Annotated in this window: 72 protein-coding genes, 4 tRNA genes and 1 pseudogene (1 of these 77 running past the window's edge); 59 read left to right on the plus strand and 18 right to left on the minus strand. The window is 57.2% G+C overall.

Annotated elements, in window-relative coordinates:
- The 6 genes from F3I15_RS10375 to F3I15_RS10400 all read left to right on the plus strand — a co-directional run.
- Positions 1 to 1742: the 3' portion of a cellulose biosynthesis protein BcsC gene (locus tag F3I15_RS10375; protein ID WP_150017851.1), read on the plus strand. 2059 nt of this gene lie to the left of the window's left edge; only the last 1742 of its 3801 coding nucleotides appear in the window; its start codon lies off the left edge, out of view; its stop codon occupies positions 1740 to 1742.
- Positions 1742 to 2188 (plus strand): cellulose biosynthesis protein BcsD, encoded by a 447-nt coding sequence (gene bcsD / locus F3I15_RS10380; RefSeq protein WP_150017852.1) that lies wholly within the window; start codon positions 1742 to 1744, stop codon positions 2186 to 2188. The genes F3I15_RS10375 and bcsD overlap by 1 nt, the downstream gene beginning before the upstream one ends.
- Positions 2189 to 2197: 9 nt before the next feature.
- Positions 2198 to 3202, plus strand: a complete 1005-nt coding sequence (locus tag F3I15_RS10385) for a glycosyl hydrolase family 8 (RefSeq protein ID WP_150017853.1) — start codon at positions 2198 to 2200, stop codon at positions 3200 to 3202.
- A 206-nt stretch (positions 3203 to 3408) separates the two neighbouring features.
- The gene (gene hmsP, locus F3I15_RS10390) at positions 3409 to 5418 is read left to right on the plus strand and encodes a biofilm formation regulator HmsP (RefSeq protein ID WP_190314996.1); all 2010 of its coding nucleotides are present in this window, start codon (positions 3409 to 3411) and stop codon (positions 5416 to 5418) included.
- Positions 5419 to 5651: 233 nt separating this feature from the next.
- Positions 5652 to 6932, plus strand: a complete 1281-nt coding sequence (locus tag F3I15_RS10395) for a dicarboxylate/amino acid:cation symporter (protein WP_108570105.1) — start codon at positions 5652 to 5654, stop codon at positions 6930 to 6932.
- 245 nt (positions 6933 to 7177) lie between these two features.
- Entirely contained in the window at positions 7178 to 8668 is a 1491-nt protein-coding gene (locus F3I15_RS10400; protein WP_108570099.1) for a pitrilysin family protein, read from the plus strand.
- A gap of 276 nt (positions 8669 to 8944) precedes the next feature.
- Here the strand turns inward: F3I15_RS10400 and F3I15_RS10405 are convergent, their stop codons facing one another.
- The gene (locus tag F3I15_RS10405; RefSeq protein WP_039381681.1) at positions 8945 to 9817 is read right to left on the minus strand and encodes an alpha/beta hydrolase; all 873 of its coding nucleotides are present in this window, start codon (positions 9815 to 9817) and stop codon (positions 8945 to 8947) included.
- A gap of 573 nt (positions 9818 to 10390) precedes the next feature.
- Between F3I15_RS10405 and pdeH the strand changes: the two genes are divergently transcribed.
- Both pdeH and F3I15_RS10415 read left to right on the plus strand, forming a co-directional pair.
- A complete protein-coding gene (pdeH, locus tag F3I15_RS10410) occupies positions 10391 to 11161 on the plus strand; it encodes a cyclic-guanylate-specific phosphodiesterase (protein WP_150017855.1) in 771 nt (256 codons plus the stop codon).
- A gap of 59 nt (positions 11162 to 11220) precedes the next feature.
- Positions 11221 to 13281: an AsmA family protein gene (locus tag F3I15_RS10415; protein WP_150017856.1), complete on the plus strand. Its 2061-nt coding sequence runs from the start codon at positions 11221 to 11223 to the stop codon at positions 13279 to 13281.
- Here the strand turns inward: F3I15_RS10415 and ppiC are convergent, their stop codons facing one another.
- Positions 13282 to 13563 (minus strand): peptidylprolyl isomerase PpiC, encoded by a 282-nt coding sequence (gene ppiC / locus F3I15_RS10420; RefSeq protein ID WP_150017857.1) that lies wholly within the window; start codon positions 13561 to 13563, stop codon positions 13282 to 13284.
- 160 nt (positions 13564 to 13723) lie between these two features.
- On the opposite strand from ppiC, the gene rep reads away from it, so the two are divergent.
- Positions 13724 to 15742, plus strand: coding sequence for a DNA helicase Rep (gene rep, locus F3I15_RS10425; RefSeq protein ID WP_150017858.1), 2019 nt, complete (start codon positions 13724 to 13726; stop codon positions 15740 to 15742).
- Between the two features lie 17 nt (positions 15743 to 15759).
- Here rep and ppx read toward each other — a convergent pair whose 3' ends face one another.
- Positions 15760 to 17244 carry an exopolyphosphatase gene (gene ppx, locus F3I15_RS10430; protein WP_150017859.1) on the minus strand — a complete coding sequence of 495 codons (1485 nt, stop codon included), beginning with the start codon at positions 17242 to 17244 and terminating at the stop codon, positions 15760 to 15762.
- Positions 17245 to 17250: 6 nt separating this feature from the next.
- Entirely contained in the window at positions 17251 to 18546 is a 1296-nt protein-coding gene (gene rhlB / locus F3I15_RS10435) for an ATP-dependent RNA helicase RhlB (protein WP_150017860.1), read from the minus strand.
- A 116-nt stretch (positions 18547 to 18662) separates the two neighbouring features.
- Here rhlB and trxA point away from each other — a divergent pair, with 116 nt between their 5' ends.
- The 18 genes and pseudogenes from trxA to F3I15_RS10525 all read left to right on the plus strand — a co-directional run bounded on the left by trxA (position 18663) and on the right by F3I15_RS10525 (position 34243).
- Entirely contained in the window at positions 18663 to 18995 is a 333-nt protein-coding gene (gene trxA, locus F3I15_RS10440; RefSeq protein ID WP_039381699.1) for a thioredoxin TrxA, read from the plus strand.
- Positions 18996 to 19339: 344 nt separating this feature from the next.
- Positions 19340 to 20599, plus strand: coding sequence for a transcription termination factor Rho (gene rho, locus F3I15_RS10445; RefSeq protein ID WP_039381703.1), 1260 nt, complete (start codon positions 19340 to 19342; stop codon positions 20597 to 20599).
- Positions 20600 to 20858: 259 nt separating this feature from the next.
- A pseudogene (wecA, locus tag F3I15_RS10450) lies at positions 20859 to 21945 on the plus strand (UDP-N-acetylglucosamine--undecaprenyl-phosphate N-acetylglucosaminephosphotransferase).
- Between the two features lie 33 nt (positions 21946 to 21978).
- On the plus strand, positions 21979 to 23025 hold the full coding sequence (wzzE, locus tag F3I15_RS10455; RefSeq protein ID WP_150017862.1) for an ECA polysaccharide chain length modulation protein: 1047 nt from the start codon (positions 21979 to 21981) through the stop codon (positions 23023 to 23025).
- Between the two features lie 10 nt (positions 23026 to 23035).
- Positions 23036 to 24160: a non-hydrolyzing UDP-N-acetylglucosamine 2-epimerase gene (gene wecB / locus F3I15_RS10460; protein WP_150017863.1), complete on the plus strand. Its 1125-nt coding sequence runs from the start codon at positions 23036 to 23038 to the stop codon at positions 24158 to 24160.
- A 2-nt stretch (positions 24161 to 24162) separates the two neighbouring features.
- Complete coding sequence (gene wecC / locus F3I15_RS10465; RefSeq protein ID WP_150017864.1) at positions 24163 to 25422, plus strand: UDP-N-acetyl-D-mannosamine dehydrogenase; 1260 nt, start codon at positions 24163 to 24165, stop codon at positions 25420 to 25422.
- Positions 25419 to 26495 carry a dTDP-glucose 4,6-dehydratase gene (rfbB, locus tag F3I15_RS10470; protein ID WP_150017865.1) on the plus strand — a complete coding sequence of 359 codons (1077 nt, stop codon included), beginning with the start codon at positions 25419 to 25421 and terminating at the stop codon, positions 26493 to 26495. Before wecC ends, rfbB begins: the two co-directional genes overlap by 4 nt.
- 22 nt (positions 26496 to 26517) lie before the next feature.
- Positions 26518 to 27399: a glucose-1-phosphate thymidylyltransferase RfbA gene (gene rfbA / locus F3I15_RS10475; RefSeq protein WP_150017902.1), complete on the plus strand. Its 882-nt coding sequence runs from the start codon at positions 26518 to 26520 to the stop codon at positions 27397 to 27399.
- The gene (gene rffC / locus F3I15_RS10480) at positions 27377 to 28075 is read left to right on the plus strand and encodes a dTDP-4-amino-4,6-dideoxy-D-galactose acyltransferase (RefSeq protein WP_150017866.1); all 699 of its coding nucleotides are present in this window, start codon (positions 27377 to 27379) and stop codon (positions 28073 to 28075) included. The genes rfbA and rffC overlap by 23 nt, the downstream gene beginning before the upstream one ends.
- Positions 28072 to 29202, plus strand: a complete 1131-nt coding sequence (gene rffA, locus F3I15_RS10485) for a dTDP-4-amino-4,6-dideoxygalactose transaminase (RefSeq protein WP_108570101.1) — start codon at positions 28072 to 28074, stop codon at positions 29200 to 29202. Before rffC ends, rffA begins: the two co-directional genes overlap by 4 nt.
- Complete coding sequence (gene wzxE / locus F3I15_RS10490; protein ID WP_150017867.1) at positions 29202 to 30455, plus strand: lipid III flippase WzxE; 1254 nt, start codon at positions 29202 to 29204, stop codon at positions 30453 to 30455. Before rffA ends, wzxE begins: the two co-directional genes overlap by 1 nt.
- Positions 30452 to 31522, plus strand: coding sequence for a TDP-N-acetylfucosamine:lipid II N-acetylfucosaminyltransferase (locus tag F3I15_RS10495; RefSeq protein ID WP_150017868.1), 1071 nt, complete (start codon positions 30452 to 30454; stop codon positions 31520 to 31522). Before wzxE ends, F3I15_RS10495 begins: the two co-directional genes overlap by 4 nt.
- Positions 31519 to 32862 (plus strand): ECA oligosaccharide polymerase, encoded by a 1344-nt coding sequence (gene wzyE / locus F3I15_RS10500; RefSeq protein ID WP_150017869.1) that lies wholly within the window; start codon positions 31519 to 31521, stop codon positions 32860 to 32862. Before F3I15_RS10495 ends, wzyE begins: the two co-directional genes overlap by 4 nt.
- Before the next feature lie 27 nt (positions 32863 to 32889).
- Positions 32890 to 33624, plus strand: coding sequence for a lipopolysaccharide N-acetylmannosaminouronosyltransferase (gene wecG, locus F3I15_RS10505; protein WP_150017870.1), 735 nt, complete (start codon positions 32890 to 32892; stop codon positions 33622 to 33624).
- 158 nt (positions 33625 to 33782) lie between these two features.
- Positions 33783 to 33859 (plus strand) — tRNA-Arg (locus F3I15_RS10510).
- Between the two features lie 90 nt (positions 33860 to 33949).
- Positions 33950 to 34025, plus strand: a tRNA-His gene (locus F3I15_RS10515).
- Between the two features lie 16 nt (positions 34026 to 34041).
- A tRNA-Leu gene (locus F3I15_RS10520) sits at positions 34042 to 34128 on the plus strand.
- 38 nt (positions 34129 to 34166) lie between these two features.
- Positions 34167 to 34243 (plus strand) — tRNA-Pro (locus F3I15_RS10525).
- 1528 nt (positions 34244 to 35771) lie between these two features.
- Here F3I15_RS10525 and hemY read toward each other — a convergent pair.
- From hemY to hemC, 4 genes are read right to left on the minus strand one after another with little or no spacing between them, the layout of a single operon-like run.
- Positions 35772 to 36968 carry a protoheme IX biogenesis protein HemY gene (gene hemY / locus F3I15_RS10530; protein ID WP_150017871.1) on the minus strand — a complete coding sequence of 399 codons (1197 nt, stop codon included), beginning with the start codon at positions 36966 to 36968 and terminating at the stop codon, positions 35772 to 35774.
- A 2-nt stretch (positions 36969 to 36970) separates the two neighbouring features.
- The gene (hemX, locus tag F3I15_RS10535) at positions 36971 to 38101 is read right to left on the minus strand and encodes a uroporphyrinogen-III C-methyltransferase (RefSeq protein ID WP_039381739.1); all 1131 of its coding nucleotides are present in this window, start codon (positions 38099 to 38101) and stop codon (positions 36971 to 36973) included.
- 23 nt (positions 38102 to 38124) lie between these two features.
- Positions 38125 to 38865 (minus strand): uroporphyrinogen-III synthase, encoded by a 741-nt coding sequence (hemD, locus tag F3I15_RS10540; protein ID WP_150017872.1) that lies wholly within the window; start codon positions 38863 to 38865, stop codon positions 38125 to 38127.
- A complete protein-coding gene (gene hemC, locus F3I15_RS10545) occupies positions 38862 to 39803 on the minus strand; it encodes a hydroxymethylbilane synthase (protein WP_039385678.1) in 942 nt (313 codons plus the stop codon). The genes hemD and hemC overlap by 4 nt, the downstream gene beginning before the upstream one ends.
- A gap of 308 nt (positions 39804 to 40111) precedes the next feature.
- Between hemC and F3I15_RS10550 the strand changes: the two genes are divergently transcribed.
- The 10 genes from F3I15_RS10550 to F3I15_RS10590 all read left to right on the plus strand — a co-directional run bounded on the left by F3I15_RS10550 (position 40112) and on the right by F3I15_RS10590 (position 51314).
- Complete coding sequence (locus F3I15_RS10550) at positions 40112 to 42670, plus strand: class I adenylate cyclase (RefSeq protein WP_150017873.1); 2559 nt, start codon at positions 40112 to 40114, stop codon at positions 42668 to 42670.
- A 112-nt stretch (positions 42671 to 42782) separates the two neighbouring features.
- Positions 42783 to 42986 carry a lipoprotein gene (locus F3I15_RS10555; protein WP_039381747.1) on the plus strand — a complete coding sequence of 68 codons (204 nt, stop codon included), beginning with the start codon at positions 42783 to 42785 and terminating at the stop codon, positions 42984 to 42986.
- A 29-nt stretch (positions 42987 to 43015) separates the two neighbouring features.
- The gene (gene dapF, locus F3I15_RS10560; RefSeq protein WP_150017874.1) at positions 43016 to 43840 is read left to right on the plus strand and encodes a diaminopimelate epimerase; all 825 of its coding nucleotides are present in this window, start codon (positions 43016 to 43018) and stop codon (positions 43838 to 43840) included.
- A complete protein-coding gene (locus F3I15_RS10565; protein ID WP_150017875.1) occupies positions 43837 to 44541 on the plus strand; it encodes a DUF484 domain-containing protein in 705 nt (234 codons plus the stop codon). Before dapF ends, F3I15_RS10565 begins: the two co-directional genes overlap by 4 nt.
- The gene (gene xerC, locus F3I15_RS10570) at positions 44538 to 45440 is read left to right on the plus strand and encodes a tyrosine recombinase XerC (protein ID WP_150017876.1); all 903 of its coding nucleotides are present in this window, start codon (positions 44538 to 44540) and stop codon (positions 45438 to 45440) included. The genes F3I15_RS10565 and xerC overlap by 4 nt, the downstream gene beginning before the upstream one ends.
- A complete protein-coding gene (gene yigB / locus F3I15_RS10575; protein WP_150017877.1) occupies positions 45437 to 46153 on the plus strand; it encodes a 5-amino-6-(5-phospho-D-ribitylamino)uracil phosphatase YigB in 717 nt (238 codons plus the stop codon). Before xerC ends, yigB begins: the two co-directional genes overlap by 4 nt.
- A gap of 166 nt (positions 46154 to 46319) precedes the next feature.
- The gene (uvrD, locus tag F3I15_RS10580) at positions 46320 to 48482 is read left to right on the plus strand and encodes a DNA helicase II (RefSeq protein WP_150017878.1); all 2163 of its coding nucleotides are present in this window, start codon (positions 46320 to 46322) and stop codon (positions 48480 to 48482) included.
- 75 nt (positions 48483 to 48557) lie between these two features.
- The gene (gene ysgD / locus F3I15_RS18450) at positions 48558 to 48611 is read left to right on the plus strand and encodes a YsgD/CorL family protein (RefSeq protein WP_349919670.1); all 54 of its coding nucleotides are present in this window, start codon (positions 48558 to 48560) and stop codon (positions 48609 to 48611) included.
- 186 nt (positions 48612 to 48797) lie between these two features.
- Positions 48798 to 49751 carry a magnesium/cobalt transporter CorA gene (corA, locus tag F3I15_RS10585; RefSeq protein WP_039381760.1) on the plus strand — a complete coding sequence of 318 codons (954 nt, stop codon included), beginning with the start codon at positions 48798 to 48800 and terminating at the stop codon, positions 49749 to 49751.
- Between the two features lie 510 nt (positions 49752 to 50261).
- The gene (locus F3I15_RS10590; RefSeq protein ID WP_150017879.1) at positions 50262 to 51314 is read left to right on the plus strand and encodes an AbrB family transcriptional regulator; all 1053 of its coding nucleotides are present in this window, start codon (positions 50262 to 50264) and stop codon (positions 51312 to 51314) included.
- On the opposite strand, the gene rarD is transcribed toward F3I15_RS10590, so the two are convergent.
- Positions 51285 to 52184, minus strand: a complete 900-nt coding sequence (rarD, locus tag F3I15_RS10595; protein ID WP_150017903.1) for an EamA family transporter RarD — start codon at positions 52182 to 52184, stop codon at positions 51285 to 51287. The genes F3I15_RS10590 and rarD overlap by 30 nt on opposite strands.
- Positions 52185 to 52225: 41 nt before the next feature.
- Positions 52226 to 52696 carry a thioesterase family protein gene (locus F3I15_RS10600; protein ID WP_150017880.1) on the minus strand — a complete coding sequence of 157 codons (471 nt, stop codon included), beginning with the start codon at positions 52694 to 52696 and terminating at the stop codon, positions 52226 to 52228.
- A 166-nt stretch (positions 52697 to 52862) separates the two neighbouring features.
- Here F3I15_RS10600 and pldA point away from each other — a divergent pair, with 166 nt between their 5' ends.
- From pldA to rhtC, 3 genes are read left to right on the plus strand one after another with little or no spacing between them, the layout of a single operon-like run.
- Positions 52863 to 53741 (plus strand): phospholipase A, encoded by an 879-nt coding sequence (gene pldA / locus F3I15_RS10605; protein WP_039381766.1) that lies wholly within the window; start codon positions 52863 to 52865, stop codon positions 53739 to 53741.
- A gap of 19 nt (positions 53742 to 53760) precedes the next feature.
- Positions 53761 to 55587, plus strand: coding sequence for an ATP-dependent DNA helicase RecQ (recQ, locus tag F3I15_RS10610; RefSeq protein WP_039381770.1), 1827 nt, complete (start codon positions 53761 to 53763; stop codon positions 55585 to 55587).
- Positions 55588 to 55599: 12 nt separating this feature from the next.
- Complete coding sequence (gene rhtC / locus F3I15_RS10615; RefSeq protein WP_150017881.1) at positions 55600 to 56223, plus strand: threonine export protein RhtC; 624 nt, start codon at positions 55600 to 55602, stop codon at positions 56221 to 56223.
- A 62-nt stretch (positions 56224 to 56285) separates the two neighbouring features.
- Here rhtC and rhtB read toward each other — a convergent pair whose 3' ends face one another.
- Positions 56286 to 56909 (minus strand): homoserine/homoserine lactone efflux protein, encoded by a 624-nt coding sequence (gene rhtB, locus F3I15_RS10620; protein WP_094111154.1) that lies wholly within the window; start codon positions 56907 to 56909, stop codon positions 56286 to 56288.
- A gap of 104 nt (positions 56910 to 57013) precedes the next feature.
- Between rhtB and pldB the strand changes: the two genes are divergently transcribed.
- Positions 57014 to 58009 (plus strand): lysophospholipase L2, encoded by a 996-nt coding sequence (pldB, locus tag F3I15_RS10625; protein ID WP_150017882.1) that lies wholly within the window; start codon positions 57014 to 57016, stop codon positions 58007 to 58009.
- 32 nt (positions 58010 to 58041) lie between these two features.
- Positions 58042 to 58842 carry a sugar/pyridoxal phosphate phosphatase YigL gene (yigL, locus tag F3I15_RS10630; RefSeq protein ID WP_150017883.1) on the plus strand — a complete coding sequence of 267 codons (801 nt, stop codon included), beginning with the start codon at positions 58042 to 58044 and terminating at the stop codon, positions 58840 to 58842.
- Positions 58843 to 58875: 33 nt separating this feature from the next.
- On the opposite strand, the gene glpT is transcribed toward yigL, so the two are convergent.
- Positions 58876 to 60216 (minus strand): glycerol-3-phosphate transporter, encoded by a 1341-nt coding sequence (gene glpT / locus F3I15_RS10635; RefSeq protein WP_071668204.1) that lies wholly within the window; start codon positions 60214 to 60216, stop codon positions 58876 to 58878.
- Between the two features lie 402 nt (positions 60217 to 60618).
- Between glpT and F3I15_RS10640 the strand changes: the two genes are divergently transcribed.
- Positions 60619 to 61479 (plus strand): carboxylate/amino acid/amine transporter, encoded by an 861-nt coding sequence (locus tag F3I15_RS10640; RefSeq protein ID WP_150017884.1) that lies wholly within the window; start codon positions 60619 to 60621, stop codon positions 61477 to 61479.
- 38 nt (positions 61480 to 61517) lie between these two features.
- On the opposite strand, the gene F3I15_RS10645 is transcribed toward F3I15_RS10640, so the two are convergent.
- The 3 genes from F3I15_RS10645 to F3I15_RS10655 all read right to left on the minus strand — a co-directional run bounded on the left by F3I15_RS10645 (position 61518) and on the right by F3I15_RS10655 (position 64044).
- Positions 61518 to 62000, minus strand: coding sequence for a DUF1456 family protein (locus F3I15_RS10645; RefSeq protein WP_071668203.1), 483 nt, complete (start codon positions 61998 to 62000; stop codon positions 61518 to 61520).
- Positions 62001 to 62093: 93 nt separating this feature from the next.
- Positions 62094 to 63029 (minus strand): HTH-type transcriptional regulator MetR, encoded by a 936-nt coding sequence (gene metR, locus F3I15_RS10650; RefSeq protein WP_039381784.1) that lies wholly within the window; start codon positions 63027 to 63029, stop codon positions 62094 to 62096.
- Positions 63030 to 63207: 178 nt separating this feature from the next.
- Positions 63208 to 64044: a dienelactone hydrolase family protein gene (locus tag F3I15_RS10655; protein ID WP_150017885.1), complete on the minus strand. Its 837-nt coding sequence runs from the start codon at positions 64042 to 64044 to the stop codon at positions 63208 to 63210.
- 300 nt (positions 64045 to 64344) lie between these two features.
- Here F3I15_RS10655 and udp point away from each other — a divergent pair, with 300 nt between their 5' ends.
- From udp to tatD, 10 genes are all read left to right on the plus strand, one after another.
- Complete coding sequence (gene udp / locus F3I15_RS10660; RefSeq protein ID WP_039381790.1) at positions 64345 to 65106, plus strand: uridine phosphorylase; 762 nt, start codon at positions 64345 to 64347, stop codon at positions 65104 to 65106.
- A gap of 99 nt (positions 65107 to 65205) precedes the next feature.
- Positions 65206 to 66477, plus strand: coding sequence for a lipopolysaccharide assembly protein LapB (locus F3I15_RS10665; protein ID WP_150017886.1), 1272 nt, complete (start codon positions 65206 to 65208; stop codon positions 66475 to 66477).
- Positions 66478 to 66568: 91 nt separating this feature from the next.
- Complete coding sequence (rmuC, locus tag F3I15_RS10670; RefSeq protein WP_150017887.1) at positions 66569 to 68056, plus strand: DNA recombination protein RmuC; 1488 nt, start codon at positions 66569 to 66571, stop codon at positions 68054 to 68056.
- Between the two features lie 74 nt (positions 68057 to 68130).
- Positions 68131 to 68889 carry a bifunctional demethylmenaquinone methyltransferase/2-methoxy-6-polyprenyl-1,4-benzoquinol methylase UbiE gene (gene ubiE, locus F3I15_RS10675; protein ID WP_039381797.1) on the plus strand — a complete coding sequence of 253 codons (759 nt, stop codon included), beginning with the start codon at positions 68131 to 68133 and terminating at the stop codon, positions 68887 to 68889.
- Between the two features lie 6 nt (positions 68890 to 68895).
- Positions 68896 to 69501, plus strand: coding sequence for an SCP2 domain-containing protein (locus F3I15_RS10680; protein WP_150017888.1), 606 nt, complete (start codon positions 68896 to 68898; stop codon positions 69499 to 69501).
- Positions 69498 to 71135 (plus strand): ubiquinone biosynthesis regulatory protein kinase UbiB, encoded by a 1638-nt coding sequence (gene ubiB / locus F3I15_RS10685; protein ID WP_150017889.1) that lies wholly within the window; start codon positions 69498 to 69500, stop codon positions 71133 to 71135. The genes F3I15_RS10680 and ubiB overlap by 4 nt, the downstream gene beginning before the upstream one ends.
- Before the next feature lie 104 nt (positions 71136 to 71239).
- Positions 71240 to 71485 (plus strand): twin-arginine translocase TatA/TatE family subunit, encoded by a 246-nt coding sequence (tatA, locus tag F3I15_RS10690; RefSeq protein WP_039381803.1) that lies wholly within the window; start codon positions 71240 to 71242, stop codon positions 71483 to 71485.
- Positions 71486 to 71494: 9 nt separating this feature from the next.
- A complete protein-coding gene (gene tatB, locus F3I15_RS10695; RefSeq protein ID WP_150017890.1) occupies positions 71495 to 72007 on the plus strand; it encodes a Sec-independent protein translocase protein TatB in 513 nt (170 codons plus the stop codon).
- 2 nt (positions 72008 to 72009) lie between these two features.
- Complete coding sequence (gene tatC / locus F3I15_RS10700) at positions 72010 to 72756, plus strand: Sec-independent protein translocase subunit TatC (protein ID WP_150017891.1); 747 nt, start codon at positions 72010 to 72012, stop codon at positions 72754 to 72756.
- 90 nt (positions 72757 to 72846) lie between these two features.
- Positions 72847 to 73629: a 3'-5' ssDNA/RNA exonuclease TatD gene (tatD, locus tag F3I15_RS10705; protein ID WP_150017892.1), complete on the plus strand. Its 783-nt coding sequence runs from the start codon at positions 72847 to 72849 to the stop codon at positions 73627 to 73629.
- Here the strand turns inward: tatD and rfaH are convergent.
- Positions 73626 to 74114 (minus strand): transcription/translation regulatory transformer protein RfaH, encoded by a 489-nt coding sequence (gene rfaH / locus F3I15_RS10710; protein ID WP_039381813.1) that lies wholly within the window; start codon positions 74112 to 74114, stop codon positions 73626 to 73628. The genes tatD and rfaH overlap by 4 nt on opposite strands.
- Positions 74115 to 74350: 236 nt before the next feature.
- On the opposite strand from rfaH, the gene ubiD reads away from it, so the two are divergent.
- Together ubiD and fre are read left to right on the plus strand one after the other, a co-directional pair.
- On the plus strand, positions 74351 to 75835 hold the full coding sequence (gene ubiD / locus F3I15_RS10715; protein ID WP_150017893.1) for a 4-hydroxy-3-polyprenylbenzoate decarboxylase: 1485 nt from the start codon (positions 74351 to 74353) through the stop codon (positions 75833 to 75835).
- Between the two features lie 31 nt (positions 75836 to 75866).
- Positions 75867 to 76568: an NAD(P)H-flavin reductase gene (gene fre, locus F3I15_RS10720; RefSeq protein WP_150017894.1), complete on the plus strand. Its 702-nt coding sequence runs from the start codon at positions 75867 to 75869 to the stop codon at positions 76566 to 76568.
- Between the two features lie 63 nt (positions 76569 to 76631).
- On the opposite strand, the gene fadA is transcribed toward fre, so the two are convergent.
- Together fadA and fadB are read right to left on the minus strand one after the other, a co-directional pair.
- On the minus strand, positions 76632 to 77795 hold the full coding sequence (fadA, locus tag F3I15_RS10725) for an acetyl-CoA C-acyltransferase FadA (RefSeq protein ID WP_150017895.1): 1164 nt from the start codon (positions 77793 to 77795) through the stop codon (positions 76632 to 76634).
- 9 nt (positions 77796 to 77804) lie between these two features.
- Entirely contained in the window at positions 77805 to 79988 is a 2184-nt protein-coding gene (gene fadB, locus F3I15_RS10730; RefSeq protein WP_150017896.1) for a fatty acid oxidation complex subunit alpha FadB, read from the minus strand.
- Positions 79989 to 80174: 186 nt separating this feature from the next.
- On the opposite strand from fadB, the gene pepQ reads away from it, so the two are divergent.
- From pepQ to hemG, 4 genes are read left to right on the plus strand one after another with little or no spacing between them, the layout of a single operon-like run.
- The gene (gene pepQ / locus F3I15_RS10735) at positions 80175 to 81506 is read left to right on the plus strand and encodes a Xaa-Pro dipeptidase (protein WP_150017897.1); all 1332 of its coding nucleotides are present in this window, start codon (positions 80175 to 80177) and stop codon (positions 81504 to 81506) included.
- On the plus strand, positions 81506 to 82123 hold the full coding sequence (locus F3I15_RS10740; RefSeq protein ID WP_150017898.1) for an IMPACT family protein: 618 nt from the start codon (positions 81506 to 81508) through the stop codon (positions 82121 to 82123). The genes pepQ and F3I15_RS10740 overlap by 1 nt, the downstream gene beginning before the upstream one ends.
- A 17-nt stretch (positions 82124 to 82140) precedes the next feature.
- Positions 82141 to 83592 (plus strand): Trk system potassium transporter TrkH, encoded by a 1452-nt coding sequence (gene trkH, locus F3I15_RS10745; RefSeq protein WP_065647777.1) that lies wholly within the window; start codon positions 82141 to 82143, stop codon positions 83590 to 83592.
- 18 nt (positions 83593 to 83610) lie between these two features.
- Positions 83611 to 84147, plus strand: a complete 537-nt coding sequence (hemG, locus tag F3I15_RS10750) for a menaquinone-dependent protoporphyrinogen IX dehydrogenase (RefSeq protein WP_150017899.1) — start codon at positions 83611 to 83613, stop codon at positions 84145 to 84147.
- The last annotated feature ends 135 nt before the right edge of the window (positions 84148 to 84282 follow it).

The following is an 84282-nucleotide window of genomic DNA, read 5'->3' on the forward strand; positions in this document are numbered from 1 at the left end:
TGCGCGAGCAGAAACAGTATGCGGCGGCCTATGACAAACTGGTGGGTGCGCTGCAGCAGGATCCGCAAAACCGCGATCTGATGTTTGCCATGGCGCGTCTCTATCAGTCCGGCAAAATGAATAAAGAGGCGGGCGTGGTCTATGACTATCTGATCACGCAGGATACGCCGCAGCAGGATGCGCGCACCGGGGCCATTAACGTGGCGCTGGCAGAGAATGATATCAGCAGGGCAAATACGCTGACGCGCGGGCTGCGTAATGAAGAGACGCCGGAGCGACTGCTGCTGCTGGCGCGCGTAGCGGAAGCCAACGGTGAGCACAGCGAAGCGATGCGTTATCTGCGCACCGCACGCGGTAAAATGATTGGTCTGCAGGGCGCGCAAAGCGGCAGCGTACCCACGGTTGGCGGACTGGCGCTGGCAGACAATCCCTTTATTAACCGCAGCACCTCGCCGGTTGGCCGTTCATCTTCCAGCTATGGCGCCGTCATGCCGTGGCAGAACGCACCGACCGTAAGCCGCACAGCAGACACTGCGCTGGCAGCCGATACGCCCGCGCTGCAGCAGAATCAGACGCTGCATCAGATTGACACGATGATGGACGCGCTGCAGGAGAAAACCGGGACCTGGGTACAGGGCCAGATGCAGGTACGCGGACGCGATGGCGAATCGGGATTGAGTAAGCTGACGGAAGCGAAAGCGCCGCTGACCTTTTCCACGGTGCCGTTTGGCGAATCGCGGTTTGATTTTACCGTTACGCCGGTTTCACTGACGGCGGGCAGCGCTGGCGGGGATGCATGGCGTCGCTTTGGCAGTAATGCGCTGGTGCAGGGCAATGTGGTGGCGGCAGGCGATGCAAAACTCACTGACGTACCCGCTTCAGCTACCGATTCGCAGTCCGCTTCCGGCGTTGAGCTGAACATGGCGCTGAAGGGCGACAGCTATAAAATCGATCTCGGCAGCACGCCGCTGGGCCAGGATCTCAGCACGCTGGTGGGCGGGATCCAGTGGTCACCGAAGCTGACTGATTTCCTGACGCTGATCCTGACCGGTGAACGCCGTGCCATGACCGACAGCCTGCTTTCCTATGTGGGCGCAGAAGATAAAACCAGCGGCAAACGCTGGGGACGCGTAACGAAAAATGGCGCGAATGCCCTGCTGAGCTATGACAACGGCGATGCCGGACTCTATGCCGGCGGCGGCGCTTATAGCTACATTGGCGAAAATGTGGCGAGCAACCAGAGCGTTCAGGCAACCGCTGGCGTTTATGTACGGCCTTTCCACTACGACGATCGCGAGCTGAAGGTGGGGATGAACCTCTCCTGGATGGATTTCTCCAAAAATCTTAGCTATTTCAGTTATGGTCAGGGCGGCTATTTCAGCCCGCAGAACTATGCGTCCGTTTCATTCCCGGTGGATTTCAGCCGTCAGTTTGACGATCTGAAAGTCAACGTCGGGGGATCGGTAGGGTATCAGTCTTACAGCCAGGATAAGAGCGCCTATTTCCCGGACGATGCTGCGCTGCAGTCGCAGCTGCAGAGTCTGGCCGATCGCGGCTTTGTCAGAAGTGCTTACTACAGCGGTGAAAGTAAAAACGGCATAGGTTACAACCTGCACGCCGGTGCGGATTATAAGATTAATAAAGATGTCACGATTGGCGGGCAGCTGGGGTATGACACCTTTGGCGACTATAACGAAAGCACTGCCAACCTCTACTTCCGCTATATGTTTGGAGATAACTGATGAGCGAGCAACCCACCGCACGCGTGACCTGGTCGCCTCAGCCTGGCTGGTTTGACCTGGTCTGCGTAATGACAGAGGGCGTGCTGGAGAACGGCGGCGATGAGGCCACGGCTTTTCTGGCCAGCACCGGGGAGACGCTGGCGATGCGCTATCCGCTGCCGGCTTCACGTACCGTGCAGGATCTGGAGCGGGAGATGAATCTGCAGCTGGCCCGCTTCAACTGGGGCTTTGTGCAGCTGCACCCGGCAGAAAATGCGATTCAGATTGAGCATCATGCGCTGCCAGCCGGTCACGACACGCTGCCGGCTGAACGCTGGCGGCTGGCAATGGGCGCCGTGCTGGGCGGCCTGTATGCGCAATGGCTGCGCGATCAGGGCGGCAGCGCCGCAGTACCGCTGACGCTGGAAAACAACAATGGCTCAACGCTGCTGTATCGATATCAATAGGAAGCGGTAATGAATGTAATGCGGCACGGGCGTCGGTGGATGCTCTGTTTAATGATGATATTTTTTAGCGCGCAGGCGATGGCAGACGGCTGGAGCAGTTATAAAAGCCGCTTTCTGAACAGCGACGGCCGGATTATCGATACCGGCAACAAAGGCGTCAGCCATACAGAGGGTCAGGGCTACGGTATGCTGCTGGCGATAGCGAATAACGATCGCGCTACCTTTGATCTGCTGTGGCAGTGGACGCGTACCCACCTGCATAATCCGCAAAATGATCTGTTTTACTGGCGTTATGTGCCTGATGCGGCCGATCCGGTGGCAGACAAAAACGACGCCAGCGACGGTAATGTGCTCATTGCCTGGGCGCTGCAGCGTGCGGCTCAGAAGTGGGGAGGGGATTATCAGCAGGATTCCGATCGCATTCAGCGGGCAATTATTAAGCTGAACGTGATCGATTACGCCGGACACAAAGTTATGCTGCCTGGCGCAAACGGCTTTAATAAGTCGAGCTACGTCGTGCTGAACCCCTCCTATTTCCTGTTTGCTGCCTGGCAGGCGTTTGCACAGCAGAGCCATCTGCGCGTCTGGAACACGCTCATTGACGATGGCATGACGCTGCTGGGTGAGATGCAGTTTGGTAAAACCGCGCTGCCGCTGGACTGGGTTGCACTGAATGCGGATGGCTCTGTCGCGCCGGCGGTGGGGTACTCTAACCGGTTCAGTTATGATGCGATTCGCGTGCCGCTGAATATCTGGTGGTACGATCCGCAGAGCCTGCGGCTGGTGCCTTTTCAGCGCGTCTGGCAGGGCTATCCGCGTCAGACCACGCCGGCCTGGTTCGACGTACTGGCTAACAGCCCGGCACCTTACAATATGGAAGGTGGCCTGACAGCGGTACGCGATTTGACGCTGAACCAGACCGGTCATCTCAGCGACCGCATTCAGCCGGAACAGAACTACTTCTCTGCCAGCCTGCAGCTATTAGTGTGGCTTGCCTGGCAGGAAAAAGGTTAATGCTCTTCTGCGAGCGCGCGGTGCGCGCTCGCGTTCTCCCGCTCCCGGCAACGGGCAAAACACTGAAAACGCGTCTCTCTCCCTTCCGACCGATGATTTTCACCCTTATCGCGGCGTACAACGTCTGAGACCTGGGATATACTTGCTGCGCATTCAGGCTACTATCACTCCGGATTATGGCGGCATTGCGGCCGGGAGAAATTTTTTTGCGCGTCAGTCGCTCGTTAACCATCAAGCAAATGGCAGCCGTGTCTGCGGTTGTGCTGGTAACGATCACGATTTTTATCGTTATCCAGCTCTTTCACTTTGTGCAGCAGCGCAGGGTTGATTACGCCCAGCAGATGGAGAATGTGGCGCACACGGTACGCCAGCCGCTCTCAGAGGCGGTGCTGAAAGCGGACATCCCTCAGGCGGAGCATATCCTTAATACACTAAAACCCGCCGGTATTCTGTCGCGGGCCGATGTGGTGCTGCCCAATGCGTTTCAGGCGCTGCACGCCGATTTTGCACCGGAAAAGCCGGTTCCGCGTCTGGTCGCCCGGCTGTTTGAACTGCCGGTGCAGATTACGCTGCCGCTGTATGCGATAGAGCGGGGCGGCATGCCAAAACCCATCGCCTATCTGGTGCTTCAGGCGGACTCCTCACGCGTTTACCAGTTTCTGCTCAGTACGCTCTCAACCATGATCACCACCTGGCTGCTGATGGCGCTGATCCTCTCGGTCGCCATTAGCTGGTGTATTAACCGTCTGGTTGTGCACCCGCTGCGCGATATTTCACGCGAGCTGCAGGAGCTGCCGCCGCCAGCCATCCTGACACACAAGCTGACGCTGCCCGGCAATCACCGCGATGATGAGATAGGCATGCTGATCCGCAGCTATAACCGCAATCAGCAGGTGCTGGAGTCTGTTCACGATGAGATGAGCCGGCTGACCACCCATTTTGCCGTGACGGATCTGCCTAACCGCACGCTGTTCCTGGCGCTGCTCGACCAGCATCTGCAGCAGCGTCACCGGCAGCAGCCCTGGAGCGTCATGGTTATTCGTATCGAAACGCTGCAGGAAGCCAACGGCGTGCTGAGCGATGAGCAGCGCGATACGCTAATGCTGACGCTGGTAGAGAAAATCCGCAGCACGATTGATGATCATACGCTGCTGGCGCAGACGGGGCCCAGCGATTTTGCGCTGCTGCTGAAGCGGGCGCACAACCCGTTCCGTGCGATGCGCCTGGCGCGCAACCTGATGCTGCGTATCAATCAGCCAGTCAATCTGTATCAACTGCAGCTGCGACCTAATGCCAGTATCGGGCTGTCGCTCTCTGACGAGAGCCTGTGCTCTGCACGCGAGCAGCTGGATCGGGCGACGTCAGCCATGATGTCAGCGCGGCATCAGGGGAAAAATCAGATCCTGTTTTTTGATCCGGTACTGACCGAACGGGCGCAGAAGCGGCTGACACAGGAGCATGACATTCTGCAGGGACTTCAGGCGGGCGAATTTGCACTTTATCTGCAGCCCCAGCTCAACATGGCAACCGGCGAGCTGACGGGTGCTGAAGCGCTGCTGCGAATGCGGATGGCGGATGGCAGCTACGGGCTGCCGGAAGAGTTCATCGCCAGCGCGGAAGAGATTGGGGTGATTTCCGCCATCGGTCGCTGGGTGTTTGAAGAGGCGTGCCGCATTCTGGCCGGCTGGCAGCGACGGGGAATTACGCTGCCGCTGAGCGTAAATATTTCGGCCCTGCAGCTGCGCGACAGCGGCATGGTGACGCATCTGCAGAGCCTGCTGGAACGGCATCGCATCCGGCCAGGTTCTTTGGTACTGGAAGTTACCGAAACCGCCGGGATAGGCGATGCTGAGCAGGCGATGGCGCTGCTGCTCGCGCTACAGCAGACCGGGGTTGCCGTTGCGCTGGACGATTTCGGTATGGGCTACTGCAATCTCAATTACCTGCATCAGTTTAAAGCGTTACCGGTTAATAAGCTGAAGATGGATCGCAGCTTTGTCGCCGCGCTGCCGGACGATGACACCATGGTGCGTATCGTGGCCGCCGTGGCAAAGATTGTGGATGCCGATGTTGTGGCTGAAGGAGTAGAGACGGCGGAGCAGCGCGACTGGCTGCTGGCGCGCGGCATCACTATCGGTCAGGGCTATCTGTATGCCGAAGCCCTGCCGCTTACCGCCTTTGAGCAGGGCTGGCTGCAGCGCTGTTCACGCACGTGATAGTGACCTTATCAATTGATTGTTCTGCAGAAACCGCGCCACAGCGCCAGCTGAAGCGTTTCAGTTCATAGTTAGAGTTTTGTAACTTTTGTAAGGAATGTCAGGGGATACTCATCCTGTTAACAGGGTGTTATTTTCAGTTTATCGGTAAGGTTTTACGCTCTCAGGCGGCTTGCCGCATGCGTTTCTCCCTGACACAGGCGGTGAATGCCGTCTCTACCTGGACACCTGTTATGAAACTGTTTAAAAGCCTCTACTTTCAGGTGCTGGTTGCCATCGGCATCGGCGTTCTGTTAGGCCATTACTATCCCGAATTAGGCGCGCAGATGAAGCCGCTTGGTGATGGTTTTGTAAAGCTGATCAAGATGATCATCGCCCCCGTAATCTTCTGTACGGTGGTGACCGGTATCGCCGGCATGGAGAGCATGAAAGCCGTTGGACGCACCGGCGCAGTAGCGCTGCTCTATTTTGAAATCGTCAGTACTATCGCGCTGATCATCGGACTGGTAGTAGTGAACGTGGTTCAGCCTGGCGCAGGAATGAACGTGGATCCCGCCACCCTGGATGCGAAAGCGGTAGCCGTTTATGCACAGCAGGCAGAACAGCAGGGTGTGATCGCGTTCCTGCTTGATATCATTCCGGGCAGCGTTATTGGTGCCTTTGCCAGTGGCAACATTCTGCAGGTGCTGCTGTTCGCTATTCTGTTTGGTTTCGCACTGCATCGCCTCGGCAGCGCCGGTACCGTGATGTTCAACGTTATCGAAAGCTTCTCCAAAGTGATCTTTGGCGTAATCAATATGATTATGCGTCTGGCACCTATCGGTGCGTTTGGCGCCATGGCCTTCACCATCGGTAAATATGGTGTCGGCTCGCTGGTGCAGCTTGGCCAGCTGATCATCTGTTTCTATATTACCTGTATCCTGTTTGTCGTGATCGTGCTGGGTGCAATTGCGCGCTGGGCTGGCTTTAACATCTTCAAATTTATTGGGTATATCAAAGAAGAGCTGCTGATTGTGCTGGGTACGTCATCGTCTGAATCAGCGCTGCCGCGCATGCTGGATAAGATGGAGCGCCTTGGCTGCAAAAAATCGGTGGTGGGGCTGGTTATTCCAACGGGCTACTCGTTTAATCTGGATGGCACCTCAATCTATCTGACCATGGCCGCCGTGTTTATCGCGCAGGCGACCAATGCCCATATGGATATTTTCCATCAGATCACCCTGCTGGTGGTGCTGCTGCTCTCCTCGAAAGGAGCGGCGGGCGTTACCGGAAGCGGCTTTATTGTTCTGGCCGCGACGCTCTCTGCGGTAGGGCATCTGCCGGTCGCAGGCCTGGCGCTGATTCTGGGCATCGACCGCTTTATGTCCGAAGCGCGTGCGCTGACTAATCTGGTCGGTAATGGCGTTGCCACAGTGGTGGTGGCTAAGTGGGTGGGTCAGCTGGATGAAAACCAGATGAAAGAGACGCTTTCTTCAGCCAAAAAGGTCAGTCACGTCTCTCATACCGGCGCATAATCCACAATTTGCGTTAATTTCCGATTAAATGCCCGCTGTCACTTGCCCTGACAGCGGGCATTTGCATAATAAACCCCGTTGATTTTTTTCCCGATTTTTTTCCTTGTTGCGCGACTTCCTGGCCATCCTGTGGTCAAAGGAACTGTCATTATATAAACGCGGCGGCAATACGCCGCGCGGGCCGCTTTCCCGGTGGCCAGTCAGTCCGTGCTAACAAGCGTTTTTCTGTTTGATTAGGGGTTCACATGCAGGGCACCAGAATTCGGCTTTTGGTTGGCGGCTTGCTGCTTGCAGCGACCGGTTTCGGCGCGCACGCCGAAACACTTCAGCCCGATCCCGCCTGGCAGGAGGGCAAACTGGACAACGGGTTCAGTTGGCAGCTGCTGACCACACCACAACGTCCCAGCGATCGCATTGAGCTTCGCCTGGTTGTTAATACCGGCTCACTGGCGGAGAGCGCTCAGCAGACCGGTTTCAGTCACCTGTTACCGCGCCTGGCGATGGTGCATAACACCGCGCTGGATACCAATCAGCAGCGGTCACTGTGGCAGCAGGCGATGGATCCGCAGCGCCCGCTGCCGCCAGCGATCTCGTCATACGACTATACCCAGTACAACCTCAGTCTGCCCAACAACCGGCCAGAACTGCTTAAAGAAGCGTTGAACTGGCTGGCCGCGACCGCGGGTAAAATGAGCATTAATGAGCAGGTGGTCGCGACGGCATTAAGCGCGACCGATCCCATCGCCACCTGGCCCTCTGACACGCAGGATGTCTGGTGGCGCTACCGCCTGAAAGGCTCAACCATGCTGGCGCACGACCCTGGTGAGCCACCGCGCGCCCCGGTCGATCCCGCGCAGCTGAACAGTTTTTATCAGCAGTGGTATACGCCAGATAATATGACGCTCTATGTGGTCGGTAATGTCGACAGCCGCACTATCACGGAGCAGATTGGCAAGACCTTCGCAACGCTGAAAGGAAAACGCGATACGCCGGCACCGCTGCCCACGCTGTCACCGCTGCCGCATCAGCCGGTTAATCTGGTTGATGGCTCTCTGGCGCAGGATCGACTGTCGCTGGTATGGGATACATCGTGGCAGCCGATTCGCGAATCGCAGTATCTGCAACGCTACTGGCAGAGCGATCTGGCGCGTGAAGCGCTGTTCTGGCATGTGCAGCGCGCGCTTGCAGATAATAAAGCGCAAAATGTGCAGGTCGGCTTTGACTGCCGCGTGCTTTATCAGCGCGCGCAGTGCTCCATTAATATGGAAAGCCCCAATGCCTCACTGCCGCAAAACATGAATCAGATCGCTAAAGCGCTGGCCGTGGTTCGCGATAAAGGGCTGCCGCAGGATGAATTTGATGCGCTTATGGCGCAGAAGCTGCTGGAGCTGAATAAGCTGTTTACCACCTACGCCCGTACGGATACTGACATTCTGATGGGGCAGCGCCTGCGCTCGCAGCAGAACGCGGTAGTGGATATTGCTCCCGAGCAGTATCAGAAACTGCGGCAGTCTTTCCTGAGTGAGTTAACGCGCGAGCAGCTCAATCAGGAACTGCGTCAGCAGCTGACGCAGGAGCTGACTATGGTACTGATCCAGCCGCAGGGCGAAGCAGAGACCAATGTGAAGATGTTGCAGGAGAGCTGGAATAAGGTGATGGCAGTGCCTGATGCACCCGCAGCACCGGCCCCGGACGAAAGCAGTAAAGCAGAAAACAGCGCCGATCGGGGCGCATAAATGCGCCCCCTGTGATGAATTACCTTACGATAAATTCCCCCGTAGGGGCGCCATTCATGGCGCCCTGGCCGATGCACGCACGGGGCGCAATGATGTTATCGATGACCCCGTGCACATGGCCGGCCCGGAGCGCATAAATGCGCCCCCTGTGATGAATTACCTTACGATAAATTCCCCGTAGGGGCGCCATTCATGGCGCCCTGGCCGATGCACACACGGGACGTGATGACGCCATTAATGGCGCCCTGGCCGATGCACGCACGGGACGTAACAACGTCAGGTTTTCGCCCGCAGCCATTCGGTGACCAGCATTGGCCAGCTTGCCAGCGGCAGATCGGCCACGCCGCGGATACCGAAACCGTGCCCGCCTTTCTGATAAAAATGGATCTCGGCCGGGATTTTATGCTCACGCAGCGCGCTGAAGAACAGCATGCTGTGGTTAACGGAAACTGCTTCATCGTCAGCCGCATGGATCAGCAGGGCTGGCGGCGTTTGCGCGTGCACGCGCGTCTCCAGCGAATAGGCATCGATACTTTTCTGGTCCGGCCATGCGCCCAGCAGGCGCGTGCGGGAACTTTCGTGTGCCAGGCCGTCACGCATACTGATAATCGGGTAGATCAGCACCATAGCGTCGGGGCGCGGTGAGAGCGCATCGATACGATCCTGCACCGGATAGAGCTTCTCGTTAAACCGCGTTCCCAGCGAGGCCGCAACGTGGCCGCCTGCGGAAAAGCCCATCATCACAATATATTTGCCGTTTTTCCCCTGCTGCGCCCGTTCGCGCAGCACGCGGACCGCCCGCTGGGCATCGGCCAGCGGTGCATCCGCACCTTCATGATGCCCGTCATAGGGCAGGCGATATGTCATAACGGCCAGCGTGTAGCCCATCGAGGTAAAAAACGTGGCCAGCGCGCTGCCTTCACGATCGATCAGCACCCGCTGATAACCGCCGCCCGGTGCCACCAGCAGGGTGATCCCGTTGGAGGTTTCCGGATACCAGATGGCCATTTCCGGGCAGCGCACGCCGGTTGCTGCGCGATCGTAAGGTTCATACTCTTTAGCCAGGTCAACAATCTGCGGCTGAGCGCGGGAGTCACTGGCGCCTGGCGCATCACCGGATGGCCAGATATTGATAATTTCTGTGTGCATAAATCTGTCCTGAGCAGGGCGTATAGTCGTTGTTTTTCTGCGGCCGAAGGAACAGCGTCCTGCTGTTATTGATTAAAAGATGGTCTTCTTTTGCGTTGTCGTCCAGCCGAAAAAGCGATAACCAGCGAGAATCAGACTATACCTGGCAGGCGGGAATTGCCTTTTAATGCACTGAATTTAAACGGTTATGTTTAGAGAAGATAATAAATGCACACTTCAGATAAAGTGCGAAAGAGGGAAGAGGCGCACTAAGCGCAATGAACAGGATAAAAGAGAGTATTAACTCAAACCGGTCCCGGTAAATTTCAGCAGAGAAATAGCTCCGGCTGCGCCTTTTCCGAACTCTTCCGGCGGCCGGTTTCTGGCGCGTCAGTTTGCCTTAAGTCCTTAAATCGCTATCCGGTGACGATTTAGCAGACAAAGCATCCTCTGTTTCTGCGATTAAGCCAGAGACGCGCTGTTAGACTCGACGCCCTATATGGCTGCACAAAGCGATAAAGTTATCCAGGAACCAGCCGATACTTGCCGCCGGGTTGCTTTCTGCAGGCACTCACCACCGACCAGGAAAAAACCATGGTGATGAAGAATTCCGGACACCGGCTGCCCGTTTCTCTTAAACATACGCAACCGGATATCGCATTTTTCCGGCAGCAGTGCCAGCGTACTTATACTTTTCAGCCTATTTATCAGATATCTGGCCGCCTGCTGGCGATTGAGCTGCTGACCGCCGTGACGCATGTGGCTATGCCGGGAAAGCGTCTTTCACCGGAAAGCTACTTTGCTGCGCTATCAACAAAACAGCGGCTGGATGTGGTACATGAACAACTTACGCTGCTGTTGACGTGGTCGCACTTTTTTATCCGGCACCAGCTGGTGGCATCGGTCAATATTGATGGACCGACGCTGCTGGCGATACAGCAGCATCCGGCGCTCCGGCGACTGATTGGCCGGCTGCCGTGGGTGCGCTTTGAACTCACTGAGCATCATGCGCTGCCGCAGGAGGAGATGGTGGCGCAGATGCCGGAGCTGGGGCCGCTATGGCTGGATGATTTTGGCTCCGGCATGGCAAACTTTTCCGCACTGACCGAACTGCGCTATGACTACATCAAATTATCGCGTGAACTCTTTATGCTGCTGCGCGCGTCAGAAGAGGGGCGGGTCCTTTTTTCAACGCTGCTGACGCTTATTAATCGCTACTGCAACGGCGTAATCGTTGAAGGCGTAGAAACCGAAGAGGAGTGGCGCCAGGTACAATCCTCTCCCGCTATTGCAGCTCAGGGATACTTTTTTTCCCGTCCGCTTCCTTTTAATCAGCTGGAATCGCTGCCGTTGATGCTTCTCTGATGTTGTTACGCTGCGTCTCGACTATCTTTAATGAGACGTGGAAACAAGGAGGAAAAAGCATGACTCGCACGGGAAAAGCTGCCAGCTGGGTAGCGGGGATTCTGCTGTTACTGATCGTGGTACTGGTAGTGGTGATTGCCACCTTTGACTGGAACCGCCTGAAACCAACTATTAATCAGAAAGTTTCAGCAGAGCTGAACCGCCCTTTCGCGATACGCGGCGACCTTGGCGTACACTGGGCGCGTAACCGCGCAGAGCCGGGCTGGCGCAGCTGGATCCCCTGGCCGCAGGTACACGCTGAAGATATCATGCTGGGCAATCCACCCGACATTCCTGATGTAACGATGGTACACCTGCAGCGCGTTGATGCGACGCTGGCGCCCCTGGCGCTGCTGCACAAAGAGATCTACCTGCCCTGGATTAAGCTGCAGCAGCCTGACGCGCGTCTGATACAGCTCGCCAGCAAGAAGAATAACTGGACATTTACGCTCGCCAGCAGCGAAAACAGCGAGGCTGACGCCGCTCCCTCAGCCTGGTCATTCCGCATGGATAATATCCTGTTTGATCAGGGGCAGCTGCGCTACCGCGATGCGATCAACAAAGCTGATGTAACGGTAAATATCAACTCACTCGGTAAACCTGTGCCTTATGCTCAGGTTACCGGCGGCGATGATAAGCAGAAAGGCGCCGGCGATTTTGTTTTTGGCTGGCAGGCAAAAGGCACCTATAACCAGCAGCCGCTTTCCGGCGAAGGCAGAATTGGCGGCATGCTCTCACTGCGCAGTAAAACCACGCCGTTTCCGCTGCAGGCCGATCTGCGTAACGGCACCACGCGAGTGAGGCTGGAAGGCACGCTGCAGGATCCGCTCAACCTGGGCGGCCTGGATGTGCGTCTGCGTTTTTCCGGCGATACGCTGGCCAACCTTTATGGCTTAACCGGCGTGCTGCTGCCTGATACCCCGCCTTATGAAACTGACGGTCATCTGACTGCCCGCTTTAATGACGCAAAAGGCGCGCTGTTCCGCTATGAAAAATTTAATGGCCACATCGGTGACAGTGATATTCATGGATCGCTCACCTATCGTCAGGGCAAACCCCGGCCGAAACTGAGCGGCGAACTCACTTCCCGTCAGCTGCGCATGGCCGATCTCGGCCCGCTGATTGGCGTTGATTCCGGTAAAGGCAGTGAGAAAACGGCGCGGGCGAAAGCGCAGCGTGGTGAAGCCGCCACGCAGCCTGCCGATCGCGTGCTGCCTTACGATAAGTTTGAAACCAAAAGCTGGGATGCGATGGATGCCGATGTGAAGTTTAGCGGCAAGCGCATTGAGCACAGCAGTAAGCTGCCGCTCAGTGACCTCTATACGCATCTGACGCTGGAAAAAGGCGATCTGCTGCTTGATCCACTGCGCTTCGGTATGGCCGGCGGCAATATCAATACCACTATCCGGCTCGAAGGCAGTCGTTCACCGATGCGCGGCCGCGCCGATCTGCACGCGCGCAAACTGCAGCTGCGCCAGCTGTTTCCTGATGTAACCGCCATGCAGCGCAGCCTGGGCCAGCTCAATGGCGACGCAACGCTAAGCGGTACCGGCAATTCGGTTGCCGCACTGCTGGGCAGCAGCAACGGTCAGCTGCGCCTGCTGATGAACAATGGCCTCATCAGCCGCAGCCTGATGGAAATCGCCGGGCTTAACGTCGGAAACTATGTGGTGGGTAAACTGTTTGGTGATGATGAGGTGCGCATCAACTGTGCCGCCACCGATCTTACGCTGCGCCAGGGCGTCGCAACGCCGCGGCTGTTCGTGTTTGATACCGAAAATGCGGTAATTAACGTCACCGGTAACGTTAACTTTGCCAGCGAGCGACTCGATCTGTCGGTGAATCCGGAGAGTAAAGGCATTCGCATTATTACGCTGCGTTCTCCGCTCTATGTGCGCGGAACTTTTAAAAATCCGGATGCCGGGGTCAAAACCGGACCGCTTATCGCGCGCGGTGCGGCTGCCGTGGCGCTGGGGGCGGTTGTGGCACCGGCTGCCGCGCTGCTGGCGCTGATTTCACCCAGCGACACCGACGATAATCAGTGCAGCAATGTGCTGCAGCAGATGAAAAGTCAGAAGTGATTAACTGCGCCACAGCACCTTAATAATGTGGTAACCAAACGCGGTTTTTACCGGTCCATAAGGCTTCAGCAGCGGGCAGGTAAAAACCGCTTTATCAAAAGCCGGCACCATCTGTCCCTGACGAAACTCACCTAAATCACCGCCGTTGCGTCCGGACGGACAGGTTGAATGTTTTTTTGCCAGCTGCTGAAAGTTGCCTCCTTTCTCCAGCTGCGTCAGCAGGGCTTTCGCCTGCGCTTCCTCTTTCACAAGGATATGTAAAGCTGCTGCGGTTTTCGCCATGGTGCTCTCCTGTTATGTATAATGTGCGACGCATTATAGCGTAGTGCGCGTCAGTTGCAGGGGCGCCATTCATGGCGACCTTTGCGCTCAGGTGCGCATCAATGCGCACCCTGCGACGCGATGTAACTCTTCCTGTCTGATTCAATCGAGTGATGTTTTTATGCGTTTAAACCCCGGCCAGCAACGTGCTGTCGAATTTGTCACCGGCCCCTGCCTGGTGCTGGCGGGCGCGGGTTCCGGTAAAACCCGCGTCATTACCAATAAAATCGCTCACCTGATCCGCGAATGCGGTTATCAGGCGCGCCATATTGCCGCGGTGACGTTTACCAATAAGGCGTCGCGCGAAATGAAAGAGCGCGTGGCGCAAACGCTGGGGCGCAAAGAGGCGCGCGGCCTGATGATTTCAACCTTTCACACGCTGGGGCTGGAGATTATCAAGCGTGAATATGTCGCGCTGGGGATGAAATCGAGCTTTTCGCTGTTTGACGATCAGGATCAGCTGGCGCTGCTGAAAGAGCTGACCAGCCAGTGGCTGGAAGAGGATAAAACACAGCTGCAGCAGCTCATTGCCACGATCTCAAACTGGAAAAACGATCTGATCGATCCGCAGGGTGCGGCAGCAATAGCAAAATCCCAGCGTGACCAGATATTTGCGTACTGCTATCAGCTTTATGATCAGCATCTCAAATCGTGTAACGTGCTCGATTTTGACGATCTCATCCTGCTGCCCACGCTGCTGCTGCAGCGCAATGAAGCGGTACGCGAACGCTGGCAGCAGCGTATTCGCTATCTGCTGGTGGATGAGTATCAGGATACCAATACCAGCCAGTATGAGCTGGTAAAGCTGCTGGTCGGCGCGCGCGCGCGATTTACCGTGGTGGGCGATGACGATCAGTCTATCTACTCCTGGCGCGGGGCGCGTCCGCAAAACCTGGTGCTGCTGAAAGAGGACTTTCCGGCGCTGGAGGTCGTGAAGCTGGAGCAGAACTATCGCTCCACGCAGCGTATTCTCAAAGCAGCCAATATATTGATCGCCAATAACCCGCACGTGTTTGAAAAGCGTCTCTTTTCTGAGCTGGGCTCAGGCGAATCGCTGAAGGTGCTGAGCGCGAATAATGAAGACCATGAAGCGGAGCGCGTGACTGGCGAGCTGATCGCACATCACTTTATCAACCGCACCCAATATAAAGATTACGCCATTCTCTATCGCGGCAATCATCAGTCGCGCGTGTTTGAAAAGCTGCTGATGCAGAACCGCATTCCCTACCGTATTTCCGGCGGAACTTCGTTCTTTTCACGCCCGGAGATCAAGGATCTGCTGGCCTATCTGCGCGTACTGACTAACCAGGACGACGACAGCGCGTTTCTGCGCATCGTAAATACGCCGCGTCGCGAAATCGGTCCGGCCACGCTGCAGAAGCTGGGTGAGTGGGCCACGCTGCGTAATAAGAGCCTGTTTAATGCCAGTTTTGACATGGGGCTGGCTCAGACGCTGAGCGGGCGCGGTCTGGAGCATCTGCAGCGTTTTACCCACTGGCTGAATGAGATTGTGCAGCTGACTGAACGGGAGCCGATCAGCGCGGTGCGCGATCTGATCCGCGGTATCGACTATCAGAGCTGGCTGTTTGAGACCTCCGGCAGTCCGAAAGCCGCAGAGATGCGGATGAAAAACGTCAATACGCTGTTCCAGTGGATGACGGAAATGCTTGAAGGTGATGAGCTGAATGAGCCCATGACGCTGGCACAGGTTGTCACGCGCTTTACCCTGCGCGATATGATGGAGCGGGGAGAGAGTGATGAAGATCTCGACCAGGTTCAGCTGATGACGCTGCACGCGTCAAAAGGGCTGGAATTTCCCTATGTCTACCTGGTGGGCATGGAAGAGGGTCTGTTGCCGCATCAGAGCAGCATTGATGAGAACAATATCGAAGAGGAGCGGCGTCTCGCCTATGTAGGTATTACGCGCGCGCAGAAAGAGCTGACCTTTACGCTCTGCCGTGAGCGCCGCCAGTATGGTGAACTGGTTCGTCCTGAGCCCAGCCGTTTTTTGCTGGAACTGCCGCAGGATGACGTCGAGTGGGAGCGTGAGAAAAAAGTGGTAAGCGCAGAAGAGCGCGTTAAAACCGGGCAAACCCGGGTGGCCGGGTTGCGGGCAATGCTAGCGAATGCAAAAAAGTGATGGCAGCCGTCACGCCATCAGGAGAAGGTCAGGAGCCAGTGAACGTAGGACTGAAAGTGGCTCTCCTGCTCCAGCAGCTCGGCGCGCAGCGGATGCGCCTCCAGCCAGCCCGCCGGCAGCGTAAGGTGCAGCGCATCCTCTTCTGCCAGTAAGCGTACCGCCGGAAGCGTATCGTCACGGCGACGCGTGGAGAAGATGATCGCCAGGCGCAGCAGGCGGCTCAGGCGTTCTGCCGTACGCGGCGGTACGGCATTCTGCTGGGCCAGCAGAGCCAGATCGATACTGCCGCTCTGGTTCTGCAGCAAACAGGCGAGCACTTTTTTCTGCGCGGGCGTAAAGCCAGGCAGATCGAGATGGCGGATCAAATAGGCGGCGTGCTGAGGAGCCTGACGAAAATCGACGCTCAGCCCGATTTCATGTACGGCACAGGCGCTTAACAGCAGATCGCGACAGCGCTGATCAAGCTTCCAGCTCTGGCTGACCTGACGAAAAAAACGTTCAGCCAGCTGCTGCACCCGGTCGGCCTGTTCCACATCGATAGAAAAACGGCGCTGCACATTATGCAGCGTACGGCTGCGGATATCGCGATTGACCGGCAGATGCAGCATGCCATACACCAGGCCTTCGCGCAGCGCGCCGCCTGCCAGCGTCATGCTATCAATATTCAGTTCGTTGAAAATGGCGATGAGAATCGACAAACCGCTGGGAAAGACCAGCGCGCGCTCCAGCGTCAGCCCTTCAATTTCCAGCTCTTCCAGCTTGCCGCACTGAATAGCGCGCTGCTTCAGCTGCTGCAGCTTACTCAGGGTGATACGCTCATCCATCCCCTGCGCCACCATGATCTCCTGCAGAGCCTGAACCGTACCGGATGCACCGACGCAGACCTGCCATCCTTTCTCACGCAGCGCCGCTGCCACAGGTTGCAGCATGTCACGCGCCGCCTGTTCTGCCTGGTCAAAATTCTCCTGCGTCAGATGGCGATTGCTGAAAAACCGCTCCAGCCAGGTCACGCAGCCCATTGAGAGGCTGAACAGCGTGGTCGCGTGCGAACCTTCACCGGTAACCAGTTCGGTGCTGCCGCCGCCAATATCAACCACCAGGCGCTGGTCAGAGCCGCCGGTAGTATGAGCCACGCCCTGATAAATCAGCCGCGCTTCTTCCTCACCGCTGATAACATTGACCGGACAGCCAAGGATCGCTTCAGCAGTGGCGAGAAAGTCTGGCGCATTGCGTGCGATGCGCAGCGTGGCGGTTGCCACCACGCGGATCTGCTCTGGCGGGATATCCTGCAGCTGTTCCGAAAACAGCTTCAGGCACTGCCAGCCGCGCTGCATCGCCTCAGCAGAGAGTTCGCTGTCAGCATTAAGTCCTGCTGCCAGCCGGACTTTGCGCTTGATGCGCGCCACGGTCTGAATAGTGCCGGAAACTTCACGCACCACCAGCATATGAAAGCTGTTAGACCCGAGGTCGATCGCTGCATAGAGTGATGATGCGCTTAGCATGTGGGGTTAACCTGAGCGTTTACGGTTATGGTTACGGGGCGCGCTGCTCCGGCGATTACTGTTGTTGCCGCCGCGGCGCTGACCGTTGCCGGTGCGGTTACGCTGCAGACGTTTTGCCGGTGGCAGATCGCTGAGCAGCGCATCGCTGTTGTATTTGCTGACCGGAATGCCGTGACCGATATACTCCTCAATCGCAGGCAGATTCAGCGCATACTCTTCACACGCGAGGCTGATAGAGTGTCCGCTGGCACCGGCACGGCCGGTACGACCGATACGGTGGACGTAATCTTCACGATCGTCCGGCAGATCATAGTTAAAGACGTGCGTTACGGCCGGAATATGCAGACCGCGTGCCGCGACATCCGTTGCCACCAGAATATCCACGTCGCCTTTGGTAAAATCATCGAGAATGCGCAGGCGCTTTTTCTGCGGGACATCACCGGTCAGCAGACCCACACGATGACCGTCGGCGGCCAGATGGCCCCAGATATCTTCACAGCGGTATTTGGTGTTAGCAAAGATGATGGCGCGATCCGGCCACTCTTCTTCGATCAGCGTCTGCAGCAGGCGCATCTTCTCTTCATTGGATGGATAGAAGAGCTCTTCTTTAATGCGGTGGCCGGTTTTCTGTTCCGGTTCCACTTCGACATATTCCGCGTTGTTCATATGCTCAAACGCCAGTTCCCGGACGCGGTAGGAGAGCGTTGCGGAAAACAGCATGCTCAGACGCTGCGTGGCAGGCGGCATGCGGCGGAATAGCCAGCGAATATCTTTAATAAAGCCGAGATCGAACATGCGATCGGCTTCGTCCAGCACCACAACCTGAATGGCGCCCAGGTTCACATGATTCTGTTTTGCGTAATCGATCAGACGTCCGGTGGTGCCCACCAGGATGTCGACGCCATCAGCGAGCACTTTAAGCTGCTTGTCATAGCCGTCGCCGCCGTAAGCCAGACCCATTTTCAGGCCGGTCACTTTAGCCAGCGGTTCCGCATCGGCGTGAATCTGTACGGCCAGCTCGCGCGTAGGGGCCATGATCAGCGCACGTGGCTGATTAACCTGGCGCCCTTCAGCAGCAGGGTGAGAAAGAAGATAATGAAACGTTGACGTCAGAAACGCCATCGTTTTGCCGGTACCGGTTTGCGCCTGACCCGCAACATCACGCCCTGAAAGCGCAAAAGGCAATGCGAGAGCCTGGATAGGCGTGCAGTGCTGAAAGCCTTTTCTATCAAGGGCTTCCACGACCTGAGGGTGCAGGGCGAAGTCGGAAAACTTCTGTTCGGTTAAGTGTGTTTTGCTCATAGTGTGGTAGAATATCAGCTTACTATCGCTTTACGAAAGCGTATCCGATGAAATAAAGTTAACCAACGTTGGTATATTTTACGCCAATTCGCCAGGCATAATCTTTGGAGTTAAACATGAGCAGCGATAAAATCGTTCACCTCACCGATGACAGTTTCGATACTGACGTGCTGAAAGCCGAGGGTGTTACCCTGGTTGACTTCTGGGCTGAATGGTGTGGTCCTTGCAAAATGATCGCCCCGATCCTTGATGAAGTTGCTGAAGAGTACGACGGTAAGCTTACCATCGCCAAGCTGAACATCGATGAGAACCCAGGTACCGCGCCAAAATATGGCATCCGTGGTATTCCGACCCTGCTGCTGTTTAAAAACGGCGAAGTGGCGGCAACTAAAGTGGGTGCGCTGTCTAAAGGCCAGCTGAAAGAGTTCCTGAACGCCAATCTGGCGTAAGCGCAACGCGCTCTGTTCCGCAGTGGTGAATTTTTTCGCCACTGCTGGACGCCGCTGGTCAGGCGTGCTAATTTGACGATACTGCATTACGCACTTACCTTTGTAGTTTGCATCTAAAGATTTCTCTTGTCAGACCCCGCTCGAGTTGAACGTTTTTGTGGTTTGGCAATCTGACGGCTAGCATACCCGGCATCATCTTTCGACCGTCTCTCGCTTTCTATCGCCCTATCAGACGATACCCGCCGAGCAGCGTTGAAAAAGAGCCATTAACAGGCATGGAATTTTTGCCATACCATTCACGACAATCATTTCGAGAATTACCCCGAGTTTAAGAACCCATCACTATGAATCTTACCGAATTAAAGAATACGCCGGTTTCTGAGCTGATTACTCTCGGCGAAAATATGGGGCTGGAAAACCTGGCGCGCATGCGCAAACAGGACATTATTTTCGCCATCCTCAAACAACATGCGAAGAGCGGCGAAGACATCTTTGGTGATGGCGTGCTGGAGATATTGCAGGACGGATTTGGATTCCTCCGTTCCGGAGACAGCTCCTACCTCGCCGGTCCTGATGATATCTATGTTTCCCCCAGCCAGATTCGTCGTTTTAACCTGCGTACCGGCGACACCATTTCCGGTAAAATCCGTCCGCCAAAAGAGGGCGAGCGCTATTTTGCCCTGCTGAAAGTTAACGAAGTTAACTACGACAAGCCGGAAAACGCCCGCAGTAAGATTCTGTTCGAAAACCTCACGCCGCTGCACGCTAACAGTCGTCTGCGTATGGAGCGGGGTAATGGCTCAACTGAAGACTTAACCGCTCGCGTGCTGGATCTGGCATCGCCAATTGGCCGCGGCCAGCGTGGTCTGATTGTGGCACCGCCAAAAGCGGGTAAAACCATGCTGCTGCAGAACATTGCGCAGAGCATCGCGTATAATCACCCGGATTGCGTCCTGATGGTGCTGCTGATTGACGAGCGTCCGGAAGAAGTGACCGAGATGCAGCGTCTGGTTAAAGGTGAAGTTATCGCCTCTACCTTCGATGAGCCCGCATCCCGCCACGTGCAGGTTGCTGAAATGGTCATCGAAAAGGCCAAGCGCCTGGTCGAGCATAAAAAAGATGTCATCATCCTGCTCGACTCAATTACCCGTCTGGCGCGTGCGTATAACACCGTGGTTCCTGCCTCAGGTAAAGTCCTGACCGGTGGTGTTGATGCCAACGCCCTGCATCGTCCGAAGCGTTTCTTCGGTGCAGCACGTAACGTGGAAGAGGGCGGTAGCCTGACTATCATCGCCACCGCGCTGGTTGATACCGGCTCGAAGATGGATGAGGTCATTTACGAAGAGTTTAAAGGTACAGGTAACATGGAACTGCACCTGTCGCGTAAGATCGCGGAAAAACGCGTCTTCCCGGCCATTGACTACAACCGTTCCGGCACCCGTAAAGAAGAGCTGCTCACCTCTCAGGAAGAGCTGCAGAAGATGTGGATCCTGCGCAAAATTATTCACCCGATGGGCGAGATTGACGCGATGGAGTTCCTCATCAACAAGCTGGCGATGACCAAAACCAACGATGAATTCTTCGATATGATGAAGCGTTCATAAGCGGTTAAAAGCGAAGCAATGATATTGTTACGCAGGTAATAAATCGGCATTATTTCTGTTAAACGCCACGGCTTATCGTGGCGTTTTTTATTTGTGCGCATTAGGATTAGGCGAGTCAGAAACGTTTTAGAATGACGCAAGCAGAAAGGCGGCGATTTTTTCAGCAACCGCGCGCGCTGCGGCCTGGTCAGACAGGGATATACAGCAATAACCGGGATTTTGCTTATTGTTGTCCACGATTTTAGCTGAGAGCGTTAATGTGAATTTACTCACTATGGGTGCAGAGCTGGGTTTAACTTTTCTCTTCTCTCTGGCATTCCTTTTTATGGCCCGTAANAAAAAAAATCGGATTAGTTGATAAGCCCAATGCAAGGAAAAAGCATCAGGGCGTTATTCCTCTCGTTGGCGGTATTTCCGTTTACGCTGGCGTTTGCTTCGCTTTCCTTATTACGCAGTCCTATATGCCGAACGGCCTGCTCTATCTGTTCTGTGCCGGCGTGCTGGTGCTGGTCGGCGCACTCGACGATCGCTTTGATATCAGCGTAAAGTTTCGCGCCTGTATGCAGGCGATTATCGCCGTGGTCATGATGTATGGCGCCAAGCTCTATTTGCTGAGTCTGGGTTTTATTGTGGGTCCGGTGGAGATTGTCGTAGGTCCCTTTGGCTACGTATTAACGCTGTTCGCCGTCTGGGCGGCAATTAATGCGTTTAACATGGTCGACGGTATCGATGGTCTGCTGGGCGGGCTCTCCTGCGTAACGTTCGGTGCAATGGGGATCATTCTCTATTTCGACGGCATGACCAGCCTGGCAATGTGGTGTTTCGCCATGATCGCCGCCACGATTCCCTATATTTTGCTGAACCTCGGTTTTCTGGGCAAACGCTATAAAGTGTTTATGGGTGATGCCGGCAGTACCATGATCGGTTTCACCATTATCTGGATCCTGCTGGAAACGACGCAGGGCCTGAGCCATCCGATTACGCCGGTAACCGCGCTGTGGCTGATCGCCATCCCGCTGATGGATATGGTGGCTATCATGTATCGCCGGCTGCGCAAGGGCATGAGTCCATTCTCAGCCGACAGGCAACATATTCACCATCTCATCATGCGTGCCGGCTTCTCGTCACGTCAGGCTTTTTTACTGATCACGCTGGCGGCGGCGCTGCTGGCCGGCATTGGCGTGCTCGGCGAATATCTGGCGTTCATACCTGAGTGGGTCATGCTGGTGCTCTTCCTGGTGGCATTTCTGCTCTATGGCTACTGCATTAAGCACGCGTGGCGTATGGCACGAATGATTCGCCGTCTCAAGCGCAGATGGAATCACGCGCATATCAATAAAACATGACCTGGATAAGCATCAGATAAGGACACCGCTGTTATGAACTCTGTTGTGGAGAACGAACTGGATATTCGCGGCCTGGGCTGCACGCTGTGGCGCGGTAAACGCTGGATAGCGGGCTGCGCTGTTCTGTTTGCCCTGCTGGCCTGGCTGGCTTCAATGCTGATGAAACAGGCGTGGAGCACCACGGCAGTTACCGACAGGCCTACGGTTAGCATGCTGGGTGACTACTATGTACAGCAGCAGTTTCTGAACAACCTCGATATCCACAGCAATACGCTAAGCCTGAATAATCCGGCCCCTACCGTGATGGATGAGGTCTATCAGGAGTTCACCATGCAGCTCGCTTCCTGGGATACGCGGCGCGACTTCTGGCAGCAGACCGACTATTTTAAAAGTCGTAAAAGCGGTAATGCGCATAATGATGCGGCTTTGCTGGATGATATGATCACCAATATCCAGTTTATGCCGGCAGATAGCGCGCACAACACGCTTGATACGGTGCGGCTGGTGGCAGAAACCGCCGGCGACGCTAACAATCTTCTGCGTCAGTACATTGCTTACGCCAGTGAGCGTGCGGCGCGCCATCTGAATGAAGAGCTGAAAGGCGCATGGCAGGCGCGTAACGTGCAGCTGCAGTCGCAGGTTGATCGGCAGCAGGCGGTGGCGCAGGCGGTGTACGATCGCCAGCGTCAGCGCATTGAGCAGGCGCTGAAGCTCGCCAGTCAGCAGGGTATTACCGATAACCGTGCGCCTGCTGCAGGTGAGAGCCTGCCAGAGAGCGATCGCTTTTTACTGGGCCAGCAGCGGCTACAGGCGCAGCTCGATATGCTGCAGGCCAGCGGCCCCGCCTACGATTTGAGCTATGATCAAAACAGGGCGATGCTGAGCACGCTACAGGCTGGCCCCCGCCTTGATAAACAGTTCCAGACTTACCGCTACCTGCGCACGCCGGAAGAGCCCGTTTCACGCGACAGCCCGCGCCGTCTGTTTATGATGGTGATGTGGGGAGCGATCGGTGCGCTGGTCGGAGCGGGTGTGGCGCTGGTGCGCCGGCCGCGCGCGTTATCAGCTATTCGCCAATAAGAGAATCAGCGTGAAAGTACTGACTGTATTTGGCACCCGTCCTGAAGCCATCAAAATGGCGCCGCTGGTGCAGGCACTGGCGCAGGATGCTGCGTTTGAATCCCGCCTGTGCGTCACCGCACAGCACCGTGAAATGCTCGATCAGGTGCTGCATCTGTTTCAGCTGCAGCCCGATTATGATTTAAATATCATGCGCCCGGAGCAGGGGCTGACCGAGATTACCTGTCGTATTCTGCAGGGCATGAAAACCGTCTTAGCCGATTTTAAACCTGATGTGGTGCTGGTGCATGGTGATACCACCACCACGCTGGCGGCCAGCCTGGCGGCCTTTTATCAGCAGATCCCGGTAGGACACGTCGAGGCCGGTTTACGCACCGGTAATCTGATGTCGCCCTGGCCGGAGGAGGCTAACCGCACGCTCACAGGCCATCTGGCAAGCTATCACTTTACGCCGACCACCACATCGCGGCAGAACCTGCTGCGGGAAAACCTGCCCGATGCGCGTATCTTTGTCACCGGCAATACGGTAATCGATGCGCTGCTGTGGGTGCGCGACCGCGTGCTGACCAACGCCGATCTCAATGCCCGCCTGGCGGCGCACTATCCGTTTCTGGAACCGGACAAAAAGCTGATCCTGGTTACCGGTCACCGGCGCGAAAGTTTTGGTAAGGGCTTTGAGCGTATCTGCAGTGCGCTGGCGCAGATTGCGCGCCTTCATCCGCAGGCGCAGATCGTCTATCCGGTGCATCTCAATCCCAACGTCAGCGAGCCGGTTAACCGGATACTTAGCGGCATCGGTAATATCATTCTGATCGAACCGCAGGAGTATCTGCCCTTTGTCTGGTTAATGAACCGTGCCTGGCTGATCCTCACCGATTCCGGCGGGATTCAGGAAGAGGCGCCGTCGCTGGGGAAACCGGTGCTGGTGATGCGCGACACCACCGAGCGGCCGGAAGCGGTCGCGGCAGGTACGGTAAAACTGGTTGGCACCGATGTCGATACCATTGTCGCTGAAGTCACTTTGCTGCTGCAGGATGAAGAGGCGTGGCAGAGTATGAGCCGGGCACACAACCCTTATGGCGACGGCCACGCCTGCGCGCGTATTCTGCAGGCGCTGAACAACAACAGAGTTTAATTATGTCTTTTAATACCATTTCCGTAATCGGACTGGGTTACATCGGGCTGCCAACGGCAGCCGTTTTCGCTTCAAGGGGAAAGCAGGTCGTAGGCGTGGATGTCAATCTGCGCGCCGTTGAAACCATCAACCGGGGTGAAATCCATATTGTGGAGCCCGATCTCGGCGAGGTGGTCCGTCAGGCGGTGCAGCAGGGGCTGCTGCGCGCCACCACGACGGCAGAACCGGCAGATGCGTTTCTGATCGCTGTCCCCACGCCCTTTATGAACGATCATCAGCCAGACCTGAGCTTTGTCCGCGCGGCCGCGCTGTCGCTGGCACCGGTGCTGAAAACAGGCGATCTGGTAATTCTGGAATCAACTTCGCCAGTCGGCGCTACAGAGCAGATGGCGGAATGGCTGGCCGAGGCGCGTCCCGATCTGCGCTTCCCTCAGCATGATGGCGAGAGCGACATCTTTATCGCCTACTGTCCGGAGCGGGTGCTGCCCGGCAAGGTGATGACCGAACTGCTGGAGAACGATCGCGTGATTGGCGGCATGACGCCCGCCTGTTCGGCACGGGCCAGCGAGCTGTATCGTATTTTCCTGCGCGGAGCCTGCGTTGAAACCAACGCGCGTACGGCGGAGATGTGCAAGCTGACGGAAAACAGCTTCCGCGATGTCAATATCGCCTTTGCTAATGAGCTGTCGCTGATCTGCGCCGATCAGAAGATCAACGTCTGGGAGCTGATTGCGCTGGCGAACCGGCATCCGCGCGTCAATATTCTGCAGCCCGGACCGGGCGTGGGCGGACACTGTATTGCCGTCGACCCGTGGTTTATCGTGGCGCAGAACCCGCAGCAGGCGCGGCTGATCCGTACCGCGCGTGAAGTGAATGATGCCAAACCAGGCTGGGTACTGGAGCAGGTAAAACAGGCGCTGGCGGAGTGCGCGACGCAGAGCGATAAGCGCGCCAGCGAGATCGCTATTGCCTGTTTCGGGCTGGCGTTTAAGCCCGATATCGACGATCTGCGTGAGAGCCCGGCGATGGTGGTCGCGCAGCGCATTGCGGCGTGGCACAGCGGAGAAACCTGGGTTGTCGAGCCGCACGTTACAACGATTCCTGACCGGCTGGCGCAGGACGCCTCGCTGGTAACCGTGGAGCAGGCGCTGCAGCAGGCTGACATTCTGGTGATGCTGGTCGATCATGCACAGTTCCGGGCCATTGACGCTGCGCAGATTACCCAGCCGTGGATTGTCGATACCAAAGGGGTATGGCGATGAAACGCTTTCTGATCACCGGCGGCGCGGGATTTATAGGCTCAGCGCTGGTGCGCTTTCTGATTGAAAGCACGGAGCATCAGGTCGTGGTGGTGGACAAGCTAAGCTACGCCGGCAATCTGGCGTCGCTGGCTGGCGTGCAGCAGCATCCGCGTTTTGCCTTTGAACAGGTTGATATCTGTAACCGGCCGGCGCTTGATCGGGTGCTGGCGCACTATCAGCCCGACTGCGTAATGCATCTGGCAGCAGAAAGCCACGTTGACCGCTCGATTGATGGGCCATTCGCCTTTATCGAAACCAACATTGTCGGCACTTATCATCTGCTGGAAGCGGTACGCCACTACTGGCAGGCGATGGAGAGCACGCGCAAAGCGGGCTTCCTGCTGCACCATATTTCCACAGACGAAGTCTTTGGCGATCTGCACGGTACGGATGATTTTTTCACCGAAACCACGCCTTATGCGCCGAGCAGCCCCTACTCCGCATCAAAAGCCAGCAGCGATCATCTGATGCGTGCCTGGATGCGAACGTACGGACTGCCGGTGATCGTTACCAACTGCTCCAATAATTATGGCCCGTGCCATTTTCCGGAAAAGCTGATCCCGCTGACTATCATCAATGCGCTGGCGGGCAAGGCGCTGCCGGTCTATGGCAACGGCAGCCAGATCCGCGACTGGCTCTATGTGGAAGATCATGCGCGTGCGCTCTATACCGTTGTCAGTCACGGCAAAGCAGGAGAGACCTACAATATTGGCGGGCATAATGAGCGACGTAACCTTGAGGTAGTGCACGCCCTGTGCGATCTGCTGGATGAGCTTGCCGCCGGGCAACGTCCTGCGGCAATTAACAGCTACCGCGAGCTGATCGCCTTTGTCACCGACCGTCCCGGACACGATCTGCGTTACGCCATCGATGCCAGCAAAATTGCCCGCGAGCTGGGCTGGACCCCACAGGAAACCTTCGAGAGCGGCATACGTAAAACGGTGGAGTGGTATCTGGCCAACCCGCAGTGGTGGCAGGCTATTCTCAACGGCAGCTATCGCGCTGAACGCCTCGGCTTAAACGCATCGCGCTGAAGCAGAGCCAGAAGGAGCAATGATGAAAGGTATTATTCTGGCGGGTGGTTCAGGCACGCGCCTGCATCCGGTTACCCGCGCAATTTCCAAGCAGCTGCTGCCGGTGTATGACAAGCCGATGATCTATTATCCCCTTTCAGTGCTGATGCTGGCAGGCATCCGCGATGTGTTAATCATTACCACGCCTGAGGACCGGGCGCACTTTGAGCGACTGCTGGGGGATGGCAGTGAGTTTGGTGTCCGGCTTTCCTATGCTGAACAGCCAAGCCCGGATGGACTGGCGCAGGCGTTTATTATTGGTGAATCGTTTATTGGTGACGACCACTGCTGTCTGGTGCTGGGCGACAATCTCTACTTTGGTCAGGGTTTTAGTCCGAAACTGAAGAAAGTGGCTGCCCGGACGGAAGGCGCGACGCTCTTCGCTTACCAGGTGATGGATCCCGAGCGGTTCGGCGTGGTGGAATTTGATGAGGCGTTTAATGCGCTTTCAATTGAAGAGAAGCCGGCGCAGCCAAAATCGCGCTGGGCGGTGACCGGACTCTATTTTTACGATCGCCGCGTGGTGGAGTTTGCCAAGCGCGTCCAGCCCTCGGCGCGCGGTGAGCTGGAAATTACGGCGATTAACCAGATGTACCTGGAGGCGGGCTCACTCTCTGTTGAGCTGCTGGGGCGCGGGTTCGCCTGGCTGGATACCGGCACGCATGACAGCCTGGTTGAGGCCAGCGTCTTTGTGCAGACGGTAGAAAAGCGGCAGGGATTCAAGATAGCCTGCCTGGAAGAGATTGCCTGGCGCAACGGCTGGCTGAGCGATGCTCAGCTACAGGCGGCAGGCGAGGCGTTAACCAAAACCGGCTACGGCCGGTATCTGCTGGATATTTTACATGCCCGTCCGCGTCAGTATTGATCCCCTTGAGTGGGAGAGTGAGTTCTTTCATCAGCCCACGGCGCGCCTGACGCTGCAGGGTGAGCTGACGTTGCCTCAGGCGCTGCAGCAGGCGACGGGACTGCTGCAGATAAAAGTTCCCGCAGAGCAGACCGCGGCGATTGATGCGGTCTGCCAGCACGGCTTTCAGCTGGTTGAGGGAGAAGCCGATCTGACATTACCGCTGACGCAGACGGCGCGTCAGCCCGGCATACGAATTGCGCGTGAGGCGCAAATCCCGGCGCTGCGTGCCGCCGCCGCAGAAGCCTTCAGCCAGAGCCGGTTTCGTGCACCCTGGTTTGACGCGGCCGACAGCGGCCGGTTTTATGCGCAGTGGATTGAAAACGCGGTGCGCGGCACCTTTGATCACCAGTGCCTGATCGCCTGCGATGAACAGGGCAGCCTGCAGGGCTTTGTCTCCCTGCGAGAAGTGAACGGCGATGTGCGTATCGGACTGCTGGCGGTGCTGCCTGACGCCCGGTCGCAGGGAACCGGCCAGCGTCTGCTGCTGGCTGCGGCTGACTGGGGCCGGGTGCGCCAGCTGGCGCAGCTGCGCGTTGCCACGCAGCTCAGCAATCTTGCAGCGATGCGCCTCTATTTACGCTGCGGTGCCCGGCTGGAAAGCACCGCCTACTGGTTTTACAGGAAAGCATCATGATCCCTTTTAACGCGCCCCCTGTGGTGGGCACTGAAACAGACTATATGCAGTCGGCGATGGCCAGCGGCAAGCTGTGCGGTGACGGCGGCTTTACCCGGCGCTGCCAGCAGTGGATGGAGCAGCATTTTGGCAGTAAAAAAGTGCTGCTGACGCCCTCCTGCACCGCCTCGCTGGAGATGGCCGCGCTGCTGATCAACATCGAGCCCGGTGATGAAGTGATCATGCCGAGCTATACCTTTGTCTCCACCGCAAACGCGTTTGTGCTGCGCGGCGCCACCATTGTCTTTGTTGACGTGCGCCCGGATACGATGAACATCGATGAGACACTGATTGAGGCTGCGATCACGCCGAAAACGCGCGCTATCGTACCGGTACACTATGCGGGCGTGGCGTGTGAAATGGACACCATTATGGCGCTGGCCGCAAAGCATCAGCTTTATGTCATCGAAGATGCCGCACAGGGCGTCATGTCACAGTATAAAGGCCGCGCGCTTGGCACCATCGGGCACATCGGCTGCTTTAGCTTTCACGAAACGAAAAATTACACCGCCGGAGGTGAAGGCGGCGCGACGCTGATAAATGATGCGGCGCTCACCGAGCGTGCTGAAATTATCCGGGAAAAAGGCACCAACCGCAGTCAGTTTTTCCGTGGTCAGGTGGATAAATATACCTGGCGCGATATCGGCTCAAGCTACCTGATGGCCGATCTGCAGGCAGCCTATCTCTGGGCGCAGCTGGAAGCGGCACAGACCATTAATCAGCAGCGACTGCGACTGTGGCAGCGCTACTACGATGCGCTGCAGCCGCTGGCGGCTCAGGGGCGGATCGCGCTGCCGGCAGTGCCGGATAGCTGCCGTCATAACGCGCATATGTTCTATCTGAAACTGCGCGACAGTGGCGATCGCGAAGCGCTGATACGCTGGATGAAAGAAGCGGAAATCCTCACGGTATTTCACTATATTCCGCTGCATACGTCGCCTGCCGGTGAGCGGTTTGGCCGCTTCCACGGTGAAGATCGCGTCACCACGCGCGACAGCGAGCGCCTGCTGCGCCTGCCGCTGTTCTATAACCTGTCAGATAACAATCAGCGTACCGTGATTAGCTCTCTGCTGAGCTACTTTGCCTGATGTCGCTGGCAAAAGCATCGGTCTGGACCGCGGCCTCCACGCTGGTAAAAATTGCGGCTGGCCTGCTGGTGATAAAGCTGCTGGCGCTGAGTTTCGGTCCGGAAGGCGTCGGGCAGGCGGGTAACTTCCGGCAGCTGATCACCGTGCTCGGCGTACTGGCCGGCGCAGGCATTTTTAATGGCGTGACCGCCAGCGTGGCGCAGCTGCAGCATGAACCTGCGCAGCTGCGGGCGCTGACCGGCACGGCCTCTGCGATGGTGCTGGGCTTCTCGGCGCTGCTGGCCGCCGGTCTGCTGCTGGGCGCGGCACCGGTCAGCCGGGTGCTGTTTGGGCATGAGCACTACCAGAGCGTGGTGCGCATCGTGGCGTTTCTGCAGTTTGGCATCGCCTGGGCAAACCTGGCGCTGGCGCTGCTGAAAGGCTTTCGCGATGCGCGCGGTAATGCCCTGGCGCTGATAACCGGCAGCCTGACAGGCGTGGCCGGTTATATTATTTGCTGGTGGCTGGGCGGTTATCAGGGAGCGCTGGCGGGACTGGCGCTGGTTCCGGCGCTGCTGGTAGTACCGGCGCTGATTATGCTGCGGCGCCATCGTGCGGTGCTGCCGCTGCGCTGGCTCAGACCGGTATGGCAACCGGAACGGGCACGCAATCTGGCAAAGTATACGCTGATGGCGCTGATGACGTCGATCACGCTGCCGGTTGCGTGGGTGATGATGCGTAATCTGCTGGCGGAACAGCAGGGCTGGGCGCAGGTGGGATTATGGCAGGGCGTGACGACGATCTCTGACGCCTATCTGCAGTTTATTACCGCCACTTTCAGCGTCTGGCTGCTGCCGACGCTGGCACGCCTGGAGGATAAGCAGCAGATTGCACGGGAGATAGGCCGCGCGCTGCGGTTTGTACTGCCGGCGGTGGCGGCCGCCAGTTTCGCTGTCTGGCTGCTGCGCGACATGGCGATCTGGCTGCTGTTTTCCCCGCAGTTTAGCGGCATGCGCGATCTTTTTATCTGGCAGTTATGTGGCGATCTCTTTAAAGTCGGCGCCTATGTTTTCGGATATCTGGTGATCGCCAAAGCGTCGCTGCGCTTCTATATTCTCACCGAGATCAGCCAGTTTGCTTTGCTGACGCTGTTTTCGCGCTGGCTGATCCCGCTTCACGGCGCGGCTGGCGCAGCGCAGGCGTATATGGCGACCTATATACTCTATTTTGCCCTTTGCTGTGGCGCTTTCCTGATTTATTGCCGGACAAAATGACGTTATTTCATGTGCTGGGATCTGATATCCCGCATCACAATCAGACGGTGCTGCGTTTCTTTAATGACGTGATGGGCACTGAATTGCCTGCCGCCGCGCCGCGCCGCTTTATGGTGGTTGCTGCGCCTGGCTCGCTGCCCGCCTGTAGCCAGCTGCAGATCGAAACTTTCGCCACTAAAGCCGCGCTGGCGCAGGCGATGATAGCGCGCGCCGCCGATCGCTCTCAGCGCTTTTTCTTTCACGGACAGTTTAACCCGCGTATCTGGCTGGCGCTGCTCAGTGGAAAGATCCGCCGCCATCAGGCGTTCTGGCATGTCTGGGGAGCTGACCTGTATGAAGAGGGCGCCGGGCTGAAATATCGTCTGTTCTATCTGCTGCGCCGCATCGCACAGGGGCGTGTGGCTCAGGTATTTGCTACGCGCGGCGATCTCTTTTTTTATCAGCAGCGGCATCCGCAGGTGCCGGCGTCGCTGCTCTATTTTCCGACGCGCATGCCTGATATTGCGCTGCCGGCAGCCACGGCATCGGAGGGTGCGCTGACGATCCTGCTGGGTAACTCCGGCGATCGCAGCAACCGGCACATTGAAGGATTACAGGCGATACGCCGGCAGTTTGGCGAGCAGGTCAGCGTGCTGGTCCCGCTTGGCTACCCGGCCAACAACTATGCCTATATCGATGAGATCGATGCGGCGGCGCAGCGTCTGTTTCCGGCCGGGCAGGTTACGCTGATCCGCGACAGGCTCGATTTTCCAGCCTACCTGCAGCTGCTCAGACGCTGCCAGCTTGGCTATTTTATGTTTGAGCGGCAGCAGGGGATTGGCACGCTCTGTTTGCTGATTCAGGCTAACATTCCCTTTGTGCTGAACCGTAAAAATCCGTTCTGGCGCGATCTCAGCGAGCAGGGTGTTCCGGTGCTGTTCAGCTGTGATGAACTTGATGCCAGCCGCATCGCGGAAGCGCAGCGCCAGCTGACGGCGTGTGACAAGCCGGCCATCGCTTTTTTTGCGCCGGGCTATCTTGCCGGCTGGCGCCATGCGCTCAGCCTGAGTGAAGGAAGTGCATCATGAGTCTGCTGCAGTTTAGTGGTCTGCTGGTGGTTTATCTCTGCTCGCTGGGCTTTATCCTGACGCTCACCTGGCGTGAGTTCAGGCGCGTGCGCTTTAACTTTCATCTCTTCTTTACGCTGCTGTTTCTGCTGACCTTCTACTTTGGTTTTCCGCTGACCAGCATACTGGTGTTCCGCTTTGATGTGGCCGTGGTACCGCCAGCCTTTCTGCTGCAGGCGCTGCTGGCAGCCACCAGCTTCTACGCTGTTTATTACGTCAGTTATAAAGTCCGGCTGCGACCGGCCAGCGCCGCGTCGCGCAAGCCGTGGCTGGTTATGGATCGGGTGGAGACGCATCTCACCTGCCTGCTGCTGGCGCTGGTGGCGATTGGCACGGTGACCGTGTTTTTCATGCATAACGGGCTGCTGCTGTTCCGGCTTTCCGCCTATAACCAGATTTTCTCGAGTGAGGTTTCTGGCGTGGCGCTCAAGCGCTTCTTCTATTTCTTTATTCCGGCGATGCTAATCCGCTATTTTCTGCATCCGACACAGCGGCAGTGGCTGCTGTTTCTGCTGGTGACGGTGGCGTTTGGCTTGCTGACCTATGCGCTGGTGGGCGGTACGCGCGCAAACATCATCATCGCTTTTGCGCTGTTTCTGTTCATCGGTATTACGCGCGGCTGGATCACGCTCTGGATGCTGGCAGGGGCAGGCGCGATGGCGATCTGCGGTATGTTCTGGCTGGCGCTGCGGCGCTACAACCTGGATGTGGCCGGGGCAGAGGCCTTTTATACGTTTCTCTACCTGACGCGGGATACGTTCTCGCCGTGGGAGAACCTGGCGCTGCTGCTGCAGAACTATGACAAAATCGACTTTCAGGGGCTGGCGCCGCTCTGGCGCGACTTTTATGTCTTTATTCCGGGCTGGCTGTGGCCCGATCGCCCCTCTGCGATCCTGAACAGCGCTAACTACTTTACCTGGGAAGTGCTGAATAACCACTCCGGCCTGGCCATTTCGCCGACGCTGATCGGTTCGCTGCTGATCATGGGTGGCGTGCTGTTTATTCCACTGGGTGCGGTCGCGGTGGGTCTCCTGATGAAAGGCTTTGACGCGCTTTATACGCAGGGACGTGACAGCGACAACCGCTATAGCGGCGCGGTGCTGCAGAGTTTCTGTTTCGGCGCGGTGTTTAACATGATCGTTCTCGCTCGCGAGGGGCTGGACGCATTCGGCTCGCGCGTGGTGTTTTTCTGCATCATTTTTGCCGCCTGTACAGGCCTGGCAAAGCTGCTCAGCTGGCTGCTGGCGCGCGCAGGGCTTATTCGTCCGCGTCGTGTTCAGGCGCTGCGCGGTTCCTCCTGATCACCGGGCAAACGGAAGATGAAAACCATGAAGACCACTGAGCCGCATTACGCGATACGCGGCGTTGATCTGCACGCGTTTAACGATATGGAGAGCTTTGTCAGCTTTCTGCTGCCTGACAATACGCCCCGTTGCGGTACGCTGATTGCCATCAATGCTGAAAAGATGCTGACGCTGGAAGAAGATGCGCAGCTGCGCGCTCTGATTAGCGAAGCTGAGTTTAAATATCCGGATGGCATCAGTATTGTCCGCTCGCTGCGCAAAAAGTATCCGCAGCTGCAGGTTAGCCGCATTGCCGGTGCCGATCTGTGGGAGGCGCTGATGGAGCGCGCCGGACGCACCGGGATCCCGGTATTTTTAATTGGCGGCCGCGAGCAGGTACTGCAGGAGACCTGCGACAAACTGCAGCGTCAGTGGAACGTAAATATTGTTGGCAGCCAGAACGGCTATTTTGCCCCGGCTGACCGCGAGGCGCTGTTTGCACGTATCGCTGCGAGCGGCGCAAAAATCGTTACCGTAGCGCAGGGCTCACCACGTCAGGAGCTTCTGATGCGTGACTGCCGCCAGCACTGGCCCGACGCACTCTATATGGGGGTGGGCGGCACGTATGATGTTTTCACCGGCAACGTTACCCGTGCACCACGTCTCTGGCAGCGTCTGGGGCTGGAGTGGCTCTATCGGCTGATCCGGCAGCCTTCACGCTGGCGCCGGCAGTTAAAGCTGCTGAAATATTTGCGCTACCACTGGCGGGGCGATCTCTGAGGCTGCTGATTAATCCAGCGATTTTTTAGCTTATAAGCATGAAATTGCGCTATTTATCGACGGAATGCACAAAGCATAACCAAACGCGTTTTTTTCTTTAAAAAGCACTGGACAGGGTGAAGCCAAATACGTAGTATGCCCATCCGCAACGGCGCTACGCGCCCGTAGCTCAGCTGGATAGAGCGCTGCCCTCCGGAGGCAGAGGTCTCAGGTTCGAATCCTGTCGGGCGCGCCATTTTCTTTCAGGCGCAAGAGCTTCGGTGGTTTGTTTTAACCGCGTTATGCAGTGAATAGTAAGCGTGACAGCTTACGCACCAGAATTATGGTGGCTATAGCTCAGTTGGTAGAGCCCTGGATTGTGATTCCAGTTGTCGTGGGTTCGAGTCCCATTAGCCACCCCAGATTTTGCTGGGACATGCGAAGGTGGCGGAATTGGTAGACGCGCTAGCTTCAGGTGTTAGTGTTCTTACGGACGTGAGGGTTCAAGTCCCTCTCTTCGCACCAGGCAGAATTTTAGTAACAGAAGTAAAGAAGTAAAAAATCGGCGAGTAGCGCAGCTTGGTAGCGCAACTGGTTTGGGACCAGTGGGTCGGAGGTTCGAATCCTCTCTCGCCGACCATATTCGAAAAGCCTGCTTGAAAAAGCAGGCTTTTTTCGTTTGCGTGTAATCTGTGGCCAGGGCCGCATAAATGCGACCCCTACAGAAAACACGCGACACGATCTGCGAACCCTGAAAATACGCGATACGATCTGCGGCCTCCACAAAACCGTAGGGGCGCCATTTATGGCGCCCTGGTTAAAGGCGGATTCGATACGTAATGACGTAACCCGCGATACGATCTGCGGCCNCCACAAAACCGTAGGGGCGCCATTTATGGCGCCCTGGTTAAAGGCGGATTCGATACGTAATGACGTAACCCGCGATACGATCTGCGGCCTCCACAAAACCGTAGGGGCGCCATTTATGGCGCCCTGGTTAAAGGCGGGTGCGATACGTAATGACGTAATCCGCGATACGATCGCGGCCAGGATCGCATAAATGCGACCCCTACAATTTCGTAGGGGCGCCATTTATGGCGCCCTGGTTAAAGGCGGATTTGATACGTAATGACGTAACCCGCGATACGATCTGCGGCCCCAAAAAAACCGTAAGGGCGCCATTTATGGCGCCCTGGTTAAAGGCGAGTGCGATACGTAATGACGTAACCCGCGATACGATCTGCGGCCCCACAAAACCGTAGNGATACGTAATGACGTAACCCGCGATACGATCTGCGGCCCCAAAAAAACCGTAAGGGCGCCATTTATGGCGCCCTGGTTAAAGGCGAGTGCGATACGTAATGACGTAACCCGCGATACGATCTGCGGCCCCACAAAACCGTAGGGGCGCCATTTATGGCGCCCTGGTTAAAGGCGGATGCAATACGTAATGACGTAGCCCGCGATACGATCTGCGGCCAGGGTCGCATAAATGCGACCCCTACAATTTCGCAGGGGCACCATTTATGGCGCCCTGGTTAAGGGCGGGTGCGATACGTAATGACGTAATCCGCGATACGATCTGCGGCCAGGGTCGCATAAATGCGACCCCTACAATTTCGCAGGGGCGCCATTTATGGCGCCCTGGTTTGAACCCGCAATGCGACCCCTGCAGTTATTGTCGTATTTTTGCGACAAATAACTAATTGATAATATTATCTTTATTCCGCAAGAGATCTATTTGTCGTGGTTTTGCGACAGAAATGACCGCAGTGGCATACTGCCTGCGGCATCCCGCTTTTCAGATAGAAGAACAGCAGCGTTAACTTCCTGAACCCTAAAAGTTTTTTAAGAAAAATGCCATTTTGGCACATCTTGTGCAATACTTTCTGTCGTAGATGCTCATTCCACCTCTTATGTCCGCCCTGGCGACATAAACCTGGGAATGATGCAGAGCCCCTTACGGTATCCGTTGTCCAGCCTGGCAGTAACGCTGTGCGCTACTGTAGTTAGACGGACATTACGTTGAGTCGGATACCATCAGTTGTCTTACGACCTGATCTTACACCTGCTTTTGGCAGGTGTTTTTTTATCTGTTTGCGGCGGGATGGCACGGTTCAGGCAAAAAAAAGCCGGGACAAGCCCGGCAGACAAACAACAAGCATAAATCAGGTTGCCGGATTGTTCTTCAGCGTCATCAGCAGACCCTCGCGGCGCATGCTGGCCGCATCCTCCGGACGCTGCAGGCGATCGTAGACGTCCGCCAGCCAGGCATAGTCAAACGCATCAGGACGCTGCGCCAGCGCCTGTTCAAACGCATCGGCGGCCTGCTGCCATTCGCCGTGGCGCATCAGCAGCTGCCCCAGCGTACTGTGCAGCAGCGGCGTTGCGCCATGCTGTTTGATCTGCTGACGCAGCGCTTTCTCCAGCGCATCAGGGTTGCCGCTTTTAATGCGCGGCATCAGCAGCACCAGCCGATCGTCATACTGCTTTTTCAGACCGTCCAGCACGATATCCTGAGCCGTGTCGGGATCGTTGCACTCGATCAGATGCTCACTCATGGCGACCTGCAGCGCAGTCTCCTGACGCGTCTTGCGGCTTTGACTCTGCCACCAGCGCTTCAGGCCCTCACTACCCTGATCGGCCATCGCCTGATTCATCAGGCCCAGCCACGCCTGCTGCTGCAGCGCATGACGCTGCGCATCATCGTTAACTTTGGCTTTTTGCATCGCGGGCAGAATATCCAGCAGGGCACTCCAGGCACCGGTGCGAATATAGGCCTGCTCCGCCAGACGCAGCACCTCCGGATGGCGCGGCGCAACCTCCAGCAGACGGTCGACACCGTGACGCGCCGCATGATCTTCATTGCGCGCCAGCTGCAGCCGGACCCGGGTGATCTCTACCGGGATAGTATTGTTATCTGCCAGTTCAGAGGCGCGTTCCAGATGCTGATTAGCGCGGATTTCATCGCCGCGCTGCTGTGCCGCTTCGGCCGCAAGCAGATAGTTTGCTACCGGCTGATCGGCGTGATCGGCATTCTTCGCCAGCAGCTTCTCGGCCTGCTGATAGTCACCTTCAGCCAGCTTCATCAGCGCATGCTGCGTGTGACGCTGCGCGCTGCGACGTTTGCGGCCGGTGAACCAGCCGCGCGTACGGACGCCGGTGCGGAACAGACGGCGCAGGATCCATTCTGCCAGCAGAATCACCAGCAGGCTCAGGACCAGGATAATCCCCAGCCCCGTCACGCTGGTCTCAATATTCCAGTTATCCGTCTGGATCAGCACATAACCCTGATGCCCGGCGACCATCGGGCCCAGCACGACGCCAGCCAGCAACAGCAGGAAAAGTACCAGTACTTTTAGCATGGTCAGCCTCCCTGTTGTTCAGCCGCAACCGATGGCTGCGCCAGCAGATTGCGCACGCGCGTTTGCATCAGTTTTTCCAGCAGCGGCTGACTCTCCAGCGAATCCGGCACGTCCATTGAGATAGTCTGCTGGCTCAGCTCATCCAGCTGTGCAAGAAACGCCCGGGTCGCCGCATCGTTAGTGTCATACCAGGCGCGTACCCAGCTCGATACCGCATCCAGCGACTGCTTATAAATCTCCTCCTGATGACGCGGCACCGCCTGCGCAGCAACCAGCAGACGGGAGCGGATATTCTCACGCAGATAGACGTCCTGATTAGGCGCCAGAAGCGGCTGAGCGGTATTATCGCGGCGGCGGATGGTAATGAAATCATCCATAAAGTTATGCCAGCTCTTCACCAGATTCTGCCGCCATTCGTGCAGCGAGCCGGAGAGTTCGCCACCGTCGCTATCCATGGGCGCATCGTCGTTATCGTTGTCCGCCAGGCGCAGATTGTCTACACCATTAGAGAGCTGATTCAGTTTGAGAATAATGCCGTCGTAGTCGACCTGGCTGACGGCCGAAAGTGAGCTGATATCCTGCGTCAGCGCCCGGCGGACATTGGTCATGCTGGGATCGTTCATCTCAGCCAGACTGGTATCGGCACTTTTCAGCAGAGCAGCGGCCGTGGTGACATCCTGATCGCTCCAGAGTTTGCGGCCCGCCAGTTTGACCAGATAGTCAGCCTGTGCCAGCAGCCAGGTGCGGGTATCATTACCGGAAATAGTGGCGACTTTTTCGCGCAGCGTCTCCAGCTCTTTTGCACTGTTATCCTGCTTAGTGCGCGCTTCCTGCAGGGCAGTGCCCGCGTCAGTCAGCTGCTGCGTCAGCTGGCGTTTGTCGCTGCCAAGCTGCTGCTGCAGCGCGCTGAGCTGCTCACTGAGCTGCTGGTTAGTCTGAGCCTGTACATCGGCCTGATGTTTCCCGTTGAGGTAAAGGCCTGCGCCAATCGCCAGCGCAATCACAATTGCCACGGCGCTTAATACCCGGCCATCGCGCTGTTTTTCGCGTGGTGGCTGGTTTTCTGGCGTCGGGGAAGTGTCCGCTGGGGTAGTTTCTTCAACCATGGCGGAGGAAGCTTTGTGTTCCGTCATTGTGGCTCATCCCATTGTTAAGTTCAGCGTAACGCACGCAGCAGCGCGTCGTTATCGGCACCATCGGCTACGTCTATCTCCTGCCAGCCCGCTTCAACGGCCTGGGTAGCCAAACGTTCACTGACGACCACCAGTCGACAGTGCAGTAACCACTCCCGCCGATCGATTGGCGGAAACAGTGCATGGAGTTGTTTTAACATTTCACCGCTGGTTACCACCAGCGTGGTGATCCCGCGGTCGCGCCAGCGCCGGCCCTCAATAGCGCCGTCGTAGTGCTTCTCATTGCGCTGATAGCACTCACAGTATTGCACTTCTGCGCCACGTTCGATGAGAGTTTCAGCTAATAATTCCCGACCGGGACTGCCGCGCAGGATCAGCGCGCGCTTGCCGCTGACCTGCTGCAGGCGCTGCAGGCGAACCAGCTCTTCGCTGGTCTCCCGCGCATGAGGATAGTCTACTTTGAGATTTGTGACGGTATGCAGCGCCAGCGCGGTTGAGCGGCCAATCGCATAGTAGTCAGCGGCAGCGGGCCAGGCTGTCTGGCTGTGCTGCAGCGCCGGATGGGCGAAATTCACTACCTGCTGTGACAGCAGAAACACCAGATCGCCTGGCCGCAGCGCCGTCAGCTGTTGTGGTAACTGTGCTAAATCGCGACCCGGCGTAAATTCAATTAGCGGAAACGCCCACGCCAGCTTGCCCAGGCTGCGCAGGCGCGCAACCAGCTCGCTGGCAGCCGGTTCCGGACGGGTCACGAGGATAGTCATACCGGTGGCTGCCCCTGATAAACCTCATGCAGAATTTCGCGCGCGCCTTTATTCAGCAGCTCTTCAGCCAGCGAAATGCCCATCTGCTCCGCCTGCTCACGCGGGCCACGGCGCTCACCGGTTACCATCTGGCTGCCGTCGGGCGCACCGACCAGACCGCGCAGCCAGAGCTGGTCATCTTCCAGTACGGCAAAACTGCCGATCGGCACCTGACATCCACCCTCAAGCCGGGTATTCATGGCGCGCTCAGCCCGTACGCACACTGCTGTTTCACTGTGGTTCAGCGCCTGCAGCAGCGTGATTAATGCGCTGTCATCAAGCCGGCACTCAATGCCTACGGCACCCTGTCCCACGGCGGGCAGTGAAAGCTCTGCAGGCAGCGCCTGACGAATGCGATCTTCCAGCCCAAGGCGTTTCAGACCGGCAGCGGCCAGAATAATGGCATCATATTCACCCGCATCAAGCTTGCCGAGACGGGTGCCGACATTGCCGCGCAGCGAACGGATAACCAGGTCAGGCCGGCGTGCGCTCAGTTGACACTGGCGGCGCAGGCTGGAGGTGCCGACTACGGCACCCTGAGGCAGCTCATCGATAGCGTTATAGTGATTAGAGACAAAGGCGTCGCGTGGATCTTCACGCTCGCAGATAGTCACCAGACCCAGGCCTTCCGGAAAGTTAACCGGCACATCTTTCATGGAATGCACCGCCAGATCGGCGCGATTCTCCAGCATGGCCTGTTCCAGTTCTTTTACGAACAAACCCTTGCCGCCCACTTTTGCCAGCGGGGTATCGAGAATAACATCGCCTTTGGTCACCATCGGCACCAGCTCTACCTGCAGGCCCGGATGGGCTGCCATCAGGCGCTGCTGAACATATTGTGCCTGCCAGAGTGCGAGAGGACTTTGACGGGTAGCAATTCTGAAAATTTTGTTTAACATACCGTTAACCATTTTGATCGTTCATCGATTATCCTATCATCGATAGGGGAATGCTGTCAGTTTCAACGGATTGAAAAGGCCGCACTATTCATCTGTGGCTCGCCACACCTCAGCAGGCGTGGCGCAAAAAAAGCGGGTTGCTCTGTGGCAGATGCTAAACTGTCATGTAGCGCAACTTTCTTTACGGTCAATCCTTCTGGTGTTAGATTGATCACGTTTCCAGCAATAATTTGCCTGCATACCTCATTATTAAAATGGCAGACGCTGGAAGCAGGGTGCTTAACACTGGGACAATCAGGCGAAACGTCTTGTACCTCTACATTGAGACACTTAAACAGAGACTGGATGCGATTAACCAGCTGCGTGTAGATCGCGCGCTGGCTGCCATGGGGCCTGCTTTCCAGCACGTCTACAGTCTGCTGCCAACATTATTGCACTATCATCATCCTCTGATGCCGGGTTACCTCGAAGGTAACGTTCCACACGGCGTCTGCTTCTTCACGCCTGATGAACAGCAACAGCAGCTGCTGCATACCGTCACCGGCAAAGCGGCGGCAGACCTGACGCCAGCGGCCGGGGGCGAACGGCCAATTACCGCTATCTACTCAATGGGCAGCACCTCGTCAGTCGGACAGAACAGCGCATCCGATCTGGATATCTGGGTCTGCCACCACTCCTGGCTTGATAACGAAGAGCGTCTGGCCCTGCAGCGTAAGTGTACGCTGTTACAGAAGTGGTGTGTGTCAATGGGTGTGGAAGTCAGCTTTTTCCTGATTGATGAAAACCGTTTTCGCCATAACGAGAGCGGCAGCCTCGGCGGTGAGGATTGTGGATCGACCCAGCATATTTTGCTGCTCGATGAGTTCTACCGTACGGCAGTGCGCATGGCGGGTAAGCGTATTCTGTGGAATATGGTGCCGAATGAGGAAGAGCATCACTATGACGATTACGTCATGTCGCTCTATTCACAGGGCGTACTGACCCCAAACGAATGGCTCGATTTAGGCGGCCTCGGTACGCTCTCGGCAGAAGAGTATTTTGGCGCCAGCCTGTGGCAGCTCTATAAAAGTATCGACTCCCCCTATAAAGCGGTGCTGAAAACGCTGCTGCTGGAAGCGTACAGCTGGGAGTATCCCAATACACAGCTGCTGGCGATGGATATCAGACAGCGCCTGCATGAAGGTGAGATCGTCAGTTTCGGGCTGGATCCCTACTGCATGATGCTGGAGCGGGTTACGCGCTATCTGACCAGTGTGGAAGATCACGCCCGCCTCGACCTGGTGCGGCGCTGTTTCTATCTGAAAGTGTGCGAGAAGCTTTCCGGAGACGATCAGCACGCCCGCAACGGCTGGCGGCGCGAAATCCTGCTGCAGCTGGTAAAAGCCTGGGGCTGGGACGATGAGAAACTCGCCGTTCTGGATAATCGGGCGGAGTGGAAGATCGAGCGCGTGCGCGAGGCGCATAATGAGCTGCTGGATGCGATGATGCAGAGCTATCGTAATCTTATCCGCTTTGCGCGCCGGAACAATTTAAGCGTCAGTGCCAGCCCGCAGGATATCGGCGTACTGACGCGTAAACTGTATGCCGCTTTTGAAGCGCTGCCGGGTAAAGTCACGCTGGTTAACCCGCAAATATCCCCCGATCTGTCAGAAGAGAATCTGACCTTTATCCACGTGCCCGCCGGGCGCGCGAACCGGCCTGGCTGGTATCTCTATAATCAGTCGCCGGATATGAGTTCGATTATCAGCCATCAGCCGCTGGAATATAACCGCTACCTGAACAAGCTGGTGGCGTGGGCATGGTTCAACGGATTACTGACGCAGAAAACGCGTCTGCACATTAAAGGTAACGAGCTGTGCGACCTGGCGCGTCTGCAGGAGCTGGTCAGCGATGTCTCCGGCCACTTTCCGCTGCGCCTGCCGGCGCCTACGCCAAAAGCGCTCTACAGCCCGTGCGAAATCCGCCATCTGGCGATCATTGTCAATCTTGAGCACGATCCCACCGCGGCATTCCGCAACCAGGTGGTGCACTTTGATTTCCGCAAGCTGGATGTCTTCAGCTTTGGTCAGCAGCAGCAGTGTCTGATTGGCAGCGTCGATCTGCTCTATCGCAACTCATGGAATGAAGTACGCACCCTGCATTTCAGCGGTGAACAGGCGATGATTGACGCGCTGAAAACCATTCTGGGCAAGATGCATCAGGATGCGGCGCCGCCCGATACGGTTGAGGTATTTTGCTACAGCCAGCATCTGCGTGGCCTGATCCGCACGCGGGTACAGCAGCTGGTATCTGAGTGCATTGAGCTGCGCCTGTCGAGTACGCGGCAGGAGCCGGGCCGCTTTAAAGCGATTCGCGTTGCAGGACAGACGTGGGGACTCTTCTTTGAACGCATGAGCGTCTCGGTGCAGAAGCTGGAAAACGCGGTAGAGTTTTACGGCGCAATTTCCAACAACAAGCTGCATGGATTATCGATCAAGGTCGAATCGAATCAGACTCCGCTGCCGCCGGTGGTAAACGGCTACGCCAGCGAAGGCATTATTCAGTTCTTTTTTGAAGACACCAGCGACGATCGCGGATTCAATATCTATATTCTCGATGAAAGTAATCGTGTGGAGATTTACCACCACTGCGAAGGCAGCAAAGAGGAGCTGGTGCGCGACGTCAGCCGTTTCTACTCCTCGTCACACGATCGCTTTACCTACGGCTCAAGCTTTATCAATTTCAATCTGCCGCAGTTTTATCAAATCGTGAACACCGGCGACCGTTTTCAGGTGATCCCGTTCCGCAGTCAGACCCTGACGCAGCTCTGTTCGACCCCACCGGATAACGACAACACCGATTTTATGCCGCGTTATCAGGTGCACTGATCGCGGGTTTTCAGCCAGCCTGCGCGGCCACTCTGTCCGATATTTCCTGTTGCTTTTACACCATCAGCTGCGATGATAAGCAGCTGAGAATTGGACAATATGAGCAGATAAAATGAGACGAGTCATAAGCCAGTTGGGCATGGCGCTGATGCTGGTCAGCCTGGCAGGCTGCGGCCTGAAGGGCCCGTTATACTTCCCGCCCGCGGATAAGCCGCAGCAGAACGACAAGCCGACAGAACAGCAGCAGCAGGCCGCTCAGCAGGCGGATACCGGAGGCCTGGTCACCGGCAGCTCATCAGGCGTACAGTCAAACTAAATTTAATGAGTAATCCGGCGGAGCAGAAAATGCAGTTCTCGAAAATGCACGGTCTCGGCAACGACTTTATGGTCGTGGATGCAGTGACACAAAACGTCTTTTTTTCGCCGGAATTGATTCGCCGCCTGGCGGATCGGCATCTGGGGATCGGCTTTGATCAGCTGCTGATCGTAGAACCACCCTACGATCCGGATCTCGACTTTCACTATCGCATATTTAACGCTGACGGCAGTGAAGTGGCGCAGTGTGGCAACGGCGCGCGCTGTTTCGCCCGCTTTGTGCGCCTCAAAGGGCTGACCAATAAAAATGATATTCGCGTCAGTACCCAAACCGGACGTATGGTGCTGAGCGTGACCAGCGATGAGCTGGTGCGGGTCAATATGGGCGAGCCTGACTTTGATCCGCAGCGCGTGCCGCTGCGCGCTAACAAGGCGGAGAATCTCTATCTGCAGCGCGTCGCTGAGCAGACCGTAATGTTTGGTGCCGTCTCAATGGGTAATCCGCACTGCGTGATTCAGGTTGAGAGCGTGACAACTGCAGCCGTTGAGACGCTGGGGCCAGCGCTGGAGAGTCACGAGCGCTTCCCGGAACGCGTTAACGTCGGCTTTATGGAAGTGGTCAGCCGTGAGCACGTACGCCTGCGCGTTTATGAGCGCGGAGCCGGCGAAACGCAGGCGTGCGGCAGCGGCGCCTGTGCAGCCGTAGCCTGTGGTATTCAGCAGGGGCTGCTGGCAGAAAAAGTGCGTGTCGACCTGCCAGGCGGCACGCTGCATATCGCCTGGAAGGGGGCCGGACAGCCACTATATATGACCGGACCCGCCACCCACGTTTATGACGGATTTATCCATTTATGAAATACCCGGAAGAGCAGACTGACAGCGCGGTGCAGCTCAACGATCGCGCCGTCAGCGCTTATCTGCAGCAGAACCCCGATTTCTTTATCCGCAACGCACGTCAGGTTGAACAGATGGCGGTGCCGCACGCGGTGCGCGGCAGCGTCTCGCTGGTAGAGTGGCATATGGCGCGCCAGCGCAACCACATCCGTCAGCTGGAAGAGGAGATCACGCTGCTGATGGAGCAGGCCAACGCCAATCATCAGCTCTTCGATCGCCTGCTGGCGCTGCAGGGACATCTCGCCGCCGCTGACAGCCTGCAGGAGATGCTGAACCGCCTGCAGCGCTGGGCGCGTGAGCTGGGTCTGGCGGGCGCCAATGTGCGGCTGTTCAGCGATCAATGGCGCCTCGGCGCACCCTCTGATTTTATCCAGCTGGGTCTGGCGCGACAGGCGTTTGAGCCGCTGCGTATCCAGCGTTTTGGTCAGCAGCAGCACTATCTTGGCAGCCTGAACGGACCGGAGCTTTTGCTGCTGCTGCCGCAGGCGAAAGCCGTCGGCTCGGTTGCGATGTCGCTGCTGGGCGAGCGGGGTGAAGCGGGCGTCATAATCTTCAGCAGCCGCGACAATCAGCACTATCAGGCTGGCATGGGGACACTCTTACTGCAGCACCTGGCCCAGATGCTGCCGGCGCTGCTGGCGCGCTGGATCGAGCGCGTATGAGTACGCTGCTGCCCGCCGTCGACGCCTTTCTGCGCTACCTGCAGGTAGAACGCCAGCTCAGTCCGCTGACGCAAAAAAACTATCGTCGCCAGCTGCTGGCGCTTGTGGCGCTCGCGGAGAGCATGCAGTTAACCGAATGGTCGAAGCTGGAGCCGGCGCAGGTGCGCAGCCTGGCGGCGCGCAGCCGGCGCGATGGCCTGCAGGCGAGCAGTCTGGCGCTGCGTATGTCTGCCCTGCGCAGCTTTCTTGACTGGCAGGTCAGCCAGGGCATGCTGAGCGCAAATCCGGCGAAAGGTATCGCCACGCCGCGTAACGCCCGCCATCTGCCAAAGAATATGGACGTGGATGAAGTCACGCAGCTGCTGGAGATTGACCTTAATGACCCGCTGGCGGTGCGCGATCGCGCGATGCTTGAAACCATGTATGGCGGCGGCCTGCGTCTCAGCGAGCTGGTCGGGATCAACTGCCGCGATCTTGATGCGGAGTCGGGTGAAGTCCAGGTGCTGGGTAAAGGCAGTAAAGAGCGGCGCGTGCCGGTTGGCGCAACGGCGGTGACCTGGCTGCAGCACTGGCTGGCGCTGCGCGACAGTTTTGCTCCGCAGGATGATGCGCTGTTTGTCTCTTCGCGCGGCAGCCGGATTTCTGCGCGCAACGTGCAGAAGCGGTTTGCCGAGTGGGGCATCAGGCAGGGCGTGGCCAGCCATATTCATCCGCATAAGCTGCGCCACTCTTTTGCCACCCACCTGCTGGAGTCAAGCGGCGACTTGCGTGCGGTGCAGGAGCTGCTCGGGCATGCCAATCTCTCGACCACACAGATCTACACCCATCTCGATTTCCAGCATCTGGCCTCGGTCTACGATGCCGCGCATCCGCGTGCCAAACGAGGAAAATCAGAATGAAGTTTTACCGCTCCCTGCATCCGGTTAAGGCGCTGACCTTCGATCTGGATGATACGCTGTATGACAACCGCCCGGTGATCCGCAAGACCGCGCAGGAGACGCATGCGGCGCTGCAGGCGTTTCACCCGGCGCTGCGTGAATTCACGCCGGCCGATTATCAGCAGCTGCGTGATGAGCTGCTGGCGCGCGAGCCCGATATTTATCACGACGTCTCAGAGTGGCGCCGCCGCTCAGTGGAACTGGCGCTGCTGAATATTGGTTTGCCGACCGCCGACGCTGCCGCGGGCGCAGGAGAGGTGATGCGCACCTTTCACCACTGGCGCAGTCAGGTTGTGATGCCGGAAGAGACGCACCAGACGCTGCGCTGGCTCGGCGAGCGCGTACCGCTGGTGGCGATCACCAACGGCAATGCCGATCCGGAAAAGCTCGGCATTCAGCACTACTTTCAGTTTACGCTGCGCGCCGGTCCGCACGGTCGCGCCAAGCCGTGGCAGGATATGTATCATCTCGCGGCGGAGCGGCTGGCTATTGCGCCGGAGGCGATCCTGCACGTTGGCGATGACCTGACCACCGATGTTGCAGGCGCGCTGCGCGCCGGCCTGCAGGCGTGCTGGATCAATCTGAACAGCGGCAATCTGATGCAGATTGATGACGCCCGTCTGCTGCCGCACGTTGAAATTCATCGGTTGGCATCCCTGACCTCACTGCTATAATGGCTGTAAATTTATCCAGTCGTATCCTCCGGCGCACGGCTTTACGGGCTGTGCCGGTTCACTCTGGCGACTTACCTGCGTAAGCGCGCGACCATTCAGAGATCTGCAGCATCGCTGCAGGACGAATGACTCAGGGTACGCAACTCTATTCTTTAAAACGGTGCTTATGGACGTTTCTGATCTGCTCGACGGCTTGAATGACAAACAGCGTGAGGCGGTTGCCGCACCGCGCAGCAATCTGCTGGTGCTGGCCGGAGCAGGCAGCGGCAAAACCCGTGTGCTGGTGCACCGCATCGCCTGGCTGCTGTCGGTGGAGAACTGCTCGCCATACTCCATCATGGCGGTCACCTTCACCAATAAAGCGGCGGCTGAGATGCGTCATCGTATCGATCAGCTGATTGGCAGCGGGCAGGGCGGCATGTGGATTGGCACATTCCATGGCCTGGCGCATCGCCTGCTGCGGGCGCACCACCTGGACGCCGGACTGCCGCAGGATTTTCAGATCCTCGACAGCGAAGATCAGCTGCGGCTGCTGAAGCGTCTGATTAAGTCAATGAATCTGGATGAGAAGCAGTGGCCGGCGCGGCAGGGCATGTGGTACATCAACGGCAAGAAAGATGAGGGTCTGCGGCCAAAACATATCGAAAGCTACAACAATCCGGTTGAGCAGACGTGGCTGCGTATTTATCAGGCCTATCAGGAGGCGTGCGATCGTGCAGGCCTGGTCGATTTTGCCGAGCTGCTGCTGCGTGCGCATGAGCTGTGGCTGCATAAGCCACAGATCCTGAATCACTACCGCGAGCGCTTTAGCAATATCCTGGTCGATGAGTTTCAGGACACCAACAACATTCAGTATGCGTGGATCCGCATGCTGGCGGGCGACAGCAGCCGGGTAATTATTGTCGGCGATGACGATCAGTCCATCTACGGCTGGCGCGGCGCGCAGGTCGAAAATATCCAGCGCTTCCTGCAGGACTTTCCCGGTGCGGAAACGATCCGCCTTGAGCAGAACTACCGCTCCACTAACCATATCCTGAAATCCGCCAACGCCCTGATCGCCAACAACAGTGGACGGCTCGGAAAAGAGCTCTGGACCGACGGCAGCGACGGCGAAAAAATTTCAATCTACTGTGCGTTTAACGAGCTGGATGAAGCGCGCTTTGTGGTTAACCGCATCAAAACCTGGCATGAGAACGGTAATGCGCTGCAGGATTGCGCGATTCTCTATCGCAGTAACGCCCAGTCGCGCGTGCTGGAAGAGGCGCTGCTGCAGGCCAGCATGCCATACCGTATTTATGGCGGTATGCGCTTCTTTGAACGTCAGGAGATCAAAGATGCGCTCGCCTATCTGCGCCTGATTGCCAACCGTAACGACGACGCCGCGTTTGAGCGCGTGGTCAATACGCCGACGCGCGGCGTGGGCGATCGGACGCTTGATGTGGTGCGTCAGACGGCGCGCGAAAAACAGCTTACGCTGTGGCAGGCCACGCGGGAACTGCTGCAGAATCGCGCCCTGGCAGGCCGGGCGGCGTCGGCACTGCAGCGCTTCTGCGAACTGGTTGATGCGCTGGCGCATGAAACCGCAGAGATGCCGCTGCATGTGCAGACCGATCGCGTGATTAAAGACTCCGGCCTGTGGCTGATGTATGAGCAGGAAAAAGGCGAAAAAGGCCAGGCGCGTATTGAGAACTTAGAGGAGCTGGTCACGGCCACCCGCCAGTTCAGCTATCAGGATGAAGATGAAGATCTGATGCCGCTGCAGGCGTTTTTATCGCACGCCGCGCTGGAAGCGGGCGAAGGTCAGGCGGATAAATGGCAGGATGCCGTACAGCTGATGACGCTGCACTCGGCAAAAGGGCTGGAGTTTACGCAGGTCTTTATTGTTGGCATGGAAGAGGGCATGTTCCCGAGCCAGATGTCGCTGGATGAGGGCGGGCGTCTGGAGGAGGAGCGGCGGCTGGCCTATGTTGGCGTCACCCGGGCGATGGTCAAGCTGACGCTCACCTACGCCGAGACGCGGCGGCTTTACGGCAAGGAAGTCTATCATCGTCCGTCGCGCTTTATTGGCGAACTGCCGGAAGAGTGCGTGGAGGAAGTGCGCCTGCGCGCCAGCGTCAGCCGTCCGGTCAGCCATCAGCGCATGGGCACGCCCACCAGCAAAAGCGACAGCGGCTTTACCCTGGGTCAGCGGGTGCGCCACGCGAAGTTTGGCGAAGGCACCATTATTAATCTGGAAGGCAGCGGCGAGCACAGTCGCCTGCAGGTCGCCTTTCAGGGGCAGGGCATTAAGTGGCTGGTCGCCGCGTATGCGCGGCTGGAGGCGATGTAGCGCGGCTGCGCTACCTTGACGACTTTTTCGTCTCAGCGTAACATGCGCGCACTATTATCATGAGAGGACAATGCCTTGGACGCGCCCAGTCGATGCTGGCTCAACATCCTGTTTAGCAGGAATATCTAAGGCTACCTCTTTACGCAGGTAGCCTGAAAGGTTATCCGCGACCTCCTTTGCTTATCCGTCGCATGAGTCAGCACTGATCACACCCTGAAGCGAAAGTTTCCGCGTTAAGGCTTTGCCGTGTCCGTTACGTTTCGGACGTGACGGGCACCGCCCTGTCCCATTTGGTCTGCAATGGGGAGTATTGCTATGCTGAGCGCATTTAAACTTGAGCGCGATCGCCTGACGCGCATCGAGCTGGAAGACAACAACGATAAACTCAACACGTCGGTATGGGTCGATCTCATCGAGCCGGATGACAGCGAGCGCGAGCGCGTGCAGTCAGAGCTGGGACAGAGCCTGGCAACGCGTCCGGAACTGGAAGATATTGAAGCCTCGGCGCGCTTCTTTGAAGATGAAGATGGCCTGCATATCCACTCATTCTTTTTCTTTGAAGATGCTGAAGATCACGCCGGCAACTCCACCGTGGCCTTTACAATCCGCGAAGATCGCCTCTATACGCTGCGCGAGCGCGAGCTGCCAGCCTTTCGCCTTTACCGCATGCGCGCCCGTAATCAGCAGCTGACTGACGGTAACGCCTATGAGCTGCTGCTGGATCTGTTCGAGACCAAGATTGAGCAGCTGGCGGATGAGATTGAAAATATCTATAGCGCGCTGGAGAAGTTGAGCCGCGTGATTATGGAAGGTCAGCAGGGTGAAGAGTATGACGAGGCGCTGTCGCGTCTCGCCGAGCTGGAAGATATCGGCTGGAAAGTCCGTCTCTGCCTGATGGATACGCAGCGTGCGCTCAACTTTCTCGTGCGTAAGGCGCGCCTGCCGGGTAACCAGCTGGAGCAGGCGCGCGAAATCCTGCGCGATATCGAATCGCTGCTGCCGCACAATGAATCCCTGTTCCAGAAGGTCAACTTTCTGATGCAGGCGGCGATGGGCTTTATCAATATCGAACAGAACCGCATCATCAAGATCTTCTCAGTGGTCTCGGTGGTGTTCCTGCCGCCAACGCTGGTGGCCTCCAGCTATGGTATGAACTTTGAGTTTATGCCTGAGCTAAAATGGAGCTTCGGCTATCCTGGCGCAATCTGCCTGATGATGCTGGCGGGCCTGGCACCTTATCTCTATTTCAAACGTAAAAACTGGCTGTGATCGCAGGGCGCCATTCATGGCGCCCTGGTTGAATACCGTATCCGTCTGATGCCAGGGGCGCATAAATGCGCCCCCTACATTTTTGTAGGGGCGCGATTCATGGCGCCCTGGTTGAATATCGCATCCGTCTGACGCCAGGGGCGCATAAATGCGCCCCCTACATTTTTGTAGGGGCGCCATTCATGGCGCCCTGGCCGAATATCGCACCCGTCTGATGACGCCATTCATGGCGCCCTGGCCGAATATCGCACCCGTCTGATGACGCCATTCATGGCGCCCTGGTTGAATACCGCACCCGCCTGACGCCAGGGGCGCATAAATGCGCCCCCTACATTCTGTAGGGGCGCCATTCATGGCGCCCTGGTCGAATATCGCACCCGTCTGATGACGCCATTCATGGCGCCCTGGTCGAATATCGCACCCGCCTGCTGATTAAAAAACGATTTGCGCTGGCTCCGGGGGCGCAACCTGCGTAACCTGTTGAACTCTTATCTTTGTCTGATTCTGCTCATGTCACACTACTCTCTCCGCTTACAATGGATGCTGCTGGTGATTGCGTCGCTGACGCTGGGCGTTGCTCTCCAGCTGCTTCACTTGCCCGCTGCGCTGCTGCTTGGCCCGATGATTACCGGAACCGTGATGGGACTCAGCGGCGCAACGCTGCGTATCGATAAACGGCTGTTTATTCTGGCGCAGGCGGTGCTGGGCTGCATGATCGCTCAGAGCCTGTCGCCCGCCATACTGACCCCATTATTAAACGACTGGCCGGTCGTGCTGGCGGTACTGATCCTCACGCTGGCCGCCAGCGGTCTCTCAGGTTTTCTGCTGGTGCGCTTCAGTAACCTGCCAGGGCCTACCGGTGCCTGGGGATCGTCGCCCGGCGGCGCCTCGGCGATGGTGGCGATGGCAGGGGATTTCGGGGCTGACGTGCGTCTGGTCGCGTTTATGCAGTATCTGCGCGTGCTGTTCGTCGCCACAGCGGCGGCGGTAGTGGCGCGTATTGGTCTGGATACCAGCGGCGGTGCGACCGGGGTGATCTGGTTTCCGGCGCTTGATTACGGTTTTTTGCTGACGCTGATGGTAATGATTGCCGGTGCCTGGCTCGGGCAGCGCCTGCGGATCCCCTCCGGTGCGCTGCTGCTGCCGGCGCTGATTGGTGCCACGCTGCAGGGGAGCGAAATCGCGACATTGCAGGTGCCGGAGTGGCTGCTGGCGCTGGCCTATGCGCTAATTGGCTGGAGCGTCGGACTGCGCTTTACGCGCCCGATTTTCCTGCTGGCGCTGCGGACGCTGCCGCAGATGCTCGCCTCAATCCTCGGGCTGATGGTGCTGTGTGCGGCGCTGGCATGGATGCTGACACGGGTACTGCATATTGACCTGATGACTGCCTATCTGGCTACCAGCCCGGGCGGGCTGGATACCGTCGCTATTATCGCAGCCGGCAGCCGGGTCGATATGGCGTTTGTGATGGCGCTGCAGACGCTGCGTCTGTTTACTATTCTGCTCACCGGCCCGGCACTGGCGCGCTTTATCTCACGCTTTGCGCATCCGCGTGCGGGCTGAGAAGAGCACGGCGTCAAAAATAAACACCGCCAGCGCCAGCCAGATAAAGCCAAAGGTGACCAGCTTATCGGGGGTGAGGCGCTCGCCATAAAACAGTACCGCCAGCAGGAACATCAGCGTCGGGCCAAGATACTGGAAAAAGCCCACGGTTGAGAGACGCAGACGCGCGCAGGCTGCGGCAAACAGCATCAGTGGAATGGTGGTCAGCACGCCGGCGGCCACCAGCATCAGATTGAGGCTGAGCGGATTGGCGCTGAGATGACTGGTCGCGCTGTCGGCAATACCAAACAGATAGATCGCCGCCAGCGGTAACAGCCACAGCGTCTCGATCAGCATGCCGCTTTGTGCATCAACCTGGATCTTTTTCCGCACCAGGCCATACAGCGCAAAGCTCAGCGCCAGCCCCAGCGCAATCACCGGCAGCGAGCCAAACTGCCACAGCTGCACCAGTACGCCCGCCGCCGCCAGCACAACCGCCAGCCACTGCAGACGGCGAAAGCGCTCACGCAGAAACAGCATACCCAACACCACATTAATCAGCGGATTGATAAAGTAGCCGAGGCTCGCCTCCAGCATATGCTGATTATTGACCGCCCAGATAAACAGCAGCCAGTTGCCGCCGACGGTGACGGCGGTCAGCGCCAGCAGCAGAACTTTTTTCGGCTGAGCGGCCACCTGACGCACCTGCTTCCAGCTGCGGCTCAGCGTGATCAGGATCAGCATAAAGAGCACGGACCAGATCACCCGGTGGGTCATGATTTCGGCGGGCGGCACTGCCATGACCAGTTTGAAGTAGGCCGGAGCAACGCCCCAGATAAAATAAGCGCCGAGCGCATAAAAAATGCCCTGCCGCGTTTGCTGGCTGTCCATTGTATTGTCCATAAGGCGGCGCACCGGTTGCGCTGCGTGGGTTAACCAATCAGGTAGGTGGCGGTAGCCGTAGCGATATAATCGTGCTGCTCATTATGCAGTTCAACGCGCGCCACGGCGACTTTATTGCCGGCACGCAGCAGTGTGCCGGTAGCGATAAAACGCTCGCCGCGGCCCGGGCGCAGATAATCAACCCGCAGATCGATAGTGCCCATTCGCGCCAGCCGCTGCCGCAGCTCCTCTTCGCTGATGCTCTCCTGCCGCGTCAGCGCATGGCTGACGCAGACCAGCCCGGCGGTAACATCCAGTACTGAAGCAATCACGCCGCCATGCAGGATCTGCTGTGCGGCGTTGCCTACCAGCATGGTTTTATTGGCAAATGCCAGCCGGATCGTATCAGCATCAAGGTGTTCCAGCTCCAGGCCCAGCGCCTGATTAAACGGCATATGATAAACAAAAATTTCACCAATCAGCTGGCGCGCGTCCTGCTGAGTCAGCATCGGAGATGACATAGTTACGGCCTTAAGATGTTAAGAATTTGTGTATATTATGCTGCTCCCGCGCTGCTTTCCAGTTTCAGAAATCGGCGCTGATCAACGTCCCGCTTTGCGTGTAGAATGGCCTGCTTTTTGTACCACCGCCCTGAAAACCTTCCCACGCAGCGCACTGGAGAACACTATGCGTAAGCAATACGTCATGCTGGCCGCGGCATTAACCGTTCCTGCACTGGCGCAGGCAGATGAAGCCACGATTAAAAATATTCACGACGCACCTGCGGTGAAGGGGAGCGTGATCGCAAATCTGCTGGAAAAGCATGACAATCCGTTTGTGCTTTACCCCTATGAAAACAACTACCTGCTTTACACCTACACCAGCGACATGAATAAAGAGGCGATTTCCTCTTACAACTGGGCAGACAAAGCGAAAAAAGATGAAGTAAAATTCCAGCTCAGCCTGGCGTTTCCGCTGTGGCGCGGCATTTTAGGTGATAACTCAGTACTGGCCGCCTCGTATACTCAGCGTTCATGGTGGCAGCTGTCGAATCGCGGCGCGTCGTCACCCTTCCGCGAAACAAACTATGAGCCGCAGCTGTTTCTGGGCTGGGCAACGGACTACTCGCTGGCAGGCTGGACGCTGCGCGATGTGGAGCTGGGCGTTAATCATCAGTCCAATGGTCGCAGCGATCCCACTTCCCGCAGCTGGAACCGCCTTTACGCCCGCCTGATGGCAGAAAACGGCAACTTCCTTGCGGAGATCAAACCCTGGTATCGTCTGCCGGAAAGCGCCAGCAATGACGATAACCCGGACATTACCAAATACATGGGTTATTACCGCGCGAAGCTCGGCTATATGATGGGCGACAGCATTTTCAGCGTGGAAGGCAACTATAACTGGAACAGCGGCTACGGCGGCGCAACCTTCGCCTGGAGCTATCCTCTCACTGAACACGTTCGCTTTTATACGCAGCTGTTCAGCGGCTATGGCGAATCGCTTATCGACTATAACCACCGTCAGACCCGTTTAGGCGTGGGCGTAACGCTTAACGATCTGTTCTAATCAGTAAAACAGGATTACCGTGGCAATTTCGGCAGTGCACAATCAGGAAACGCTGGCGCAGCAGGTGTTACATGACACTTTCGGCTATCAGCAGTTTCGTCCGGGTCAGCAATCCATTATCGAGTCAGCGCTCTCGGGGCGCGACTGTCTGGTCGTCATGCCGACCGGCGGCGGCAAATCGATCTGTTATCAGATCCCGGCGCTGGTACAGGACGGGCTGACGCTGGTGGTCTCCCCGCTGATTTCACTGATGAAAGATCAGGTTGATCAGCTGCTGGCCAACGGCGTAGCGGCGGCGTGTCTTAACTCGACGCAGACGCGCGAACAGCAGCAGCAGGTTTTTGCCGATTGCCGCACCGGGAAGCTCAAACTGCTCTACATCGCTCCGGAACGGCTGATGATGGACAACTTTCTCGAGGGGCTGCAGCACTGGAATCCGGTGATGCTGGCCGTTGATGAAGCGCACTGTATTTCGCAGTGGGGGCATGACTTCCGGCCGGAGTATGGTGCTCTCGGGCAGCTGAGGCAGCGCTTTCCGCAGCTGCCGGTGATGGCGCTGACCGCCACGGCCGATGAAACCACGCGTAACGACATTGTTCATTTGCTGCAGATGCGCGATCCGCTGATTCAGGTCAGCAGCTTTGATCGTCCTAACATTCGCTATACCCTGGTGGAAAAGTTCAAGCCCACCGACCAGCTGCTGCGCTATGTGCAGGAGCAGCGCGGCAAAAGCGGCATTATTTACTGTAACAGCCGGGCAAAAGTGGAAGATACCGCCGCGCGTCTGCAGAGCCGCGGTCTGAGCGTGGGCGCCTATCACGCCGGCATCGACAGCGCACAGCGCGCGCATGTGCAGGAGGCGTTTCAGCGCGACGATCTGCAGATTGTGGTCGCTACCGTGGCGTTTGGCATGGGGATCAACAAACCCAACGTACGTTTTGTGGTGCATTTTGATATCCCGCGCAACATCGAATCTTACTATCAGGAAACCGGCCGCGCCGGACGTGACGGCCTGCCTGCTGAAGCGATGATGCTTTACGATCCGGCGGATATGGTCTGGCTGCGCAAATGCCTGGAGGAGAAAGTTCCGGGGCCGCTGCAGGATATCGAGCGTCACAAGCTCAATGCGATGGGCGCGTTTGCGGAAGCGCAAACCTGCCGGCGTCTGGTACTGCTGAACTACTTTGGCGAAGGGCGTCAGCAGCCCTGCGGCAACTGCGATATCTGCCTCGATCCTCCCCGCCGCTATGACGGGCTGGTCGACGGGCAGAAAGCACTGTCGTGCATTTACCGTACCGGCCAGCGTTTTGGTATGAGCTACATTGTGGAAGTCTTGCGCGGCTCAGCCAGCCAGCGTATACGCGATAACGGCCACGACAAACTGCCGATCTATGGCCTGGGGCGCGAGCAGAGCCTGGAGCACTGGATCAGCGTACTGCGTCAGCTCATTCACCTCGGCATGGTGACACAAAATATCGCCATGCACTCTGCGCTGCAGCTCACCGAGGCCGCGCGTCCGGTGCTGCGCGCTGAAATACCGCTGATGCTTGCGGTACCGCGCACCGTGACGGCGAAAAGCCGCAGCAGTGCACCAAAAGTGTACGGCGGCAACTATGATCGCAAGCTGTTTGCCAAGCTGCGTAAGCTGCGCAAGGCGATAGCGGATGAAGAGAATATTCCGCCTTACGTGGTGTTTAATGACGCCACGCTGATTGAAATGGCGGAGCAGTTGCCGGTCAGCGCGTCAGATATGCTGAGCGTAAACGGCGTCGGGCATCGCAAGCTGGAGCGCTTTGGTAAGCCGTTCCTGCTGATGATCCGGGAACATCTTGATAATGACGAATAAAGGACTAAACGCATGCTGATATTGTTTGCTACCGTCGCGCTGGTGCATCTGGTTGCGCTGATGAGCCCCGGCCCTGACTTCTTTTTTGTGTCGCAAACTGCGGCCAGCCGCTCGCGCAAAGAGGCGATGATGGGCGTGCTGGGCATTACGCTGGGCATTGTTGTCTGGGCGGGCGTAGCGCTGATGGGTCTGCACCTGCTGCTGGCCAAAATGGCGTGGCTGCATGAAATTATCATGGTGGGCGGCGGGCTTTATCTGCTGTGGATGGGCTGGCAGCTGCTGCGTTCGGCGCGTCAGCGCCATAAGCAACCGCAGAGTGATGCACCCGTGGTAGAGCTGCCGAAGCGCGGCATGAGCTTTCTCAAAGGGCTGCTGACAAACCTGTCCAATCCCAAAGCCATTATCTATTTTGGCAGCGTCTTTTCGCTGTTTGTCGGCAATGATGTCGGTGCTGCGACGCGCTGGGGGCTATTCCTGCTGATTATTACGGAAACCTTTGCATGGTTTGCGCTGGTGGCCGCTATCTTTGCTCTGCCGTGGATGCGCGAGAAGTATCAGCGTATGGCAAAGTGGGTGGATGGCATGGCGGGCGTGCTGTTTGCCGGTTTTGGCATTCACCTGATTATTTCGCGCTAGGCCTGGTCGCCTGAAACGGCGACGCTGCGCCGGGTGTGGCTGACTGCACACCCGGCCGTTTATCACGCTATTTTACGCGCGCTGGCTAACAGCGCGCCGACCGCCATAAACAATCCGCCAAAAATGCGGTTCAGCAGCTTCATCTGTCTCGGACCTTTGATCCAGCCCGCAATGCGCGTCGCCAGCGTGGCGTAGCCAATCATTACAATGATATCGACCACAATCGTGGTCACGCCGAGGATCAGATACTGCATCAGCTGCGGCTGATGGGGCAGAATAAACTGCGGAAACAGCGCGGCAAGAAACACGATGCTTTTAGGGTTGGTCAGGTTAACCAGCAGCGCGCGCTGAAACAGGTGCCGGCGCGGCATCGCTTTGGCAACGGCGTTCAGGTCGAGGCTGCCAGCGGCGCGCCACTGCTGAATACCCAGCCAGATCAGATAGGCGGCGCCGGCCCATTTCAGGATCTCAAACGCCAGCAGCGACTGTGAAAATAGCGCGCCGAGTCCGGCCCCCACCAGCACAATATGCACCGCCAGTCCGAGCTGTAAGCCGGTGATCGATACGGCCGCACCGCGATAGCCGTGGCTGATACCGGTGCTCATGGTATTGATAGCGCCCGAGCCTGGCGAAAGGCTGAGGATGGTTGTGGTAAGCAGGTAGGTTAACCACCATTCTGTAGTCATGCATGACATTCCCTGAAGCGAGCGAAGTATGACACAATACGCCAGAAAATTGCGCTGCGCTATGGCATACCAGCAGGGCGGATTGAACTCTCCGGGAGGGGCAGATGCAGCACCATAAAGAGAGCTGGCTCAGACGCGAACGCGCTTTTGCGGCGTTTGCTACCGGTCCGCTGCTCGACTTCTGGCGGCAGCGGGAAGAGTGCGAGTTCACCGGCACGGGCAATCTTACTCTGCGCTATGTACGTTTTACTGCGCCACACCACACGCGCGTGATCCTGATTGTGCCGGGGCGTATTGAAAGCTATATCAAATACCCCGAGCTGGCATATGACCTGTTTCACTGCGGCTACGATGTGGTGATTATTGACCATCGCGGGCAGGGGCGCTCTGAGCGGCTGCTGGCAGATTCGCACCGCGGCCACGTGGTGGAGTTCAGCGACTATGTTGACGATCTGGAGACCCTCTACCTGAAAGAGATTGTCAGCCAGCATTATCAGCAGCGCTATGTACTGGCTCACTCAATGGGCGGTGCCATTGTCGCGCTGTTTCTGGCCCGGCAGCCGCGGGCCTTTCATGCGGCGGTGCTATGCGCACCTATGTTTGGCATTGTGCTGCCGCTGCCGCCCTTTCTGGCGCACCGTATTCTTGACTGGGCAGAGAAGCGGCCGGCGCTGCGCGACGGATATGCCCTTGGCACCGGGCGCTGGCGCGCGCATCCGTTTGGCATTAACCGCCTGACGCACAGCCGCGAGCGCTATCGACGCAATCTGCGCTTTTATGCTGACGATCCGGCTATTCGCGTCGGCGGTCCGACCTATCACTGGGTGCGTGAAGGCGTGCAGGCCGGACGCAATATCATGCGTCAGGCGGCAAATATCACCACGCCGCTGCTGCTGCTGCAGGCGAGTGAAGATGATGTGGTGGACAACCGTTCACAGGATCTCTTCTGCCAGGCGCTGGCGGCAGCCGGGCATCCCTGCGAAGGTAACGCACCGCGCGTCATTGAAGGCGCGCGCCATGAAATTCTGTTTGAATCAGATGCAATGCGCGCCGAAGCGCTCAATGCCACCGTGGATTTTTTTGCCCGTCATCTCAGCTGACGTTATTTCCGTTATTACAACCCGAGGTTTCCATGTTTCACATCGTTGCATCCGATCTGGATGGCACGCTGCTCTCGCCGCAACATCGTCTGACGCCGTTTGCCCGTACCACGCTGCAGGCGCTGGTGGCGCGTGATATCCATTTTGTTTTTGCCACCGGCCGCCACCATATCGACGTGGGACAGATGCGCGACAAGCTCGGCATTCCGGCGTATATGATCACCTCCAACGGCGCGCGCGTGCATAACGCCTCAGGCGAGCTGATTTTCAGCCACAATCTTGATGGCGATATCGCCAGCGAGCTTTACGCCCTGAAATATCAGGATGAAAACATCCTGACCCATGTTTATCGCGATGATGAGTGGTTTATGAACCGTCACCATCCCGATGAGCAGGACTATTTTCAGGAGTCAGAGTTTATGTATCAGCTCTATGAGCCGGGAATATTGCCCACCGATGGCATCAGCAAGGTCTTTTTCACCTGCAGCGATCCGGCCAGTCTGCTGCCGCTGGAGCAGGCGATTGAAGCGCGCTGGGGCGATCGCGTTAACGTCAGTTTCTCGCTGCCAACCTGTCTGGAAGTGATGGCGGGCGGCGTGTCGAAAGGGCACGCGCTGGAGGCTGTGGCAAAACAGCTGGGGCATTCGCTGAAAGCGTGCATCGCATTCGGCGATGGCATGAACGATGTGGAGATGCTGAGTATGGCCGGCAAAGGGTGCATTATGCACAACGGTCAGCAGCGCCTGAAGGATACGCTGCCGTCGCTGGAGGTCATTGGCAGCAATGCGGACGATGCGGTGCCGCACACGCTGCGTAAACTCTTTCTGGAGTAAAAAAAGGGGCCGGTCTCTCCCGGCCCGCCTCGCTTATCCCAGCTGTTTCTTATGCTTATGTTCGTTGATCATGGTCAGCAGCAGCAGCACCACTGCCAGCACCGAGCCGGCGATCATCACCATAAACCCGCCATCCCAGCCGAAGAAATCAACGGTATAGCCAACAATAGCGCTGGCTGCTACTGAGCCACCCAGATAACCGAACAGGCCGGTAAAGCCCGCTGCGGTGCCGGCGGCTTTCTTCGGTGCCAGCTCCAGCGCGTGCAGGCCAATCAGCATCACCGGGCCGTAGATCAGAAAGCCAATCACAATCATACAGAGCATATCGATGCCCGGATTGCCCGGCGGGTTAAGCCAGTAGATTACGGTAGCGATTGTCACCAGCGTCATAAAGAACACGCCGGTCGCGCCGCGGTTGCCTCTGAACACTTTGTCTGACATCCAGCCGCACAGCAGCGTACCGGGAATGCCCGCATACTCATACAGGAAGTAGGCCCAGGAGGATTTATCCAGCGTAAAGTGTTTCACCTCTTTCAGATAGGTCGGCGACCAGTCGAGAATGCCGTAGCGCAGCAGATAGACAAAGACGTTTGCCAGCGCGATATACCACAGCAGCTTATTGGGCAGGATGTACTGCATAAAGATCTGCTTTGCGGTCAGCTCCTGCTCATGATCCTCACTGTAATCAGGCGGATAGTCGTTTTTCCACGCTTCAATCGGCGGCAGGCCGCACGATTGCGGCGTATCGCGCATCATGGCAAATGCAAACAGCGCGATCAGAATGGCGCCAAACGCGGGCATATAGAGCGCCGCTTTCCAGTCGTTAAACCACGCCATACCGAGCAGGAACAGCAGCGGCGGGATACCGCCTCCGACGTTATGCGCGCAGTTCCACACGGAAACGATGCCGCCGCGCTCTTTCTGCGACCACCAGTGCACCATGGTGCGGCCACATGGCGGCCAGCCCATTCCCTGGAACCAGCCACACAGGAACAGCAGCACAAACATCACCATAATGCTGGAGGTCGCCCAGGGCACGAAGCCCATAAACAGCATGACCGAGGCGGCAAGAATCAGGCCCGCCGGCAGAAAAACGCGCGGGTTTGAGCGATCGGAAACAGACCCCATGATGAATTTGGAAAAGCCGTACGCAATAGAGATGCCGGAGAGGGCAAACCCTAAATCACCGCGCGAGAATCCCTGTTCAACCAGATAGGGCATCGCCAGCGCGAAGTTTTTGCGTACCAGATAGTAAGCGGCATAGCCAAAGAAGATCCCGAGGAAGATCTGCCATCGCAGCCGGCGATACAGCGGATCAACACGATCGTCAGCGACCTGAGGCCGATGCGGTGCAGGTTTGAAAATACTCAGCATGAGTGTGGCCCTCCGGGGCGCAGAATAGTTATGAATTTCCCAGCAGGTTGGGGCAGAAATACGCATAAGCGTAAAGGAAACCTGGTGTTTCCATATCGCGCAAAGGATAGAGATGGTTGCTGCACGTTACTGTGACGTGTGACACATATGTTACAGTTTTATGACAATCGGGAGCGAAAAAAACCAGGAAATGTTGGATTTCGCGCATTTTGCCAGGTTTTTAGCCGGTGTTAATGCGCATTCTGACCAGAGTCTGTATCAGGAGGTAACAGCGGACCAGCACGGATCACCAGCTGTTCGCCACGATTGGGCAAAATATATTCAGTTGTAAACCAGATTATTCAGCTGACGCAGGCGGGTTTGATTACACTAACGCCTCTGTTTATCGGGAAATGGTGTACCGTGCTGTTACTTATTATCACCACTGTATTGTGGGCTTTTTCTTTTAGTCTGATCGGCGAATATCTGGCCGGCCAGGTTGATAGCTGGTTTTCCGTGCTGATGCGCCTGGGCCTGGCCGCGCTGGTTTTTCTGCCGTTTCTGCGCTGGCGCGGCTACCGGGCATCAACGCTGCTGCTCTATATGCTGGTGGGAATGCTGCAGCTCGGCATTATGTATCTGCTCAGTTTTGAAGCCTATCTCTACCTGAGCGTATCTGAGTTCCTGCTGTTTACGGTGATGACGCCGCTCTATATCACGCTGATTTATGACCTGCTGAGCCGGCGTCCCTTGCGCATCGGCTACGCCTTCAGCGCGCTGCTGGCGGTAGCGGGGGCAGCCATTATTCGCTATGACAAAGTCAGCGATCATTTCTGGCTGGGTCTGCTGCTGGTGCAGGCGGCGAATCTCTGCTTTGCTGTCGGCATGGTGGGATACAAACGGCTGCAGGAGACGCGGCCCATGCCGCAGCATACGGCGTTCTCCTGGTTCTATCTCGGAGCGGTGCTTGTTGCCGCCCTGGCCTGGTCGCTGTGGGGCAATCCGCAGAAACTGCCCACGACTACGCTGCAGTGGAGCGTGCTGATATGGCTGGGCGTTGCCGCATCCGGGCTGGGCTATTTTATGTGGAACTACGGAGCCACGCAGGTGGATGCTGGCACGCTGGGCATTATGAACAATATGCATGTTCCGGCGGGGCTGCTGGTGAATCTGGCGATCTGGCAGGAGAAGCCACACTGGCCGAGCTTTATTGCGGGCGCTGCGGTGATCTTCGCTTCACTCTATGTGCATAAACGCTGGGTGACTGGCAGGCGTCACGCCTGAGCACGTGACGGGCGCAGCCTGCAGGCTGCGCCATGCGATCAGCTTTTCTTCGCCGGCGTTCCCGGACGCTGAATCAGCGTTAACCCTTTCAGGAAATTACGCAGGATTTGATCGCCACATTCGCGGTAGTTCTTGTGATCCGGGTTGCGGAAGATAGCGCCGATTTCGCCCTGTGAAACCTTGAAGTTGGCTTTCAGCAGGATGTCGGGGATATCGGTGGTTTTCAGCGCAAACGCGATACGCAGCTTCTTCAGAAAGATGTTATTGCTCATGCGACGTTCAACAGAGGGCGCCGGCGCATCGTCGCTTTTACCGCGCCGGTAGTAGATCAGCCCGTTGAGGAAATAACCCATCAGTACATCAGGCAGTTTGCGAAACGCGGCGTCATCCTCTTTTTTCAGCCAGGCCTGCACATCCTCCAGCGGCACATCGCTTCCCGCAAGGGCAAAAATCTCCACCACTTTGCTATCGCTCAGATCAAGCATATAGCGCACGCTGCGCAGAACATCGTTATTAGTCATGGTGAAACTCTCCGGGTATGCAGTAAAGGCGGCGCATTATAGTGCAGGCGGGGCGGGGATAACAGCGCGGCGCACGCACGCCGCGCCGGGCCATCAGGATGCGCCGGGTAATACCGCGCCCGGCTGCGAAGCGTCGCGCACAAACGGCAGGTGATCACAGGCGTGCTGACGGGCAAAACGCACAAAGGCTTCCAGCACCGGCTGACGCTGTTCGCCTTCGCGTACGGCGGCGTAGAGCCGGCTCCAGAGACCGTCGCCCAGTGTTTTAGTGACGACCAGCCCCTGCTTCTCAAAGTTCTCAACCACCCAGTGCGGCAGGGCGGCGATCCCCATCTGCGCCGAAACCATCTGAATCAGCAGCAGCGTATTGTCCACGCTTTTCAGCGCCGGGCTGACGCCGGCGGGCTGCAGAAAGTGACGCCAGACATCCAGCCGCTGGCGCTGTACCGGGTAGATCATCAGAACTTCATCAGCGAAATCCTGCGGCGTAATATGCGTGCGCTGCGCCAGCGGATGATCGGGTGCCAGCACCAGCCGCATCTCAAAATCAAACATCGGCGTATAAAACAGCCCGCTGCGCGGCAGAATATCCGAGGTCAGTACCACATCAAGCTCGCCCTGCTGCAGCGCCGGCTGCGGATCAAAGGTGACGCCGGATTTAAAGTCCATCACCACCTGCGGCCAGCTCTTGCGGAAGTTATTCAGCGCAGGCGTCAGCCACTGAATACAGCTGTGGCATTCAATGGCGATGCGTAGCGTAGCCTGCTGCTGTGGCTCATGACACGCCTGCAGCGCCTGCTGGATCTGCGGCAGTACCTGCTCTGCCAGCTGCAGTAAAATCTCACCCTGCGGCGTAAAGCGCAGCGGCTGGCTTTTACGCACAAACAGCCGGAAGCCAAGGCGCTGCTCCAGATCGCTGAACTGATGCGATAACGCAGACTGCGTCTGGTGCAGCTGCGCCGCAGCGGCGGCGAGCGAGCCGGTGTTGTGTAACGCCTGCAGCGTTCGCAGGTGTTTGAGTTCGATCATGAGAATCCTTCACAGCGGGACAAAACGGATGACGCGGTAAGCTATACACTACCCGCAGATTGTGGCGGTGTAAACATCTGGATGGCTAAATGGGAGGCTGCCGCGCGCAGAGGCAGCAAACGCGGGCGTCAAAAGCAGAACGTGCACGAAAAAGGGCGCCTCAGCGCCCCGGATAACGTTATGCGGTGGGGGCTACCCCATACTGTTTAAACCACGCCAGCATACGTTGCCAGGCATCCTGGGCCGACTCCGCATGATAGCCCGGACGATAATCAGCGTTAAACGCATGACCGGCATCCGGATAGACCACAATTTCCGCTTTGGCATTGGCGGCATGCAGCGCCTGACGCATTTTATCGATGCTCTCCAGCGGGATACCCTCATCCTGCCCGCCATACAGGCCGAGCACCGGCGCGTTGAGATCGACGGCGACATCAATCGGATGCTTCTGCTGCTTCAGCGTTTTTTCCCCTTCCAGGCGGCCATACCACGCGGCTGCGGCACGCACCTGAGGATTGTGTGCGGCAAACAGCCAGCTGATGCGCCCGCCCCAGCAGAAGCCGGTAATCGCCAGACGTCGAATATCGCCATCGTGCCGTGCAGCCCAGTTTGCCGCATGATCGAGATCGGCAAGCACCTGGCTGTCGGGCACTTTGCTTACCAGCTCGCTGAGCAGCGTCGGGATATCGTGATACTCCTGCGGATCGCCTTCGCGGAAATAGAGTTCCGGCGCCACTGCGAGGTAGCCCTCCAGTGCCAGGCGGCGACACAGATCGCGGATATGCTCATGTACGCCAAAAATTTCCTGAACCACCAGTACCACCGGCAGCGTACCGCTGAATGATTTAGGTCGTGCGTACCAGGCAGGCAGATTTTCACCCTGGCTGGGAATAGAGGTCTCGCCACACTGAATCGCATCGCTTTGGGTAATGATTGTGCTGCTGGCGGCGGGCTGCGCCGCTGAGGCGAAGCCATCCGGGGTCGATTCTTGTGCCATATTTTCTGTGGTTTTCATGATTCTCTCCGTGCTGGCAGGTGCGCAATCAGGTAACTATAGCCTGGTCATAATGGCCGGATGGTTACAGGGTAAAAGGAACAGATTCTCAGATGCGGCTTCTGTATTAACATTGCCGCTGAAGCTTACGCAGCACCGTGCCGGATAAATGTGCGAAACGGCGCATCATATTGTGACAAAAATCACAAATAGTGCGGTTAGTAATGTAACTTTCATTATTCGAAGTGAGAGATATCACATATTTGTCGCGCTGCCTCACGTAGAGTGCGCGTCACAATACTTAATTAGCAGGAGTCTGATATGACCCAGTCTGACGTTTTCCACCTTGGTATCACTAAAGCTGACCTGAAAGGCGCTACGCTGGCGATTGTCCCGGGCGACCCGGAGCGGGTGAAAAAAATCGCTGCGCTGATGGAGAATCCGCAGCATCTGGCGTCGCATCGTGAATTCACCACCTGGCTGGCGGAGATCGACGGCAAGCCGGTAGTGGTCTGCTCAACCGGTATCGGTGGTCCTTCCACTTCGATTGCGGTAGAGGAGCTGGCGCAGCTCGGCGTCCGCACCTTCCTGCGCGTCGGCACCACCGGTGCCATTCAGCCGCACATTAACGTCGGTGACGTGCTGGTGACGACCGCCTCAGTACGCCTGGATGGCGCCAGCCTGCACTTTGCTCCGATGGAGTTTCCGGCCGTGGCCGATTTTGCCTGTACCACGGCGCTGGTCGCGGCGGCAGAAGAGTGCGGCGCGCGTACCCATATCGGCATTACTGCCTCTTCTGATACCTTCTATCCGGGCCAGGAGCGTTACGACACCTTCTCTGGTCGTGTGGTCAATCGCTTTCAGGGCTCCATGCAGGAGTGGCAGGCGATGGGCGTACTTAACTATGAGATGGAATCCGCTACACTGTTAACCATGTGCGCCAGTCAGGGACTGCGTGCCGGCATGGTGGCTGGCGTCATTGTGAACCGTACGCAAAAAGAGATCCCGGACGCGGCAACCATGAAGCAGACCGAGAGCGACGCCGTGAAAATTGTGGTGGAAGCCGCGCGTCGCTTACTGTAGTGCGCCAGTTGGCAATGGATGCGGGACCCGCCTCACAGGGAACTCAGTTGCTGACGAATAAGGATGCGCACCTATTCAGCGAACTCTGGGATCCCTTTTATGCGCAAAACCTTCTCCGCTCCCCGTTCCGCCTCTGTCAATAATCCCGCTGCTGCGCAGGCGCGCGTTGAACACGCCGCCGCGCAGTTTCGCCAGGCGATGGCCGACGGCGACTACGCGCAGGCGCGTCAGTGCTGTGAAGCGGTATTGCGGGTAATGCCGAACCATATGCAGGTGCTCAGCGACTATGCGCTGACGCTGATGCGCACCGGCGACTATAAAAAATCGTACAAAATCTATCAGAAAATCTGCCAGGCGCCTGACGCACAGCGTGCACAGGCTTCGGAAACCTGGCTGGATGGCCTGACTGAGGTCTGCGGCTGGCTGGATAAGCCGGATGAGGTGGCGCGCTACGGCCTGGCTTCGCTGATGCACTCTGATGCCCGCTTTTCTGCCGGACAAAAGCAGCCGTTTCCGGCTGATGCGCCGCCGGCGTTTAACCCGCACAATCCGGCGGAAAACAGTATTGCGTTCAGCCTGTATGGCAATCAGCCGCGCTACTGCGAAACGCTGATTAAGAACGTTGAGGTCGCGCGCGAGCTCTATCCGGCATGGCACTGTCGCGTCTATCTGGATGAAAGCGTGCCGCAGCACGTCTGGCAGCGCCTGCAGCAGGCCGGCGCGCAGCTGGTGGATATGTCGCACGAAAAGGAGATTCAGCCTACGCTCTGGCGCTTTCTGGTGATGGATGACCCCACGGTCAGGCGCTTTATCATTCGCGACGCCGACTCGCTGCTGTCAGAGCGCGAAGCCGCGGCCGTGCAGGCCTGGCTCGACTCGCCGTTCTGGTTTCATCATATGCGTGACTACTTTACCCATACCGAACTGCTGCTGGCCGGAATGTGGGGCGGCTGTCACGGCGTCTTCCGCAACCTTGCGCAGCAGATGCGTGACTTTATGGCGCGCTACACCGGCAATCAGCGCTTCACCGATCAATATTTCCTCAAGGTGGCGCTGTGGCCCACCGTTCGCACCAGCCTGCTCAGTCATGACGATCTTTTCCATTTTCATCAGGCGCAGCCGTGGCCTGCTCACGCTCCCGTTCGCTGGCAGACGGACCATTTTCATGTTGGCAGTAACGCCGGCTATGCCAGCATGACCGGTAAGGCCACTGCCCCCTGCAACGGTACGCAGCAGGTTGAACTCGCCTGTGGCGGCCAGAGCTGGTGTTATCCGGCGCGCGTGGTGAATGAGAGTGAATGGGTGCTGCCGATGCCATTTTTCCTGATCGATGCCTGGAAAGCGGGCGAACTCACGGTCAGAGCCTGCTGACCTCCTGCGGCCTGGCGGTCAGAGATTTCAGTAGACATTCCTCCAGGCCAACTTTACCTTTCCCCTGAGCATCGCGAGGGGCGGGGGGATCATGGATCAGCAATTTATTATCACGCTTATGCTGGCACTGGCCGGTCTGGGTATCGGCTGGCTGCTGGCGCAGCTGCGTGCCAGTCAGCAGCACGCCAGCCTGACCGCGGAGCATCGCCTGCTGGAAGCAGCGCAGCAGCGTCAGCAGCGCGAACAGGAACAGCTGCAGCTGCAGCTCCGGCAGCGTGAACAGGAGCTGCGGCAGCTCCATGGCACTCTGAGCGGGGCACAGGAGCGCTTGCAGCAGCTGGATTACTGGCGTGCAGAAAGTGAGCAGCTCAGCCGCGAACTGCGTAATCAGCTGGAGGTCAACAGCGCACAGGAAGCGGAGCTGCGCGAGGTGACTATCCGGCTGGAGGAGACGCGCTTTGCCGCTGAAGAGAAGCAGCGGCTGCTGACTAACAGCGAGCAGCGTCTGAGCGCCCAGTTTGAGAATCTTGCGAACCGCATTTTTGAAAATAGCGGTCGCCGTGTTGATGAGCAAAATCGACAGAGTCTGAACAGCCTGATTGCGCCGCTGCGCGATCAGCTGGATGGCTTTCGCCGTCAGGTCAATGAGAGTTTCGGTCAGGAGGCGCGTGAGCGTCATACGTTAACGTATGAGATCCGCCAGCTGCAGCAGCTCAATGCACAAATGGCACAGGAGGCGTTAAACCTGACCAAAGCGCTGAAAGGCGACAACAAGATTCAGGGTAACTGGGGCGAAGTGGTGCTCAGTCGGGTACTGGAAGCGTCCGGCCTGCGTGAGGGGTATGAGTATGAAACCCAGGTTAACATCGCGCTGGAGCAGGGGCGCATGCAGCCCGACGTGATTGTCCGGCTGCCGCAGGGCAAAGATGTGGTGGTGGACGCCAAGATGGCGCTGGTCGCGTATGAGCGCTACTTTAACGCTGAGGATGATGCCGCACGGGAGCTGGCGATTCAGGATCATGTTGCGGCGATGCGCGGTCATATTCGTCTGCTGGGGCGAAAAGATTATCAACAATTGCCCGGTTTACGCTCGCTGGATTATGTGCTGATGTTTATCCCGGTGGAGCCGGCGTTTTTGCTGGCCATCGATCGGCAGCCTGAGCTGATTAGCGAGGCGCTGCAGCAGAATATTATGCTGGTCAGTCCGACTACGCTGCTGGTGGCGCTGCGTACTATCAATAATCTGTGGCGCTATGAGCATCAGAGCCGCAACGCCCAGCGCATTGCCGATCGCGCCGCACGGCTCTATGACAAAATGCGGCTGTTTGTCGATGATATGAGCGGCATCGGCCATAATCTGGATAAGGCGCAGCAAAGCTATCAGCAGGCGATGAAAAAGCTGGCAGAAGGGCGCGGCAATCTTATCGCCCAGAGCGAGGCGTTTAAGTCGCTGGGAGTTGAAGTTAAGCGGCCCATTAATCCGCAGCTGGTGCAGCAGGCGTTACCGGATGAAGCGGATGAGCGCTGGGCAGAAGATGATGCGGAAACACCGGCAGAAGTGCGCCGTATCAATGAATAACCGGCGGCAACGTGCTCGGATTGCGCGACTCTGATACACTTCGGAGAGAATTATTTGTGGAACAGGTAAAACCGATGGCAGATGAATCACAGCAGGAAACTACTCACTTTGGCTTCCAGACCGTAGCAAAAAGTGAAAAGGCCGATAAAGTCGCGGACGTGTTTCATTCCGTTGCGGCAAAATATGACCTGATGAACGATTTGATGTCGTTCGGCGTCCATCGCGTATGGAAGCGTTTTACCATTGACAGCAGCGGCGTGCGTCGCGGTCAGCGCGTGCTCGACCTGGCAGGCGGCACGGGCGATCTCACGGCGAAATTTTCCCGCCTGGTGGGTGAAACCGGGCAGGTGGTTCTGGCGGATATTAACAGCTCGATGCTGAAAATGGGCCGTGAAAAGCTGCGTAATCTCGGGGTCACCGGCAACGTCAGCTATGTGCAGGCGAATGCGGAAGCTCTGCCGTTCCCGGATAACTATTTTGACTGCATCACCATCTCGTTTGGCCTGCGCAACGTCACGGAAAAAGAGAAAGCGCTGGCCTCAATGTTTCGCGTGCTGAAGCCGGGCGGTCGTCTGCTGGTGCTGGAATTTTCTAAGCCGGTGCTGGATCCGCTGAGCAAGGCGTATGACGCCTATTCATTTCATATTCTGCCGCGTATCGGGCAGCTGGTGGCGAATGACGCAGAGAGCTATCGCTATCTGGCTGAATCTATTCGTATGCATCCCGATCAGGAAACCCTGAAAGCGATGATGAACGATGCTGGTTTTGAAAACAGTACGTATCACAACATGACTGGCGGCATTGTCGCGCTGCATCGTGGCTTTAAGTTCTGAGTAACCATGACGCTAACCCCTCTTATTACCGGCGCGCTTGAAACCGTGCTGAATCGTGTACTTTATCGCGATCGCAGTCTGAAAGCTGCCCGGCAGCGCCTGGCAGGTAAGGTGCTGCTGCTGCGGCTGCAGGAGCTCGATTTTCCCCTTGTACTGGTTTTCAGCGAAACGCGACTGGACGTGCTGGGCGACTGGCAGGACAGCAGCGACTGCAGCGTCAGTCTGCGCCTGAGTACGTTGCCTAAACTGCGCGATCGCCAGCAGCTTACCGGTCTGATCCGCAGCGGCGAGCTGAACGTTGAGGGCGATCTGCAGGTGGTACAGCAGTTTTCCGCATTAATGGATCTGGCTGAACTCGATCCGGCAGAGTATCTGGCGCCCTGGACCGGTGATATTGCGGCTCAGGGTATCAGTCAGGCTGGCAGGCGGGCGCTGGCTTTTGCGCAGCAGCAGGTAACGCGCCGTCAGGACTATCTCAGTCAGGTGGTAACCGAAGAGTGGCGGCTGGCGCCCGGTGCGCTGGAGCTGGCATGGTTTGCAGAAGAGGTTGAAGCGATGGAGCGTTCACTAAACGCCTTTGAGGCGCGTCTGGCACAGCGGGAGGCGAAATGACGCTCGGAGAACTTCGGCGCTTATATTTTATCATTAAAATTTTTCTGACCTACGGGCTGGATGAACTCATACCGCACATGCGCATCACGCTGCCGCTGCGGCTGTGGCGCCGCTGCGTATTCTGGATCCCTAACCGGCATAAAGAAGCGGAGATGGGCCTGCGCCTGCGCCTGGCAATGGAGCAGCTTGGCCCGGTCTGGATCAAGTTTGGTCAGATGCTCTCAACCCGTCGCGATCTGTTTCCGCCAAAGATTGCCGATGAGCTGGCAATCCTGCAGGACCGCGTTGCGCCGTTTGACGGCGTGAAAGCAAAAGCGCAGATTGAGCGCTCAATTGGCGGTCCGGTTGAGACCTGGTTTGATGATTTCGATATTAAACCGCTCGCCTCTGCCTCTATCGCTCAGGTCCACACCGCGACGCTGAAATCTAACGGCCGCAAAGTGGTTATTAAAGTGATTCGCCCTGATATCCTGCCGGTAATCAAAGCGGATATGAAGCTGATCTACCGGCTGGCACGCTGGGTGCCGCGCCTGTTGCCGGATGGTCGCCGCCTGCGTCCGATGGAAGTGGTCCGCGATTATGAAAAAACGCTGATTGATGAACTCAATCTGCTGCGGGAAGCGGCCAATGCGATTCAGCTGCGCCGTAATTTTGATCAAAGCCGCATGCTCTACGTACCGGAGGTCTACTCCGATTACTGCAGCGAAACCATGCTGGTGATGGAACGGATTTACGGGATCCCGATCTCGGATGTCGCCACGCTGGAGCAGCATGGCGTCAATATGAAGCTGCTGGCTGAACGCGGCGTGCAGGTTTTCTTTACCCAGGTATTCCGCGACAGCTTCTTTCACGCCGATATGCATCCGGGCAACATTTTTGTCAGTTACGATCATCCGGAAGATCCGCAATATATTGGTATCGACTGCGGTATTGTGGGATCGCTTAACAAAGAAGATAAGCGCTATCTGGCCGAAAACTTTATTGCCTTCTTTAACCGCGACTACCGCAAGGTAGCAGAACTGCATGTAGATTCCGGCTGGGTGCCGCCCGATACCAACGTTGAAGATTTTGAGTTTGCTATCCGCACCGTCTGTGAACCGATTTTTGAGAAGCCGCTGGCGGAGATCTCATTTGGTCACGTGCTGCTGAACCTGTTCAACACGGCGCGCCGCTTTAATATGGAAGTGCAGCCGCAGCTGGTGCTGCTGCAAAAAACGCTACTCTATATTGAAGGGATTGGACGTCAGCTCTACCCGCAGCTCGATTTATGGAAAACCGCGAAGCCCTTCCTGGAAGAGTGGATCAAAGATCAGATCGGTCTTCCGGCACTGGTACGTAAGGTTAAAGAGAAAGCGCCTTTCTGGGCAGAGAAACTGCCAGAACTGCCGGAGCTGTTTTACGACAGCATGCGCCAGCATAAGTTATTGCAGCACAGCGTTGATAAACTGGTTAATGAACTCAACGCGCAGCGTACCCGGCATCACCAGTCGCGCTACCTGTTTGGCGTAGGAGCCACGCTGCTGTTAAGCGGAACGGCAGTACTCCTGAGCCGGCCCGACTGGGACTTCTTCCCGGCGCTGTTAATGGCGGCGGGCATCGTGACCTGGCTGGTGGGCTGGCGCAAGACAAACTAATTGTTTGCCTGATGCAAATCGCGTAATGTCGCAGGCCGGAGCCGGTTTCCCGGTCTGTCACATTACAGTTTTTCGTTTTATTAAGTATTTCAGAGGCATATCTCATGGGCGGTATCAGTATCTGGCAATTATTAATTATTGCCGTCATCGTTGTACTTCTTTTTGGCACCAATAAACTGCGCAACCTCGGTTCAGATCTTGGCTCATCTATTCGCGGCTTTAAAAAAGCGATGAGTGATGAAGATGAGAAAAAAGATCTGCCTAAAGAGCAGGATGCTGACTTCAATGCCAAAACGCTGGCAGATAAACAGCATGACCCGGTGAACAAAGATCAGCCGCGGGATAAGTAAGGTGTAACTGTGTTCGATATTGGCTTTAGTGAACTGGTTCTGGTGTTCGTGATCGGCCTGATTGTGCTCGGGCCGCAACGTCTGCCGGTGGCGGTCAAAACCGTAGTGGGCTGGATCCGGGCAATTCGCTCGCTGGCGGCTAATGTGCAGCACGAGCTGGCGCAGGAGCTAAAGCTGCAGGAGTTGCAGGACAGCCTGAAAAAAGTGGAAGAGGCGGGAAAGGGAACGCTCTCTCCGGAGCTGAAGCAGTCAATGGAAGAGCTGCGCAAAACCGCTGACTCCATGAAGCGCTCTGTTCAGCAGAGTATTGATATCGAAAAAGCGGAGGATGAAGCGAACACGATTCATCAGCCTGCCGCGGTTAAACCTGATGTGCCTCCGGCTGCTGCTGCTGTCACGCCCGCGCAGGCGGAGCATCACGCCAGCGCACCGGCGCAGGCACCTGCTGCCGCAGAAACCGTTAACAATCGGGCTGATGCGGCGCACTCATCCACTCCCCTTTCTGCAAAAGATGAACGATAACCATGGCTGTTGAAGATACCCAGCCGCTCATCAGCCATCTGATCGAGCTGCGTAAGCGTCTGCTGAACTGCATCATTGCCGTGTTTGCGATTTTTCTCTGCCTGGTCTATTTCGCTAACGACATCTATCACGCGATTGCCGCGCCGCTAATCAGCCAGATGCCGGCCGGCGCCAGTATGATTGCCACAGATGTTGCCTCGCCATTTTTTACGCCGATCAAGCTGACCATCATTGTCTCGGTGTTTCTGGCGGTTCCGGTGATCCTCTATCAGGTGTGGGCATTTATCGCGCCAGCGCTCTACCGGCATGAACGCCGGCTGGTTATGCCACTGCTTTTCTCCAGCACGCTGCTGTTTTATGTTGGTGTGGCTTTTGCCTACTTTATTGTCTTTCCGCTGGCGTTTGGCTTTTTTGCCAAAACCGCGCCGCAGGGCGTCACCATTGCAACCGATATTACGAACTATCTCGACTTTGTCATGACGCTGTTTATGGCGTTTGGCGTTGCGTTTGAAGTGCCGATAGCCATCGTGCTGCTCTGCTGGACCGGGATCACCACGCCGGACGATTTGCGAAAAAAACGGCCTTACATTCTGGTCGGCGCTTTCGTTGTTGGGATGCTGCTCACACCGCCAGACGTTTTTTCCCAAACTTTGCTCGCTATTCCGATGTACTGCCTGTTTGAAGTCGGCGTATTCTTTTCCCGCTACTACGTGGGCAAAGGGCGTAAAGCGGCAGAGGAAGACTCCTGATCGCGTTTACGCAGGACACCCCGTTGCGCGCGGGGTGAAAGCATTTTACAAACCGCCCGCCTGCCGGGCGGTTTTTATTTGGGGGAAGAGATGTTTGATATCGGTGTAAACCTGACCAGCACGCAATTCGCAAAAGATCGCGTTCAGGTGGTTAAGCGCGCGCGTGAAGCAGGTGTCACCGGCATGCTGCTTACCGGCACTAACGCGCTGGAGAGCCAGCAGGCACGACAGCTGGCAGCACAGCATCCCGGCTACTGCTGGTCTACGGCCGGCGTTCATCCGCATCACGCCAGTGAGTGGTCCGCAGAAACAGCCAGCACGCTGCGCCGCCTGGCAGAGAGCGAACAGGTAGTTGCCATAGGGGAGTGCGGGCTCGACTTCAACCGCAATCTGGCTGCGCATCAGCAGCAGGAGTATGCATTCGATGCCCAGCTGGCGCTGGCCGCAGAGCTGCAGCTGCCGGTGTTTTTACACTGCCGCGAAGCGCACGATCGCTTTGTCGCGGTGCTGGAGCCGTGGCTGCCGAAGCTGGCGGGAGCGGTGGTGCACTGCTTTACCGGCACGCGCACGGAGCTGGAAGCCTGTCTGGCGCTGGGCCTCTCAGTGGGCATTACCGGCTGGGTGTGTGATGAACGCCGCGGAATGGCGCTGCGTGAGATGCTGCCGCTGATCCCGGCGGAGCGTTTACTGCTGGAGACGGACGCGCCTTACCTGCTGCCGCGCGATATGCGGCCCCGTCCGGCCTCGCGGCGCAATGAACCCTGTTTTCTGCCTCATCTGGTGCAGCAGGTGGCGGGCTGGCGCGGAGAGACGGCGGAGGTGCTGAGTGCGCAGGCCGACGCAAACGCGCGTCAGCTGTTCAGGCTGGCTTAAACCTTACGAAACAGTTTGTTATCCACACTGCGCATCACCTGCTTATTCAGCAGATTCAGCAACAGGATCGAACGGGTTTCACCGTCGGGCTCGGCAAAAATCGCCCGCAGCCCTTCAAACGTGCCGTCGGTAATAAGCACTTCATCGCCCGACTGCGGCGTTTCAGGATCCAGAACAATCTGTGGTGTATCGGTCTGCAGCGCTTCAATCACTTCATAGGGCACCGTGGCGGGCATAGCGCCAAAGCGCACAAAATGGCTGACGCCACGCGTGCTGCTGATGGTGGTGGTATGAATCGCTTCCGGATCGAACTCAATAAACAGATAGTTAGGGAACAGCGGCTCACTGACAGTGGTGCGTTTACCGCGCACCAGCTTCTCCATCGCGATCGTTGGACTGAGGCATGTCACTGCCTGACGCTCAAGATGTTCCTTGGCGCGCAGCAGCTGTCCGCGTTTGCAATAGAGTAAGTACCAGGATTCCATAACTGCCCCCGAATAATGGATGCCAAGAATAACAAACCTGCAGTCAGAGTTATAGCGTATCGGCTGGCGTATACCGTGCCGGCCAGAGAAATTCTCTGCGAATTTTCTGATTAGTGCGTTATCTGTGCGCTTTGCGGCAAGAGAATTGACGACCAGGGCGCATCTGTATCAGACTGCCAGACCATTACGGATCTGCACGATTTCCCGATTCACTCTGGCCGGAAAACTGAAGCCACATGAAATACCAGGACTTACGAGATTTTCTTTCGCTGCTGGAACAGCGTGGCGAGCTCAAGCGCATCACTCAGGAGATTGATCCTGAACTGGAGATGACCGAAATCGCCGACCGCACGCTGCGTGCCGGCGGCCCGGCGCTGCTGTTTGAAAACCCCAAAGGGTATGACATGCCGGTGCTGTGTAACCTGTTTGGCACGCCAAAGCGCGTGGCGATGGGTATGGGGCAGGAGAAGGTCAGCGCGCTGCGCGACGTCGGTAAGCTGCTGGCGTTTCTGAAGGAGCCGGAGCCGCCCAAAGGTTTCCGCGATCTCTTTGACAAAATGCCGCAGTTTAAGCAGGTGCTGAATATGCCAACAAAGCGTCTGCGCAATGCTCCCTGTCAGGAAGAGATCTTCAGCGGCGATGAGGTTGATTTGTCGCGTATTCCGGTGATGAAGTGCTGGCCTGGCGATGCGGCACCGCTGATTACCTGGGGGCTGACCGTTTCACGCGGACCGCATAAAGAGCGACAGAACCTGGGGATCTACCGCCAGCAGGTTATCGGCAAAAACCGGCTGATTATGCGCTGGCTGTCGCACCGCGGCGGCGCGCTCGATTTTCAGGAGTGGTGCAAAGCCCATCCCGGCGAACGCTTTCCGGTTGCGGTGGCGCTGGGTGCCGATCCCGCCACCATACTGGGCGCGGTCACGCCGGTGCCGGATACGCTCTCGGAGTACGCCTTCGCCGGGCTGCTGCGCGGCAATAAAACCGAAGTGGTAAAATGCGTCTCCTGCGATCTGGAAGTGCCTGCCAGCGCGGAGATTGTGCTGGAAGGCTACATTGAACCAGGCGACATGGCGCCGGAAGGCCCCTATGGCGACCATACCGGTTACTATAATGAAGTAGACAGCTTTCCGGTCTTTACCGTTACGCACGTTACGCAGCGGCGTAAACCGATCTATCATTCCACCTATACCGGTCGTCCACCCGATGAGCCTGCGGTGCTGGGAGTGGCACTGAATGAAGTGCTGGTGCCAATCTTAATCAAGCAGTTTCCGGAGATTGTCGATTTTTATCTGCCGCCTGAAGGCTGCTCCTATCGCCTGGCGGTAGTGACGATCAAAAAACAGTATGCAGGACATGCCAAGCGGGTGATGTTTGGCGTCTGGTCATTTCTGCGTCAGTTTATGTACACCAAATTTGTTATTGTGTGTGACGATGACGTAAACGCGCGCGACTGGAATGATGTGATTTGGGCGATTACCACCCGCATGGACCCGGCGCGCGATACCGTACTGGTAGAGAATACGCCGATCGATTACCTCGACTTTGCTTCACCGGTCTCGGGGCTGGGCTCCAAAATGGGGCTGGATGCCACCAATAAATGGCCGGGTGAAACGCAGCGCGAGTGGGGCACGCCGATCGTCAAAGATCCGGCAGTCACCGCGCGTATTGATGCAATCTGGGATGAGTTAGCAATCTTTGCCGAACCGCCGCAGCGCTGACGGTAGCAGAGAACCATAAGAAAGGGCAATTATGACGACGTTAAGCTGCAAAGTGACTTCGGTTGAGGCGATTACCGAGACCGTATATCGCGTGCGCCTGATCCCGGAAGCGGAATTTAGCTTTCGCGCCGGTCAGTATCTGATGGTGGTAATGGATGAGCGCGACAAGCGTCCTTTCTCCATTGCCTCAACGCCAATGGAGAAAGAGATTATTGAGCTGCACATTGGCGCATCCGATCTCAATCTTTACGCTATGGCAGTGATGGATCGCATCAGAAGCGACCGGCAGGTAACGATTGATATGCCGCATGGTGATGCGTGGCTGCGGGAAGAGAGCGAGCGCCCGGTGATTCTGATCGCCGGCGGCACCGGCTTTTCCTACGCGCGTTCACTGCTGCTGACCGCGCTGGCGCAGCAGCCCGATCGCGACATCGCCATTTACTGGGGCGGACGTGAACTGCAGCACCTCTACGATATGGATGAGCTGGAAGCGCTGGCGGTGAAACACCCGAACCTCAGGGTGATTCCGGTGGTTGAGCAGCCTGCAGATGGCTGGCAGGGGCGCAGCGGTACGGTACTGACCGCCGTTATGCAGGATCATGCCGATCTGAGCGGCCATGATATCTATATCGCCGGACGCTTTGAGATGGCAAAAATTGCCCGTGAGCGCTTCTGCAGCGAGCGCGGCGCGCTGGAAGCGCAGATGTATGGCGATGCCTTTGCGTTTATCTGAGGCGCAGCCGTAAAAAAACCCGCCCGGAAGGGCGGGAACACGTGCGATTCACAGGTCTCTGTTTTAGATACGTTCAAATACGGTGGCGATGCCCTGACCCAGGCCGATACACATGGTGGCCAGGCCAAACTGCACGTCATGTTGTGTCATCTGGTTAAGCAGGGTGGTGCTGATGCGCGCGCCGGAACAGCCCAGCGGATGCCCCAGCGCAATCGCGCCGCCGTTCAGGTTTACTTTCTCATCCATCTGCGCCATAAGCCCTAAATCTTTAATGCAGGGCAGGGTTTGTGCCGCAAAAGCCTCATTAAGTTCAAACAGTCCGATATCCGCTACGCTGAGTCCGGCACGCTTCAGCGCCATGTTGCTGGCGGGAACCGGGCCGTATCCCATAACTGAAGGATCGCAGCCGGTTACCGCCATACTGCGGATACGCGCACGCGGCGTGATGCCCAGTTCGCGGGCGCGGCTTTCGCTCATGATTAGCATGGCGGCAGCGCCGTCAGAGAGCGCGGATGAACTGCCGGCGGTCACCGTACCGCTAACCGGATCAAACGCCGGCCGCAGCGCGGCCAGACCCTCCAGGCTGGTCTCCGGACGGATGACCTCATCACTCTCATAGCGCTTCAGCACGCCATCGGCGTCGTGCCCCCAGGTGGGAATAATTTCGCGGGCAAAATCGCCGCGCTGCGTCGCCGCCCAGGCGCGCTGATGCGAACGGAAAGCAAAGGCATCCTGCTGTTCGCGGCTGATATGGTGCATGCGCGCCAGCATTTCCGCTGTCAGGCCCATCATGCCGGCGGCTTTTGCCACGGTCCGGCTCAGGCCGGGATGGAAATCAACGCCGTGGCTCATCGGGACATGACCCATATGCTCAACGCCGCCAATCAGGCAGGTCTGCGCATCACCGGTCATAATGGCCCGGGCAGCGTCATGCAGCGCCTGCATAGATGAACCGCAGAGGCGATTCACCGTGCTGGCGGGCACGCGGTGCGGAATTTCCGCCAGCAGCGCCGCATTACGCGCAATATTAAATCCCTGCTCCAGCGTCTGCTGCACGCAGCCCCAGATGATATCGTCCAGCGAAGCGGGATCGATTGCCGGGTTGCGACTCAGCAACTCCCGCATCAGATGTGCTGAGAGATCTTCCGCCCGCACCTGACGAAAGGCGCCGCCTTTAGATCGGCCCATGGGCGTGCGTGCGGCATCAATAATGACGACATTTTCCATCTCTGTTCCTCAGGCGCGCTGCAGCGACGCTTCATCAATAGGTTGAACGGCGGGATACCAGCTCTGATGCGCGTGCGCACGCTGCACCAGCGCTTCCGGCAGCGTATAAAGCGGGCCGAGATGCGCGTAGCGTCTGGCCTGGTCGACCACGTTGCTGTTACCGAGCGTATCGAGATAGCGGAAAGCGCCGCCGCGGAACGGCGGGAAGCCAAGGCCATAGACCAGCGCCATATCGGCTTCTGCCGGTGAGGCGATAATCTTCTCTTCCAGACAGCGCACGACTTCATGCAGCATCGGCAGCATCATGCGATTAATAATCTCTTCATCGCTGAACGCACGCGCGGGTTCGCTGACGCTGCTCAGCAGCTTACCGGCGTCAGGATCCTGTATTTTCTGCGCTTTACCTTTTTTATCCTGTTCCCAGCGGTAGAAGCCGAGGCCGTTTTTCTGCCCAAACCGGCCCGCATCAAACAGGACATCGATGGCGTCACGATAAGTTTTCTGCATGCGCGCCGGAAAGCCCTGCGCCATGACCTGCTGCGCGTGATGGGCGGTATCGATACCAACCACATCCAGCAGCCACGCCGGCCCCATTGGCCAGCCAAACTGCTGCTCCATGACGTTATCAATCTGGCGATAATCCGCGCCGTCGCGCAGCAGCAGGCTGAAAGCCGCAAAATAGGGGAACAGTACCCGGTTAACAAAGAAACCGGGACAGTCGTTAACCACGACCGCTGTTTTTCCCATTTTGCTGGCCCACGCTACCACCTTGCTGATGGTTGCTTCTGAGGTCTGTTCGCCGCGGATCACTTCCACCAGCGGCATGCGCGGTACCGGATTGAAAAAGTGCATACCGCAGAAATTTTGCGGACGCTGCAGCGCTTTTGCCAGTTCGCTAATCGGAATGGTTGAGGTGTTGGAGGCGAGAATGGCATCGTCCCGCAGCTGCTGTTCAGTCTCAGCGAGCACTTTCGCTTTGACCGCCGGGTTCTCTACTACCGCCTCTACCACCACATCAGCGCGGCGGAAACCGCTATACTCCAGCACCGGCTGGATAGTCGTCAGCACGGCAGCGAGTTTCGCGCCATCAATTTTGCCGCGCGCCAGCTGCTTATTCAGTAGCTTGCTGGCTTCATTCATACCCAGCGTCAGCGCTTTTTCACTGATATCTTTCAGGATAACCGGTACGCCTTTCCACGCCGACTGCCAGGCAATCCCGCCCCCCATGATGCCGGCACCCAGCACGGCTGCCTGCTGCGGCAGCTCTGCGCGGGCGCTATGTTTTTTTGCCAGGCTTTTGACGTATTGATCGTTGAGGAAAATGCCGACCAGCGCGCGGGCAGCATCGCTCTGTGCCAGCGGCACAAACGCAGCCGTTTCAAGCTTAAGCGCATCATCGCGCGTCAGCCCGGCGGCAGCTTCAATTGTTTTCACCGCTGTCAGCGGGGCAGGGTAGTGTTTACCTGCCGTCTGCAGCACCATGCTTTTCGCCAGTGTAAAGCTCATCGCGGCTTCAACCGGACTCAGCTTCAGCGGCGCCAGCTTCGGCGCCCGGCGTGCCTGCCAGCTCTGCTGGGTAATGGCGTCGTGCAGCATAGTGAGCGCGGCGCTGCGCAGTTTGTCGCGGCTGACCACGGCATCGACCAGACCCAGCTTCAGCGCGCTTAATCCATCCACATCTTTGCCGGCGGCAATGATCTCCAGCGCGCTGTCGGCTCCCAGCAGGCGCGGCAAACGCACGCTACCGCCAAAGCCTGGCATGATGCCGAGCCGGGTTTCCGGCAGGCCAATACGCGTCTCCGGCGTCGCGACGCGCAGATCGGTTGCCAGCACACACTCGCAGCCACCTCCCAGCGCATAGCCATCAATGGCGGCAATGGTCGGCACCGGCAGATCTTCCAGCCGGTTAAAAATGCTGTTAGCAAAGGTCAGCCACGCGCTCAGTTTCTCTTCAGGAGCGTCAAACAGTGAAAGAAACTCGGTGATATCCGCGCCGACGATAAAAGCGGGTTTGGCGGAGCTTAACAGCAGACCGCGCAGCTCGGGCTGCTGCTGCAGTATATTCAGCGCTTCTCCCAGGCTGGCGACGGTTTTAATATCAAGTTTATTGACCGAGCCGGGAGCATCGAAAACCAGCTCGGCAATGCCGTCTTCGAGCCAGTGTAATGAAAGGGTATCGCCTTGGTAGAGCATATCCGTCTCCTGAAACCGCGAAAAGTGATCTGGTCATACCAGATGAACAGGAGTGTGAGCGGCCTGCCCCTCTTTTGCAAACGGCAGTGTGCTTATTTGATACCGCGATCACAGGCTGGCTGGCGCGCCAATAGCGGCGCGGCTATGCTACACTGCGGCCACTTTCGCGACATCGGAGACTCGTTCATGGATTCACTGAAAACACTGTATCAGGCGCATATCAAAACGCTGCAGCAGCGGGCGCAACAGATTCTGGCGCGCGGCAAACTGGATGCGCTGCTGATCCACTCCGGCGAACTGCAGACCGTTTTTCTCGATGATCACACCTATCCGTTTAAAGTGAATCCGCAGTTCAAAGCCTGGGTGCCGGTCACGCAGGTGCCGAACTGCTGGCTGTGGGTCGACGGCAGCAATAAACCTAAACTCTGGTTCTATTCACCTGTCGACTACTGGCATAACGTTGAGCCGCTGCCGGAGAGCTTCTGGACCGGAGATGTTGATGTCATCGGGCTGAAAAATGCAGATGAGATTGCACAGCTGCTGCCCGCATCGCGTGAGAACGTCGCCTACATTGGCCCGGTACCGGAACGTGCTGCGCAGCTGGGCTTCAGTAGCGCGCAGATCAACCCGCAGGCGGTCATTGATTTCCTGCATTATCATCGCAGTATCAAAACGGATTATGAGCTCGCCTGCCTGCGTCAGGCGCAGAAGCTGGCGGTTGCTGGCCATCGCGCGGCGAAAGAAGCGTTTTTCTCCGGCATGAGCGAGTTCGATATTAACCTCGCCTATCTTACCGCTACCGGGCACCGGGATACGGATGTGCCGTATGGCAATATTGTGGCGCTGAACGAACATGCAGCCGTGCTGCACTACACCCGGCTCGATCACCAGCCGCCAGCCAAACGTCACAGCTTCCTGATTGACGCCGGCGCTGATTACGCAGGATATGCAGCAGATTTAACCCGCAGCTATGCAGCGCAAAGCAAAACGCGCTATGCCGAGCTGGTGGAGGTAATGAATAAAGAGGAGCTGGCGCTGATCGCCACGCTGAAAGCGGGCGTACGCTATACCGATTATCATCTGCAGATGCACCAGCGCATTGCGCGTTTGCTGCTGAAATTTGGTCTGGTAAAAGGCCTGACGGAAGAGGCGCTGGTGGCAGAAAATCTCACCGGACCTTTCATGCCGCACGGCCTGGGTCATCCTCTTGGGCTGCAGGTACACGATGTGGCCGGTTTTATGCAGGACGATCGCGGTACGCACCTGGCTGCGCCGGCGCACTATCCCTATCTGCGCTGCACCCGGGTGCTGGAGCCCGGCATGGTACTGACCATCGAGCCGGGCTTCTATATTATCGATTCGCTGCTGGCGCCGCTGCGCGGGGGCAAGTACAGCCAGCACTTTGACTGGCAGGCGATTGATGCGCTGAAGCCGTATGGCGGAATCCGCATTGAAGATAATGTGGTCATCCACCCTAATCGCATTGAGAACATGACGCGCGACCTGCACCTGGCCTGATGGACGCTTATGATATTCCGGCTGAGGCGGTAAGCAGCAGCGAAGAGACGATCAAAAAAAGCCGCTTTATCACTCTGCTGGCGCATACGCCGGGTGCTGAAGCGGCGCGGGCGTTTGTGCAGCGGGTCAAAAGCGAGCATCCCGCTGCGCGACATCACTGCTGGGCCTGGGTTGCCGGTGCTCCGGACGATTCACAGCAGCTGGGCTTCTCCGACGATGGCGAACCCTCCGGCACGGCAGGTAAGCCGATGCTGGCGCAGCTGATGGGGAGCGGCCTTGGTGAGATCACTGCCGTAGTCGTACGCTATTATGGCGGCATCATGCTGGGGACCGGCGGGCTGGTCAAAGCTTACGGCGGCGGGGTGCAGCAGGGGCTGAAACAGCTGCCGCGTCAGCGCAAAGTGCCGATGCAATCCTTTATGCTGCGCTGTGATTATGCACAGATGAGCGATATAGAACGCCTGCTGCAGCGTTTTGACGGCATTACTGAAGAGAGCCGCTATGAAGATTGCATCACGCTGCGCATTGCGCTGCCTCATGCGCAGATAGCGGCCTTTACGCAAAACCTCTCTGACTACAGCCGGGGTGCGCTAGCGCTGCTCCCGCTGGATAACTGAACAAAGGACACGGCTGAATGCACTTCCGCGCCATTACCCGCATTGTGGGTCTGCTGGTTATTTTATTCTCGGTAACCATGATTGTACCGGGTTTAGTGGCGCTGATTTATCGCGACGGTGCCGGCCGCGCCTTCAGTCAGACGTTCCTGATGGCGATTGTCATTGGTTCGCTGCTCTGGTGGCCCAACCGCAAACAGAAGACCGAACTTAAACCGCGCGAAGGCTTTCTGATTGTGGTGCTGTTCTGGACGGTACTGGGCAGCGTCGGTGCGATGCCGTTTATCTTTGCCGAGCAGCCTCACCTTTCCGCGACCGATGCCTTTTTCGAATCCTTTTCCGGCCTGACGACGACGGGTGCAACGACGCTGGTGGGACTCGACTCGCTGCCGAAAGCGATTCTGTTTTACCGGCAGATGCTGCAGTGGCTGGGCGGTATGGGGATTATCGTGCTGGCCGTTGCCATACTGCCGATTCTGGGCGTCGGCGGCATGCAGCTCTATCGCGCCGAAATGCCCGGGCCGCTGAAGGATAACAAGATGCGGCCGCGCATTGCAGAGACAGCAAAAACGCTGTGGCTGATTTATGTTGTGCTGACCATCGCCTGCGCGCTGGCCCTGTGGCTGGCCGGCATGCCGATGTTTGACGCTATCGGGCACAGCTTCTCTACCATCGCTATCGGCGGTTTCTCCACGCACGACGCCAGCATCGGCTATTTTAACAGCCCGACAATCAACACGATTGTTGCGGTTTTTCTGCTGATTTCCGGCTGTAACTACGGCCTGCACTTTTCACTGCTGAGCGGGCGCAACCTGAAGGTTTACTGGCGCGATCCTGAATTCCGGATGTTTATTGGCGTGCAGTTTACGCTGGTGGTGATCTGCACGCTGGTGCTCTGGCTGCACAATGTTTATGACAGCGGCTGGCAAACGCTGAATCAGGCTTTTTTCCAGGTAGTGTCATGGGCAACCACGGCGGGCTTCACCACAGATAGCATTGCACGCTGGCCGCTGTTCCTGCCGGTGCTGCTGCTCTGCTCAGCATTTATCGGTGGTATGGCAGGCTCAACCGGGGGTGGCCTGAAGGTTATTCGTATTCTGCTATTGTTCAAGCAGGGTTCACGTGAGCTGAAACGTCTGGTGCACCCTAATGCGGTCTACACCATTAAGCTTGGCAACCGGGCGCTGCCGGAGCGTATTCTGGAAGCGGTATGGGGTTTCTTCTCCGCCTATGCGCTGGTGTTTCTGCTCAGCATGCTGGCCATTATCGCGACCGGCGTTGATGACTTCTCCGCGTTTGCTGCCGTTGCGGCAACGCTGAACAACCTTGGGCCGGGGCTGGGTGTAGTCGCAGACAACTTCACAACCATGAATGATGTGGCGAAATGGATATTGATCCTGACGATGCTGTTCGGGCGTCTTGAGGTCTTTACGCTGCTGGTGCTGTTCACGCCGACATTCTGGCGTGAATAAGAGAAACAGGAACCTGTAATGAAAGCATTAATACTTTATTCCACCCGCGACGGACAAACCCGCGAAATTGCAGCGCGTATTGCTCAGACTCTGGTACCGCAGCAGTTATGTGATGTGCAGGATCTGGCAGAGACGAGACAGATTGACTGGTCGCAGTACGATCGCGTACTGATAGGCGCCTCGATTCGCTATGGCTATTTTGATACGGCGCTGATGAAGTTTGTCACGCAGCACCGGCAGTCGCTGCAGCAGCGGGTAAGCGGATTCTTTAGCGTGAATCTGACGGCGCGTAAAGCTGACAAGCGTTCCCCGCAAACCAATGCCTATACCCGCAAATTTCTTGAGCAGTCACCGTGGCAGCCCGACTGCTGCGCTGTATTTGCCGGTGCGTTACGTTATCCGCGCTATCGCTGGTTTGATCGGGTAATGATTCAGTTAATTATGCGCATGACCGGTGGTGAAACCGATACTTCTAAAGAAGTCGAGTATACCGACTGGTCTGCAGTGAGCAGATTTGCGCATGAATTTGCGCAGTTACCAGGCAAATCGTGGTGAAATAGAGCGTTGTGGTGAAAAATAGCGCGAACGATTCTTTTTTTGTATTTAACGCTTGTCAGCCCGGAAGAACTCCCTATAATGCGCCTCCATCGACACGGCACACCGGCTTACGGAAAACGGCGTCGACAGGAA

It is taken from the genome of Pantoea sp. M_9, assembly GCF_008631385.1.
GTDB classification, from domain to species: Bacteria; Pseudomonadota; Gammaproteobacteria; order Enterobacterales; family Enterobacteriaceae; genus Pantoea; species Pantoea eucrina.

What these genes read in the sequence shown, in the direction of transcription:
- bcsD (WP_150017852.1), top strand. Translation starts at nt 1,742, where the DNA reads ATGAGCGAGCAACCCACCGCACGCGTGACCTGGTCGCCTCAGCCTGGC.
- F3I15_RS10385 (WP_150017853.1), top strand. Translation starts at nt 2,198, where the DNA reads ATGAATGTAATGCGGCACGGGCGTCGGTGGATGCTCTGTTTAATGATG.
- F3I15_RS10395 (WP_108570105.1), top strand. Translation starts at nt 5,652, where the DNA reads ATGAAACTGTTTAAAAGCCTCTACTTTCAGGTGCTGGTTGCCATCGGC.
- F3I15_RS10400 (WP_108570099.1), top strand. Translation starts at nt 7,178, where the DNA reads ATGCAGGGCACCAGAATTCGGCTTTTGGTTGGCGGCTTGCTGCTTGCA.
- F3I15_RS10405 (WP_039381681.1), bottom strand. Translation starts at nt 9,817, where the DNA reads ATGCACACAGAAATTATCAATATCTGGCCATCCGGTGATGCGCCAGGC.
- pdeH (WP_150017855.1), top strand. Translation starts at nt 10,391, where the DNA reads ATGGTGATGAAGAATTCCGGACACCGGCTGCCCGTTTCTCTTAAACAT.
- F3I15_RS10415 (WP_150017856.1), top strand. Translation starts at nt 11,221, where the DNA reads ATGACTCGCACGGGAAAAGCTGCCAGCTGGGTAGCGGGGATTCTGCTG.
- ppiC (WP_150017857.1), bottom strand. Translation starts at nt 13,563, where the DNA reads ATGGCGAAAACCGCAGCAGCTTTACATATCCTTGTGAAAGAGGAAGCG.
- rep (WP_150017858.1), top strand. Translation starts at nt 13,724, where the DNA reads ATGCGTTTAAACCCCGGCCAGCAACGTGCTGTCGAATTTGTCACCGGC.
- ppx (WP_150017859.1), bottom strand. Translation starts at nt 17,244, where the DNA reads ATGCTAAGCGCATCATCACTCTATGCAGCGATCGACCTCGGGTCTAAC.
- rhlB (WP_150017860.1), bottom strand. Translation starts at nt 18,546, where the DNA reads ATGAGCAAAACACACTTAACCGAACAGAAGTTTTCCGACTTCGCCCTG.
- trxA (WP_039381699.1), top strand. Translation starts at nt 18,663, where the DNA reads ATGAGCAGCGATAAAATCGTTCACCTCACCGATGACAGTTTCGATACT.
- rho (WP_039381703.1), top strand. Translation starts at nt 19,340, where the DNA reads ATGAATCTTACCGAATTAAAGAATACGCCGGTTTCTGAGCTGATTACT.
- wzzE (WP_150017862.1), top strand. Translation starts at nt 21,979, where the DNA reads ATGAACTCTGTTGTGGAGAACGAACTGGATATTCGCGGCCTGGGCTGC.
- wecC (WP_150017864.1), top strand. Translation starts at nt 24,163, where the DNA reads ATGTCTTTTAATACCATTTCCGTAATCGGACTGGGTTACATCGGGCTG.
- rfbB (WP_150017865.1), top strand. Translation starts at nt 25,419, where the DNA reads ATGAAACGCTTTCTGATCACCGGCGGCGCGGGATTTATAGGCTCAGCG.
- rfbA (WP_150017902.1), top strand. Translation starts at nt 26,518, where the DNA reads ATGAAAGGTATTATTCTGGCGGGTGGTTCAGGCACGCGCCTGCATCCG.
- rffC (WP_150017866.1), top strand. Translation starts at nt 27,377, where the DNA reads ATGCCCGTCCGCGTCAGTATTGATCCCCTTGAGTGGGAGAGTGAGTTC.
- rffA (WP_108570101.1), top strand. Translation starts at nt 28,072, where the DNA reads ATGATCCCTTTTAACGCGCCCCCTGTGGTGGGCACTGAAACAGACTAT.
- wzxE (WP_150017867.1), top strand. Translation starts at nt 29,202, where the DNA reads ATGTCGCTGGCAAAAGCATCGGTCTGGACCGCGGCCTCCACGCTGGTA.
- F3I15_RS10495 (WP_150017868.1), top strand. Translation starts at nt 30,452, where the DNA reads ATGACGTTATTTCATGTGCTGGGATCTGATATCCCGCATCACAATCAG.
- wzyE (WP_150017869.1), top strand. Translation starts at nt 31,519, where the DNA reads ATGAGTCTGCTGCAGTTTAGTGGTCTGCTGGTGGTTTATCTCTGCTCG.
- wecG (WP_150017870.1), top strand. Translation starts at nt 32,890, where the DNA reads ATGAAGACCACTGAGCCGCATTACGCGATACGCGGCGTTGATCTGCAC.
- hemY (WP_150017871.1), bottom strand. Translation starts at nt 36,968, where the DNA reads ATGCTAAAAGTACTGGTACTTTTCCTGCTGTTGCTGGCTGGCGTCGTG.
- hemX (WP_039381739.1), bottom strand. Translation starts at nt 38,101, where the DNA reads ATGACGGAACACAAAGCTTCCTCCGCCATGGTTGAAGAAACTACCCCA.
- hemD (WP_150017872.1), bottom strand. Translation starts at nt 38,865, where the DNA reads ATGACTATCCTCGTGACCCGTCCGGAACCGGCTGCCAGCGAGCTGGTT.
- hemC (WP_039385678.1), bottom strand. Translation starts at nt 39,803, where the DNA reads ATGTTAAACAAAATTTTCAGAATTGCTACCCGTCAAAGTCCTCTCGCA.
- F3I15_RS10555 (WP_039381747.1), top strand. Translation starts at nt 42,783, where the DNA reads ATGAGACGAGTCATAAGCCAGTTGGGCATGGCGCTGATGCTGGTCAGC.
- dapF (WP_150017874.1), top strand. Translation starts at nt 43,016, where the DNA reads ATGCAGTTCTCGAAAATGCACGGTCTCGGCAACGACTTTATGGTCGTG.
- F3I15_RS10565 (WP_150017875.1), top strand. Translation starts at nt 43,837, where the DNA reads ATGAAATACCCGGAAGAGCAGACTGACAGCGCGGTGCAGCTCAACGAT.
- xerC (WP_150017876.1), top strand. Translation starts at nt 44,538, where the DNA reads ATGAGTACGCTGCTGCCCGCCGTCGACGCCTTTCTGCGCTACCTGCAG.
- yigB (WP_150017877.1), top strand. Translation starts at nt 45,437, where the DNA reads ATGAAGTTTTACCGCTCCCTGCATCCGGTTAAGGCGCTGACCTTCGAT.
- uvrD (WP_150017878.1), top strand. Translation starts at nt 46,320, where the DNA reads ATGGACGTTTCTGATCTGCTCGACGGCTTGAATGACAAACAGCGTGAG.
- corA (WP_039381760.1), top strand. Translation starts at nt 48,798, where the DNA reads ATGCTGAGCGCATTTAAACTTGAGCGCGATCGCCTGACGCGCATCGAG.
- F3I15_RS10590 (WP_150017879.1), top strand. Translation starts at nt 50,262, where the DNA reads ATGTCACACTACTCTCTCCGCTTACAATGGATGCTGCTGGTGATTGCG.
- rarD (WP_150017903.1), bottom strand. Translation starts at nt 52,184, where the DNA reads ATGGACAGCCAGCAAACGCGGCAGGGCATTTTTTATGCGCTCGGCGCT.
- F3I15_RS10600 (WP_150017880.1), bottom strand. Translation starts at nt 52,696, where the DNA reads ATGTCATCTCCGATGCTGACTCAGCAGGACGCGCGCCAGCTGATTGGT.
- pldA (WP_039381766.1), top strand. Translation starts at nt 52,863, where the DNA reads ATGCGTAAGCAATACGTCATGCTGGCCGCGGCATTAACCGTTCCTGCA.
- rhtC (WP_150017881.1), top strand. Translation starts at nt 55,600, where the DNA reads ATGCTGATATTGTTTGCTACCGTCGCGCTGGTGCATCTGGTTGCGCTG.
- rhtB (WP_094111154.1), bottom strand. Translation starts at nt 56,909, where the DNA reads ATGACTACAGAATGGTGGTTAACCTACCTGCTTACCACAACCATCCTC.
- pldB (WP_150017882.1), top strand. Translation starts at nt 57,014, where the DNA reads ATGCAGCACCATAAAGAGAGCTGGCTCAGACGCGAACGCGCTTTTGCG.
- yigL (WP_150017883.1), top strand. Translation starts at nt 58,042, where the DNA reads ATGTTTCACATCGTTGCATCCGATCTGGATGGCACGCTGCTCTCGCCG.
- glpT (WP_071668204.1), bottom strand. Translation starts at nt 60,216, where the DNA reads ATGCTGAGTATTTTCAAACCTGCACCGCATCGGCCTCAGGTCGCTGAC.
- F3I15_RS10645 (WP_071668203.1), bottom strand. Translation starts at nt 62,000, where the DNA reads ATGACTAATAACGATGTTCTGCGCAGCGTGCGCTATATGCTTGATCTG.
- metR (WP_039381784.1), bottom strand. Translation starts at nt 63,029, where the DNA reads ATGATCGAACTCAAACACCTGCGAACGCTGCAGGCGTTACACAACACC.
- F3I15_RS10655 (WP_150017885.1), bottom strand. Translation starts at nt 64,044, where the DNA reads ATGAAAACCACAGAAAATATGGCACAAGAATCGACCCCGGATGGCTTC.
- udp (WP_039381790.1), top strand. Translation starts at nt 64,345, where the DNA reads ATGACCCAGTCTGACGTTTTCCACCTTGGTATCACTAAAGCTGACCTG.
- F3I15_RS10665 (WP_150017886.1), top strand. Translation starts at nt 65,206, where the DNA reads ATGCGCAAAACCTTCTCCGCTCCCCGTTCCGCCTCTGTCAATAATCCC.
- rmuC (WP_150017887.1), top strand. Translation starts at nt 66,569, where the DNA reads ATGGATCAGCAATTTATTATCACGCTTATGCTGGCACTGGCCGGTCTG.
- ubiE (WP_039381797.1), top strand. Translation starts at nt 68,131, where the DNA reads ATGGCAGATGAATCACAGCAGGAAACTACTCACTTTGGCTTCCAGACC.
- F3I15_RS10680 (WP_150017888.1), top strand. Translation starts at nt 68,896, where the DNA reads ATGACGCTAACCCCTCTTATTACCGGCGCGCTTGAAACCGTGCTGAAT.
- ubiB (WP_150017889.1), top strand. Translation starts at nt 69,498, where the DNA reads ATGACGCTCGGAGAACTTCGGCGCTTATATTTTATCATTAAAATTTTT.
- tatA (WP_039381803.1), top strand. Translation starts at nt 71,240, where the DNA reads ATGGGCGGTATCAGTATCTGGCAATTATTAATTATTGCCGTCATCGTT.
- tatC (WP_150017891.1), top strand. Translation starts at nt 72,010, where the DNA reads ATGGCTGTTGAAGATACCCAGCCGCTCATCAGCCATCTGATCGAGCTG.
- tatD (WP_150017892.1), top strand. Translation starts at nt 72,847, where the DNA reads ATGTTTGATATCGGTGTAAACCTGACCAGCACGCAATTCGCAAAAGAT.
- rfaH (WP_039381813.1), bottom strand. Translation starts at nt 74,114, where the DNA reads ATGGAATCCTGGTACTTACTCTATTGCAAACGCGGACAGCTGCTGCGC.
- ubiD (WP_150017893.1), top strand. Translation starts at nt 74,351, where the DNA reads ATGAAATACCAGGACTTACGAGATTTTCTTTCGCTGCTGGAACAGCGT.
- fre (WP_150017894.1), top strand. Translation starts at nt 75,867, where the DNA reads ATGACGACGTTAAGCTGCAAAGTGACTTCGGTTGAGGCGATTACCGAG.
- fadA (WP_150017895.1), bottom strand. Translation starts at nt 77,795, where the DNA reads ATGGAAAATGTCGTCATTATTGATGCCGCACGCACGCCCATGGGCCGA.
- fadB (WP_150017896.1), bottom strand. Translation starts at nt 79,988, where the DNA reads ATGCTCTACCAAGGCGATACCCTTTCATTACACTGGCTCGAAGACGGC.
- pepQ (WP_150017897.1), top strand. Translation starts at nt 80,175, where the DNA reads ATGGATTCACTGAAAACACTGTATCAGGCGCATATCAAAACGCTGCAG.
- F3I15_RS10740 (WP_150017898.1), top strand. Translation starts at nt 81,506, where the DNA reads ATGGACGCTTATGATATTCCGGCTGAGGCGGTAAGCAGCAGCGAAGAG.
- trkH (WP_065647777.1), top strand. Translation starts at nt 82,141, where the DNA reads ATGCACTTCCGCGCCATTACCCGCATTGTGGGTCTGCTGGTTATTTTA.
- hemG (WP_150017899.1), top strand. Translation starts at nt 83,611, where the DNA reads ATGAAAGCATTAATACTTTATTCCACCCGCGACGGACAAACCCGCGAA.